Raw genomic sequence first — 114,139 nt, 5'->3', positions numbered from 1 at the left:
CTCAGAGGAAGGGGCTGAGGATCGGCGGCATGCCGGTGGCGATCGCCAGCTTGCCGAGGACGAATCGGTCGATCAGGTTCAGTGCGATAAAGGCGAAGATCGGCGAGATATCCAGGCCGCCCATGCTCGGCAGGATGCGCCGGATCGGCATCAGCAGCGGCTCGCAGATCTGATTGACCAGCTGGGCGCCCGGATTGTGGCTGCCTTGGGCGACCCAGGAGAGGATCACGCTGACGATTAGGGCGAAGAAGAACACCTTGAGGAGCAGCGAGGTGACGCTGATGACCGACCAGACCAGCAACTGCAGCAGATAGTCGCCGATGCCGTAACCCATCAGGACCAGGGTGACGATCAGCAGCAGCAACTGCACCAGGATCGCCAGCACCAGCGAGGCCATATCCAGCCCGCCGAAGCCCGGAATGATCCGCCGCAGTGGCTTGAGCAGTGGCTGGGTGGCGCGCACGATGAACTGGCTGAGCGGGTTATAGAAGTCGGCGCGCACCAGTTGCAGGATGAAGCGCAACAGCACGATCAGCAGGTACAGGCTGCCGAGCGTCTGGATGATGTAGATGAGGGCTTCGATGAATCCGGACATTAATGGCTCCTATTGACCCAGTTGTTCGGCCAGTTCGGCGGAACGCCGTGCGGCGGCGTTGAGTGCCTGTTCGACCAGGGCCTCGAAGCCACCGGCCTGGAGGGCCTTGATCGCCGCCTCGGTCGTGCCGGCGGGCGAGGTGACGCGGCGGCGCAACTCGGCGGCCTCGACCTCGCTGCTGACGGCCATACGCGCAGCCCCCAGCGCCGTTTGCAGGGTCAGCTGGGCGGCCGTGGCGCGCGGCAGGCCGAGCTTCTCGCCGGCCGCTGTCATCGCCTCGATCAGCAGGAAGAAATACGCCGGGCCGCTGCCGGAGACGGCGGTCACCGCGTCGATCAGCTGTTCCTCGTCCAGCCACAGTGCCACACCGACCGCCGCGAGCAGTTGCTCGGCCTGTTGGCGTTGCGCCGCGGACACCAGCGCGTTGGCGTACAGGCCGCTGGCGCCCTGGCGCAGCAGTGCCGGGGTGTTCGGCATGCAGCGCACTATTGGCTGGGCGCCCAACCAGTTCTGCAGGCTGGCGCAGGTGATGCCGGCGGCGATGGAGACAATCAATTGCGTGCCGCTGAGGCTCGGCGCCAGGGCTTGGCAGACGGTTTTCATGGCTTGCGGCTTGACGGCCAGGACTATCACGTCCGCGCCCTGGATGGCCTCGGCGTTATCGGCAACGACTGCAATACCGTACTCGGCGGCAATCTTGGCGCGTTTCTCGGCGCCTGGGTCGCTGGCACGGATACGCGCGGCCTCCATGCCTTGGGCGCGTAGGCCGCCGATCAGGCTGGCGGCCATGTTGCCGGCGCCGATAAAAGCAATGCGGGTATCGCTCATAAAATGCTTCCTTTATTAAGGTTGGGGCAGCCCAGGCTAGGGGTTGGCCGATTCATCGGTGGCTGTAGTCGCGGGCGCCAAACAGGGCCGTGCCAATCCGCACCCAGCTGGCGCCTTCGGCAATCGCGGCTTCCAGATCGTGGCTCATGCCCATGGAGAGGGTGTCGAGTTCCAGGTTCAGGCTGGCCTGCAGCGCTCGTACTTGGGCGAAGGCCGCATGCTGCGCGGCGAGATCCTCGGTCGGTTCGGGAATGGCCATCAGTCCGCGCAGTTTAAGCCGTGGCAACTTCGCGACCGCGGCCGCTAGCGCCGGTAAATCCTCGGGAGCACAGCCGGATTTGCTTGCCTCGCCGCTGACATTGACCTGCAAGCAGATATTCAGTGGCGGTAGCTGTGGCGGACGCTGTTCAGACAGGCGTTGTGCAATCTTGAGCCGGTCGACCGAATGTACCCAGCTGAAATGCTCGGCGATGGCTTTGGTCTTGTTCGACTGAATGGGGCCGATGAAATGCCAAATCAAGGGCAAATCGCTCAGCTCGGCCTGTTTGCCCAGGGCCTCCTGCAGGTAGTTTTCACCAAAGTCGTGCAGGCCTGCCGCGCAGGCTTCACGGATGGCTTGCGCCGGCTTGGTTTTACTCACTGCCAATAGGCCGATCGCCGCGTAATCGCGCTGCGAGGCTTGCGCCGCCTCACGGATACGCTCACCGACCTTTGCAATATTCTCTGCTATCGTGGACATTACCTGCGCCAGCCGCCTAGGGTCTGCGGCATTCTACCTTTGTCTTTAGGGAGTTCCATGGATATCACCGAGCTGCTTGCCTTCAGCGCCAAGCAAGGCGCTTCAGACCTGCACCTCTCTGCTGGTTTGCCGCCGATGATTCGGGTCGACGGCGATGTGCGGCGAATCAATTTACCCGCCCTGGATCATAAGCAGGTGCATGCGCTGATCTACGACATCATGAATGACAAGCAGCGTAAGGATTTCGAGGAGTTTCTCGAGACCGACTTCTCCTTCGAAGTCCCCGGTGTCGCGCGCTTCCGGGTCAACGCCTTCAACCAGAACCGCGGTGCCGGTGCGGTATTTCGGACCATTCCGTCCAAGGTGCTGTCCATGGAAGACCTGGGCATGGGCGAGATCTTCAAGAAGATTTCCGATGTGCCGCGTGGCCTGGTCTTGGTCACCGGGCCGACCGGTTCGGGCAAGTCGACCACGCTGGCGGCGATGCTCGACTATCTGAATAGCACCAAATATCACCATATTCTCACCGTTGAAGACCCGATCGAATTCGTTCACGAGTCGAAAAAGTGCCTGATCAACCAGCGGGAAGTGCATCGCGATACCCTCGGCTTCTCCGAAGCGCTGCGTTCGGCACTGCGGGAAGACCCGGACATCATCCTGGTCGGTGAGATGCGCGACCTGGAAACCATCCGTCTGGCGCTGACCGCCGCGGAAACCGGGCACCTGGTGTTCGGTACCCTGCACACCACCTCGGCCGCCAAGACCATCGACCGGGTGGTCGACGTATTCCCGGCGGAAGAGAAGTCCATGGTCCGCTCCATGCTGTCCGAGTCGCTGCAGTCGGTGATCTCGCAAACCCTGATCAAGAAGGTCGGCGGTGGTCGAGTGGCCGCCCACGAGATCATGATCGGCACCCCGGCGATCCGTAACCTGATCCGCGAAGACAAGGTCGCGCAGATGTATTCGGCGATCCAGACAGGTGGTTCGCTGGGCATGCAGACCCTCGACTCCTGTCTCAAGGGCTTGGTGGCCAAGGGCTTGATCACCCGCGATAACGCCCGGGAAAAATCCAAGACCCCAGAAAATTTCTGATCCGTATCCGCCCCGCTAGGTGGCAGGGCGGGTTACGTCGGTTGCGGTACACGCTCGCAATCGACTCGCCCTTCGGGCTGGCGGTACCTGCAAGACTGCCGTGAGTGAGTCGCGTGATAGGCGAGAGAGTCCATGGAATTCGAAAAACTGCTGCGTTTGATGATGGAAAAGGGAGGCTCCGACCTGTTTATTACGGCGGGTGTGCCGCCGTCGATGAAGGTCAATGGCAAGATCATGCCGGTGACCAAGACCCCCCTGTCGCCAGAGCAGGCCCGTGAAATCGTACACTCGGTGATGAACGAGCAGCAACGTCGGGACTTTGCCGAAAACCATGAATGCAACTTCGCCATCAGTGCGCGCGGTATCGGCCGCTTCCGGGTCAGTGCCTTCTATCAGCGCAACCTGGCGGGGATGGTGCTGCGGCGCATCGAGACCAATATTCCGACTCTGGACGATCTCAAGCTGCCGGAAGTGCTGAAGAAGCTGGCGCTGACCAAGCGTGGGCTGGTGTTGTTCGTCGGCGCGACCGGTACCGGTAAGTCGACCTCGCTGGCGGCGATGATCGGTTACCGCAACAAGAACAGCAGCGGCCACATCATTTCCATCGAAGACCCGATCGAATACATCCACCAGCACCAGAGCTGTATCGTCACTCAGCGCGAAGTGGGGATCGATACCGAGTCCTTCGAGGTGGCGCTGAAGAACACCCTGCGCCAGGCCCCCGACGTGATCCTGATCGGTGAGGTGCGCACCCGCGAGACCATGGATCACGCCGTGGCGTTCGCCGAAACCGGCCACTTGTGCCTGGCCACCTTGCACGCCAACAACGCCAACCAGGCGCTGGATCGGATCATCAACTTCTTTCCGGCCGACCGGCAGAGTCAGGTGTGGATGGACTTGTCGCTGAACCTCAAGGCCATCGTCGCCCAGCAACTGGTGCCGACCCCGGATGGAAAGGGCCGGCGCGCGGTGATCGAAGTGCTGATCAACACCCCGCTGGCGGCCGACTTGATCCGCAAAGGTGAGGTGCACGAGCTGAAGGCCTTGATGAAACGCTCGACCGAACTGGGCATGCAGACCTTCGATCAGGCGCTCTATCAGCTGTATACCCAGGGCGAGATCACCTATGAAGATGCGCTGGCCTATGCCGACTCGGCCAACGACCTGCGCTTGATGATCAAGCTCGGTTCGGAGACCGATGGCGAGCATCTGACCAGCATTTCTCAGGGCCTGTCGCTGGAGACCAGCGAGGAAGATACCGGCCGGCGTTTCCGCTAAGCCGCCGGGTAAGCCGCGGGCGGCGTGGGTTTTCCTGTTCGCGTTGGCTTGCCCTTGGCCGGGATGGCGCCCTCAGCGCTGACTGAGGCGCAGCTGCGAGCCGCTGGCGGGCTCGCTGTTCGGCAGTACGCGCTTGGCCAGCACGTAGTGGCGTTTCCAGTAGGGTTTGTTCAGGGTGTCGATGGTGACGCTTTTGCCGCGGCGTGGCGCATGAATGAACCGATCGTTGCCGAGGTAGATCGCGACATGGTTGACCTTGCGGCTTCTGATGTTGAAGAACAGCAGGTCACCCGGTTCGAGTTCGTCCCGCGAGACTTTTAGCCCGTCGGCGCGCGACATGGCGTTGGACGTGCGGGGGAGATCCACCTCGTCGATATTGTCGAAGGCGTATTTGACCAGGCCGCTGCAGTCGAAACCTTTTTCCGGTGTGCTGCCACCCCAGCGGTAGCGGATGCCGAGGGCGTTTACCGCGCGGCTCAAGACGTTGCTGCTGTGCTCGGCCGCCAGCGCCGAGGGGGACGGTTTGTGCGTGCTGCGGCTGCTGGCCGAATAGGCTTTGACCGTGTGTCCGGTGGAGCCGGCAGGCAGCGGCTGATAGCGGTTAGTCGCTTGCGCGGCGAGTGGCAAAGCAAGGCAAATGGTTAGCCATGTCAGGTAAATCAAACGCATTTGGCAGGGCTCGTGGTTGGAGGCGCGCAACTTTATAACAGTTTTTTTGCACATTTTTTGACCATTGGTCGATTAGAACTCGTGTCCAATAGCCGAATCAGTGCGACAAAATGCCGCTTTTTACGGTGTTTTGAGTGAGGAAACCTGCCTCTGCGGTTGCCAGAATGGTGGTTGGGATACGCTCAGGCAAGCCGGGTCAGGCCGCCTGCTGTAGGCGTTCCAGTACCGATAAATCTGCGTTGGATTCAGCGCTCAGAACAGCATCAGCCATCTGCCAGGAGGCAATCATGGACGTACGTCAGGATACCCACAGTAAGGTCATAGGTTATCTGTTGTGGATCTTCGGTTTCCTCGGCGCGCACCGTTTCTATTACGGTAAGCCGGTGACCGGAACCATCTGGTTCTTCACCCTCGGCCTGTTGTTCATCGGCTGGATCATCGATCTGTTCCTGATCCCTTCGATGGATCGCGAGGCAGATTTGCGTTTCAACGCTGGGGAGACGGACTACAACGTCGCCTGGATTCTGCTGACCTTTCTCGGTGTGTTCGGTGTGCATCGCATGTATCAAGGCAAGTGGATCAGCGGAATCCTCTACCTGCTCACCGGCGGTTTCTTCCTGCTTGGGGTGCTCTACGATTTCTGGACGCTGAACGAGCAGGTCTCGGTGCGTAACGCTCAGCGCGGCTAAATAGGCCGTGCAGAAAAAGCCCGCCGATTGGCGGGCTTTTTCTGCACGGGTGGACTCAGGCCTGGTAGCTGATATGCCCATCCACCAGGGTGTAGCGCACGGAACCCGGCAGGCAGTGGCCGATGAACGGGCAGTTCTCACCCTTGGAGTACCAGGTTTCACCGGCCAGGGTCGAAGCCTGGGGGTCGAATAGCACCAGGTCGGCGGGCTGCCCGACGGCCAGTCGGCCCGCGGGCAGGCGTAGAGCCTGGGCGGGGCCGATGCTGAGGCGGGCCAGCAGGGTCGGCAGATCCAGCAGGCCGTCCTGCACCAGGCTCAGTGCCAGCGGCAGCAGCAGTTCGACGCTGCTGATGCCGGGCTCGGTGGCGCCGAACGGCGCCAGCTTGGCGTCCGCCTCATGGGGCTGGTGATGGCTGGCGATGGCCTGGATCACCCCGGACCTCACGGCGGCGCGCAGGCCGTCACGGTCGGCGCCGGTGCGCAGCGGCGGCTGCACATGGTAGAGGCTGGAGAAGTCGATCAGCGCCTCATCCGTGAGAATAAGCTGATACAGCGCGACATCCGCGGTGACCGGCAGGCCGCGGGCTTGCGCCTCGGCGATCAGCTGGGCGCCGCGCGCGCTGGTCAGTTGGCTGAAGTGCGCGCGCACGCCGGTTTGCTCGACCAGCAGCAGGTCGCGGGCCAAGGCGACGGTCTCGGCGCTTTCCGGGATGCCCGGCAGGCCGAGAAAGCTGGCGGTCGCCCCTTCGTGGGCCAGACCACCTTCGGCCAGGTCGTGATCTTGCGAGTGGAACACCACGCACAGGTCGAAGGTCGCCGCGTACTCCAGGGCGCGGCGCAGGGTGCGGTTATTCTTGAAGCTGTCCAGGCCATTGCCGAAGGCCACGCAACCGGCGTCGCGCAGGGCGACCAGTTCGGCCAACTGCTCGCCGGCCAGGCCCTTGCTCAGTGCGCCGATCGGGAACACCTTGGTGTGGCCGGCGGCGCGGGCGCGGTCGAGGATCAGTTCGGCGACGGCCGGCGTATCCAGAATCGGTCGAGTGAGCGGCGGGCAGCACAGGCTGGTGATGCCACCGGCCGCTGCGGCGAGGGTCTCGCTGGCGATGCTGCCTTTGCGGCTGTAGCCAGGCTCGCGCAGCGCGACACTGAGATCGACCAGGCCGGGTGCGGCGACCAGGCCTTGTGCGTCGATACTCTGTTCGGCCACGAAACCGGCTGGCGCCTGGCCAATTGCGGCGATTTTACCGTCTTGCAGGTACAGGTCGCTGAGCTGATCCAGTCCGCTGGCCGGGTCGATCACGCGGGCGCCGAGGATAACGATGCGCATCAGTTCTGCTCCTCGGCGTCTTGATTGAGTTGGCGCTGGGCGTTCTGTCCGCTCATGGCCATGGACAGCACCGCCATGCGGATGGCAATGCCGTAGGTGACTTGATTGAGGATCACCGACTGCGGGCCATCGGCCACCGCCGACTCGATCTCCACACCTCGGTTGATGGGGCCGGGGTGCATGACCAGGGCATCCGGCTTGGCCAGCTTCAAGCGCTCACTGGTCAGGCCGTAGAGGCGGTAGAACTCGCCCTCGCTGGGCAGCAGGCCGCCGGTCATGCGTTCACGCTGCAGGCGCAGCATGATGACCACGTCGACGTCCTTCAGGCCTTCGGCGAGGTCGGTGAACACGCGCACGCCGTATTGCTCGATACCGACCGGTAGCAGGGTTTTCGGTGCGATCACGCGGATGTCCGGGCAGCCGAGGGTCTTCAGCGCCAGCATGTTCGAGCGCGCCACCCGCGAATGCAGGATATCGCCGACTATCGCCACCGAGAGGTTTTCAAAGTCGCCCTTGTGCCGACGGATGGTCAGCATGTCGAGCATGCCCTGGGTCGGGTGCGCATGGCGGCCGTCACCACCGTTGATGATCGCCCTGTTTGGGCAGACATGCTCGGCGATAAAATGTGCGGCGCCGGAGTCGGCGTGGCGGACCACGAAGATGTCGGCGGCCATCGCTTCCAGGTTGCGCAGGGTGTCGAGCAGCGTCTCGCCCTTGCTGGTCGATGAAGTGGAGACGTTCAGCGTGATCACGTCCGCGGACAGCCGCTGGGCCGCCAGCTCGAAGGTGGTGCGGGTGCGCGTGGAGTTCTCGAAGAACACATTGCACACGGTCTTGCCGCGCAGTAGCGGGACTTTTTTCACCGCGCGGGCGCCGACTTCGAGGAACGAGTCGGCGGTGTCGAGGATTTCGGTCAGCAGCTCACGCGGCAGGCCGTCGAGCGTGAGGAAGTGGCGTAGCTGGCCCTGATCGTTGAGCTGCAGCGGGCGCTTGGCATCTGTCGGTGTCATCGCGGGGTTCTCAAAGCTGTTTGCAAAGTGTCTGCGCTCGGTGATGCTGCGTTAAAAATGGCTTCGGACTGCTCATTTACAGCGTGTAAACTCCGCGTCCTCAGCCATTTTTGCCTTGCCTGACCTTCGCTCGACTACTTTGAAAAACAGCTTTTTCAGGTGGCGGCGGGGGGCTGCTGCTCAAGGGTGAGCGGCGCGGGGCCGAGCAATTTTACTCGCTCGCTGGGGGCGAGCGACAGTATGGCGCCGACCACATCGGGACGAATCGGCAGCTCGCGGGCACTGAGGTCGAGCAGGCAGACCAGCGTCACGCTGGCGGGGCGGCCGTAGTCGAACAGTTCATTGAGGGCGGCGCGGATGGTCCGGCCGCTCATCAGCACGTCGTCGACCAACACCAGATGCTGGCCTTCGATCTCGAACGGCAGTTCCGAGGGGCGCACTTGCGGGTGCAGGCCGTTCTGGGTGAAGTCGTCGCGATAGAAGGAAACGTCGAGAATCCCCAGCACCTCGTTGCGGCCGAGGGCCTGCAGCAGTGCCTGGGCGACCCAGACACCGCCGGTGTGAATGCCGATAAAGCGCGGCTCGGCGATTTTGCGGCTGGCCAGGTGGGTGCTCAGCGCGGCAGCCATCTGCGGCAGCAGCTCGGCGGGGTTGGGCAGGCTCATGGGCGCTCCTCGGGACGTGTGGCAACCGTGCGCGGCAGGCTTCGGATGCTTGGCGCGAGTGGCAACTGTTCTGGGTCAAATATCTAGGTGTTCTTCCAGCCAGCCTTGCAGCAGCAGGGCGGCCGCCAGGGCGTCGACCGGGTTTTCCCGGTAGCCGCCGCGTTGGCCTTGGCTCAGCCGCTCGCCTTTGGCGGCATAGGTGGTCAGGCGTTCGTCGTGGGTATGCACTGGCAGGTTGAAGCGGCCATTCAGGCGGCGGGCGAATTTTTCCGCTCGCTCGCTCATCTCGCTGGGGGTGCCGTCCATGTTCAGCGGCAGCCCGACGACTAGGGCGTCGGGCTGCCATTCACGGATCAGCGCCTCGACTTTCTGCCAGTCGGGTACGCCATTCTGCGCTTTTAATACACAGAGTTCGCGAGCCTGGCCGGTAATCGCCTGGCCGACGGCGACGCCAATCTGTTTGGTGCCGTAATCGAAACCGAGCAGGAGGCGCAGCGGCTTGGCGGCGGCGGGAGTCGCGGCCATCAAGCGTGCCCGGCCTGGGAAGTCAGCAGGCTGAGGTTGATGCCCAGGCGCTCGGCCGCGGCATTCAGGCGTTGATCGTAGGGCAGGTCGAAGAGAATGTGGGGGTCCGCTGGACAGGTCAGCCAGACGTTATTGACCAGTTCGCTCTCCAGTTGTCCGGCCTCCCAGCCCGCGTAGCCCAGGGTGATCAGGTATTTCTCCGGGCCTATGCCGTCGGCAATGGCGAACAGCGCATCCTGCGAGGTCGATAGCGCGAGCTCGCCCAATTCCAGGGTGGCTTGGAATTGTTGTCCGCTGGGGTGCAGGACAAAGCCGCGGTCGGTCTGCACCGGGCCGCCGGAAAAGATCGGCAGGCTCTGGCATAGGAGTGCTGGGGGGTTATCCGGGCGCAATTGTTCGAGCACGTCGGCGAGGCTCAGCCCGCTGGGTCGATTGATCACCAGGCCCATGGCGCCTTGGGCGTTGTGCTCGACGATGTAGCTGACAGTCTGCACGAAATGCGGATCGGCCATGTGCGGCATGGCAATCAGCAGGTGATGCTTGAGGTAGCTCGGGCTGGCGTCTTTCATGGGTAATAGTGTGGCCGCTAGGTGGCCACCCTGACAAGCAGCACTCACTTGCTCGACAGGCGGTCGCCGCGCTCGAAGCGCCAGGTCCGGATGATCTCCAGGCGATCGATATCCGCCAGATCGCCGCTGAACGGCGAGAAGGGTGCGGCCAGGCGAACGATGCGCAGGGCCGCTTGGTCGAGTAGCGGTTGCCCAGAGGACTCCAGCACCTGCACCTCGTACAAGCTGCCGTCGCGGTTAATCGAGACCAGCAGTCTGAGGTTGCCGTAAATCCGCTGGCGGCGTGCCTCGTCGGGATAGTTGAGGTTGCCCACCCGCTCGACTTTCTTGCGCCACTCATCCTTATACCAGGCACCTTTGTCGCGCATGGTCGAGGCGGCGTTCAGTCGGTGAATCTTCGGACGCTTGGCGTACAGCTGTTGTTCTTGCGCCAGTTCGGCCTCCAGGCTGGAGATTTCGGCGGACAGTTGTTCGCTATCGAACGCCGGTGCTGGACGCGTTTGCGGTTCGGGTTTGGCTTGCTCGCGCTTGACCGGTGTTTTCTGCCGCTGCGGGGTGCGGGTGGCGACCGCGGTTTTCGGTGCTTCCTGGCGCGTGGTCTGCCGCGGGGCGGCCGGCGGGGCGGTGCGTTTGACTTCTTTACCCTGGAATAGCGCTTTCTCGGTCGTCTTCGGTGCGGCTTTGTGCTCCAGGGTGCCGCTGCCCTGTTGGTTGTCCTGGGCGAGGTAGTCGGCCTGTTTGGGCTTTTCCTTGCTCTTGAACGTGGACAGGGTGATTTCCAGGGTCTTGCTGATCTGGTTCGGTTCGGCCAGGGTGAAGCTGATGCCGAGGATTAGCGCCACATGCAGCGCCGCGGCGAGAAACAGGGTAAAACCCAGCCGATCCGCTGGGCGGACGCCAGCGGCAGACAGTTCAGGTGGAAGGGCGGCTGCGTTCATCGATTATCGGGGGCAGTTCAGGTTGCCGCGCAGTCTGCCGAGGGCTCGGGAAAAAGTCTATGAAGCACTGCGCGGCTTGGTGAAACACTGAGCATTTCAGCGTGAGGTTGTTCCGTGCCGGCTCAGCTGTTTGGCGATGGCCTCCATCAATTGCTCGCCAATCTTCGTCCCAAAGGCGTTGTCGATCTCGCGGATGCAGGTCGGGCTGGTGACATTGATCTCGGTGAGGTGTTCGCCGATCACATCCAGGCCGACAAATAGCAGGCCTTTCTCGCGCAGCGTCGGGCCGACCTGGGCGGCGATCCAGCGATCGCGCTCGCTCAGGGGGCGCGCCTCGCCACGTCCGCCGGCGGCCAGGTTGCCGCGGGTTTCGCCGGCGGCCGGGATGCGCGCCAGGCAATAGGGGATAGGTTCGCCGTCAATCATCAGGATGCGCTTGTCGCCGTCCTTGATCGCCGGCAGGTAACCCTGCGCCATGATTTGCTGGGTGCCGTGGGCGGTCAGGGTCTCGAGAATCACCGAGAGGTTGGGGTCGCCTTCGCGATGGCGAAAGATCGAAGAGCCGCCCATGCCATCCAAGGGTTTGAGAATGATGTCACGCTGCTCTTTGGCGAACTCGCGCAGAATATCGGCACGGCGGCTGACCAGCGTCGGCGGGGTGCAGTGGGGGAACTGGGTGGCAAAGAGTTTCTCGTTGCAGTCGCGTAGGCTCTGCGGGCGATTGACCACCAGCACGCCGGCGCGCTCGGCTTGCTCCAATAGATAGGTGCAATAGACGAACTCCATGTCGAAGGGTGGATCCTTGCGCATCAGGATCACGTCGAGTTCGCTCAGCGGGAGATCGCTTTCAGCGTCCAGTTCGAACCAGCGTTGGGGATCTTCGAAGACTTTGAGTGGGCGCATGCGCGCCCGGGCCTCACCGCCAATTTGGTAAAGATCGGGCTGTTCCATATAGAAGAGAGACCAGCCACGGGCCTGAGCGGCCAGCAGCATGGCCAGCGAGCTGTCCTTCTTGAAGGAAATGCGCGCAATCGGATCCATGACTATGCCGAGGCGAACGCTCATGGGGGGAATCCTCCGCAAAAGGAATGCGACAGCAAAAAGCTGCCGAGGCTAGACTGTATGGCGCCAGGGTGGCGCCGACGACCTTCCCGGTCAAGGAAAAACCTTGCACTTCTAGGACTTATGGATTGCATCTAGAGAGTGTGCTAAAAAGGCCTACGATTGGGTCGCAGCCCGTCGCTGGTAGGGCCTCAGGCGCACTGAAAACGTAGAAAAATAACGACTCACCGAGGCGATGGTAGGGCGAACATGGAACAGCATTCCGAAGGGTTGAGGGTCATGGTGATTGACGATTCGAAGACGATTCGTCGCACTGCGGAAACCTTGCTGAAAAAAGTGGGTTGCGAGGTCATTACCGCGGTAGATGGCTTCGATGCGCTGGCTAAAATCGCCGACACTCATCCCAGTATCATCTTTGTCGACATCATGATGCCGCGGCTTGATGGCTATCAGACCTGCGCCCTAATTAAAAATAACAGTGCTTTCAAATCCACCCCGGTGATCATGTTGTCCTCCAAGGATGGTCTATTCGATAAGGCCAAAGGCCGTATCGTCGGCTCCGACCAGTACCTCACCAAGCCTTTTAGCAAGGAAGAGCTGCTCGGTGCCATTAAGGCTCATGTACCTAACTTCACCCCGGTGGAACAAGTATCCTGACGTCCGCCCGCAAGGGCGGTGACGCATCTTCCATATGGGGAACACCATGGCTCGAATTTTAATTGTTGATGACTCGCCGACCGAGATGTACAAGCTGACCGCCATGCTCGAAAAGCATGGGCATCAGGTGCTCAAGGCGGAAAATGGTGCTGATGGCGTGGCGCTAGCTCGCCAGGAAAAGCCCGATGCAGTCCTGATGGATATCGTCATGCCTGGCCTGAATGGCTTTCAGGCAACCCGTCAGCTGACCAAAGATGAGGATACCAGTCACATCCCGGTGATCATCGTCACCACCAAAGATCAGGAAACCGATAAGGTCTGGGGTAAGCGCCAAGGTGCGCGTGACTACTTGACCAAGCCGGTGGATGAAGACACGCTGCTGAAAACCTTGAATGCGGTGCTGGTCGGCTGACCGTGCTAGTTCGTAGCTAATAAAATAAGAAAAAGGCCCAGGCCGACATGTCGGACGTACAGACCCCCTTTCAGCTTCTCCTCGAGATCGACCAACGCTGTCGGTTGCTGGCGGCTGGGCTGCCGTCGCAGCGCGCGGTGGTGCAGACCTGGAGCGGCATTGGTTTTCGCATGGGCGAGCGACTGTTTGTTGCACCCATGGGAGAGGTGGGCGAAGTGCTGCACGAGCCGAGGTTTACCCTGTTGCCGGGCGTGAAAAGTTGGGTCAAGGGCGTCGCCAACGTGCGCGGTCGCTTGCTGCCGGTGATGGACCTGTGTGGTTTCTTCGGCAATGAGCTGTCGCCATTGCGTAAGCAACGGCGGGTATTAGTGGTGGATCATCAGGAGGTCTTCGCCGGCCTGACAGTCGATGAAGTGTTCGGCATGCAGCACTTCCCGGTGGATAGCTTTTCCGAGCATCTACCACCGCTCGAGACGGCCGTTCAGCCCTTCATTCACGGGGTCTTCCAGCGCGAACAGCCCTGGCTAGTGTTCAGTCCTCATGCGCTGGCACAGCATCCGGGCTTCCTCGACGTGGCGTTCTAAATAGTTTTCGGTTGGGTCGGCGTTGCCGGCCCTTTGGCGTTACATGGGAAACAACGTAGTGCGGTCGGTCCAGGCGGGGGCCAAATAATGAAAAAACTAAACGCAGGCAATCTATTGGCTGGGATGCGCAGCAGCACCTTGATCGCGGGGCTTTTTATCGTCCTGATCGTGTCCATCGTGTTGTTGTTCGCCAACTTCGCCTATATCAACACCCAGTCGAACTATGACAAGGGATACATCAGCCACTCCGGTGAGCTGCGTGTACTCTCCCAGCGGATCGCGAAGAACGCCACGGAAGCGGCGGCGGGTAAGGTCGAGGCCTTCGCCCTGCTGAAAGACGCGCGCAACGACTTCGAGAAGCGCTGGGGCTTCCTGGTCAAGGGTGACGAGTCGACGGGGCTGCCGTCAGCTCCAGAAACGGTGCAGCCGGAAATGGCCGCCGTGCAACAGGACTGGGACAGCCTGCGGCAGAACGCCGATGCCATTCTCGCCAGCGAGCAGACGGTTCTCTCCCTGCACCAGGTCGCCGCGACCTTGGCGGAAACCATTCCGCAACTGCAGGTCGAGTACGAAGAGGTGGTCGACATTCTCCTCGAGAGCGGTGCGCCGGCTGCCCAGGTGTCGGTAGCCCAGCGTCAATCGTTGCTGGCCGAACGTATCCTCGGCTCGGTGAACAAGGTGCTCGCCGGTGACGAAGACTCGGTGCAGGCCGCCGACATGTTCGGCCGCGATGCCAGCCTGTTCGGCCGCGTACTGAGCGCGATGCTGGAAGGCAATGCGGCGATGAAGATCGCCAAGGTGACCGACCAGGAAGCCCTCGAGCGACTGGCGGAAATTTCCGAGCTGTTCGAGTTCGTTTCCGGTTCGGTGGACGAGATTCTGGAGACCTCGCCAGAGTTGTTCCAGGTGCGGGAATCTGCCAGCAGCATCTTCAGCGTTTCCCAGACCTTGCTGGACAAAGCCTCGCAACTGGCCAGCGGTTTTGAAAACCTGGCCGGCGGCCGTCACCTGAATACCCTCGCCGGTTATGTTCTGGGTCTGTTGGCATTGGCCTCGATTATCTTGATCAGCTTGGTCATGGTGCAGAGCACCCGTCGTCGTCTGGCTGAAACCGCCGAGAAGAATGAGCGTAACCAGGCGGCAATTCTGCGACTGCTGGATGAAATCGCCGACCTCGCCGACGGTGACCTGACGGTAGCGGCAACGGTAACCGAAGACTTCACCGGCGCCATCGCGGACTCGATCAACTACTCGATCGACCAACTGCGTGACCTGGTCGCAACGATCAACTTGACCGCCGTACAAGTGGCAGCGGCCGCCCAGGAAACCCAGGCGACAGCCATGCACCTGGCCGAAGCTTCCGAGCACCAGGCGCAGGAAATCGCCGGTGCTTCTGCGGCGATCAACGAAATGGCCGTGTCGATTGACCAGGTATCGGCGAACGCCTCGGAATCCTCCGCAGTAGCGGAGCGTTCGGTAGCCATCGCCAACAAAGGCAACGAGGTGGTGCATAACACCATCACCGGCATGGATAACATCCGTGAGCAGATCCAGGACACCTCGAAGCGGATCAAACGCCTCGGTGAATCGTCCCAGGAGATCGGTGATATCGTCAGCTTGATTAACGACATTGCCGACCAGACCAACATCCTCGCCCTGAACGCCGCGATCCAGGCCTCCATGGCCGGTGACGCGGGTCGTGGCTTCGCCGTGGTAGCGGACGAGGTACAACGCCTCGCGGAACGTTCCTCCGCGGCAACCAAGCAGATCGAGGCGTTGGTTAAAACGATTCAGACCGACACCAACGAAGCGGTTATCTCGATGGAGCAAACCACCTCTGAAGTGGTGCGCGGTGCCCACCTGGCGCAAGACGCCGGTGTGGCCCTGGAAGAGATTGAAAAAGTATCCAAGACCCTCGCGGCCTTGATTCAGAACATCTCCAACGCCGCTCGGCAGCAAGCTTCCTCGGCGGGTCATATCTCCAACACCATGAACGTGATTCAGGAGATCACCTCGCAGACCTCCTCAGGCACCACGGCTACCGCCAAGAGCATTGGTAACCTGGCCAAGATGGCCAGTGAGATGCGTCGGTCGGTTTCCGGCTTTACCTTGCCGGAAGCCACGGATCAAGCCTGATCAGGAGAGGTGCGGCGACCTGAAGAGGTCGCCGCCACGCGGCCATGAGCGAGGGGCACGGCATGCAGCCAAGCGGGGCCTGGACCTTGAAACCCCTGGTCGATATGACTCCGGCAGAATTCCACGACTGGCAAGCGTTGTTGGAAGAGCGTACCGGGGTAGTGATCAGCGAACAGCGCCAGGCGTTTTTACAGACCAACCTGAGCGCGCGGATGCGCGAACTGGGGGTGCCTGACTATGCCAGCTACTACCGACAGGTCACCGATGGCCCGAGAGGGGCGGTGGAATGGTCGACCCTGCTGGATCGCCTGACGGTTCAAGAAACTCGGTTTTTCCGCCATCGCCCATCCTTCCAGGTACTTGAGCATTACCTGGGTGGGCGCCTGGCGCGAGTTGAAGTCGGTGAGCAACCCTGGGCCTTGTGGAGCGTGGGTTGCGCCAGTGGTGAGGAGGCTTACTCCTTGGCGATCAGTGCCGCGGAGGTGTTGCGTGAGAGTGAATACCCCGAGCATTTTGGCGTGACCGGTACCGATATCAGTCTGAATGCCCTGAGCAAGGCGCGCGAGGGTCAATACGGCGCGCGCAAGCTCGAGCAAATGGATATGGACCTGTGCGAGCGTTACTTTGACGCACAGGCCGATGGACGTTTTAAGGTAGTACCGAGCCTGGCTGCGCGAGTGTGTTGCGCTCGGCTCAATGTGCTGGAGTTGGCGAAGGCGCCAATGTCCGGCATGGACGTCATTTTCTGTCAGAACTTGCTGATCTATTTTCGTCGCTGGCGCCGCCGCGAGATCCTCAACCGCCTGGCCGAGCGCCTGGCACCGGGTGGTCTGCTGGTAGTCGGCGTCGGCGAAGTGGTCGGTTGGCAACACCCGGATCTAGAACCGGTGGCCGACGAGCGAGTGCTGGCTTTTACCCGAAAGGGGTAACGTGCGGTTATGAGTGGAGTGGCTATGGGTGATCGGCACGACTATGTCGCCCTGGAGTGGGTCAAAGGCGAGATCGCGGAAACCCTGAAGCAGGCGCGGCAAGCCCTGGAGGCGTTCGTCGAGAGCCCGCAGGACTCGACACGCATGCGTTTCTGTCTGACCTATGTACACCAGGTCCATGGCACTCTGCAGATGGTGGAGTTCTACGGTGCGGCGCTGCTCGCGGAAGAAATGGAGCAGCTGTCCCAGGCGCTGATGGAAAGCCGCGTGGCCAACCAGGCTGAGGCCCTGGAAGTGCTGATGCAGGCGATTCTGCAGCTGCCGGTTTATCTGGACCGAATTCAGACCGCGCGGCGCGATCTGCCGATGGTGGTGTTGCCGCTGCTGAATGATTTGCGCGCGGCACGCGGCGAGAAACTGCTGTCGGAAACCAGTCTGTTCTCGCCGGACATGTCGGCTCGTCAGCCGGCACTGTCGGTGGAGTCGCTGGCACGACTGCGTACCGCCGAGCTCCCGGTCTTGTTGCGCAAGCTGCGGCAGATGTTGCAGATGGCCTTGGTCGGGGTGATCCGCAACCAGGACCTCGGCGCCAACCTGGGCTATATGGCGCGGGTTTTTGCCCGTCTCGAAGTGCTCTGCAACGGCGCTCCGCTTGGCCCGCTGTGGCAGATCGCGTCGGGCATGATCGAGGGCCTGGCCAACGGCAGCGTGCTCAACGGTACCTCGGTGCGAACCTTGCTCCGCCAGGTGGATAAAGAGCTCAAGCGTCTGCTGGAACAGGGTGCGGAGGGCATCAACCAGGCGGCTCCGGACGAACTGATCAAAAACCTGCTGTTCTATGTGGCGAAGGCCCCGGCGCAATCGCCGCGGATCCGCGTCTTGAAAGAACACTATCGCCTCGATGACGCCTTGCCGGACCACGAGGTGGTGGACGAAGAGCGTGCGCGCCTGGCCGGGCCGGATCGCGATGCGATGCGCTCGGTGGTCGCCGCGCTGTGCGAAGAGCTGGTGCGGGTCAAGGACAGTCTCGACCTGTTTGTCCGCAGCGACCGCAGCAAAGTCGCCGAACTGGACAGCCAACTGGCGCCGCTCAAGCAGATCGCCGACACCCTGGCGGTGCTCGGTTTCGGCCAGCCGCGCAAAGTGATTGTCGATCAGATCGATGTGGTGCACGGCTTGTCTCTCGGCCAGCGCGAGCCGAGCGATGCGGTGCTGATGGATGTCGCCGGGGCGCTGTTGTATGTGGAAGCGACCTTGGCCGGCATGGTTGGCCCGGCCGATGAGGCTAGCCGCGAAGAAAGCCACCTGCCGACCACCGATGTGGCGCAGATTCACCAACTGGTCATCAAGGAAGCGCGCAACGGCCTGGAACAGGCCAAAGACGCGATCATCGAGTTCATCGCTTCGCAGTGGAACCACGAACACTTGGCCCGGGTGCCTGAGCTACTGACCCAGGCTCGTGGTGGCCTGGCGATGATTCCGCTGGCGCGCGCTGCGGCCTTGCTGCAAGCCTGTAATCGCTACATTCAAGAACAGTTGCTGGCCCGCAAAGCGGTGCCGAACTGGCAGAGTCTCGACACCCTGGCCGATGCCATCACCAGCGTCGAGTATTACCTCGAGCGGCTGACCGAAGACCACGCGGCCCAGGGCGATCTGATCCTCGATGTGGCCGAAGAGAGCCTGGAGACCCTCGGCTACCCGCTGCAGGAGAAGCCGTCGATTCTGGATCGTGTCGAGCCTGCAGCAGAGTCTTTTGCGCCGCTGGCTGATCCGCTGCACGACATCGAGGTGTTAGCCGACGAGCCGCTGGAAGAACTTGAATTGGGCCTGCCGCTGGAGAGCCAGGAGGCCGATCCTGAGCTGGCAAGCCTGGAGCTGGAAAATCTGGAGTTCGGCGACGAACTGAGCCCGGAGTTTGCCGAGGTTGCCGCTGAGGGTTCTGAGCTGCTGGTTTCCGATGACAATTGGAACCTCAGTGAGCTGCCAGAAATGGCTCTGGAAGACATCGACTTTAGTCTCGCAGCGCCGCCGGCAGAGTTGGCGCCACTGCCCAGCCTGGAATTGGCCGAGGCACCACTGCAATGGGCTGGCGACAGCACCTTGGCGCTGGAAGAGCTGAGCTTTGCGGCGCTCAGCGACAATCCTGCCCAGTGGAGCGAGCCTGCCCAGTGGAACGAGGCCGAGCTGGCCGAGCTGGAACTTCCTGAAGTTGAGCTGCCGAGCGCGCCGTTCGAGCCCGAGGTGCAAGCCGCGCCCGCTTCGATGCCGCTGTCCATGGCTGAGGTTATGGCGGCGCCGGTGCAGGCCATCAATCCGCCTGCCCAGGAGGTACCACCCAGCCTGCTACCGCCGCCGGCCGATGAGGAGCCGGTAGACGAAGAGCTGCTGGAAGTCTTTATCGAGGAAGTCGGCGAGGTACTGGAAACCATCGCCGAGTATCTGCCGCAGTGGCGTGCGGACACCGACAATAAAGAAGCCCTCAGCGAAGTCCGGCGTGCCTTCCACACCCTCAAGGGCAGTGGGCGGATGGTTCGTGCGCTGATTATTGGCGAACTGGGCTGGTCCATCGAGAATCTGCTCAATCGAGTGCTGGAGCGCAGCATTCAGCCTGGCGCTGAGGTGCAGCAAGTCATAGTCGAGGTGGTCGAGTTGATGCCGGCGCTGGTGGAAGAGTTCGCCGCCAAGGCTCAGCGTCAGCGTGACGATGTCGACCACTTAGCCGCCACTGCTCATGCGTTGGCCAAGGGTCAGAGCATCGCAAAAATTGATGCCCAGGTCTCCCAGCAGGCAACCGAAGCCGTGGGCGAGCCTGTGGCTGCAACGGTTGTGGACGCAGTGGCTGATGCCCTCGATCCACAGTTGATCGAGATCTTCCGCAATGAGGCGGAAACCCACCTGGATACCCTGCTCGGTTTCCTTGCCGATTGCGCCCAGGAACTGCCGCAAGCGGTCACCGACGATCTGCAGCGCGCTCTGCATACCCTCAAGGGCAGTGCGTACATGGCCGGCATTCTGCCGATCGCCGAGATCGCTACACCACTGGAAAAACTGGTCAAGGAATTCAAGGCCAACCTGATCCCGATGGATCTGGCCGAGGCTGAGTTGCTGCAGGGTGCCGAGCAGTTGTTCCGCCGTGGTCTGGAGCAGTTGGAAGAGCAGCCGTTAGCCGCCATTGAGGGGGCTGCCGAGCTGCTCGAGCGCGCGCACAAATTACACCAAGACCGGCTGGACGCCGCGCAAACTGCGCGTCAGGGCAAGCAAGGTGAAACTCGCGATCCGCAACTGATCGGCATCTTTCTCGCCGAAGGCATGGATATCCTGTTGGACGCCGAGGATCTATTGCGCCGCTGGCGCGAGCATCCGTCCGAGCGCCAGGAACTCAGTGCCCTGCTCGACGAACTGAGCACCCTGGGCCGTGGTGCCGAGATGGCCGAGCTGCCGCAGATCGATGAACTCTGTGAAGTCTTGCTGGATCTCTACGGTGCGGTCGAAGAAGGTAGCTTGGCCGTCAGTGCGCGCTTCTTCAGTGAGGCCGAGAGTGCGCACGAAGCGCTGATCAGCATGATGGATCAGGTCGCTGCCGGGCTGCAGGTCAGCGCGCAACCCGAACGCGTCGAAGCCTTGCGTGCATTGCTGGGCGAGGTTCTCGACCCGCGGACCCTGGCCTTGCTGACGCCGGATGCCAATGCGCAGCTGCAAATCATCGAACTGGACGCGGCAACTGCCGAACTCGAATTGGCCGAGTGGGCGCTCGGCGAGCCGTTTCAGCGCTCCGAGCCCGCGGAGCAAGGCGCGGATGTAGCGCTCGAAGTACAGTCGTGGCTGGCAGTCGAAGCAGAGTCGCCGGTCGCCACGCATGACCCGCAGGACGAGGAGATGGTCGCGATCTTCCTCGAAGAGGCGGTGGATATCCTCGAAAGCGCCGGTCAGGCCTTGGAGCGTTGGCTGAGTGAACCGAACAATAATCGGGCGCTGTCTTCTCTGCTGCGTGATCTGCATACCCTGAAAGGTGGTGCGCGGATGGCTGAGATTGGCCCGATCGGCGATCTCGCCCATGAGCTGGAAGCGCTGTACGAGGGCCTGGTGGATCGGCGTTACAGCTATTCGCCAGTGCTGAGGGGCTTGCTGCAACAGAGCCACGACCGTCTGGCCGTGTTGCTGGAACAGTTGCAGGCCAAGCACCCGCTGCTCGAACCTGTCGAGCTGATCCAGGCGATTCGCAGCTTCCGTCAGGGCGGTGGGCAAAGCCTGTCGAAGGCGCTTGTCATGCCCCAACCTGGTTTTGAAGCCGAAGCCGAGCTGCAAGTGGAAGAGGCATTCGAGCTTGAGCTGGCACCGTTGGCGCTGCTGGAGGGTGAGCAGGCCGACGAGTCGCGCCCGCCATTGAGCGCTGAGCCGCACGAGCTGTCGTTGGCTGAGCCGCTTGAGTTAAGTGCTGTAGCAGAAGCCGCGCCCGCCGAACCGCTTGAGTTGAGCCAGCCGCAAGCCTTCGCCGCGCCAGCAGCGTCGACTTTCGAGGATGAGCGCGATCCCGAGTTGGTGGAAATTTTCCTCGAAGAAGGTTTCGACATCATCGATAGCTCCAGCGCGGCCCTGCAGCGCTGGAAGGAAGACCTCGATAACACTATCGAGCTCGAGTCTTTGCAGCGCGATCTACACACCCTCAAGGGTGGTGCGCGGATGGCTGAAATCCGTGAGATCGGCGACCTTGCGCATGAGTTGGAGTTCCTCTACGAGGGGCTTGGCGACGGGCGTTTGCGCGCCAGTCCTGGGCTCTTTAACCTGCTCCAGACTTGCCATGATCGGCTCGCCGAAATGCTCGAAGCGGTGCGTGCCAAGCGTGCCGTGCCGAGCGGCGAGGCGCTGATCGAGACTGTCCGGCGCTTTCGCGCCAATCCGGATGAGCAACTGAGCATACCGCCCAGCGTGCACCTGAGGGTCGCGGTCGACGCGCAGGTTGAAGATGCCGAGGCAGATATTCTCGACATCTTCCTCGAGGAAGGTGACGACCTGCTGGAGGCCATGGAAAGCGCTATCGGCCGCTGGGGAAAACAGCGTGACGATGGCGCGGCCATCAACGATATGCTGCGCATCTTGCACACCTTGAAAGGTGGCGCGCGGCTGGCCGGGCAGAACAGCCTGGGCGATCTAACCCATGACCTGGAGCAGCGCCTGAGCGAGGCGCAGCAGCAAGACGCACCTTGGTCGGAGAGTCTGTTTCTCGATGTGCAGTCCGGTTTTGAAGGCCTGCAGCACGAACTCGAGCAATTGCGCCAGCGCCTCAATGAGAGTCTGGCGGCGGAGCTTGCCGATGAGTCGACCGAGGAGTCCCAGCCCGAGCCGGTTACACCGCTACCCCGCACACCGACAGCCCATGCCTTGAGCAGCCCGATCATGGCGGCCAGCGAGGTGCCGGCGGTGCCGTTGGCGGCGAAGGTCTTGCCGTTCGTCCGGCGTGCTCAAGAGGCGGCGCTGGAAGCCGCTGCCCGACGCGCCCCGCAGGAGTTGGTCAAGGTGCCGGCCGAGCTGCTGGAGGGCCTGGTCAACTTGGCGGGGGAGACCTCGATCTTCCGCGGTCGCGTCGAGCAACAGGTCAGCGACTTTGGTTTCACCCTCGGCGAAATGGAAGCCACCATCGACCGGGTGCGCGATCAATTACGCCGGTTGGATATCGAAACCCAATCGCAGATCATCAGCCGCTATCAAGCGGAGGCCGAGCGTGTCGGCTACGAAGACTTCGACCCGCTGGAGATGGACCGGCACTCGCAGCTGCAGCAGCTCTCGCGCGCGCTGTTCGAGTCGGCATCCGACTTGCTCGACCTGAAAGAAACCCTGGCGGCGCGTAACCGCGACGCGGAAACCCTGCTGCTGCAGCAGGCGCGGGTCAACACCGAGCTGCAGGAAGGCTTGATGCGTACGCGCATGGTGCCCTTCGATCGGCTGGTGCCGCGCTTGCGCCGTATCGTCCGGCAGGTGGCGAGCGAGCTAGGCAAGCAGGTCGAGTTCCATGTCGGCAACGCCGACGGCGAGATGGACCGCACGGTGCTGGAGCGCATCGTCGCACCGCTGGAGCACATGCTGCGCAACGCCGTCGACCACGGGATCGAGTCGGCTGAAGTGCGCCGCGCCGCCGGCAAAACGGAACAGGGCAGCATCCGCCTGAGTCTCGGCCGTGAGGGCGGCGATATTGTCCTGACCCTCGCCGACGACGGCGGCGGTATCAAGCTCGACGCGGTGCGCCGCAAGGCCATCGAGCGCGGCATGATGGATGCCGACTCCGATCTTACCGATCACGAGGTTCTGCAATTCATCCTGGAAGCGGGCTTCTCCACCGCCGAGAAGGTCACGCAGATTTCCGGGCGTGGCGTCGGCATGGACGTGGTGCACTCCGAGGTGAAGCAACTCGGCGGTTCCATGAGCATCGACTCGACCCCGGGCGAGGGCAGCACCTTCCGGATCCGCCTGCCATTCACCGTATCGGTCAACCGCGCGCTGATGGTGCTGTCTGGCGAGGACCTGTACGCCATTCCGCTGAACACCATCGAAGGTATCGTGCGGGTCTCGCCGTACGAGCTGGAGGCTTACTATCAGCCGGATGCGCCGCGCTTCGAGTATGCCGGGCAGGCCTATGAACTGCGTTACCTCGGCGATCTGTTGAACAACGGCCAGCAGCCGAAGCTGGTCGGCCAGAGTCTGCCGTTGCCGGTGATTCTGGTGCGCTCCAGCGAGCATGCGGTGGCGGTGCAGGTGGACTCCCTGGCCGGCTCGCGCGAAATCGTGGTGAAGAGCCTCGGCCCGCAGTTCGCCGGGGTGCATGGCATCTCCGGGGCGACCATCCTCGGTGACGGTCGGGTGGTGGTGATTCTCGATCTGTTGGCGACTATCCGGGTGCTGCACGCCCACCTGCTGACCCAATTGCTGCCGCGTACCGCGAGCCGTGCCGCCTTGCCCGCGGAGCTCGAAGCCGAACGGCCGACGCTGGTGATGGTGGTGGATGACTCGGTCACCGTGCGCAAGGTCACCAGCCGTCTGTTGGAACGTAACGGCATGAACGTGTTGACTGCCAAGGATGGGGTCGACGCGATCTCCCTGCTGCAGGAGCACAAGCCCGATATCATGCTGCTGGACATCGAAATGCCGCGCATGGACGGCTTCGAAGTGGCCACCCTGGTGCGCCACGATGAGCGCCTGAAGGACCTGCCGATCATCATGATCACCTCGCGTACCGGTGAGAAGCACCGTGAGCGGGCGATGAACATCGGCGTCAACGACTACCTCGGCAAGCCGTACCAAGAGTCCTTGCTGCTCGAAACCATTGCACAACTGGTCAAACGGATATGACTGAGAAAACTGCCGCTCGCATCGCCGTGCTTGCCGATACCTCGCTGCAACGCCATGTGCTGCAGCAGGCGTTGGCGGGTAACGGCTATCACGTAGTGCTCAACAGTGACCCGGCGCGCCTCGATGCAGAGGCGTTGGCCGCCTGTGAGACCGATCTGTGGCTGGTCGATTTGGCGCAGTCGGAAGACTCGCCGTTGGTCGATAGCCTGCTGGAGTACGCCAGCGCCCCGGTGTTGTTTGGCGAGGGCCATGCGCCGGAGCGGCATTCCGAGCATTACCCGCGCTGGGAGCGCCGCCTGGTCGGCAAGCTCAAGCGGCTGGTCGGTGATCCTACCCAGGCGGTCGGTCCAAGTCTCGAAGCGCTGCTTGGCGAAGCCCAGCGGCCAGCGCGCCTGGATTTGCCCCGCGCACTGGCGGACACGCCGCTGGTGGCCGGTGCTCCAGCGCGGCAGGTGTGGCTGTTGGCGGCCTCGTTGGGTGGCCCGGCCGCGGTCAAAATCTTCCTCGATGCCCTGCCGGGGGGGCTGCCGATCGGGTTCATCTATGCCCAGCATATCGATGCCAGCTTCGAAACGGCGTTGCCGCAAGCGGTCGGCCGGCATAGCCAATGGCATGTGAATCCGGCCAGGCAGGGGGATGCGGTACGCTGCGGCGAGGTGGTGGTCGCACCGATTGTGCACGAACTCGGTTTTGCCGAAGGTGGCACCATGCAGATCGCCAAACGTGCCTGGCCGGAGCCCTACAGCCCGTCCATCGACCAGATGATGCTCAACCTGGCGCAGCACTTCGGTGCCCTGTGCGGGGTGATTGCCTTCAGCGGCATGGGCAGCGACGGCAGCGCCGCGGCGGCCTATGTGCGCCGCCAGGGCGGCGAGATCTGGACTCAGCGGGCGGACAGCTGCGTCTGCCCGAGCATGCCGGACAGCCTGCGCGAAGGCGGCTATAGCGCCTACAGTGGCGACCCGCGCGAGCTGGCGGAGACGCTGGTCAATCATTTGGCGGCGCAGTGCGGCTGAGGCCGCGCGTTGCCGCGTACAGGACATTCCGATGAGCCAAGCTGTAACCACCCCCAATAGCGTGACCAGCCTGACCGGGCTGCTGGTGCCATTGGCGGATCGCACCTTGCTGCTGCCGAACGTGGCCGTGGCCGAGCTGATTCCTTACCGTGCTCCGCAAGTGAGCCCGGGCATGCCGGCCTGGTTCTTGGGGCAGATGGCCTGGCGTGACTTGAGCCTGCCACTGCTGTCCTTCGAGGCGGCTTCCGATGGCCAGCCACAGATTCGCCCGGGTGCGCGGGTGGCGGTGATCAACGCCTTGGGCGGTCGGCCAAAGGTGAAATTCCTCGCGCTGTTGGTGCAGGGGATTCCGCGCTCGCTCAAGGTCGGCGCGGAGTTGACGCGCGCGAGTGCGCCGCTGGCACCGCTGGAGCTGGATGCGGTCAGCTTCGGTGAGGAGGTGGCGAAGATTCCAGATCTGATCGCACTGGAGCAGATGCTGGCGGATGCCGGTTTGATCTAAGGCGGCCGCCAATAAAAAGCCCGCTGCTGCGGGCTTTTTTGTCGCTGGGGGAATTAGAAATCGCCCCACAGTTGCTGGGCGACGGCCAGCGCCACCACCGGCGCCGTTTCCGTGCGCAGCACCCGTGGGCCAAGGCGGGCGGAGTGGAAGCCCGCTTGCTGGGCCTGGGCTACTTCCGCGTCGGACAGACCGCCTTCGGGGCCGATGAGAAAGGCCAAGGTGCCGGGTTTGGCATGGCTGGCCAGCGGTTCGGCGAGCGGGTGCAGCACCAGTTTGAGGTCGGCCTCGACCTGACGCAGCCAGTCATCCAGGCTTACCGGTGGGTGAATCGGCGGCACCCGCGAACGGCCACACTGCTCACAGGCGCTGATTGCCACTTGGCGCCAGTGGGCCATGCGCTTGTCGGCGCGCTCGTCTTTCAGGCGCACTTCGCAACGCTCGCTGACGATCGGGGTGATTTGCGCGACGCCCAGCTCGGTGGCTTTCTGGATCGCCCAGTCCATCCGCTCGCCGCGCGACAGGCCCTGGCCGAGATGCACCGGCAGCGTCGATTCCGGCTGGCCCGCCAGGCTCTCGGTGAGGTTGACGCAAACGCGCTTTTTGCCGACCTCGATCAATTCGCCGAGAAACTCCGCGCCGGAGCCATCGAACAATTGCACGGCGGCGCCTTCGCTCATGCGCAGCACACGGCCGATGTAGTGCGCCTGGGCTTCCGGCAGTTGGTGTTCGCCGAGGCTTAAGGGGGCATCGATAAAGAAGCGGGAAAGGCGCATAGGGTTAGCCAGGATCTCTGAAATTGGGATGACGACCGCTGACCGGCACCTGGATGCTGCTGCGGGTGGCGATGTCGATGCCTTCGCTGGCGACCTCGGCGAGGAAGTCGATCTGCTCCGGGGTGATCACATAGGGCGGCAGGAAATACACCACGCTGCCCAGCGGACGCAGTAACGCACCCCGCTCCAGGGCATGCTGGAAGACCTTGAGGCCGCGCCGTTCCTGCCAGGGATACGGGGTCTTGCTGGCCTTGTCCTGCACCATCTCGATGGCCAGGACCATGCCGGTCTGGCGTACTTCGGCGACGTTCGGATGCTCGGCCAGGTGCGCGGTGGCCTCGCCCATGCGCGTGGCCAGCGCCCGGTTGTTGTCGATGACGTTGTCCTGTTCGAAGATATCCAGAGTCGCCAGGGCCGCCGCACAGGCCAGCGGGTTGCCGGTGTAGCTGTGCGAGTGGAGGAAGGCGCGCAGGGTCGGGTAGTCGTCGTAGAAGGCGTCGTAGACCTCGTCGGTGGTCAGACAGGCGGCCAGCGGCAAGTAGCCGCCGGTGAGGGCCTTGGACAGGCAGAGGAAGTCCGGGCGGATGCCGGCCTGTTCGCAGGCGAACATAGTGCCGGTGCGGCCGAAGCCGACGGCGATTTCGTCGTGGATCAGGTGTACGCCATAACGGTCGCAGGCCTCGCGCAGCAGCTTGAGGTAGACCGGGTGATACATGCGCATGCCGCCGGCGCCCTGGATCAGCGGCTCGATGATCACGGCCGCGACGTCCTGGTGATGCTCGGCGAGGCACTGCTCCATGTGCGCGAACATGAGCCGCGAGTGTTCCTCCCAGCTCACCCCTTGCGGGCGCAGGTAGCAGTCCGGGCTCGGCACTTTGATGGTGTCGAGCAGCAGCGCCTTGTAGGTTTCGGTGAACAGCGCGACGTCGCCGACCGACATCGCCGCGATGGTTTCCCCGTGGTAGCTGTTGCTCAGGGTGACGAAGCGTTTCTTCGCCGGCATCCCGCGGTTGAGCCAGTAGTGGAAGCTCATCTTCAGCGCGACCTCGATGCACGAAGAGCCGTTGTCGGCGTAGAAGCAGCGGGTCAGGCCGTCCGGGGTGAGCTTGACTAGGCGCTCGGACAGCTCGATCACAGGCGCATGGCTGAAGCCGGCGAGTATCACATGCTCCAGTTGGTCGAGCTGATCCTTGATCCGTTGGTTGATGCGCGGGTTGGCGTGGCCGAACACATTGACCCACCAGGAGCTGACCGCGTCCAGGTAACGCCTGCCCTCGAAGTCTTCCAGCCACACCCCTTCGCCGCGCTTGATCGGCACCAGCGGCAGCTGTTCGTGGTCTTTCATCTGGGTGCAGGGATGCCAGAGCACGGCAAGGTCGCGCTGCATCCACTGATCATTCAGGCCCATTTCAACTCTCCTCGGAACTCAGGCTTAGTCCAGCAGACGACGGCTGAACTCAGGGGCGGCACAGGCGGCCCGGAAAACAGTTGCGCAAGCCTATGCAATGCCTGGGCGCGGGACAACCCTGATGGTCTTCTGCGTGCACGCAGATGTCCGACGGGCACGGCTGTCCCACCCTCGAGTGCTGGCGTATCCTGCGCGCCATTAAAGGACGGTCTGCCAGTCGCAGAGCAGTTTCTTGGCATGTTTGGGGGGAGGGAATGTTGCTGACAGGGTTGCGCGCGCTGGCGCTGATCACAATGGGGCTGTTCAGCCTGGTCGCGCTGGGTAAGGACAAGCAACCCAGTGCCATAGTGGTGGGCGGCGGTCTTGCGGGCCTAACCGCCGCCTATGAGCTGCAGCAAAAGGGCTGGCAGGTAACCGTGCTGGAAGCCAAGCCGAGTCTCGGTGGGCGTTCAGGCCTGGCCACCAGCGAGTGGATCGGCAACCAGGAAGCGCAACCGGTGCTGAATGCTTACCTCGCTGGCTTCAAGCTGAAAACCCAGGCTGCCCCGGAGTTTGTGCGCACGCCGAGTTACCTGATCGAGGGCCAGTACTTCACGGCCGTCGAACTGGCGCAAAAACAACCGGCGACTGCCGCCGCGCTGAAACGTTTCGACAAGACCCTCGATGAGTTGGCCGCCTCCATCGGCGACCCACAAAACCCGGCGGCCAACAGCACGCTGTTCGCCCTCGATCAGATCACCGTGGCCAAGTGGTTGGACAAGCTGGAGTTGCCCAACACCGCGCGCTTGCTGGTGAATCAGCGGATTCGCACGCGCTATGACGAGCCTTCGCGTTTGTCGCTGCTCTATCTGGCGCAGCAAACCCGGGTGTATCGCGGCATCGACGACCGCGATCTGCGCGCCGCCCGTCTGCCGGGTGGCAGCCAGGTGCTGGCGCAGGCCTTCGTCAAGCAGTTGAAAACCATCAAGACCAACGCCCGGGTTTCGGCCATCAGCCAGAACCAGGATGGCGTGATCGTCAAGGTCGGCGCGCTGGGCTACAGCGCCGATTACGTGGTGCTGGCGGTACCGTTGCGCGCCTTGGCGCAGATTCAGCTGACGCCGGCCTTGGATGCCGCGCATCTGGCGGCATTGAAGAGCACCAACTACGGCTGGCGCGACCAGATCATGCTGAAGTTCAAGGCTCCGGTGTGAGGCAGCAAGGCATGCCTCTCGGGTGAGATCTACAGCGATCCGGGTCTGGGCATGTTGTGGATCGAGCCGGCCATGAAGGGCGGCGCCAACGTGGTGATCAACCTGTCCGGCGACAACGCGCGGCTGTTGCAGGCGTTCGGCGACAAGCAGATGGTCGACCAAGTGTTGATCCGCCTGCACAAGTTCTATCCGAAGGCGCGGGGCGCTTATAGCGGCTATGAGATTCGTCGTTACAGCACCGATCCGGCTATCGGTGGCGCCTACCTGGCGTTCGGCCCAGGGCAGATCAGCCGCCATTGGCGCTTGTGGGAGAAGCCGTTGCAATGGCTCGCCTTCGCTGGCGAACACACCGATGCGCTCTATCCGGACACGCTGGAAGGCGCCTTGCGCAGTGGCCAGCGGGCGGCGGTGCAGGTGCAAGACTTGCTGGCCGGCAAGGCGGTCGAGCCGATCAAGCCCGTGGTTGCGGCGGCCGCTGCCGAGTCGAGGAAGGCTAAGGCGGCCGATGACAAGCCGGGCTTCTTCTCGGGCCTGTTCAATTGAATTCGTGCCAGGCGTGGCCGTAGCGGTCGCGCCTGAGGCCGCTTATCCCCGCCCAGGCGCCGTTCGGTGCCGGCCACTGAACTTCCCGCAGCAGGGCCGCACTAATTCAGGCTTAGCCAGGTTCGGCCTATCGATCGTATTTCTCGATATTTCAAAGCAAGATTTTCCGCTTTAAATCGATAGATTTGCCGTTAGTCTTGTCCCCCTCGTTTTTCATGGAGCTCTCTTCATGCAGTGGCGCAACTCCTCCTCCCGTTATGGTCTGGTCAGCATCCTGCTGCACTGGGGTATCGCGCTGGCGGTCTTAGGGCTGTTCGGGCTGGGCCTGTGGATGGTTGGGCTGGATTACTACAGCGCCTGGAATCACAGCGCACCGGCGCTGCACAAGAGCCTTGGCCTGACCCTGTTCGCGGCCATGCTGCTGCGCGCGCTCTGGCGCTTGATCAGCCCGCCACCGCCGGTCTTGAGCAGTTACGGCGCAATGACCCGCTTGGGCGCCAGAGTGGGCCACAGCCTGCTGTATCTGGGGCTGTTTGCCTTGCTGGTCTCCGGCTATTTGATCTCCACCGCTGACGGCCAGGGCATCGAAGTGTTTGGCCTGTTTGCAGTTCCCGCATCGATCACCGGCATCCTCGATCAGGAAGATGTCGCCGGCTGGGTGCATGAGTATCTGGCGTGGGGCGTGGTGATCTTTGCCGGTTTTCACGCCTTGGCTGCACTGAAACACCACTTTATTGACCGCGATGCCACCCTGACACGCATGCTCGGGCGCCGCACGGATTAACCCTAACCCTCAACTGCACAAGGACACTCGCAATGTTGAAGAGCCTCACGATGAAGAAAACCCTGGCTGCTCTGGCCTTCGGTACTGCGCTGCTGAGCGCCGGCCAGGCGCTGGCGACTGACTACGTTATCGACAAAAAAGGCCAGCATGCCTTCGTTGACTTCAAGATCAGCCACCTGGGTTACAGCTGGCTGTACGGCACGTTCAAAGACTTCGATGGCAGCTTCAGCTTCGATGAGAAAAACCCGGAAGCGAGCAAGGTTCAAGTAACGATGAACACCGCGAGCGTCGATACCAACCACGCCGAGCGCGACAAGCACATTCGCAGTAAGGACTTCCTCAACGTCAGCAAGAATCCGCAGGCCACCTTCGTGTCTACCGCGGTGAAGTCGACCGGTACCGACACCGCCGATATCAGCGGCGACCTGACCTTGAACGGCGTGACCAAGCCGGTGCTGATCAAGGCCAAGCTGATCGGCCAGGGTGATGATCCATGGGGTGGCTACCGCGCGGGTTTCGAGGGTTCGACCAAGCTCAAGCTGAAGGACTTCGCGATTCAGAAGGATCTTGGCCCGGCGTCCCAGGAAGTTGAGCTGATCATCTCGTTCGAAGGCGTGCGCAAGTAAGCTTCTGCGCAAAACAAAAACGCCGGCCTCAGGGCCGGCGTTTTTATTGCAACGGGAAACCTTAGGCTTCGCGGTTGCGGGTCAGCAAGGCGGGCTTCTCACCGCGGGTGCGGCTCGGGAGCTGATCCAGTTGCTCCAACTGCTCAGGCGTCAGCACGCGATCGATCTTCGACTCTTTGTGCACGATCCGCGGTTGGCTGTCGCGTGGGCCTTTCACCGCTGGTTCCTGGCGCAGTTGGTCGTCACGCCCCGGGCCGCGACCACGGGAGTCGTCACGCCGCGTCTGACTATCGCGCCCCGGGCCACTGCGACCTGGCTGGCCTTGGCGTTTGCCTTGGCCGCCGCCATCGGTACGCGAACCTGCCGGCTTGCCTTGGCCTTGTGGGCGTGGCGCTTGGCCACGCGGAGCCTGGCTGGCAGGGCGTGCGCCACCCAGGCCAACGCCATTGCTGGCGCTCGGGCCGGACGGCGCGGGAGCGCCAGGGCGGCGGCCACGGTTTTGCTGCTTGTTCTGGTAGGGGCTGACATAGTCGGCACGGTTGCCGAAGTTGTCGACTTCGTCATCCAGGAACTCGTCCGGCGCGCGCTCGGCACGTGGCGTCGGCGCCGCGCTGCTGCGCGCTGGCCGCTGCTCGCGGGCAGGCTGCTGTGGACGGGCCTGGGCGGCAGGTTTGTCCTTGCCGGTATCCTTGCCCTTGTCCTTGCGCCCGCTACCGTGGCGCTCACCGCCGCCACCGCCACGCGGGCTGTTCGGGTCACGCGGTCCGCGTGGGCCACGCACGTCGGGACGCTCGCGGGCTTCCGGCTTTTCAGCCTCCACGCTGCTGGCATCGAAACCCAGCAGGTCGCCGTCGGCGATCTTCTGCTTGGTCATGCGCTCGATGCCTTTTAGCAGCTTCTCTTCGTCCGGTGCCACCAGCGAGATCGCCTCACCGCTGCGTCCGGCCCGGCCAGTACGGCCGATACGGTGAACGTAGTCTTCTTCGATGTTCGGCAGTTCGAAGTTGACCACGTGCGGCAGTTGGTCGATGTCCAAGCCGCGGGCGGCGATATCGGTGGCGACCAGAATCCGTACGCCGTTGTTCTTGAAGTCGGCCAGGGCCTTGGTGCGAGCGTTCTGGCTCTTGTTACCGTGGATCGCTACCGCCGGCAGGCCGTGTTTGTCGAGGTACTCGGCGAGGCGGTTGGCGCCATGTTTGGTGCGGGTGAACACCAGCACTTGCTCCCAGGCACCAGCGGTCACCAGGTGCGCCAGCAGGGCGCGCTTGTGGCTGGCCTGGAGGCGGAACACACGCTGCTCGATACGCTCGACCGTGGTGTTCGGCGGGGTGACTTCGATGCGCTCGGGGTTGTGCAGCAGCTTGCCGGCGAGATCGGTGATGTCTTTCGAGAAGGTCGCCGAGAACAGCAGGTTCTGGCGCTTGGACGGCAGGCGCGCGAGGACCTTCTTGACGTCATGGATAAAGCCCATGTCGAGCATGCGGTCGGCTTCGTCGAGAACCAGAATCTCGACGTGGGACAGGTCGACACTGCCTTGTCCGGCGAGATCCAGCAGCCGCCCGGGGCAGGCCACCAGCACGTCGACGCCGCGGGCCATGGCCTGCACCTGCGGGTTCATGCCGACGCCGCCGAAGATGCAGGCGCTGACGAATTTGAGGTCGCGGGCATAGACCTTGAAGCTGTCATGCACCTGGGCGGCCAGTTCGCGGGTCGGCGTCAGCACCAGCACGCGCGGCTGGCGCGGGCCGTGGCGGCGTTCGCGATCCGGGTGACCGTTGGGGAACAGGCGCTCGAGGATGGGCAGGGCGAAGCCGCCGGTTTTACCGGTGCCCGTCTGGGCGGCAACCATCAGATCGCGACCTTGCAACACGGCGGGGATAGCCCGCTGTTGCACTGGAGTGGGCTCGGTGTAGCCAGCTGCCTCGACGGCGCTGACTAAAGCCTCGGAGAGACCGAGGGAAGCAAAGGACATGAGTAATCCTGTCTAGTGAGGGCGTGGCCCAATGGGATGATCTTGCCGGGCTCGAAACGCGTTTAGGGGCGCGATCCCGTCCGGTCCTGCTGGGCCGCGGGGGCCGAGCGTCCGGGCGTAAGCCTGGCGGGAAGCCGGAGTATAACAGAGCGGCGAAACTGCGCTGCTTTCCTGCCGCTCAACGGTTTGTCGCCGTTGCGCGAGCCAAGGGACAGTGCCGAGCGGCCGTCGTTCGGGCTGCGCGCGGAGTTCTGGCTGAGCTTTGTGTGGCTGGCAGGTGACCAGTACAACTGCGAACACGAAATGGCATAAACGCCAAGGTCGAGCATGGCCCGCCCTTGGGGGCACTGAAAACCCTTAGAACCTGCTCATGATCTGCTGCGCGTCGGCCATGCCGCGTTGAAATCGGGCTCAAAATGCTCATTTACTACTTGTAAACTGCGCTTTTTCGCCCGATTTCGCCTTGCCTGACCTTAGCTCGCGAGATCGTGAACAGGCTCTTAGCGTGGCAGCTTGAGGTTGTTCCAGATCGCCAAGCTGGGTTCGGCCTGGTTCAGGGTGTAGAAGTGCAGCCCAGGTGCGCCGCCTTGCAGCAGGCGTTCGCACATTTCACTGACCACCTGTTCGCCGTAGCTCTGGATGCTTTCGACGTCATCCCCGTAGGCTTCCAGCTGCTTGCGAATCCAGCGCGGAATTTCCGCGCCGCAGGCGTCGGAGAAACGCGCCAGTTTGCTGTAGTTGGTGATCGGCATGATCCCCGGGACGACCGGAATGTTCACGCCCATCTTGCGCACGCGCTCGACGAAGTAGAAGTAACTGTCGGCGTTGAAGAAGTACTGGGTGATGGCACTGTCGGCGCCGGCCTTGGCCTTGCGCACGAAGTTGGCCAGGTCGTCTTCGAAGTTACGCGCTTGCGGGTGCATCTCCGGGTAGGCGGCAACTTCGATATGGAAGTGGTCACCGGTCTCTTCGCGGATGAAGCTCACCAGCTCGTTGGCATAACGCAGTTCGCCGCTGGCCAGGCCCATGCCGGAAGGCAGGTCGCCGCGCAGGGCGACGATGCGCGTGATCCCGGCCTCTTTGTAGTGGCTGAGCAGGGCGCGCAGCTCGGCTTTGGAGCCGCCGATGCAGGAGATGTGCGGTGCGGTTTGCACCTTGGTTTCGCTGTCCAGCTGCAGCACGGTGTTGACCGTGCGATCGCGGGTCGAGCCCCCCGCACCGTAAGTGCAGGAGAAGAAATCCGGTTGGTAGCTCGCCAGCTGATGCGCAGTGGCGAGCAGTTTTGCGTGGCCGGCCTCGGTCTTCGCGGGGAAGAACTCGAAGCTGTAACGGCGTTCTTGGCTCATAAAACAATTCCTGAAAAACCCATGGGCGGGCTTTGCGTAGGGTGGATAACGCGTGGGTTAGCCACCATTGGCCACGGCGGTGGATAAGCCGAGGGCTTATCCACCCCTGCATTAATAGCGGTAGGCGTGCGGCTTGAACGGGCCTTGCTGCGGCACGCCGATGTACTCGGCCTGCTGGCTGGTCAGCTGGGTGATAACGCCTCCGAAGCCCTTGACCATCTCCAGCGCCACTTCTTCGTCGAGCTTCTTCGGCAGCACTTCAACGCTCAGGCGCGCGGCCTTCTCGGCAGCCGGCAGCTTGGCGAACTTGGCGCCGTACAGGTGGATCTGCGCCAGTACCTGGTTGGCGAAGGAGCCGTCCATGATCCGGCTCGGGTGGCCGGTGGCGTTGCCCAGGTTCACCAGGCGGCCTTCGGCCAGCAGGATCAGGTAGTCATCGTTGTGCGGATCGAAGCTGCCGGCGCCGGTGCGGTGAACCTTGTGCACCTGCGGCTTCACTTCTTCCCAGGCCCAGTTCTTGCGCATGAAAGCGGTATCGATTTCATTGTCGAAGTGGCCGATGTTGCAGACCACGGCGCGCTTCTTCAGGGCGCTGAGCATGTTGGCGTCGCAGACGTTGACGTTACCGGTGGTGGTGACGATCAGGTCGATCTTGCCCAGCAACTGGCTGTCGATGCTGGCGGCGCTGCCGTCGTTGATGCCGTCCTTGAACGGTGACACCAGTTCGAAACCGTCCATGCAGGCTTGCATGGCGCAGATCGGGTCGACTTCAGTGACCTTGACGATCATACCTTCCTGGCGCAGGGACTGTGCCGAGCCCTTGCCCACGTCGCCGTAGCCGATCACCAGCGCTTGCTTGCCGGACAGCAGGTGGTCGGTGCCACGCTTGATCGCATCGTTCAGGCTGTGACGGCAGCCGTACTTGTTGTCGTTCTTGCTCTTGGTCACCGAGTCGTTGACGTTGATCGCCGGGATCTTCAGCTCGCCCTGGGCCAGCATGTCCAGCAGACGGTGCACGCCAGTGGTGGTCTCTTCGGTGACGCCGTGGATCTTCTCCAGCATCGCCGGGTATTTCTTGTGCAGGATCTCGGTCAGGTCGCCGCCGTCGTCGAGGATCATGTTGGCGTCCCACGGCTGACCGTCCTTGAGGATGGTCTGCTCGATGCACCACTCGTACTCGGCTTCGGTCTCGCCTTTCCAGGCGAACACCGGGATGCCGGCCGCGGCGATAGCGGCAGCGGCCTGGTCCTGAGTGGAGAAGATGTTGCAGGACGACCAGCGTACTTCGGCGCCCAAGGCCACCAGGGTTTCGATCAGCACGGCGGTCTGAATGGTCATGTGGATGCAGCCGAGAATCTTCGCGCCTTGCAGCGGCTGCTCGCCGGCGTACTTGTGGCGCAGGCCCATCAGGGCTGGCATTTCCGATTCGGCGATGATGGTTTCGCGACGGCCCCAAGCGGCCAAAGAAATATCCGCGACTTTATAGTCGGTAAAAGCAGCGCTCATGCGGTAACTCCATTCGTGGTGTGCGAATGGGCGCCGTTGATGCGTTTGAACAGCGGCTGCCTCTATCAATGACAGGGCAACCGGCTGTTGAGTACGCCCCATCCGAGCCTGACAGAGGTGATCTGCTGCAGCGCCCCTCGGACAGGTGGCGGGAGCGGCCAAAACCAGGTTGGCCGCTGTGAAGCTGGGCGATTATAGCCGCGTAAACGGGCTTGCCCAAGGCTTTCTGTCGGTTGCCGGGTGGCTAAATCGAAGGGCAAGCGGGCCACCCGGGCTATTGGCCGTGGTGCTGAGCCTCACGTTCGCGCGGCCATGGACGGTGCGAGTCGGGGCGCTCAGGATGCGCTGGCGCTCTGCCACAACAATACTATTTGGAGTCGTTATGACCCTTGCTTACTGGTGCGTACTGATCGCCTTGTTCCTGCCTTACCTGTCGACCGTCACGGCCAAGGCCGTGGGGGGGGGATTCAGCCCGAAGCATAATCACGATCCGCGAGCCTTGCTCGCCACCCTCGAGGGCGTGGGTCGGCGCGCCAATAACGCCCAGCTCAACAGCTTCGAAGTCACCCCGGCCTTCTGTGCCGCGGTGATCATCGCGCATCTGGTCGGCGTTGCGCCGCAACACACCCTGGATAGGCTGGCCATCGCCTTCGTGGTCAGTCGAGTGCTGTATTTCATCTGCTACCTGGCCGACTGGGCGCCGCTGCGGTCGTTGGTGTGGTTCGCCGGCATGGGCCTGATCATCAGCCTGTTCGTGGTTTCGGCCTGATGGGGGGTAGGCGCGAGCGCGCTCCTGCACAAGGTCTGCGACAACTTTAGGCAAAGCCGAGTTTGGTATTCCGCCCTCCGGCGAGGATACTGTCGGCCGCCGTTTAGTCGCTAAGTACCCCTCATGACCTTGAAAAAATTATCCCTCGCCCTGCTGGCCTGCTTGGCATTGACTGCCTGCGGCGGAGTCGACCCCAATTCGCCGCAGGGTCGGCGCCAGGCGCTTTTCAAGCAGATGCTGAAAACCAGCGAAGACCTCGGTGGCATGCTGCGCGGCCGCATCCCCTTCGATGGGGCGCGGTTCGCCGCCGGTGCGGTCAAGCTCGACAGCCTGTCGCAGCAGCCCTGGCAGCACTTCCCGCAGGTCAAGGAAACCGACAAAAGCAGCGCCAAGGCTGAAGTCTGGGAAAACCAGGCGCGGTTCCAGGAGCTGGCGCGCCAGCTTGAGGGCGCGACCGCGGCGTTGGTCGTTGCGACCAGGCAACAGCCGCTGGACCCGGCCAAGCTCGGCCCGCCGGTGCAGGCCGTCGAGGATGCCTGCGAGACCTGCCATAAGGCGTTCCGCACTCACTGATCAACGCTCCAGCTCGTCGATCTTCTCGGCATCAGCCTTGGCCATGGCTTTGCGCAGCGCGCGCTCGCTTACGTCAACAGAGCCTAGGGTGCAATGCTGCGCCGGTGGCATTTACCTGGGTTTCGCGGGCCAACACAAAGCCCCGCACTCGGCGGGGCTTTGTGTATTCCGATTCGACCCTTACAGGCCGGCAGCGGCGCGCAGGGCCTCGGCTTTGTCGGTTTTTTCCCAGGTGAAGGTGGTGAAGGTGTCGCCATCCACCGTCACTTCTTGCGGGATACGGCCGAAGTGGCCGTAGGCCGCGGTGGCCCGGTACATCGGGTGCAGCAGGTCGAGCATCTTGGTGATGGCGTATGGGCGCAGATCGAAATGCTCGCGCACCAGCTGGACGATCTTGTCATCGCTGAGCTTGCCGGTGCCGAAGGTGTTGATCGACACCGAAGTCGGTTGCGCCACGCCGATGGCGTAGGACACCTGGATTTCGCAGCGCTCGGCCAGGCCGGCGGCGACGATGTTCTTCGCCACGTAACGACCGGCATAAGCGGCCGAACGGTCGACCTTCGACGGGTCCTTGCCGGAGAACGCGCCGCCGCCGTGACGGGCCATGCCGCCGTAGGAATCGACGATGATCTTGCGGCCGGTCAGACCGCAGTCACCCACCGGGCCGCCAATGACGAAACTGCCGGTCGGGTTGATGTGGAACTGGGTGTCCTTGTGCAGCCATTCTGCCGGCAGCACGTGCTTGATGATCAGCTCCATCACGGCTTCACGCAGGTCCTTGTAGGACACCTCCGGGCTGTGCTGGGTCGACAGCACCACGGCATCGACGGCGACCGGCTTGCCATTTTCGTAGCGGAAGGTGACCTGGGATTTGGCATCCGGACGCAGCCAGGGCAGCAGGCCGGATTTGCGCGCTTCGGCCTGGCGCTCGACCAGGCGGTGGGCATAGCAGATCGGCGCCGGCATCAGCACATCGGTGTCGTTGCTGGCGTAGCCGAACATCAGGCCCTGGTCGCCAGCGCCTTGATCTTCCGGCCGCGAACGGTCGACGCCCTGGTTGATGTCGGGGGACTGCTTGCCGATGATGTTCATCACCGCGCAGGTGGCGCCGTCGAAGCCGACCTCGGAGCTGTTGTAGCCGATGTCGATGATGACGTTACGGACGATGTCTTCGAGGTCAACCCAGGCGGAGGTGGTGACTTCGCCGGCGATAATCGCCACGCCGGTTTTCACCAGGGTTTCGCATGCCACACGGGCGAACTTGTCTTGGGCGATGATGGCGTCCAGCACCGCATCGGAGATCTGGTCAGCAATCTTGTCCGGATGTCCTTCAGACACGGACTCGGAGGTGAAAAGAGAGTATTCGCTCATCTCGACGGTTTCCTAGTTTATCGATGGATGCACCGATGGGTGAGTGTCGCCAGCTGGCCGCTGAAAATGTCGGACCTGAATCTGGAAACCATTACGTAAGCCCACATACAGGCTTTCACCGGGCGTAAGCCCTGCGGCTGAGGCCCAGCGGGCCAAGTCGTCCTGTTCAAAGCCCAGCCAGAGATCACCGCAGGCCTCCCTGGCCCAACTCTGATTGTGGCTGCACAACTCGGTGATCAACAAACTGCCGCCGGGATGTACGCGCGACGCCAGTTGCTTCAACGCTTCGGCCGGCGCGGCGAAATGGTGCAGCACCATATTCAACACCACGCAGTCGGCGGTCTCGCAGGCGGAGCCCAAGGCGTCGGCCAGCCGTAAATCGACATTGCCCAGCCCTTCGCGCTCGCAGCGCAGACGCGCCAGTTCGAGCATCGCCGGGCTGTTATCCAGCGCCGTGACGCGGCTGAAACGCCGGGCCAGTTCCGGCAGAAAACCGCCGTCGCCGGGGCCGACTTCCAGCGCCGTGGCACCGGCGGGGAAGCTCAACGCATCGAGCAAGGCCAACACGCTATCGCGATACTGTGGCAGGCCGGCGATCAAATCCTGCTGCGCCTGGAAGCTGGCCGCCATCCGCGCGAAGAAGTCGTGGCTGGCCGCTGCGCGCTGGCCATGCACCTCGCCGATGCGCGCTTGCACATCCGCCGGCAGCGTCAGCTCGTCCACTTCCTCCAAGAGCGCCGCGTGCAACGTGCCACCGAACAACTCACCCTGCGGCAAGGCACGGCGATAGAAAATCGCGTTGCCTTCGCGGCGGGTGGCTACCAGCCCGGCTTGGGCGAGGACCTTCAAGTGGTGGCTCATACCGGACTGGCCGGTGGCGAAGATCTGTGCCAGTTCCAGTACGCCAAAGGAATCGTTGGCCAGTGCGCGCAACACATTCAAGCGCAACGGGTCGCCACCGGCTTTGCACAGGGCAGCCAGTTCGTCGCAGTCGTCATGGCGGATTAAGGGCGCGCGCAAGTTCATGGGGCGGCAGTCTAGCCCCCGGTTTTGCTGCTCGCAATGCCAATATCAAAAAGTTTTGATATTGGCTGATGGGCGGCTGTGCGCGCCAGTTGCAGGTTGTTCGGGGCGGCCAGCACTGTCAACTCTTCGGATAAACGGTCGCTAGCTGACCCCGTCGGTCTTCCTGAGTGAGCAGGCACCTGTGACTGAGGCGCTGCTGAACCTGCCGGCCGGCGACAAATATGTGAGCTTTTGGCCGGCGCATGACCATCTGTGATTGCCCCCGCAGGCTTGGCTGGGCGAAAATAGCCGCCTTTTTTCGACCCGCTGTTTTAATGCAGCCCTCCCAGGAGATCAGCGATGCCCAGCCGTCGTGAGCGTGCCAATGCCATTCGTGCCCTCAGCATGGATGCCGTGCAGAAAGCCAACAGCGGTCACCCCGGCGCCCCCATGGGCATGGCCGACATCGCTGAAGTGTTGTGGCGCGATTACCTCAAGCACAACCCGAGCAACCCGGAGTTCGCCGACCGCGACCGCTTCGTGCTGTCCAACGGCCACGGCTCGATGCTGCAATACTCGCTGCTGCACCTGACCGGCTACGACGTCACCCTCGATGACCTGAAAAACTTCCGCCAGCTCGGCTCGCGTACCCCGGGCCACCCGGAGTTTGGCTATACCGCCGGCGTCGAGACCACCACCGGCCCGCTCGGCCAGGGCCTGGCCAACGCCGTGGGTTTCGCCCTGGCGGAAAAAGTCCTGGCGGCGCAGTTCAACCGCGATGGCCATAAGATCGTCGATCACCACACCTACGTGTTCTTGGGCGACGGCTGCATGATGGAAGGCATCTCCCACGAAGTCTGCTCGCTGGCCGGCACTCTGGGCCTGGGCAAACTGATCGCCTTCTACGACGACAACGGCATCTCCATCGACGGCGAAGTGCATGGCTGGTTCACCGACGACACGCCCAAGCGCTTCGAAGCCTACGGCTGGCAGGTGATCCGCAACGTCGACGGACATGATGCGGAAGAGATCAAGACCGCCATCGAGACCGCACGCAAGAGCGCGCAACCAACCCTGATCTGCTGCAAAACCGTGATCGGCTTCGGCTCGCCCAACAAGCAAGGCAAGGAAGACTGCCACGGCGCGCCGCTGGGTAACGACGAAATCGCCCTAACCCGTGCGGCCCTCGGCTGGAGTCACGGCCCGTTCGAAGTGCCGAGCGAGCTCTACGCCGCCTGGGATGCCAAGGAAGCCGGCGCCGCCGCCGAGGCCGAGTGGAATCAGCGCTTCGCCGCTTACGCCGCCGCTTACCCGGAACTGGCCAGCGAGTTCAGCCGGCGGATCAAGGGCGAGCTGCCGGCCGACTTCGCGGCGAAGGCTGCGGCCTATATCGCCGACGTCGCCAACAAGGGCGAAACCATCGCCAGCCGCAAGGCCAGCCAGAACGCGCTGAACGCCTTCGGCCCGCTGCTGCCGGAATTCCTCGGCGGCTCGGCGGACCTCGCCGGCTCCAACCTGACCCTGTGGAAAGGCTGCAAGGGCGTGACCGCCGACGACGCCAACGGCAACTACATGTTCTACGGCGTGCGCGAGTTCGGCATGAGCGCGATCATGAGCGGTGTCGCTCGCCACGGCGGTTTCATTCCCTACGGCGCGACCTTCCTGGTCTTCATGGAATACGCCTGCAACGCCGTGCGCATGGCGGCACTGATGAAGCAGCGCGTGCTGTTCGTCTACACCCATGACTCCATCGGCTTGGGCGAGGACGGCCCGACCCACCAGCCGATCGAACAACTGGCCAGCCTGCGCATGACACCGAATCTGGACTGCTGGCGTCCCTGCGATGCGGTGGAGTCCGCGGTAGCCTGGAAGCAGGCCATCGAACGCAACGACGGCCCGTCCGCGCTGATCTTCTCCCGGCAGAACCTGACGCATCAGGCGCGGGAAGTGGAGCAAGTCGCCAACATCGGCCGTGGCGGTTACGTGCTGAAGGACTGCGCCGGCGAGCCAGAGCTGATCCTGATCGCCACCGGCTCGGAAGTCGGTCTGGCGGTACAGGCGTTCGACAAACTCAGCGAGCAAGGCCGTAAGGTGCGCGTGGTGTCCATGCCGTGCACCAGCGTGTTCGACGCCCAGGACGCCGGCTACAAGCAGTCCGTGCTGCCGCTGCAAGTCGGCGCGCGGATCGCCATCGAGGCGGCCCATGCCGACTACTGGTACAAATATGTCGGCCTCGAAGGCCGAGTGATCGGCATGACCACCTTCGGTGAGTCGGCACCGGCACCGGCGTTGTTCGAGCATTTCGGCTTCACCCTGGAGAACATCCTGGACACCGCCGCCGAACTGCTGGAAGGCTGAGAACCTGCTCAATGTCTGCTGCGCTGGGTGATGCTGCGTTGAAAACAGGCTCGGAATGCTCATTGACTACAGTCAACTCCGCTTCCTCGCCTGTTTTCGCCTTGCCTGACCTGCGCTCGCGACGACCTTGAACAGGTTCTGAGTGCTCTAGCGCTCCTCTCCCGCGCTTCGTTCATAAAGAAGGGGGAGGGGACAAAAGCCCGCATATCGAGAACCTCATGTCCAATAACCGCCCCTACAGAGTCGCCCTCAACGGATATGGCCGGATTGGCCGTTGTGTGCTGCGCGCGCTGTATGAGCGCGGGGCGAAGGCCGGGTTCGAGGCCGCCGGGGCGAACCTTGAGATCGTCGCGCTGAATGACCTGGCCGATCTGGCCAGCCTCGAATACCTGACGCGTTTCGACTCTACCCACGGGCGTTTTCCTGGCGAGGTGCGGATCGATGGCGATTGCCTGCAGATCAATGGCGGCAGCGTGCAAGTCCTGCGCAGCGCCACCCCGGAAGGCGTCGACTGGGCCGCGCTGGGGGTCGATCTGGTGCTCGAATGCTCCGGCGCCTACCATAGCCGTGCCGACGGCCAGCGCTTTCTCGACGCCGGCGCGCCGCGCGTGCTGTTCTCGCAGCCGATGGCCAGCGAGGCGGATATCGATGCCACCATCGTCTTCGGGGTTAACCAGCAGACGCTGAGCGGCGCCGAATTGCTGGTCTCCAACGCCTCCTGCACCACCAACTGTGGCGTGCCGTTGCTCAAACTGCTGAATGAGGCGGTGGGGCTGGAATACGTCTCCATTACCACCATCCATTCGGCGATGAACGACCAGCCGGTCATCGACGCCTACCACCACGAAGACCTGCGCCGCACGCGCTCGGCTTTCCAGTCGGTGATTCCGGTGTCCACCGGGCTGGCGCGCGGCATCGAGCGGCTGTTGCCCGAGCTGCATGGGCGGATTCAGGCCAAGGCCGTGCGGGTGCCGACGGTCAATGTGTCCTGCCTGGATATCACGCTCCAGACCGCCCGCGACACCGATGCGGCCGAGATCAACCGTGTGCTCCGCCAGGCGGCCGAGTCGGGCCCGCTCAAGGGCCTGCTGGCCTATACCGAGCTGCCGCACGCCAGCTGCGACTTTAATCACGATCCGCATTCGGCGATTGTCGATGGCAGTCAGACCCGCGTTTCCGGCCCCCGGCTGGTGAATCTGCTGGCCTGGTTCGACAACGAATGGGGCTTCGCCAACCGTATGCTCGACGTCGCCGATCACTATCTGCGCGTCGCCGCCGCTCCTGAACTTAAAAGCCTTAATTCACCAGCCCCCGTGAAGGACTGAGCCCATGACCACGCCGTTCATGACAATAGCGAAGATGATCGACCTCGACCTCCAAGGTAAGCGCGTACTGATCCGCGAAGACCTCAACGTGCCGGTAAAAGACGGCGTGGTGACGAGCGATGCGCGCATCCTGGCGTCCCTGCCGACCCTCAAGCTGGCCCTGGAGAAAGGCGCCGCGGTGATGGTCTGCTCGCACCTCGGGCGCCCGAGCGAGGGCGAATTCAGTGCCGAGAACAGCCTCAAGCCGGTGGCCGACTACCTGAGCAAGGCCCTCGGCCGCGAAGTGCCGCTGGTGGCCGACTACCTCGACGGCGTTGAGATCAACGCCGGCGACATCGTGCTGTTCGAGAACGTGCGCTTCAACCAGGGCGAGAAGAACAACAGCGATGAGCTGGCGCAGCGCTACGCGGCGCTGTGCGACGTGTTCGTCATGGACGCCTTCGGCACCGCGCACCGCGCCGAGGGCTCGACCCACGGCGTGGCCAAGTTCGCCAAAGTCGCCGCCGCCGGCCCGCTGCTGGCCGCCGAGCTGGACGCGCTGGGCAAGGCCCTGGGCGCCCCGGCCAAGCCGATGGCGGCAATAGTCGCCGGCTCCAAGGTGTCGACCAAGCTCGACGTGCTGAACAGCCTGAGCCAGATCTGCGACCAGCTGATCGTCGGTGGCGGCATCGCCAACACCTTCCTGGCGGCGGCCGGTTACCCGGTCGGCAAGTCGTTGTACGAGCCGGATCTGCTCGACACCGCCAAAGCCATCGCCGCCAAGGTCAGCGTGCCGCTGCCGGTGGACGTGGTGGTGGCCAAGGAGTTCGCGCAAAGCGCCGCCGCGACGGTCAAGGCAATTAGCGAAGTAGCGGACGACGATATGATCCTCGACATCGGCCCGCAGACCGCCGCGCTGTTCGCCGAGCTGCTGAAGTCGTCGAAGACCATTTTGTGGAACGGCCCGGTCGGCGTCTTCGAGTTCGACCAGTTCGGCGAAGGCACCAAGGCCCTGGCCCTGGCCATCGCCGAAAGCCCGGCGTTCTCCATCGCCGGCGGTGGCGACACCCTGGCGGCCATCGACAAATACGGCGTTGCTGAAAAAATCTCCTACATCTCCACCGGCGGCGGCGCCTTCCTCGAATTCGTCGAGGGCAAAGTCCTGCCGGCCGTAGAAGTTTTGGAACAACGCGCGAAGGCGTGAATGGCATGAATGTCGTGGATTATCCCCCTGTGGCTAGGTGGGGAGGTCCAGACAAGCCGGCGCAGGGTTCAGACGAGGATGCCGCACATGCTCAAGCCCCTGCTGGTTTTGTTGAACGCGGGTCTTGCTGTAGGGTGCGCGGGCGCTCCAGAGGGGCAAGCCGAGCAGGCTGGCCAGGGCCACCAAGCAGAGGCGCATGAGCGCAGTTGCTACCAGATGGGGTGGTGGGCGGAGACGGGGCCGGTGCTCTACCGCCGCTTCGGCGAGGATGCCATGCCAAAGCCGGCGCTCAAGGAGGGGGAGCCGCTCGGTGCAGCGGCGGCCCCGGACGAGTGCCCCTGATTAACCACTAAGGACGAGCGGCTAGCGCTGGCTTGGGAGTGTTGGATGAAAGGCCTTTTTGCCGTGGCGGCATTCGTGCTGTTGGCCGCTTGTGCCGGCTCGCCGCAGCCGCCGGAGCAGTGGACGCGTTGGGTCTGCGACAGCCAGGCCGAAGTGCTCTGGCGTTTCGCCGCTAGCAGTCAGGAGGCGATCGATCTGCGTCTGGGGGGCGGTGATATCGTCTACCGTCTCAAGCAGGAACCGGCCGCCTCGGGGGCGTTCTATAGCGATGGCGTGCTGGCCTTTCACAGCAAGGGCGAGGAAGGTTTGCTTTACTGGGTCGCCAGCAACGACCTGATTGGCCGCGGCTGCAAAGCCCGGTAAGGATTCAAGTGGCAGGGCAGGCGAGATCGATTCGCCGTTTGGCGCTGTCATGGCGGATAACGCAGTGCGTTATTCGCCCTATACAATTTGCTCTATACAAGGCCCGCCCCGTGGCAGGCTTGCACGATTAACGACCCCAACCGGGAGATAGGTAAACCATGGCACTTATCAGCATGCGCCAGATGCTGGACCACGCCGCCGAATTCGGCTACGGCGTTCCGGCTTACAACGTCAACAACCTGGAACAGATGCGCGCCATCATGGAAGCGGCGGACAAGACCGACTCCCCGGTGATCGTGCAGGCCTCCGCCGGCGCGCGCAAATACGCCGGTGCGCCGTTCCTGCGCCACCTGATCCTCGCCGCGATCGAAGAGTTCCCGCATATCCCGGTGTGCATGCACCAGGACCACGGCACCAGCCCTGACGTGTGCCAGCGTTCGATCCAGCTGGGTTTCAGCTCGGTGATGATGGACGGCTCCCTCGGTGAAGACGGTAAGACCCCGACCGATTACGAGTACAACGTTCGCGTCACCCAGCAGACCGTGGCCATGGCCCACGCCTGCGGCGTGTCGGTGGAAGGCGAGCTGGGCTGCCTGGGTAGCCTGGAAACCGGCATGGCCGGCGAAGAAGACGGCATCGGCGCCGAAGGCGTGCTCGATCACAGCCAGATGCTGACCGACCCGGAAGAGGCCGCCGACTTCGTCAAGAAGACCCAGGTCGATGCCCTGGCCATCGCCATCGGCACCAGCCACGGCGCCTACAAGTTCACCAAGCCGCCGACCGGCGACATCCTCGCCATCGACCGGATCAAGGCGATCCACGCGCGCATCCCCAACACCCACCTGGTGATGCACGGCTCGTCCTCGGTGCCGCAGGAGTGGTTGGCGATCATCAACCAATACGGCGGCGAGATTAAGGAAACCTACGGCGTGCCGGTCGAAGAAATCGTCGAGGGCATCAAGCACGGCGTGCGTAAGGTCAACATCGACACCGACCTGCGTCTGGCGTCCACCGGAGCCATGCGCCGTTACATGGCCCAGCACCCGAGCGAGTTCGACCCGCGCAAATTCTTTGGCGAAACCGTCAAGGCCATGCGCGATGTCTGCATCGCCCGTTACGAAGCCTTCGGCACCGCCGGCAACGCCTCGAAGATCAAGCCGATCTCCCTGGAAAACATGTTCCAGCGGTACGCCAAGGGTGAGCTGAACGCCAAGGTGAACTGATCGCCTCGCGCTCATCGCGCGCAACAAAAAGCCCGCAGCGCTGCGGGCTTTTTGTTGCGCGGCCGGCCGGCAACTCGCTGGCCAGACCAGGATGAGAGAAACAGTCGCCTTAGGTACACTGTCGGCCCCGGCACACGACCAGCAGCATGACCCCGCTCAAATACCTCCAGGCTTACTCCGCCACCCTGCAAGATCAGGTACGCCAGCTGATCGCGCAACAGCGCCTGGGCGACTACCTGAGCCAGCGCTACCCGGCACGGCATGCGGTGCAAAGCGATAAGGCGCTGTACGCCTACACCCTGGCATTGAAGCAGGAGCACCTGAAGAGCGCGCCGAGCATCGATAAGGTGCTGTTCGATAATCGCCTCGACCTGACGCATCGTGCCTTGGGCCTGCACACGGCGATCTCGCGGGTGCAAGGCGGCAAGCTCAAGGCGAAGAAGGAGATTCGTGTGGCGTCCTTGTTCAAGGAGGCGGCGCCGGAGTTTCTCCGGATGATCGTGGTGCATGAACTGGCGCACCTGAAAGAGCACGAGCACAACAAGGCGTTCTATCAGCTCTGTGAGTACATGCAGCCGGGCTATCACCAGCTGGAGTTTGATTTGCGCCTGTATCTGACCTACCGCGAGCTGGAAGGCCGCCAGGCGTCGGACGCCGCGCGCTAGCGTGCTTGCCGTCCTTACTCTTGGGTTATTTGCGCAGCATCAGGTTGAGCTGATCGACGACCTCGGCCCAGTCGGCATCCTCGAGGATTTCCTCGCGCAGAAAAGCCGCTTGCGCCGCCGTCCAAAACGACGCGTCCGCCAGGGACAACGAGGCTGGCAGGGGCGAGTGGGTGGAAATGAAGGCGCTGATGCTGGCGGGGTCAGCAGGCAGCCCCAGCTGTTGGAACAGGGACGGGAGACTGTGCATGGGTGATTGCATGGGGTTCTCCAGAGCGCCGACTTGGGTTGGTGAGTAGGCCGCAGACGCTTGGCCCGGCAGCCGCCGCCTCAGCTAAAACCGTAGTGCAGATCGACCGCGGCGGGAGGATTTGTTCCTTTGGTTTGCCTTGGGCGTTGTTGAAAGCCTATTTGCCTTGCTCCCGCACAGGCGTAGCTCCCGCTGCCCGATGTCTCAGGAGGTTTGGGGGTCAGGCCGGCAGATGGCCTCGCCCTACCCGGTGCGGCTGACGGCAACCGATCGAGCGCCGGAAGTAGAAGCGCGCGGGTACAGCCGGTTTGGCCGCCACGTAGCGGCACCTCTCCCCCCCGCCCCGTTGAGCGCCTGTCGCGTCAACTGGGCGTTGTACTGGCCTGTGTAGCTGCATGGTGGCCGCTAGTGGCAGACCTCGCACACCTCGGCGCTGGGCACCAGTTTGAGGAACTGATCCATGCGCATGTGTACCAGGCTCTTGTGATCGCCGGCCTCCAGGTAAATGTCCTGCTGCCGGGTCAACATCGGGTCGACCACCATGTTCATCCCGTAAGGTTCGCTCAACGCCGGCACGGCCCCGCGCTCGCAGTCCGTGAACAGACCGGCGATCGTGCTTTCGTTGGTGAGTTGCCACTGCTCTGCGCCACGCACTTTGTCCAGGTCCAAGTGCCGACTGGCAGGTACCACCGCCATTAGATAACGGCCGTGCCGATCATCGAGAATCACCGATTTGGCCACCCGTTCCGCCGGAATGCCGGCCACGCGAGCCGTCTCCAGGCTGCTCGCCGAATGCGGGTGGGCAACGATGTCGAATTCGCAATGCGCCTGTTCCAGACTGCGCTGTAAAGTTTTTGCCATACGCATGATGCACCTCCATACCCTGTCGAATACTGCAGGGCCACTGGTTATCAAAACTCCCCTAGTGAAAGTTTAGGCAGTGCGCAGGGGGGCGGCTGCCGGCAGGCTGTAACACTTGATGCTATGGGGCGCAACCGATAGTGGTGATTGGCCTAAGCGGGAGCCGAATCACGCTTTGCCGCGAAGAAACTTGCGGCCTGCCTGTGACCCAATTCGAGAGCGGACACGTCACTCCTAAAGCCCTCTCCCGTTTTGAAGTGAGCTGCCGATGCACCCTCTGCGAAAAGCGCTGCATAACGAACTGCATTCGCGTCCCTCGATCTATTTCGACGGGCCTGCCTATGTCTACCACTTGGCCTTTATCGACCCCGATGATCAGTGCGACGCGATAATCAGTGGCCTCTATGAACAGGCTGGCGCGCCTTATGATCGCAGCACGCCGCAAGGGCTGATCAAGCTTGGGACCTTTGCGTTGAAGTGGGAACGGCACACCGAGTTTTTTACCTTGACGTTGGTCGCGCCCAAGTCCGACGGCGAGACCGCTGATATCTGGCAGCCGCTTCCCGCGGTTCTCAAGGGCATAGTCGAAGCCCACCGCGATCGGATAATCAATGCCGATCTGATCCAGGTTGAAACGCAGCAGAGCTGGGCCGGCGATTATGCTTTCTATGGCTTCAAGGACCCGGCCGGCTCGAGTGTCGGTGGTGGCGATGCCACGGTCTGGAGTGACTTCAAGCTCGACCAGGAGGGTATGAACCGGATTCTGCTGATCAATCGCGGCTTGAATGCCTATCGCCTGGGTCGCATGATCCGGCGCCTGCTGGAGATCGAAACCTATCGCATGATGGCGTCACTGACGCTGCCGGTCGCGCAGTCCATCAGTGCCTCGCTGAAGGACTTCGACAAGGAACTGACCAGCCTTTCCGACAGCAATGCTGAAACCGCTTCCGGCGATGCCAAGCACCTGCTCAACGACATCGCCGCACTCTCCGCACGCATAGTGCGCTGCACGGCACGCGCCCGCCGGCGCTTCAGCGCGACCGACGCCTATTCGAAGATCGTCTTCGAGCGCATCGGTGAGCTGCGCGAGGCCCATCTGGGTGACTGCCAGCGGCTGGGCGTCTTCATCGAACGGCGCTTCAAACCGACAGTCCGCTATTGCGCGGCCACCGATCAACGCCTGCAACGACTGGGGCGCAGCGTCGCCAACCTGAGCGAGTTGCTCCAGGCCAGGGTTCAGGTCGAGGTCGAAGCGCAAAACTCAGAGATCCTCCATAGCCTGAACAGCAGGGCCAATACCCAGATCAAGATTCAGAAGGCGGTCGAAGGGCTCTCGCTGATCGCCATCAGTTACTACCTGCTCAGCCTGTTCAAACTGGTGTTCGAAGGTCTGCACACCATCGGGCTGAAGATCGAGCCACTGACCGCTGCAACCTACATGACCCCTATCGCGCTGTTCATTCTTGGCTTTATCGCCTTGCGCATCCGCCAGGCGAAGAGCCACTGATGGGTTGCCGGCCACCTGGACGATCGGGGCTTCTTCGTCCTTGTTGGTCGCAACGATGAGGTTGGAGTCCTACACCCCCGGCCACAGTGCTGGGTCGCGCCGGAAATACCGACCGCGATGTACAACTGCGGGGGCCGCGATCTTAGCGTTCTGACCGACGCCGCGCTGTTTTCGTTGCGAGCCTTGAGGGGCATTGTCGGGCGCGAAGGCTCTGAGCTGGGGGTATTGCTGGAACCGTTACGGGCGACTTGGATGAATCGCTTGTCGCCACTAGCCGTGTGTTGGAATCTGGTTTATTAATGGCTGGTGGCCATTAGTGGTGTGGCGATTGCTGCGACGCTGGGCTTGGAGGGGGCTGCGACCCTAGGTTGGGAGTAGCGGGTTACGGCTGTTGGCCCGCATGGATTGCAAAGAATAAGAAGAATAAAAAGGATGAAACCCATGCCGCGTGCTCTGCTTTTGTGTGTGTTGTGGCTGCTGACGACCGGCGCGTCAGCGCAGACGTTGCGTCTGGTGGCGGATGTCTGGCCGCCGTTTACCGATCAGAGTTTGCCGAACGGCGGCCTGGCCACCGATTTGGTCAACACCGCCTTGACGCGTGCCGGTTACGCCACGGAGCAGGTGCAGGTGCCTTGGGCACGGGCGCTGCATGGGATCGAGGTGGGCAGTTATGACGTGCTGGTGAACGCCTGGTTCACCGAGGAACGCACCCAGCTCGGGCAGTTTTCCTCGCCTTATCTGCTCAATCGGGTGCGCTTGCTCAAGCGCAAGGACTCGCCGATTGACTTCGCCTCGCTGGCGGACTTGCAGCCCTTCAATATCGCGGTGGTGCGCGGTTATGGCTACGGCGCGGAGTTCGATAGCGCCAGCAGTTTGCAGAAGGTTCCGGTGCTCGGCTTTGCCAGCGCGGCGCGGATGCTGCATGCCGGGCGGGTCAACCTGACGCTGGAGGATGAGTTCGTCGCGCGCTATTACCTCGACCGCGAGCCGAGCAGCGTGCGTGATGACCTGGAGTTTTTGCCCAAGCCGCTCAGCGAGAACAACCTGCATATTCTGGTCAGCCTGCAGAACCCGCAGCATGCGCAGATCGTCACGGCGTTCAACCGGGCGCTCAAGGCGATGAAGGCCGACGGCAGTTATGCCGCACTGTTCAAACGCCACGGGCTGTAGGCGCTTTAGTCCGTCGGCGCGGGGCTGCGCCGCTATCGCTCATGCGAGCGGCATGCGGCGCGTGGCGCTGGCCATGTTGTCAGGTGCTGATGGCCACGCGGTCACGCAGCAGGTGCGCGGCGAGGGTGCGCAGCGGGCCGAGTTGGCGGCAGATCAGCGCCAGTTCGCTTTGCACCAGGCGCTCGCGGTCGTCCATGTCTTCCGGCAGTTGCTCCAGCGCCTTGGCGAGGTTTTCTTCGGCATCGCTGTGGATGCTGATCGGGGTTTTGCTCGCCAGGTTCTGCGCCACTTCATCGAGGCTGTTGGTCAGGCGCGTGGCGGCCTCGCTGAGCAGGCTGGGCGGTGCGGCGCTGGGCAAGGCTTCGCCACGGTGCGCGCCGAGGGCCGAGAGGTAGCTGAGTAAGGTGTGTGAAAGCACCAGGAAGCGGAAGCCGATATCCGCCTCTTTGCGAAAGTGACCGGGCTCCATGAGCATATTGGCCAGGGTGCTGGAGAGCGCGGCGTCGGCGTTGTGCGCATTGCGCCGGGCCAGGCGGTAGGCGAGGTCGTCGCGTTTGCCGCTGGCATACTGCTGCATGATCTGCCGTAGGTAATGGCTGTTGCAGCTGAGGGTGTTGGCCACCACTTGATTGAGCCGCCGACCTTGCCAGTCCGGCAGGATCAGGAACACCGCGAGGCCGGCGATCAGGCTGCCGAGCAGGGTATCGACCAGGCGTGGCACGATCAGCCCATAGCCGTCGCCGATCTGATTGAAGCAGAACAGGATCATCAGGGTGATGGCGGCGGTGGAGAGGGTGTAGCGGGTCGCCCGATTGGCGAAGAACACCACGCCGGCGGCTACCGCGAACAGGGCCTGGATCAGCGCGCTGGGGAACAGGTCGAACAGCGCCCAGCCGAGCACCAGGCCGATCACCGTGCCGCTGATGCGCTGCACCAGTTTGCGCCGGGTGGCGCCGTAGTTTGGCTGGCAGACGAACAGCGTGGTGAGGATGATCCAGTAGCCTTCGCTCGGGTGGATCAGGTGCAACACGCCGTAGCCGGCGCTCAGGGCAAGCGCCAGGCGCAGGGCGTGGCGGAAGAGTAGCGAAGTGGGTGTCAGCTGCAGGCGCAGGCGGGTCCAGATGTCCTTCAGCGAGTGCGGCGAGCGGTCGAGCAGGCTGCTGTCCTGTTCCTCCGCCAGGGCATCCGGGTTGTTGGCGTTGCCCAGCAGGTTATTCAGGCTGCCGAGGTTGCTGGCCAGCGCGCGCAGCGAGCGCAACAGGCTGCGCCAGGCCGGATTGCTCTGGCTGCGCAGGTGCTCCAGCGAGGCTTGCAGATCGCTCAGAGCCTGGGTCGGCAGGCCGCCGTACTCGAACGTCTGGCGCAGCTGAATGGCCTGGGCCAGCGCCTGACAGGCCTCGCCCTGCTGGCGCAGCAGGCGTTGGCAGCGGAACAGCACATCACTGTGGAAGAAGGCCTCGGCCAGCTCGTTGTAGGGGTAGTGCGAGGAGCTGGCGCGTTCGTGGATGTCTTGCGCCATGAAGTACAGCTTCAGGTAGCGGCTGACTTTCGGCCCGGGCCGGCCATCGCCGACGCGGTGCAGGATGATTTCCTTGGTGCTGTTGAGCGCGGCCACCAGTTGACCGTTCTGTTGCGCCAGTTGCAGGCGGCGTTGTTCCACATCCAGTCCGCGCACCGGTTCGAACAAGGCGGATTTGAGCTTGAGGTAGTGGCCCAGTTCGCGGAACAGGCGCGCCAGGCTCTGCTGCACCGGTTGATGGGCGAACAGCGCCTGCCAGAGCACCGACAGCAGGCCATACCACGCCGCCCCGGCCACCAGCAGCAAGGGTTCGTGCCAGAAGTTCACGGTCGTGCCGCCGCGTTGATCGACCCCGATCATGGTGTACACCGAGAGGATCAAGGTGGCCTGGGCGATGCTGCCATAGCGCTCGCCCAACGCGCCGAGCATGGTCAGGCCGAAGCTCGCCAGCGCCAGCGCGCCGACGAATAACCAGGGATAGGGGAACAGCAACTCAACCGCGACCGACGCCACGCTGAAGCAGCCCAGTGTCACCAGCAGCGCCGTCAGCCGGCCTTGCCAGCTGTCATCGGTTTCCGCCAGGGCGCTGGCGATGATGCCGAGGAACAGCGGAATCAGCTGGTGCATCGCGTCCAGCTCCCAAGACAGCGCCATGCTGCCGGTCAGGGCGATAAACGCGCGCAGGCTGTAGCTGAACTTATCCAGCGCCCACAGGCGGCGCAGGGAGTGGCTGAGTGAGCGGGAAGGCATCAGAGGCGAACGATCCGGTTGGCGAGAGATCGATTAGAGCGGATATGCGCGCCGCTGCGAACCGGCTGTGCAGACTTTTTAGCAAAAATCGTGCGTTGAGCGGACAGCCTTCGCGTACGCCCTGCGTCAACTAAGCTGAAACCAAACGCTGCTGTAAGCCAAGGTTGAGTGAATTGCCGTGGTCGTTTCAGCCGTTGCTCAGCTATCAGCCGCCGCCGGTAGGGCGGCCCATGGGTATTTACCAGGAGGGTCCTGTGAGCAGTCAGTGGTGGCGCAGTGTGCTCTTGCTGCTGGCGCTGGCCGGGCTACCGACCGGGCCGCTGCCGGCTGCGGATGCGGGGCCGGCCGCGGGCGCAGTCGTGGTGCTGACGGTGGACGGTGCGATCGCCCCGGCCAGCGCCGATTACATTGTGCGCGGGCTGGCGCGGGCGGTGGACGAGGGGGCGCAGTTGGTGGTGCTCAGCATCGACACCCCTGGCGGGCTGGACACCTCGATGCGCGCGATCATCAAGGCGATTCTCGCCAGTCCGCTGCCGGTGGCCAGCTATGTGGCACCGAGCGGTGCGCGGGCGGCCAGTGCCGGCACCTATATCCTCTATGCCAGCCATATCGCCGCCATGGCGCCGGGCACCAATCTCGGCGCCGCCACGCCGGTGCAGATCGGCGGCATGCCGGGCGCGCCACCGCAGAAGCCGGAACAACCCGCGGCACCCGAGGCCGACAAAACCCAGCCCGCCGCCGAGGCGGACGATGCCCTGACCAAGAAGCAGGTCAACGATGCCGCCGCCTATATCCGCGGCCTGGCCCAGTTGCGTGGGCGTAACGTCGAATGGGCCGAGTTGGCGGTCCGCGAGGCAGTCAGCCTGTCCGCCGAGGAGGCGCTGAAACTGAAGGTGATCGACTACCTGGCGGTCGATCTGGGCGACCTGCTCAAGCAACTGGACGGCAAGACGCTGAGCGCCGCCGGCCGGGAGCTGAAGCTGCAAACGGCCGACGCCGCGCTGATCAGCCACGAGCCGGACTGGCGCACTAAGCTGCTGGCGGTGATCACCAACCCCAGCGTGGCGCTGATCCTGATGATGATCGGCGTCTATGGGCTGATCTTCGAGTTCTCCAACCCGGGCACGGGCATCGGCGGGGTAGTCGGCGGCATCTGCCTGATCCTGGCGCTCTACGCCCTGCAACTGCTGCCGGTGAACTATGCCGGGATCGCCCTGATTCTGCTCGGCATGGCGTTGATGGCCGCCGAGGCCTTCATGCCCAGCTTCGGCGTGATCGGCTTCGGCGGCATAGTCGCCTTCGTGGTCGGCGCGGTGATCCTGATCGACACCGAGGTGCCGGGCTTCGGCATCCCGTTCGGGCTGATCGTCGGCGTCGCCCTCACCAGCGCGCTGCTGATCGTGACCCTCCTCGGCATGGCGCTGAAGGCACAGCGCCGGCGGGTGGTCAGCGGCGATGCGGGGCTGGTCGGCAGCCTGGTGGAAGTGGCCGCGCTGCAGGAGGGCAATCCGCTCGGCGGCTGGGTGAAGTTGCAAGGGGAAAACTGGCAGGTGCTCAGCCAGGCGCCGCTGCGGCCCGGTCAACGGGTGCGGGTACTGGCGCGCAAGGGCCTGCTGTTGGATGTCGCGGCGGCTGACGAGACGCCGCCACAAGGAGGCTAGTCATGGGTTTTCCACTGAGTTTTGGCGCCCTGCTGGTGCTGCTGATAGTGCTGATCGTCTCGGCGATCCGCATCTTCCGTGAGTACGAGCGCGGCGTGGTATTCCAACTCGGACGCTTCTGGAAGGTCAAGGGGCCGGGGCTGGTGATCATCATCCCGGCGATCCAACAGGTGGTGCGGGTCGATCTGCGCACCGTGGTGCTCGACGTGCCGACGCAGGACGTGATCACCCGCGACAACGTCTCGGTGAAGGTCAACGCGGTGATCTACTTTCGCGTGCTCGACGCGCAGCGGGCGATCATCCAGGTCGAGGACTTTCTCATGGCCACCAGCCAACTGGCGCAGACCACCCTGCGCTCGGTGCTCGGCAAGCACGAGCTGGACGAGCTGCTCGCCGAGCGCGAACGGCTCAACGTCGACATCCAGCAGGTGCTGGACGCGCAGACCGACGCCTGGGGCATCAAGGTGTCGAACGTGGAGATCAAGCACGTCGACCTCAACGAGTCGATGATCCGCGCCATCGCCAAACAGGCCGAGGCCGAGCGCGAACGGCGGGCCAAGGTGATCCACGCCGAGGGCGAGTTGCAGGCCTCGGAAAAGCTCATGCAGGCCGCCGAGATGCTCGGCCGCCAACCCGGCGCCATGCAGCTGCGTTATATGCAGACGCTCGGTGCGATCGCCGGCGACAAGAGCTCGACCATCGTCTTCCCGCTGCCGATCGAGCTGTTGAAGGGCATGGCCGAGTTGTCGCCAAAGACCTGAGTGGCCCGGTAAACAGGTGGTGTGAAAACTACTGCTCACCGATTTGGAGGTTGTCATGCGTATCGGAGTGCCCAAGGAAATCAAGAACCACGAATACCGCGTCGGCCTGACGCCGCAGTCGGTGGCCGAACTGAGCGGGCTCGGCCACCAGGTTTGGGTGCAGACTCAGGCGGGCGCCGCCATCGGCTTTAGCGACGAGGATTACCGCGCGGCCGGCGCGCAGATCGGCAAGGACGCCGCCCAGGTGTTCGCCGAGGCGCAGCTGATCGTCAAGGTCAAGGAACCGCTGGCCGACGAGCGTGCCCGGCTGCGCCCGGAGCACACGCTGTTCACCTACCTGCACCTGGCGCCGGATCTGCCGCAGACCGAGGAGTTGATGGCCTCCGGGGCGATTTGCATCGCCTATGAAACCGTCACCGACGCGCAAGGGCGTCTACCACTGCTGGCGCCGATGTCCGAAGTCGCCGGGCGGATGTCGATCCAGGCCGGCGCCAGTTGCCTGGAAAAGGCCCGGGGCGGGCGCGGCGTGCTGCTCGGCGGGGTGCCCGGGGTGGCGCCGGGCAAGGTGGTGATCCTCGGCGGCGGCGTGGTCGGCAGCCATGCGCTGGCCATGGCGGTGGGGCTGGGCGCGAATGTCACGGTGCTGGACAAGAGCGTCGATGTCTTGCGTCGTCTGGACGCGCAGTACGGTAATCGCATCACCACGCTGTATTCGACCCGTGCGGCCCTGCGCGAGCAGGTGCTGGCGGCGGATCTGGTGATCGGCGGGGTGCTGATCCCCGGTGCCGCGGCGCCGAAGCTGATCACGGCGGAGATGGTCCGGCAGATGCAGGCCGGCGCCGTGCTGGTGGACGTTGCCATCGACCAGGGTGGCTGCTCCGAAACCTCGAAAGCCACCACCCACACCGAGCCGACCTACGTGGTCGACGGGGTGGTGCATTACTGCGTGGCCAATATGCCCGGGGCGGTGGCGCGCACCTCGACCCTGGCGCTGAACAACGCGACCCTGCCGTTCGTCATCGCGCTCGCGGAAAAAGGCACACGGCGCGCCCTGGAAGACGACCCGCATCTGCTCAATGGGCTGAACGTCGCCAAAGGCCTGATTACCTGCGGCAGCGTGGCCGAGGCCCACGGCTTGCCATACCAGTCGGCCACCAGCGTGCTGGAGCATCTCTAGGCGCGTCATCCCGGCTCCTACGAAGATGTGCTCAGTTGCGTAGGGTGGAAAACCCGCAAAGCGGTTTTCCACCATGGGGAATCCGGGTTGCTTCGTTGGTGGATAAAGAGAGCGTTATCCACCCTACGTCTGCGCGGGGATGACGAGTTTTTATATCTTGGCCTGCTGGGCCACTCGCCGCGCCAGGCGCGCCCAGCCTAAGCTTGGGCATTTCCCGCCGAGGAGTGCCGCGATGCCCGCCAAGACCGTTGTGATCCCTTTGCCGAACCGCGATTTCGACCCCAGCGAGGTCGCGCTGAGCTGGCAGATAGTGCGCGCGGCGGGCTATCGGGTGTGCTTCGCCACGCCGGACGGGCGGCCGGCCCGGGGCGATCCGCTGATGCTGACGGGCGTAGGCCTGGACCCCTGGGGTTGGATTCCCGGCTTGCGCCAGTTCAGGCTGCTCGGCCTGCTCCTGCGTGCCCGGCGCGGCGCGCGCGCGGCCTATCAGGCGCTGCTGGCGGATGCGCAGTTCCGCCAGCCGCTGCGCTATGAGCAGCTCGCGGTGGCGGACTTCGACGGCCTGCTGCTGCCCGGCGGGCACTGGGCACGGGGCATGCGCGACTATCTGGAGAGCGAGGTATTGCAGCGCTTCGTAGGCGCCTTCTTCGCCAGCGACAAGCCGCTGGCGGCGATCTGTCATGGCGTGGTGTTGGCCGCGCGGAGCAAGGCGACGGACGGCCGTTCCGCGCTCTACGGGCGCAAGACCACCGGCCTGACCTGGACGATGGAGAAGAGCGCCTGGAACCTGACGCGTTTCTACGGCCGTTTCTGGGCGCCGAATTACTACCGGACCTATCTGGAACAGCCCGGCGAGTCGGCCGGCTATAGGAGCGTGCAGGCCGAGGTGAGCCGCGCCCTGGCTAGTCCGAATGACTTCCTCGAGGTGCCAGCGGAGGCACCGGACCACCTGCGCAAGACCAGTGGCCTGCACCGGGACAGCCTCGATGACAGCCGCCCGGCCTGGGTGGTCTGCGACGGCAATTACATCTCCGCGCGCTGGCCGGGGGATGTGCACAGCTTCGCCCGGTACTTCGTCGAGCGGTTGCCTCAATAAGACTGGGCGCTAGCCAGCCAGACCGAGTCGGCTCCTGCAAAGGCCCGCCCGCCGCCCCTCTCTTGCGGGGCGGCCAGTTCTCCCCTGTGGGAGCGGATTTATCCGCGATGGGGACTTCCGGCCTACACGGTAGTCGCGGTTAAACCCCCTCCCGCCAGAGCAGCGCGGCATTCTTTCTGCGGGCTCGGCGCCGTTATCGGACTCGGCTTCGCGGATAAATCCGCTCCTACACCCCGCGCAACACTGCGGCGGCGGCTTCTTGTAGGAGCGGCCTTGGCCGCGATGCTGTTGGCCTCGGCAGCGAGCTTTTTGCCCGGCCCAGTTGACTTATGAACCTATCGGTCCTAAATTTGCCCCATGACTCGCGGACGCCCTAAATCATTCGACCCCGAAGTCGTGCTCGAGCAGGCCATGCAGGTCTTCTGGCAGCGCGGCTATGAGGCCAGCTCGCTGCAAGACCTGCTGGCGGCGACCGGTCTGTCGAAGAGCAGCCTGTACCAGACCTACGCCAACAAGCAGGCCTTGTTCGAGGCGGCGTTTTGCAATTACGGGGAGCAACGCGGCCGCGAACTGCGCGCGCGCCTGCTGGTGGCGGAATCGCCACGGGAATTCCTGCGCGGCTGGCTGCTCAGCGTGCTGGATGATGTCGGTGCCGACGGCAACCCGCGCGGCTGCATGTTGGTGAATGTGGCCAATGAGTTCTCCCAGGCCGACCCGGCCGTGGCCGAGCTGCTGCGGCGTGGCGTCGAACGCATCCGCCAAGTCCTGCGCGAAGGCTTGCAGCGCGCCCAGGCCTGCGGCGAGCTGAGCCCTACGGCCGATGTGGATGCCCTGGCCAGCTACCTGCACTGCGTGATGAGTGGCTTGCGCACTCAGGTCAAGGCCGGGGTGGCGAAGCCCGCGATCGAGGCAGTGGTCGAGCTAACCATGAACACCCTGCAGTAAATTTTTTGCTTAATTTTGGACCTATCGGTCCCTTAAAAGGAGAGTGAGATGCGCGAACTCTACGAGCTGTGCGGTGCCGAGCCGGAACTGGTGTTTTCCCCTTACTGCTGGCGGGTGCGCCTGGCGTTGCTGCACAAGGGGTTGAGCTTCGTCAGCCGCCCGCTACGTTTCACCGACAAGGCGCAGCTGGCCTTCTCCGGTCAGCCGCTGGTGCCGGTGCTGCGCGATGGCGAGGCGGTGGTGAGCGATAGCCTGGCGATCTTCCGCTACCTGGACCAGCGCTACCCGGCCAAGCCGCTGCTGGGCGACGCCCTGAGCAGCGCGCGCCTCGGGCTGATCGACCAGTTGATCCAGCACAGCCTGCCTGCGGGCCTGTTCAAGGCCTTGGTGCTGCGCATCCATGCGGTCATCGATCCGGCCGATCACGCCTATTTCCGCCAAAGCCGCGAGCAGAAGCTGGGCCTGCCGCTGGAAGAGTTCGCCGACCCGGTCGCCGGCCAGGCCTCGTTGCAGCAGGCCTTGCCGCCGCTGAACAGGTTGCTGGCGACGCAAGCTTATTTGGACGGTTCCGCGCCGGCGGCTGCCGACTACTTAGTGGCGGGCTTCTTCTTCTGGGCCTGGAGCCTGGGCGAGCAGCCCTGGGATAGCGATTCGCCGGTGGGCGCGTGGTTTCAGCGCCTGCTCGGTCAATACGAAGCGCAACTAGGCCCGGTCAAGCGGGCGGCGTGAACGAGGAGAAACAACATGATCGATCTCTACTACTGGACTACGCCCAACGGGCACAAGGTATCCATTTTCCTGGAAGAGACGGGCCTGGACTACCGTGTGCGCCCGGTGCATATCGGCAAGGGCGAGCAATTCCACCCGGACTTCCTGAAGATCGCCCCGAACAACCGGATTCCGGCGATAGTCGACAACGCTCCGGCCGATGGCGGCGCGCCGCTGTCCCTGTTCGAGTCCGGAGCTATCCTCGAATACCTGGCGGAGAAAAGCGGACGCTTCCTGCCGCAGGACATCCGTGCGCGCTTCCAGGTACGGCAATGGCTGTACTGGCAGATGGGCGGGGTCGGGCCGATGGCGGGGCAAAACCACCATTTCAATCAATACGCGCCGGAAAAGATTCCCTACGCCATCGAGCGCTACGTGAAGGAAACCGCGCGCCTGTATGGCGTGCTGGATCGCCAGCTGGCCGGGCGCGAGTACGTGGCGGGGGATTATTCGATCGCCGATATGGCGATCTATCCCTGGGCCAAGTTATGGCAAGGCCAGCAGCAAAAGCTCGAAGACTTCCCGCAGATGGCGCTCTGGCTCGAGCGTATGGCGGCCCGCCCGGCAGTGCGGCGCGCCTATGTCTTGGCCGAGGAGGTCAATCGCGATCCGCAGGCACTAGCGAGTGCAGAGGCGCGCAAGCTGCTGTTCGGGCAGAGTGCCTGAATCCGCAGCAGTGATGGGGGCTCTCAGCTACGGCAGTCGCGGCTAAAGCCCCTCCCACTTCACGCGCAGCACCGCGCTCGGCTCTGGTAGGAGCGGACTTGTCCGCGATGCTTTTGGACGCGGTAAGCGGCCCCTCCCACAAGGGCCGTGCCGGTTCAGACGTACTGCGCCGCCGCGTAGCCCGAGGCCCAGGCCCACTGGAAGTTGAAGCCGCCGAGGTGGCCGCTGACGTCGAGCACTTCGCCGATAAAGTACAGGCCCGGCGATTTCAGCGATTCCAGGGTCTTCGAGGAGACTTCCTTGGTGTCGACGCCGCCCAAGGTCACTTCGGCGGTGCGATAGCCTTCGGTGCCGGCCGGCACCAGCTGCCAGCTCGCCAGTTGCTCGGCGATCGTGCTCAACTCGCCCGGGCTGTACTGCTTCATCGGCTTGGAGACGAACCAGTGTTCGGCCAGCAGGTTGGCCATCTTCTTGGTGAAGATCTCCCCGAGCAGGGTCTTCAGCTCGGAGTTCGGCCGCTGCGCCTGTTGCTCCAGCAGCCAGCTCGGCACGTCATGCTCGGGCAGCAGGTTGATTGCCACCGCCTGACCCGGCTGCCAGTACGACGAGATCTGCAGGATCGCCGGGCCGCTGAGGCCGCGATGGGTAAACAGGAGGTTCTCGCGAAAGCTCTCGCCATTGCAGCTCACCAGGCAATCCACCGAGGTGCCGGACAGCTCGCCGCAGAGCGCCTTGAGCTGATCGGTGATGGTGAACGGCACCAACCCGGCGCGGGTCGGCAGCAGGTTATGGCCGAACTGCTTGGCCACCTGATAGCCGAAGCCGCTCGCGCCGAGGGTCGGGATCGATAGGCCGCCGGTGGCGATCACCAAGGACTCGCAGCCCAGCGGCCCGGCGCTGGTGTGCAACTGGTAACCGCTGGCGGCTTTGTCGATCTGCTGGATCGAGGTGTTCAGCAGCAGTTGCACGCCGGCCTGCTCGCACTCGGCGAGCAGCAGGCCGAGGATGTCGCTGGCCTTGTTGTCGCAAAACAGCTGGCCGAGCTTTTTCTCGTGGTAGGGCACGCCGTGTTTGCTCACCAGCTCGATGAAGTCCCACTGGGTGTAACGCGCCAGGGCGGATTTGCAGAAGTGCGGGTTCTGCGAGAGGAAGTTGCCCGGTTCGGTGTACATGTTGGTGAAGTTGCAGCGGCCGCCGCCGGACATGAGGATCTTCTTGCCGGCCTTGTTGGCGTGGTCCAGCAGCAGGACCTTGCGCCCGCGCCCGGCGGCGGTCAGCGCACACATCAAGCCGGCAGCACCGGCGCCAAGAATCACTACATCTGTACCGAGCACAGCCACACCCTCAAAACCCTGATCAAAGCCCCGCGTAGAGTCCGCTGGGGCCGGCAGTTTACCCCAAGCTTTGCGTAGCGCTTGGCGTTTCCCGCCGGTTGGTCTGGTGTTGCGTGGCGCAGCCTGACTAAGCTGGCTTATCCAGCAACCGGTTACGGAGGATCGGCATGGGGCTTTCACGCGGTATCGCGTTGTGGGCGGCGCTTTGCAGTTGCTGCGCCGTCAACGCCGAGCCCCTGCGCTTGGTGGCCGACACCTGGCCGCCGTTTACCGATGCCAGCCTGCCGAACAATGGCCTGGCCAGTGACCTGGTCAGTGCCGTGCTGCAGCGTGCCGGCTACTCCAGCGAATATATCGAGGTGCCCTGGGCGCGGGCATTACGCGGTTTGCAGGCCGGCGACTACGATGTGGCGCTGGGCGCCTGGTACGACGCGCAGCGAGCCCAGTACGGGCTGTTTTCCGAGGCCTATCTGGTCAACCGCATTCGCTTCTTGCAGCGCAAGGGCGCGGACATTCAGTTCGACCAGTTGGAGGACTTGCGCCCTTACCGCATTGCGACGGTGCGCGGTTATGCCTACCAGGCGCAGTTCGATCAGGATGCGCGGCTGCACAAGGTCCCGGTGATGGGGTTCGCCATGGGCGCGCGGATGCTCGCCGCCGGGCGGGTGCAACTGACCCTGGAGGACGAACTGGTGGCGCGCTATTACCTCAAGGGCGAGTTGCACGCGCTGCAAGGGCAGCTGGAGTTCCTGCCCAAGCCGCTCAGCGAAAATGGCCTGCACATCCTGGTGCGCCGCAGCCATCCCCAGCATCGGCAGATAGTCGCGGCCTTCAACCGTGCGCTGCGGGAGATGCGCGCGGATGGCAGTTACGCGCAGATTTTCCAGCGCCACGGGTTCTGAGGCCGGACGAGGGGAAAAAGGGTGGGCATGGCCCGCTCCTACAAAGAGCTGCAGCGCAGCTCAAGACTCAACAGATAGACAGCCTGGCGTTCTCAGAGCATCCGCACGCGCAGCGAGCGGCCTTTGATCTTGCCGTCGTTCAGGCGTTGCAGCGCCTGTTTGGCGACTGCGCGTTCGACCGCGACATAGGCCTGGAAGTCGAAGATGGCGATCTTGCCGACCTGGGCACCGGGGATGCCGGCATCACCGGTCAGGGCGCCGAGGATGTCGCCGGGGCGGACTTTGTCTTTACGGCCACCGGCAATGCACAGGGTAACCATAGGTGGCAGCAGCGGCGCCCCGCCTTGCGCCTTCAGACCGTCCAGTTGCTGCCAGTTCAGCGGAGCCTTTTGCAGGTCTTCGATGGCTTGGGCGCGATGGCCTTCGGCTGGGGCCACCAGGCTCAGCGCCAGGCCTTTCTCACCGGCGCGGCCGGTGCGGCCAACGCGGTGGATGTGGATTTCCGAGTCGCGCGCCAGTTCGACGTTGATCACCGCATCCAGGGCTTCGATATCCAGGCCACGGGCGGCGACGTCGGTGGCCACCAGCACCGAGCAGCTGCGGTTGGCGAACATCGCCAGCACCTGATCGCGATCGCGCTGTTCCAGATCGCCATTCAAGGCCATCGCGGAGATGCCGCTGGCTTGCAGGTGCTCGACCAACTCCTGGCATTGCTGCTTGGTGAAGCAGAAGGCGACGCAGGACTGCGGGCGGAAGTGCGCCAGCAGCTGGGTCACGGCCTGCATGCGTTGCTCGGGGGCGATCTCGTAGAAGCGTTGCTCGATCTGGCTGTCGGCGTGCATCGCCTCGGCCTTCACTTGCTGCGGATCGCGCATGAAGGCGGCCGCCAGCTGCTTGATGCTGGCCGGATAGGTGGCGGAGAACAGCAGGGTCTGGCGCTTGGCCGGGGTCTGCTGAAGGATCTCGGCGATGGAGTCGTAGAAGCCCATGTCGAGCATGCGGTCGGCTTCATCGAGCACCAGGGTGTTGAGGCCGTCGAGTTTCAGGGTGCCCTTGCGCAGGTGTTCCTGAATCCGCCCCGGGGTGCCGACTATGATGTGCGCGCCGTGTTCCAGCGAGCCGATCTGTGGGCCGAAGGGGACGCCGCCACACAGGGTCAGCACCTTGATGTGGTCGGTGCCACGGGCCAGCCGGCGGATTTCCTTGGCTACCTGGTCGGCCAGCTCGCGGGTCGGGCAGAGCACCAGCGCCTGGCAGCCGAAGAAGCGCGGGTTCAGCGGGTTGAGCAGGCCGATGCCGAAGGCGGCGGTCTTGCCGCTGCCGGTCTTGGCCTGGGCGATCAGGTCCAGGCCCTTGAGGATCACCGGCAGGCTCTGCGCTTGCACCGGCGTCATCTGGGCATAACCGAGGGACTCGAGGTTAGCCAGCATGGCGGCGGACAGCGGCAGCGAATTGAAAGCGGTGGAGGTCACGGGACAGGCCTGCTAAACGAAAATGGCCTGCAGTGTAACAGGCCGGCCTGCGGCTGTTGGCGTGGCGCGACCGGGGGCCGGCCCCACTCGCCCCACGGAGTTTCCCTCAGTGGCTCCGCAGGCGGGTCTCCCTCTTCCAGGGGCGGTGAAAGACCGACGTGTTCGGCCGTCGCTCTCCGGCCCGGCCGCCGATCTGGCTGCCGGGCCGGCGGCGGCTCAGCGCAGCGCCTTGCCGCGTACCGGTGCGCCGTTGGCGACGTAATACTTGGCGGTGCTGCGCGGCAGCGGCTTGCGTCCACGGATTTGGTCGGCGATTTTCTCGGCGATCATGATGGTCGGCGCGTTGAGGTTGCCGGTGGTGATCAGCGGCATGATCGAGGCATCGACCACGCGCAGACCCTCCATCCCGTGCACGCGGCCCTGGCCATCGACCACCGCCATGTCATCGCTGCCCATCTTGCAGGAGCAGGAGGGGTGGAAGGCGGTTTCCGCGTGCTCGCGGATGAACTTGTCGAGGTCGGCATCGCTCTGGTACTCGAGGCCGGGGCTGAGTTCCTTGCCGCGGTACGGGTCCAGCGCCGGCTGCGCCATGATCTCGCGGGTGATGCGGATGCCGTCGCGGAATTCCTGCCAGTCCTGCTCGCTGGACATGTAGTTGAACAGGATGCTCGGGTACTCGCGCGGGTCCTTCGAGCGCACCTGCACGCGGCCACGGCTGGGCGAGCGCATCGAGCCGACGTGGGCCTGGAAGCCGTGTTCCTTCACCGCGTTGCTGCCGTTGTAGTTAATCGCCACCGGCAGGAAGTGGTACTGGATGTTCGGCCACTCGAACTCTGCACGGGTACGGATGAAGCCGCCGGCCTCGAACTGGTTGCTGGCGCCGATGCCCTTGCCGAGGAACAGCCACTCGGCGCCGATGGCCGGCTGGTTCCACCAATGCAGCGAGGGATACAGCGAGATCGGCTGGGTGCATTGGTATTGCAGGTACATCTCCAGGTGGTCCTGCAGGTTGGCGCCGACGCCCGGCAGGTCGTGGACCACCGGGATGTCGAGGTCGCGCAGCAGGGCGGCCGGGCCGACGCCGGAGCGCTGGAGGATCTGCGGCGAGGCGATGGCGCCGGAGCACAGCAGCACTTCGCGGCGGGCCTTGGCGGTGATCCGCGTGTCACTCTCACCTTTCAGGTAGGCAACCCCGACGGCGCGTAAACCGTTGAACAGGATGCGGTCGGTCAGGGCGTGGGTGACTATGGTCAGGTTCGATCGGGCCCGGGCCTGGTCCAGATAACCGCGGGCGGTGCTGGAGCGGCGGCCCTGTGGGGTCACGGTGCGATCCATCGGCCCGAAACCTTCCTGCTGGTAGCCGTTGAGGTCTTCGGTACGCGGGTAGCCGGCTTGCACGCCGGCTTCGACCATGGCCTGGAACAGCGGGTTGTTGCCGGCCTTGGGCGTGGTCACGCTGACCGGGCCGTCGCCGCCGTGGTAGTCGTTAGCGCCGATGTCGCGGGTCTCGGCCTTGCGGAAGTAGGGCAGGCAGTCGAGGTAGCTCCAGTCTTCCAGACCTGGGGTCTGCGCCCAGCCGTCGTAGTCCAGGGCATTGCCGCGGATGTAGCACATGCCGTTGATCAGCGAGGAGCCGCCCAGGCCCTTGCCACGCCCGCACTCCATCCGCCGGTTGTTCATGAAGGGTTCCGGTTCGGTCGTGTACGCCCAGTTGTAGCGGCGGCCCTGCAGCGGGAAGGCGAGGGCGGCGGGCATCTGGGTGCGGAAGTCGAGGCGGTAGTCCGGGCCACCGGCTTCCAGCAGCAGCACGCTGACGTCGGCATCCTCGGTCAGGCGGGTGGCCAGGGTATTACCGGCCGAACCGGCGCCGATGATGATGTAGTCGAATTCTTTGGTCATGGTTGCACCCTTAGTATGGGCATTTGCAGCGCGTAGGGTGGATCAGGCGTAGCCCTAATCCACCGTGGCGAATGTGAAACGGGGCGGTGGATTACGCCGCTAGGCGGCGAATCCACCCTACGGGCTCGTTTAGAACACCGAGCCGTAGTCGCCCAGCTCTACCTGCACGGATTTGATCCGAGTGTACTGAGCCAGGGTGGTCAGGCCATTCTCACGGCCGACACCGGATTGCTTGTAACCGCCGACCGGCATCTCGGCCGGCGACTCGCCCCAGGTGTTGATCCAGCAGATGCCCGCTTCGAGCTTGTGGATAACGCGGTGGGCGCGGTTCAGATCCTGGGTGACGACGCCGGCGGCCAGGCCGAATTCGGTGGCGTTGGCGCGGCGGATGACTTCGTCTTCGTCGTCGTAGATGAGGATGCTCATGACCGGCCCGAAGATTTCCTCGCGCACGATGCTCATCTCGTCGGTGCAGTCGCTGAAGACGGTCGGTGCGACGTAGGCGCCCTTGGCGTAGTCGCCCTCGGTCACGCGCTCGCCACCGGCCAGCAGGCGTGCGCCTTCGGCTTTGCCCTTGCTGATGTAGCCGAGCACGCTGTCCAGATGGGCGAAGCTGACCAGCGGGCCGAAGTTGGTGGTTTCGCTCAGCGGGCTGCCCAGGCGGATGCGCTTGACGCGTTCCAGCACCTTGGCCTCGAAGCGCGCTTGCAGGCTGCGCGGAATGAACACGCGGGTGCCGTTGGTGCAGACCTGGCCGGAGCTGTAGAAGTTGGCCATGACGGCGATGTCGGCCGCGCGGTTGAGGTTGGCGTCTTCGAAGATGATCAGCGGCGACTTGCCGCCCAGCTCCATGGTGACTTCCTTCAGCGTGGAGCTGGAGGCGCTGGCCATGACCTTCTTGCCGGTGTCGGTGCCGCCGGTGAAGGAAATTTTCTCGATGCGCGGGTGCTCGGTCAGCCAGGTGCCGACTTCGCGGCCGCTGCCGGTCAGGACGTTGAACACGCCAGCGGGCAGGCCGGCGGCGGTGTAGATCTCCGCCAGTTTGAGGGTGGTCAGCGAGGTGACTTCGCTCGGTTTGAAGATCATCGCGTTACCGGCGGCCAGGGCCGGGGCGGATTTCCACAGGGCGATCTGAATCGGGTAGTTCCAGGCGCCGATACCGGCGACCACGCCCAGCGGCTCGCGGCGGGTGTAGACGAAGGCTGTCTCGCGCAGGGGGATCTGCTCGCCTTCGATGGCCGGGATCAGGCCGGCGTAGTACTCGAGCACGTCGGCGCCGGTGACTATGTCGACGTTGCGGGTTTCCGAGAGCGGCTTGCCGGTGTCCAGGCTTTCCAGCTCGGCCAACTCGTCGTTGCGCTCACGAAGGATATCGACGGCTTTGCGCAGGATCCGCGAGCGCTGCATGGCAGTCATCGCGGCCCAGACTTTCTGGCCTTTCTCGGCACTGGCCACGGCCCGCTCGACGTCTTCTTTCGAAGCCCGTTGCACCGTCGCGAGCACCTCGCCATTGGCGGGGTTGATGGACTCGAACGTGGTGCCGCTGGTGGCATCCACGTAGCCGCCGTCAATGTAGAGTTTTTGCAGTTCGAAACGGGCCATAGTGTCCTCGCAAGTGCATGTGGGCTGGCGTTGGCGGGTCTGAGCGACCCGCCTATTTGGCCAGTTGTTGGTCCAGGTAGTCGTAAGCGATTTGCAGTGCCTGCTGGGTGTCGAAGGCCTCTCCGGACAACGCGCCGCGCAACCACAAACCGTCGATCAATGCCGCCAGCCCCCGTGCCGCGCTGCGCGCATCGGCGAGCGGCAAGACGCGGCGGAACTGGCAGCACAGGTTGGAATACAACCTGTGGTCGTTGATCCGCTGCAGGCGGCTCAACTCGGGTTGGTGCATGCTGGTCGCCCAGAAGGCCAACCAGGTTTTCATCGCCGGGCCGTTGACCTGGCTGTCATCGAAGTTGCCGTCGATGATCGCGCGGATCTGCGCGCTGGCGCTTTCGTCGCGCAATAGCTGGCGGCGGTCGCGTACGGCCAGGCGCAGGGCCGCCATCAGATGGCGCATGGTGGCTTCGAGCAGGCCGTTCTTATCCTGAAAGTAGTGACTGATGATGCCGTTAGACACCCCAGCCAAGCGTGCGATCAAGGCGATGCTCGCATCACTCATGCCGACCTGATCGACCGCCTGCAAAGTGGCGTGGATCAACTGCGAGCGGCGGATGGGTTGCATACCGATCTTGGGCATGTGGCAAATCTCCTTGGGCCTGGTAACGGGCGGCAGGCGTCTGAGTAGGCGTAAGCCAGTCTATTTTATTTTTATTGAACGCTCAATCAACTAAGAATAAGCTCCGCGACCTCGAATGGTCTCGGTGCGTCACTTGGCCGCAGTCGTTCAGGCCGCCCCCGCTTCGGCGCGGGTGGCCCAGGTCTGTCGTTGCGCCCACTGCTGCTCGGCACGGGCGCCGGTTTTCACTGCCTTGGAGCCTCTCTTGAGTATCTCTCCCCCCAGTACAAACCCTGAACGGGTGCGTCTGAACCCGGTCGTGTTCTACGGTTCTACCGTGCTGATCCTGGTGCTGACCGTGGCCCTGATCCTCGCGCCCGAAGCCGCCGGCCAACTGCTGGGCCTGGCCCAGACCTGGCTGTCGCACAGCTTCGGCTGGTACTACATGCTGGCGATCGGGGCTTACCTGGTCTTCGTGGTGTGGGTTGCCTTTTCGCGCTTCGGCACGCTCAAGCTCGGTGCCGATCAGGAAAAACCCGCCTTCAGCTACGGCGCCTGGGCGGGCATGCTGTTCTCGTCCGGGATCGGCATTTCGCTGCTGTATTTTGCCGCGTCCGAGCCCATCGATCACTTGGTCAACCCGCCGGAAGGTGAGCCGGGCACTCAGGCGGCCGCGCGCCAGGCCTTGCAGCTGACCTTCCTGCACTGGGGGCTGCACGGCTGGGCGATCTACGCGCTGGTCGGCCTGGCCGTGGGCTATTTCGCCTACCGGCACAACCAGCCGCTGGCGCTGCGTTCGGCGCTGCTGCCGATCTTCGGCGAGCGATTGGTAAAGGGCGCGGTGGGTAACGCGGTGGATTGCTTCGGCATCTTCGTCACGCTGCTGGGCCTGGTGACCAACCTGGGCATAGGCGCGTTGCAGGTGTCTTCGGGCCTGGAATACCTGTTCGGCCTGCCGCACACCCAGTCTGGGCTGCTGCTGGTGATCCTGGTGATGAGTGCGGTGGCGACCCTGGCGGCCGTTTCGGGGATCGAGAAGGGCATCCGCCGCTTGTCCAACCTGAATATCGTCCTGTTCAGCAGTCTGCTGGTCTTCGTGCTGGTCTGCGGGCCGACGCTGATGCTGATGAACGGCCTGGTGCAGAACGTCGGTGATTACCTCAACGGCCTGCTGCTGAAGACCTTCGACCTCTACGCCTACACCGCTGCGCCGGCCAAGAGCGAGGCCTGGCTGGGGCTGTGGACAGTGTTCTACTGGGCCTGGTGGATTTCCTGGGCACCCTTCGTGGGCATGTTCATCGCGCGTATCTCGCGGGGCCGGAGCATTCGCGAGCTGGTTGGCGGCGTGCTGCTGATCCCGCTGGGCTTCACTCTGGCCTGGCTGTCGATCTTCGGTAACAGCGCCCTGGATCTGGTGATGAACCAGAACGCGGTGGAGCTGGGTAAGGCGGCGTTGGAGCAGCCGTCGATGTCGATCTACCTGCTGCTCGAACATTACCCGCTGGCCAAGATCGTCATCGGCATGTCGATTTTCGTCGGTTTCGTGCTGTTCCTGACGCCGGCCGACTCCGGTTCGGTGATGCTCGCCAACCTGTCGCGCCAGGGCGGCGACCTGGACGAGGATGCGCCGCACTGGCTGCGGATCTTCTGGTCGGCGGTGATTACCCTGGTGACCATCGGGCTGCTGTTCGCCGGTAACTTCACGGCCATGCAGACCATGGTGGTGCTGGCCGGCCTGCCGTTCTCGGTGGTGTTGTTGCTGTACATGGTGGGCCTGTACAAGGCGCTGATCCGTGACGAGCAGGTGCGCCTGGAACAGGCCGAGCCGCTGGCCCGCGGCCGTCGCGCCTTCAGCCAGCGCCTGGCTGAGTTGGTGCAGCAGCCTGAGCAGGCGGTGGTACAGGCGTTCCTCGATAGCGAGGTGCGCCCGGCCCTGCTGGCTGCCGCCGAGCAACTGCGTGGCCGTGGCCTGCAGGTGCAGACTCATCTGGGCCTGGGCCAGCACGAGCTGGGCTTGCGGGTGGAACATGCCGATGGCCAGCCGTTCGTCTACGAGGTGAGCCTGGATGGCTACTTCGCGCCGCCGCAGACGCTGGCCCTGGCTGGAGCGGAGAGTGTGGCGAGCGAGCCATGCCGCTACTACCGTGTCGAGGTGTATCTGTTCGACGGGTCTCAGGAATACGACCTGATGGCCTATAGCAGGGAGCAGATCACCCGTGATGTGCTGGATCAGTACGAGAACCATCGGCAGCTCCTGAGCCGGCTGTACTGCTAAGGGAGGTGCGCGGCCCTTCCTGGTGAAGGGCAGTGCGCGCACCGCCTGGTAAAACCTGGGCCCCATGCCGGTGACGGTGTGGGGCCTTTTTTATGGGTGTCGGTTACAGGTCTGTCAGGCAGTCTATTGAGTTTTGATTGAACGATAAATCAACAAAACCGACCGAACATAGCTTGCCGCGACAAGCCGCCGGCAAGGGGCAGGCAAATGCTCGAGAGGAGGGGTGAGGCGCGTCGGCTGGCTAAAGGGGAGGAGTCCATATACGAGTGCAACCCGCGTGGATCTTTTTCTCGAGCGGCGGCATGAGCGGGCGCTATCAGGCGCTGAAGGCTGTAGCGCTGGAATAGGCGTTTCTGCCGAAGGTATTGCGCCTGGTGCAGGGTACAGCCGCAACGCGATACATCGACAGGGCCTAATCTTAGGAAAATTGATCCTCGGTTTCCAAGGAGACTCCTGTGAGCGTCGCCCCCCTGTCCGAACTCGATGCCGCCCTGCCCGGCTTGGCCCGCAAGATCCGCGTGCTGGATGCCCTGGCCTGGCCGGACGGGGTCGAGGAGGTATTCCTGGCGCGCTGGCGCGCCGGGCGTGCGCAACTGCCCAAGGTCGAGCTGCGCCCGCGCGAGCACGGCGCGGACATCGCCGCCCTGGAGGCATTTGCCGGCCGCTGCGATGAGGGCCATCCAGCCGGGCGCCACCTCGCCATGACGGCGCGCAGCTATGCCACGGCCGGGCGCATGCTTGGCGCCATAGGTACCCCGGCCTTCACCCTGTACTCGGCCGCGCTGTACCGGCGCCCGGACTTCTACTACCCGAGCCAGAAGCTGAGCATGCTGGACGCCGCCCGCTTCTTCCTCGAGACCACCGACGCCCTCCTGGGCGGCGCCCATATTCCGCCGAGCCCGGCCGATATCCCCGCCGAGGCCTTCGCCGCCTGGATGCAGCCGGAGCTGGATCGCTTCTTCGGCCCAGGCCGGGTCAGGGTCGTGCTCGATCCGACCCTGGCCGCCAAGGCCATCGCCGGGGTGAGCCGCATCCGCCTGCGCGCCAGCGCCCACTTCTCCGAGTTGGACAAGAGCCAGCTATTGCAGCACGAGGCCTTCGTGCATGTGGCCACGGCGCAAAATGGCGCGCTCCAACCCAACCTGAAGAGCCTGGGCCTGGGCGCGCCCCGCACGACCCAAACCCAGGAGGGCATCGCCACCCTGGCCGAGCTGTTCACCGGCAGCATCGACATCAACCGCCTGCGCCGCCTCGCCCTGCGCGTGCTGGCGATCCAACAGGCCCTGGACGGCGCCGATTTCATCCAGGTGTTCGAGGGTTTTCTCGCCGCCGGGCAGTCGCAGGAGGAGTCCTTCCGCTCGACTCAACGCATCTTCCGCGGCGCCGACCTGCGCGGCGGCTCGGCTTTCACCAAGGACGCCGCCTACCTGACCGGCTTGCTCGGCGTCCATACCCTGCTGCGCATCGCGATCCGCGACAACCGGCCGGAACTGGTGGGCTATCTATTCGCCGGGCGCCTCAGCCTGGGCGACACCGTGCGCCTGGCCCCGCTCTTCGAGTCTGGCTGGCTCCAGGGAGCGGTCTATATCCCGGCCTGGGCCGCCGATCTGCGCCGGCTCGCCGCCGCCCTGGCCTTCTCTGCCTTTATCTCCCAGATCAAGCTGGAGGTGCTCAACCTGGAGGTGCTTATGGCCTTCGCGGACGAGCATGAGGCCGATGCCAGCGCCTGAGCCTGCGCTCGGCCAGCGCAATCGTCGCGGCCAAGGCCCCTCCCACAAGAGCGGAACAGGGTTCTTTCTGTTGGATCGGCGGCGTTCTTGGGCTTGGCTTCGCGGATAAATCCGCTCCTACAAGAGCCTTGCAGCCGCAGCCGTTCGATTTTGAAGGGATGACCTGGGGCGCGGTGGGGCGGTGGGGCGGTGCGGTTATCACCGCCCCGACAGTCGCGGAGTTGCGCGGAGGCCTTGAAACGCAAACGAGGCGAGCAGTTTGCCTGCTCGCCTCGTGGGGTATTGCGTTTGTGGTAGATCAGCTGACTTTGGACGGTGCGGAGCGCTGCGTCAGCGTGGCGATTTGATCGCCGGGCTCTTCACCCTTTTCCAGGTTCTTGCCGAGCAGGGCGTGGTACAGCTCGCTGTCACCGAGGATGCCGACCACGTGGTTGCCGTTTTGCAGCACCAGCTTGTGGCCGGTCTGGTAGCGGATCTGCAGGGCGTCGCGCATGGTGATGCGCACATCCACCAGGGTCGGCTCGCGGCGCAGGCCGGCCAGCGGTTGGCCGGGTTCCCAGTGCTGCAGGCTGAGGTTCTGGCTGCCTTGGCGGGCGCCCTTGAGGCTGTTGTCGGCCGCCAGACCGAGCCAGCAGTCGCGGCCCTGGTCGAGGCAGACCTCGTTGGCCTCGCGCCGGCATTGCTCCAGCGGGCGCATCAGGCTATCGCCGCAGAGCACGTTGAGCGGGTTGGTATGGGCGACGAACATCCGCACGTAATCATCCGCCGGGTTGAGCACGATATCTTCCGGCTTGCCGTATTGGATGATCCGCCCGTCCTTCATGATGGCGATGCGCGAACCGAGCTTCAGCGCCTCATCGAGGTCGTGGCTGACGAAGACGATGGTCTTGTGCAGCTTGCGTTGCAGATCCAGCAGCTCGTCCTGCAGGCCTTGGCGGATCAGCGGGTCGAGGGCCGAGAACGGCTCGTCCATCAGCAGGATGTCGGCGTCCATGGCCAGCGCGCGGGCCAGGCCGACGCGCTGCTGCATGCCGCCGGACAGCTCGTCCGGGCGCTTGTTGCGCCATTGCGTGAGGCCGACCAGTTCGAGCTTTTCGTCGACCAGCTTCTTCCGCTCTTCGCTCGGGCGGCCCTGCATTTCCAGGCCGAAGCTGATGTTCTCGCGCACCGTCAGCCAGGGCATCAGGGCGAACTTCTGGAAGACCATGGCGATGCGCTTGGTGCGCATGGCTTTCAGGGTCGCCGGCGAGCAGGAGGCGATGTCCACTTCACTGCCTTCGTGCTCGATCAACAGGCGCCCGCGGCTGACCGTGTTGAGGCCGTTGATGCAGCGCAGCAGGCTGGATTTGCCCGAGCCGGAGAGGCCCATCAGCACGCAGATCTCGCCGCGCTCGACGCTCAGGCTGGCTTTCTCGACGCCGACCACCAGGCCGGTTTTCTTCAGGATCTGGTCGCGGCTCAGGCCTTGGTCGAGCAGGGCCAGGGCCTCGCGCGGTTGCTTGGAGAAGATCACGTCAACATTGTCGAAGCGAATCATGCTCATGCCTCGGCCTCCTTCAGCTTGGACTCGGGTTGTTTGCACACCCGGTCGAGGATGATCGCCAGCAGCACTATGGCCAGGCCGGCCTCGAAGCCTTGGGCGATATCGGCGGTATTCAGGGCGTTGACCACCGGTTTGCCGAGGCCGTCGGCGCCGACCAGGGCGGCGATCACCACCATCGACAACGACAGCATGATGCACTGGGTCACCCCGGCGGCAATGCTTGGCATGGCATGCGGCAGTTCGATGCGGGTCAGCAGCTGGCGGCGCGAGCAGCCGAAGGCCTTGCCGGCGTCGAGCAGCTCGGTCGGTACATCGCGAATGCCCAGGTAGGTCAGGCGGATCGGGGCGGCGACGGCGAACACCACGGTGGAGATCAGCCCCGGCACGACGCCGAGACCGAACAGGGTCAGGGTCGGGATCAGGTAGACGAAGGTCGGCACCGTCTGCATCAGGTCGAGGACCGGCTGCATCACGGTATAGAAGTGCGGTTTGTGCGCGGCGTATATCCCCAGGGGCACGCCGATGATCACGCAGACCAGGGTGGCGAACAACACTTGCGCCAGGGTCTCCATGGTTTCCTGCCAGTAACCGAGGTTGAGGATCAGCAGGAAGGACAGCACGCAGAACAGGGTCAGGCCCCATCTGCGTTGAATCAGGTGAGTCAGCACACCAACCAGGCCGATCAATACCAGCGGATTGAAGAAGGTCAGACCGTTGGTCACGCCATGAATCATCATCTCCAGCGCCGCGGCGAAGGCATCGAAGTAAGCGGCGCCGTGCTGGGTCAGCCATTCGACGAAATCGGCGATGTTCTGACCCAGAGGGATTTTGTCAAAAGTCGGCATGGTATTGAACGTCCACATGCAGAGGGATAAAAGCAGATCGATGAACGCGCCTGCGAGTTGCCTTGAACGCGTTCACCCGGTCTGAGTTACGGGTTCTATCAGGGGGCTAATTTGGCCTTGGCCACATCCGGCGCCGGCTTGCCGTCGCGGCTGCTGACGCCCGCCAGCCAGGTGTCGAGCACCTGCGGGTTGGCTTTCAGCCAGGCCTTGGCGGCGTCACGCGGCTTCTGGTTGCCGTTGAGCACGGCATCCATCAACTGGTTTTCCATGTCCAGGCTGAACACCAGGTTCTGTAGCAGCTTGCCAACGTTGCTGCACTCCTGAGTGTAGCCCTTGCGCACGTTGGTGTAGATGGTGGCGCGGCCGAGGTCGGGGCCGAAATAATCGTCGCCGCCGGCCAGGTATTTCATCTTGTTGCGGGTGTTCATCGGGTGCGGTTCCCAGCCGAGGAAGACGATCCACTTGTCCTGCCGGGCGGCACGCTGCACCTGCGAGAGCATGGCCGCTTCGCTGGACTCGACCACCTTGAATGTGCCCAGATCGAAGGCGTTCTTGTCGATCATGCTTTGGATCAGGCGGTTGCCGTCGTTGCCAGGTTCGATGCCGTAGATCTTGCCGTCCAGCTGGTCTTTGAACTTGGCGATGTCGGCGAAGCTTTTCAGCCCGGCGTCATAGGCGTATTCCGGCACGGCCAGGGTGTACTTGGCGCCTTCGAGGTTGGCCCGCAGGGTTTCCACCGTGCCTTTCTCGCGGTAGGCCTTGATGTCGTTTTCCATGGTCGGCATCCAGTTGCCGAGGAATACATCGAGGTCATTGTTCTGCAGTGAGCGGTAGGTCACCGGCACCGACAACATGGTGGTCTTGGTCTTGTAACCCAGCGATTCCAGCACTTCGCTGGTGACCGCCGTAGTGACGGTGATGTCGGTCCAGCCGACATCGGAGAAGCGTACGGTGCCGCAGGACTCGGGCTCTGCCGCGTGGGCCAGCAGCGGTAGGCTGAGTGACGCGGCCAACAGCAATGATGTGGAACCTTTCATGGGACGGACTCCTTTCTGATTGTCGTCGGCAGCGTGCTGCTGAGCGCGGATTGCCGGGTTTTTGGTGTTGCTGGTTGAGCTCAGAGGGGAGTTCTGAGCGTCACCGCCATTCAGCCTAGCGGTCGTGTCGAGAACGATCATGGAACAGTGAAAAACAAACGCCTACAGGGTGCGTCGCATCCAGTGCAGAGGGCGTCGTATCCAGCATTAGTGAGGTCGTTTGCGGCCTTTTTGCCGACCAAAGTTGCGGCTTGGCAGACTCTGGTCGGCGAATTCTCGGCAAATTGCGAGGGTTCTGCGGGGTTATTGCGCCAGCTCCAATTTGGCTTTGATGACCGCCAGTGCCGGCTGCCCGTCACGGCTGGTGACGCCTTTGAGCCAGGTGTCGAGCACCTGGGGGTTGGCCTGCAGCCACTCCTTGGAGGCCTGACGACGGTTGGCGGTCTGATTGACCACCGTGTCCATCAGTTCGTTTTCCATCTTCAGGCTGAATTCGATATTGCTCAGCAGGGTGCCGACGTTGGCGCACTCCTTCGCGTAGTTCTTGCGGGCGATGGTGTAGACGGTAGCGCCGCCGAGGTTCGGCCCGAAAAACTCATCGCCGCCTTCGAGGTAACGCATGTCGAAATGGGTGTTCATCGGGTGCGGTGCCCAGCCGAGGAACACGATCCATTGCTTCAGGTGTTCGGAGCGTTTGACCGACGCCAGCATCTTCTGCTCGCTGCTTTCCACCACCTCGAACTTGCCGGTGCCGAAGGTGTTCTGTTCGATCATCTTCTTGATCAGGTTGTTGCCGTCGTTGTTCGGTTCGATGCCATAGATCTTGTTGTCCAACTCCTTGGCGTACTTGGCCAGGTCGGCGAAGCTCTTCAGGCCGGCGTCATAGGCATAGGCGGGGACCGCCAGGGTGTATTTGGCGCCATGCAGGTTGGCGCGCAGGGTCTCGATGCTGCCGGCGTCGGTGTAGGCCTTGAGCTCGCTTTCCTGGGCCGGCATCCAGTTGCCGAGGAACACGTCGATCTTGTTGTCCTGCATGCCCTTGAAGGTGTCCGGCACGGTGACGCGTTTGGCGCTGCTGGTGTAGCCCAGGGAGCCGAGCAACAGACGGGTCATGGCGGTGGTGACGGTGATATCGGTCCAGCCGACATCGGCGAAACGCACCAGCTTGCAGCTCTCGGGCTCCGCTGCGCCGGCCAGCACCGGTGTGGTCAGGCTCAAGGCCAGGCACAAAGAGGTAAAACATTTCATAGGCGCGATCCTTAGCTGGAAAATGGTAGTGGGCCGTCACGGTAGGCTCTTCAGCCTTCGCAGGAAGCGTGCCGGGCGGCTGGATCATGGGCCAGGGTGGCTGCGGCGACTATGACAGGAGTCGCGGTTGGCATCATGGAGGTCGTATTCAGCATGGTGCTGTCCGCTGGCTAGGGCTGGGTGTTTGGCCTGGCCGAAGCTTGCGGCGTTTGTGGATACGGCTGGGTCGGTGTGGGATCCCGGGGCAGCGGGGAAAAGCCGGATGATCCATGCATCAATGGGCTGGCCAATCTGGTGTGCGCCCGCGTCGCTCGGTTTAGGAGATAGCCATGGCCATCAGCGTATTCGACCTGTTCAAGATTGGTATCGGCCCCTCCAGCTCACACACGGTCGGGCCGATGCGCGCCGCCGCGCTGTTCGTGCAGGGGCTGCGCGAGCGCGGCCTGCTGGAACAGGTGCGCCGCGTCGAGGTGCGCCTGTACGGCTCGCTGTCCGCCACCGGGGTCGGGCATGGCAGCGATAACGCGGTGATCATGGGCCTGATGGGCGACTGGCCGGATGCCATCGACCCGGCGCAGATCGCCCCACGCATCGCCGACCTGCGCGCGAGCCAGTGCTTGCTGCTCGATGGCCACCTCGCGGTGCCGTTCGACTGGACGCGCGACCTGCTGCTGCTCGACGAAAACCTGCCCTACCACCCGAACGCCATGACCCTGATAGTCGAAGGCGCGGCCGGCGAACTGCACCGCGACACCTACTACTCGGTCGGCGGTGGCTTCGTGGTGGATGCCGCACAGGCCGCCAGCGGCGTGCTGGATCAGGACCAGACCGAACTGCCGTACGACTTCTCCAGCGCCGCCGAGCTGCTGAGCCTGTGCCAAGAGCATGGCCTGCGGGTGTCCGAACTGATGATGGCCAACGAAAAGGCCTGGCGCAGCGAAGCGGAAATCCGCAAAGGCCTGATGCGCCTGTGGCAGGCCATGCGCGACTGCGTCGACCAGGGCCTCAAGCATGAAGGCATCCTGCCGGGCGGACTGAACGTCAAACGCCGCGCCGCCAAACTGCACCGCAGCCTGCAGGAGCTGGGCAAACCCAACGTGATCGGCACGACCCTCAGCGGCATGGAGTGGGTCAACCTGTTCGCCCTGGCGGTGAACGAAGAAAACGCCGCCGGCGGGCGGATGGTGACCGCCCCAACCAACGGCGCGGCGGGGATCATCCCGGCGGTGCTGCATTATTACGTGCGCTTCAGCCCGGCCGTGACCGAGGCGGACGTGGTCGATTACTTCCTCGCCGCCGCGGCGGTGGGGATTCTCTGCAAGAAGAACGCCTCGATCTCCGGGGCCGAAGTCGGCTGCCAGGGCGAGGTCGGTTCGGCCTGCGCCATGGCCGCCGCCGGCCTGGCGGAAATCCTCGGGGCGACCCCAGGGCAACTGGAGAACGCCGCCGAAATCGGCCTGGAACATAACCTCGGGCTGACCTGCGACCCGGTCGGCGGGCTGGTGCAGGTGCCGTGCATCGAGCGCAACGCGATTGCCGCGGTGAAGGCCATCAACGCGGCGCAGATGGCCCTGCGCGGCGACGGCGAACACTTCATCTCGCTGGACCGGGTGATCCGCACCATGCGCGATACCGGCGCCGACATGCACGACAAGTACAAGGAAACCTCGCGCGGTGGCCTGGCCGTCAGCGCCATCGAGTGCTGAGGTGGCTTACGCATAAAACTTGCACGCTTTTCGCTCACGCTCGCCGCACCGCGCCATCTTGTGGCGCGCCGCTCCACTCCCTCGGTCGTACTGAACGACACGCAGAACGCTGCTCGATTGCGCCTGGGGTGACACTCAGTCCAGGCCGCGGCTCGCCGTCACTCCAAAGTGCTACCAAAGTGCTCAAGCCCCAACGCTGGCGGGTATTCCGACAGCACGCCCGGCGGTCGCCTCGGCGGCTGGCTGGCCGCCAACTAGAGGCTTTGCGGCGTCGTTTTTAGGTTTTATTGAATGCGTGTTCAATTTAGGCACGGCATTTGCGTTGTGTTAGCTCATAGCCAGGGTGTCGTTCGCACCGCCCATGGCAATAAAACAAGAGCCTCGCCTGAGGCCATACCTGCGTTGCGTGAGGAGATACCGTGATGTCGCCGTTCAACCAAGGGGCGCAACCCCAGAACCGTGCTCCACAGTCCATCGGCTTTCTGCTGCTGGATAATTTCACTCTGATTTCATTGGCTTCGGCCGTTGAACCCCTGCGCATGGCCAACCAGCTGTCTGGCCGTGAGCTGTATCGCTGGACCACCCTGACCCTCGACGGCGGCCAAGTCTGGGCCAGCGATGGCCTGCAGATCACCCCGGATTGCGCGGTGAGCAAGGCGCCGCCCCTGGACATGGTGATCGTCTGCGGCGGCATCGGCATTCAGCGCAGTGTTACCCGGGAACACGTGGCCTGGTTGCAAACCCAGGCGCGCCAGGCGCGCAAGCTCGGCGCGGTCTGCACCGGCAGTTGGGCCTTGGCCTGCGCCGGCCTGCTCGATGGCTTCGATTGCAGCGTGCACTGGGAATGCCTCGCCGCGATGCAGGAAGCCTTCCCGCGGGTGGTCATGAGCACCCGTTTGTTCACCCTCGACCGTAACCGCTTCACCAGCTCCGGTGGCACCGCGCCGCTGGACATGATGCTGCACCTGATCTCCCGCGAGCATGGCCGCGAACTGTCGGCGGCGATCTCGGAAATGTTCGTCTACGAGCGCATCCGCAACGAGCAGGACCACCAGCGTGTGCCGCTCAAGCACATGCTCGGCACCAACCAGCCGAAGCTGCAGGAAATCGTCGTGCTGATGGAAGCCAACCTGGAAGAGCCGATCGACCTCGACGAACTGGCGGTTTACGTCAACGTTTCGCGCCGTCAGCTGGAGCGGCTGTTCCAGAAGTACCTGCATTGCTCGCCCTCGCGCTATTACCTGAAGCTGCGCCTGGTGCGTGCCCGGCAACTGCTCAAGCAGACGCCGATGTCGATCATCGAAGTGGCGTCGGTCTGCGGTTTCGTCTCCACGCCGCACTTCTCCAAGTGCTACCGCGAGTACTTCGGCATTCCGCCGCGGGACGAGCGCATGGGCTCGAATACCGCGCAGCAGGTGGCGTTGCTGCCTATCCCGCAGGCGTTGGTGCTGGCGCCGCTGTCCGGTGCCATGACGGCCTTGAGTCAGGCGCGTAGCGAGTCGACTTTCGCCAGCGTCAGGCTGTAGGTTTTATCCACGAAACGCCCATGAGGGAGTGTTCGGCCTGCGGAGTCGGGGCGGACACCGGGCTTTTGTAGGAGCGGATTTATCCGCGAAGCCGAGCCCGAGAGCGGTATAGATCTCGCAGAAAGGATCCTATGCCGCTTTGCCGCGACGGGTGTTGACCGTGAGTGCCAATCGCGGATAAATCCGCTCCTACAGTCCGCGCAACGCCACGGTCCGTTTATGCGTCAGCCGTGGTTCTGTCTGTACTCTGCCAGCGCCGGTAGCAACTGCCGGGCGATCGCCTCGCGCACCGCTGGCAACATCACCGCGCCACTGGCCAGCATCTGTTCGACCAGGCCGCGCAAGGCCGCCGCACGTGCTTCGTTAAGGCCCATCAAGGCCCGCTCGCAAGCCTGCGCGGCACTGGCGCCGGACGGCACTTCGAAACCCAAAGCCAACAGCCGTTCACGCAGGTCATCCTGGTCGATCAAGTCTGCATGCATCATCGCGGTGGTCCTCATCCGGGGTCGTGGTCGCATCGATTCTGGTGATGTGGCGAGGCCGCTACAAGGGTGTTGGTCGGGGAGTGGCTTGGACGCACACGAACAGGTCGCTTTCAACTAATTCATCCGTGCGGCCAGCCCGCACAATTGGCTCCAAGAACGTCCACTTCCCCGCGCACAGCGTGCGGTCAGGGTAGGTTTGGTCACCCGCCTGGACGGCTTAACAGACAGTGGTTCCTCCTACATAAGAACCACATTTCGCCCCCCAGTTTGTGTCGGCTTACTGGGGGGCTTTTTTTTGCCTGGGATTCGGGCTGGCGTGCCTTGTAGCAGGCCGCTTGCAGCGCCCGGGAGTGTAGGGCGGACTCAGGAGCGTAGCGAACAGTCCGCCGTTCGAAATGGCGTACTGCTTTCGCGAGTACGCCCTACGCGCTAGCGTTGCAGCACATGAATCCGCGACAGCAACTCATCGCGATCCACATAGCAGCCCTGGAAGTGGCGGGCGCCACTGGCCGGGTCGAAGGCGTTGCGCGCGTGCAGGGTGCGGCGGTTGTCGAAGCACCAGAGTTGCCCGGCATCCAGCCGGCGGGTCAGGCGAAAGCGCGGATCGCGGGTCAGTGCCTGGAAGTGCCGGTAAGCGCGGTAGAGCAGGGGCATCTGTGGCGCCGCGACGTCGAAGGGCCCGCGCAGGAAGTTGGCGATGCGGATCTCGCTGACTGCGCCATAGGCATCCAGGGCGATGATCGGCGCCCGGCAGCGGTAGTCGCTGTGGCGGTCCTTGTTGCGGAACTCCACCGGCACCTCGCACAGCGTGTGGAAGTCCTCCGGCGCCTCCTGGCGCAGCGCCTCGGCGATGGCGAAACCGTCGACGAAGATGCTCTCGCCACCCACCGCGTCATTCACCAGGCAGTGCAAAAATTGCAGCCCAGGTTGCAGCTCGCGGGTCGGCAGGTCGCTGTGCAGTGGCAGGTTGAAGGCGGTGTAGGCGTTGCTGTCAGCATCGGCCTTGGACTGCACGTTGAACAGCACGCCGAAGTTGCTTTCGCGGATAAAGGAAATTCGCTGGGCAATGGCTTGCAGCGAACCCGGTGCGGTCGGCACGCCGCGGACCTGGGTCAGGCCGCTATCGCGCACGGCCAGCAGCCAGTCCAAGAGCGCGCGCTCGTCCTCCATCACGGCCTGATAGTCGAACAGCGGCAGCTGTTCATTCAGCTCGGCGCTCCACAGTTGGCTCTGCGGGCGTTGCGCGCGGCGCTCGGCGCGCGAGTCCTCGTCGTAGGCGTGGGCGCGCAGCCAGCCGGGATGGAAGCGGCTGTGGTGGCCGTCCTGCCAGTCGATCAGCAGATGGCCCTGGTCGTCGATGCGCGTGCGCTGGGGGCGCAGCTCCTCCGGCACGTCGACTATCTCCAGCACCTGCTCGCGGGTCACGCTGTAGACGCAGCGGGAGCAGGGGCAGTTGTCGCGCAGCCATTGGTGGTGAAAGGGGCTGACGCGGCCGTCGCTCCAGACCACGTCCAGGCGCTCGGCCGCGGGCCGCAGGGTGGCGAGGCCGGCGCTGACCGGATAGCTGCGCCAGTCGGCGATGGCCGGCGCTTCGGGGGGCATATCCACGACGTTCATTGCTATCTCCTTGCAGGGTGTATGGGGACGACTGTTTCAGCTCGCGCCTCTACCGAGGAAACGGCTCAGGGCCGCCAGTAGCTGTGCGTACAGCAGGTCGACTTCGGCCGCCAGGCCACGGGCGCGCAGGCAGCCGTGGACCAGGCCCAGGCCCGGGTGAAAAGCCACCGGCACGCCGGCCTCGAGCAGCGCATCGCGGTAACAGTGGCCGTCGTCGCGCAGCGGGTCGAACTCCGCCACGGCAATAAAGGCCGCCGGCAGCCGGGTGAAATCCGTCGCCGCCAGTGGCATGGCGTAGGGGTTGCGCAGTTGGCGCGGGTCGCTCAGGTAGAGCGCCAGGTAGCAGTCCAGGTCGGCGCTGCTGAGCAGCGGCGCGTCGGCGCATTGGCTGCGCGAGGGCAGGTCGGCGCGGCCGCCCAGGCTCGGATAGATCAAGGCCTGGCCGCAGGGCAGCGGTTCGCCGGCGTCGCGCAGGGTCAGGCAGAGGCCGGCCGCGAGATGGCCGCCGGCGCTATCGCCGGCGACCGCCAGGCGTGTCGGGTCGATGCCCAGGCGCCGGTGCTCGGCCTGGAGGCCGCGCCAAACCGCCAGGCAATCGTCGAATGCGGCGGGAAACGGGTGTTCGGGGGCGAGCCGATAGTCGACGGCGATGACCACGGCATTCAGCTGCGCAGCCAGGTCGGCGGTGATGAAGTCGTGGGAGTCGAGGTCGCCCACCGCCCAGCCGCCGCCATGCAGGTAGAGCAGGCAGGGCCAGCCGTTTGCCGGCCGGGCGCCGCTCGGCCGGTAGCAGCGTATGGGCACCTCGCCGAGGTCGCTATCGGTCACCTGCAAGCCCGCCGGGCGCGCCGGGGTAAAGGCCCGACTCATGCGCGAGTAGGCTGCGCGTAGACCGTTCAGGTTGGGCTCGGTAGCGCCGAAGCTGAGGCTCGCGGCGACAAAGTCGGCGAGCGGCGGCGACAAGGGGTAGGGCGCGGGCATCTTCAACCCGGCAGGCCGATCACGCGCCCGACATAGGCGGGGCGCGCCAGGGCGGCATGGGCGGCGGCGAGGCTTTCGACCTTGGCCAGCACCGCGCCGGCGAAGGGCGCCGAGCGCGGGCCCGCCAGTTCGACGTGCAGCAGCATCTGCTCGCTGGCCGCCAGCGCCTCCTCGGCGCCCACCAGGTGCAGGCTGTGATAGAGGTGCAGGCGCTTGCGGTCGTGGCCGAGCAGCTGGGTGCGGACTTCCACCTTGGCGCCTTCTTTCACCTCATGCAGGTAGTTGAGGTGGCATTCCAGGGTGAACAAGGAATTGCCGCTGGCCTCGCGGCCGCTGCTGTCGAGGCCGATGCGATCCATCAGGGCATCGGTGGCATAGCTGAAGATCAACAGGTAGAAGGCATCGCGCAGGTGGCCGTTGTAGTCGACCCAGTCGGGGAGGATGGCGGTCTGGTAGGTGGTCAGGGGTGCGGTGGCGGTCATGGCATGGCTTCCGGGCAGCGCCCTCTCCCCAACCCTCTCCCATGAATGGGAGAGGGGGCTGGAGCGGAGCGGGCTGGATGTGTCGAGGTCACTCGGCAAAGGCGAATCCGTGTTTGGCCTTGGTGGTTTTCAGCGCATCGAGTACCGCCAACAGGCAATCATCACGATAGCGCTCCAGCTCGGCGATGCTGCGTTCGCCCTGTTGCACGCTGGTGCCTGCGACCACGCTGTCGATCAGGGCTTCGGTCAGCTCCGGAGCCTTCAGGTAGGTCCAGGGTAGCTGCAAGGCCGGGCCGAACTGGGCCATGAAGTGCCGCATGCCGGCATCGCCGCCGGCCAGGGTGTAGGTCAGGAAGGTGCCCATAAACGACCAGCGCAGGCCGGCGCCGAAACGGATCGCGTCGTCGATCTCGCCGGTTGTGGCGACGCCGTCGTTGACCAGGTGCAGCGCCTCGCGCCAGAGCGCTTCGAGCAGGCGGTCGGCGATAAAACCGGGGACTTCCTTGCGCACATGCAGCGGGCGCATGCCGAGGGATTGGTACACCTGGATCGCCGCCTGTACCGCTTCCGGTGCGGTCTTCACGCCGCCGACCACTTCCACCAGCGGCAGCAGGTACACCGGGTTGAACGGGTGGCCAACCACGCAACGCTCGGGGTGCGTGGCGTCGGCATAGAACTCGCTCGGCAGCAGGCCCGAGGTCGAGGAACCGATCAGCGCAGCCGGTTTGGCGGCGGCGCTGATCTTGGCGTGCAGCTCGCATTTCAATTCGAGGCGTTCCGGCGCGCTTTCCTGGATGAAGTCGGCGTCGCGTACGCATTCCTCGATGGTGGCGACGAAGCGCAGGCGGCTCTGGGCCGCGCCGGGCGTCAAACCCTGCTTCTCCAGCGCCGGCCAGGCGTTGGCGATGCGGTTGCGCAGGGCCGCTTCGGCCCCTGGCGCCGGGTCCCAGGCGACCACGTCGAGGCCGTGAGCGAGGGCGCGGGCGACCCAGCCGCTGCCGATGACGCCGCTGCCGAGGGCGGCAAAGGTTTTGATTTGGGTGATAAAAGACATGGTGGCTCCTTTGAGCGAGAGTTCGAATACTCCCTCTCCCTCTGGGAGAGGGTCGGGGAGAGGGAAAGCAGGTCCTCACCCCCGGCCCCCGCTCTGCGCCCCGGCCGGAACGCAGAGCGTTCAGGCGCTCATCGACACACGAGCCAGCGGCTCTAAAAACGTGCCTCTTCGCCCCGGAGGGAGAGGGGAGCAAAACGGTTCGGGAGGGGAGAGCTAGTCAGCGGCGCTTGAGGCCCATCTTCACGCGGCCTTCGGCCGGGGTGAGGATGCGGGCGCCCAGGCGGGTGAGAATCTCGCCGACCCGTTCGACCAACTGGCCGTTGCTCGCCAGTACACCTTTGTCGAGCCAGAGGTTGTCTTCCAGGCCGACCCGCACGTTGCCGCCGAGCAGCACGGCTTGCGCCGCCATCGGCATCTGCATGCGGCCGATGCCGAAGCCGGCCCAGGTCGCGCCAGCGGGCAGGTTGTCGACCATGGCTTTCATGGTGGTGGTGTCCGCCGGTGCGCCCCAGGGAATGCCCAGGCACAGCTGGAACAGCGGGTCGTCGAGCAGGCCTTCCTTGATCAGCTGTTTGGCGAACCACAGGTGGCCGGTGTCGAAGATCTCCAGCTCGGCTTTCACGCCCAGCTCGGTGATGCGTTTGGCGCCAACCCGCAGTTGCGCCGGGGTGGAGACATAAATGCTGTCGCCATCGCCGAAGTTCAGGGTGCCGCAATCCAGGGTGCAGATTTCCGGCAACAGTTCTTCGACATGCGCCAGGCGGGTCAATGGGCCAACCAGGTCGGTATTCGGGCCGAATTCCATCGGGCGTTCGCCGGGGCCGATTTCCAGGTCGCCGCCCATGCCGGCGGTGAGGTTGACGATGATGTCGACGTCCGTTTCGCGGATGCGCTCCATCACTTCGCGGTACAGGGCTACGTCGCGGCTGAATTTGCCGGTCTCGGGATCGCGCACGTGGCAGTGCACTACGGTGGCGCCGGCCTTGGCGGCTTCCACGGCGGCGGCAGCGATTTGTTTGGGCGTGATCGGGACTAGATGGCTCTTCCCGGTGGTATCGCCAGCACCGGTCAGCGCACAGGTGATGATGACGTCATGGTTCATGTTCGGACTTCCTTCAGGCGTTCGGAGCCGCCCCCGGCCATGTCGGCGCGAGGGCGGTCTGTTCAGTTCAGAGGTGAATCAGGGTTGCTTGCTGAGTTGCAGGTTGGCCGCGGCATCGCGACCATCGAAGGTCTTGACCCCGGCCAGCCAGCGCTGCAGGTCTTCGGGGTGATCACGCAGCCATTGCCGGGCGACGTCCTGCGGCTCTTGGTGTTCCATGATCGGCACCATCAGCTGGCCTTCCTGGGCGGAGCTGAAGCTGAGGTTTTCCAGCAGGCGCTGGACGTTCGGGCAGCGTTGGGCGTAATCCGGGGCGGTCACGAACGAGACGGTGGCGGCGCCCTCGTTGGGGCCGTAGACGTCCTCGCTGCCGGTCAGGTAGGCGATCTTCATGTTGATGTTCATCGGGTGCGGCTGCCAGCCGACGAACACCACCCATTCGTTGCGTTTCACCGCCCGCTGCACGGCGGCGAGCATGCCGGCTTCACCGGACTCCACCAGTTGGAAACCGCCGAGGCCGAACTGGTTTTTTTCGATCATGCCTTTGATAGCGGCATTCGCCCCGGTGCCGGGCTCGATGCCGTAGATCTTGCCGCCCAGCTTGTCCTTGAACTTGGCGATGTCGGCGAAGGTTTTCAGGCCGCCGGCGGCGACGTATTGGGGGACTGCCAGGGTCGCCTGGGCGTCGGACAGGCTGGGTTTATCGAGGACCTTCACCTGGCCGGCGGCGATGAAGGGCGCGATGTTCTTGTCCATCGCCGGCTTCCAGTAGCCGAGGAAGATGTCCAGACGGTCGTCGCGAATGCCGGCGAAGATGATCTGCTGGGCGGCGCTGGTCTGCTTGTTTTCATACCCCAGGCCAGTCAGCAGGACATCGGCCACGGCGCTGGTGGCGATCACGTCGGTCCAGTTGACCACGCCCATCCGGACTTTCTGGCACTCGGCCGGTTCGGCGGCGAGCAGGGCGGTACTGCTGAGCATCAGCAAACTGCAGCTGAGATGACGGATATAGCTTTTCATGCGTGCTCCCTCATACGGCTAATCATTGTTGTTGGATAGCGGCGTGCGGGTGACGCCGTGTGTAAACAAATTACGCAGCGTCACGGGGCCGAAAACGCACCTGAGCGACCAGCTCTTGCACGGTAGCGACCTGATGATTGCTAAAGCCCGGCGACTGGCGTAAGCCGGGAATCCGCTGGCCAACTTTCGAGCGCGCCTGTCATGGCCCAAGACTTCTGGTTCCTCCTGCTGCCCGGTTTTTCGGTGATGGGCTTCGTCTCGGCCGTCGAGCCCTTGCGGGTGGCCAATCGGTTTCGCGGCGAGCTGTACCGCTGGCATGTCCTGAGCCTGGACGGTGGCCCGGTGTTGGCCAGCAACGGCATGTCGATCAACGCCGATGGCGCGCTGGAACCGCTCAAGCGTGGCGCCACGCTGCTGGTGGTGGCCGGTTTCGAGCCGCTGCAGGCCTATACCCCGGCGCTGGAGCACTGGCTCAAACGCCTCGACCGCGAGGGCGTGACCCTCGGCGGCATCGATACCGGCAGTTTCGTGCTGGCCGAAGCCGGCCTGCTCGGCGGCCATCGGCTGACGCTGCACTGGGAGGCGATTGGCGCCTTCCAGGAGTCCTACCCTAATCTGACGGTGACCCAGGAGCTGTTCGAGATCGACCGCACGCGCATCACCTCGGCCGGCGGCACCGCCTCCATCGACCTGATGCTCGACCTGATCGCCCAGGCCCACGGCGCCGAGCTGGCGGTGCAGGTCTCCGAACAGTTCGTGCTCGGCCGTATCCGCCCGCGCCAGGACCACCAGCGCCTGCAGATCGCCACGCGCTACGGGGTTAGCAACAAGAAGCTGGTGCAGGTGATAGGTGAGATGGAGCGGCACAGCGAGCCGCCGCTGAGCACCCTGGAGCTGGCCGAGCACATTCAGGTGACCCGCCGCCAGCTGGAACGGCTGTTTCGCCTGCATCTGCAAGACACGCCGTCGAACTTCTACCTCAACTTGCGTCTGGACAAGGCCCGGCAACTGCTGCGGCAAACCGAACTGAGCGTGCTGGAGGTCGGCCTGGCCTGCGGTTTCGAGTCGCCGTCGTACTTTTCCCGCAGCTATCGCGGACGTTTCGGCTGCTGTCCGAGCCAGGATCGTCAGGGCCTGTCGGAGCGCTCCCGGCAAGCCAGCGGGCTGCAGATCGGCGCCGCTCCGTAGCCGGCAGGCTTGCCGGGGAGGCCGAAGGTCGTCGGTTTGACGCTTTCGACAATTCCCCTGTCGTTTTTGCGCGATAGCGGCGAATCCCCCAGGGCTATGCTGGCCCCAAAGCGCCGGCAGAAGATTCGGCGCACCGAACTCCTAGCGCATCTAGACAGAGGGGACCGCCCGATGAGCCCAGCCGAACTGCACGCCGACAGCATCGTTATAGACGGGCTGATCATTGCCAAATGGAACCGCGAACTCTTCGAAGACATGCGCAAAGGCGGCCTGACCGCGGCCAACTGCACCGTGTCGGTGTGGGAGGGCTTCCAGGCCACCGTCAACAACATCGCCGCCAGCCAGAAGCTGATCCGCGACAACAGCGACCTGGTGAGCCTGGTGCGCACCACCGCCGATATCCGCAAGGCCAAGGCCGAGGGCAAGACCGGGATCCTCTTCGGCTTCCAGAACGCCCATGCCTTCGAAGACCAGCTGGGCTATGTCGAGGTGTTCAAGCAGCTCGGCGTCGGCGTGGTACAGATGTGCTACAACACCCAGAACCTGGTTGGCACCGGCTGCTACGAGCGTGACGGCGGGTTGTCCGGCTTCGGTCGCGAGATCGTCGCCGAGATGAACCGGGTCGGCATCATGTGCGACCTGTCCCACGTCGGCGCGAAGACCTCCGAGGAGGTCATCCTCGAATCCAACAAACCGGTCTGCTACTCGCACTGCCTGCCGTCCGGGCTGAAAGAACACCCGCGCAACAAGTCCGATGAGGAGCTGAAGTTCATCGCCGACAACGGCGGCTTCGTCGGCGTGACCATGTTCGCGCCGTTCCTCGCCAAAGGCATCGACTCGACCATCGACGACTACGCTGAAGCCATCGAGTACGTGATGAACCTGGTCGGCGAAGACGCCATCGGCATCGGCACCGACTTCACCCAGGGCCACGGCCAGGACTTCTTCGAGTGGCTGACGCACGACAAGGGCTACGCCCGTCGGCTGACCAACTTCGGCAAGATCGTCAACCCGCTGGGCATTCGCACCGTCGGCGAGTTCCCTAACCTTACCGAGACCCTGCTCAAGCGCGGCATGCCCGAGCGCGTGGTGCGCAAGGTGATGGGCGAGAACTGGGTGCGGGTACTAGCCGACGTCTGGGGCGAGTAACCACAACTCGAACGTAGGGTGGGTTAGCCGAAGGCGTAACCCACCAACCGGTCCACCGGGCCGGCCAAGGCGATGCCTGGCGGCATCGATGGTGGGTTACGCCGCTATGCGGCTAACCCACCCTACATATCAAACCGAATTCCGAGATTCTCACCATGGCTAAAACCGCCCCGCAACTGCCCATCGAAGTCGACAGCGAAACCGGCATCTGGACTACCGACGCCCTGCCGATGCTCTACGTGCCGCGGCATTTCTTCGTCAATAACCACATCGGCATCGAGGAAGTGCTGGGCGCCGAGGCCTATGCGGAAATCCTCTACAAGGCCGGCTACAAGTCCGCCTGGCACTGGTGCGAGAAGGAAGCCGAATGCCACGGCCTGCAGGGCGTGGCGGTGTTCGAACACTACATGAAGCGGCTGTCGCAACGCGGCTGGGGCTTGTTCGAGATCGAAGCCATCGACCTCGACCAGGGCACCGCCTCGGTACGCCTCAAGCACTCCGCCTTCGTTTACGTCTACGGCAAGGTCGGGCGCAAGGTCGACTACATGTTCACCGGCTGGTTCGCCGGCGCCATGGATCAGATCCTCGCCGCTAAAGGCAGTGCGCTGCGTACCGTCGCCGAACAGGTCTACGGCGGTTCCGAAGAAGGCCACGACGACGGCCTGTTCGTCGTTAAACCCCTTTAAGTCGAGCCGCTTTTTATTTGAGGTGCCGTCATGGCTTTCGAAGCACTGTTCCAGCCGATCCAGATCGGTAAACTGACCATCCGCAACCGCGTCCTCAGTACCGCGCACGCCGAGGTGTATGCCACCGATGGCGGCATGACCACCGAGCGCTACATCAAGTATTACGAGGAGAAGGCCAAGGGCGGTATCGGTCTGGCCATTTGCGGCGGCTCCTCGGTCGTGGCCATCGACAGCCCGCAGGAGTGGTGGAGCTCGGTGAACCTGTCCACCGACCGGATCATCCCGCACTTCCAGAATCTGGCCGACGCCATGCACAAGCACGGCGCCAAGATCATGATCCAGATTACCCACATGGGCCGTCGCTCGCGCTGGGACGGCTTCAACTGGCCGACCCTGATGTCGCCGTCCGGTATCCGCGAGCCGGTGCACCGCGCCACCTGCAAGACCATCGAGCCGGAAGAAATCTGGCGGGTGATCGGCAATTTCGCCCAGGCGGCCCGGCGCGCCAAGGCCGGTGGCCTGGACGGCGTCGAGCTGTCCGCCGTGCACCAGCACATGATCGACCAGTTCTGGAGCCCACGGGTCAACAAGCGTACCGACGAGTGGGGCGGCAGCTTCGAGAACCGTATGCGCTTCGGCCTGGAAGTGCTCAAGGCGGTGCGTAAAGAAGTCGGCGACGACTTCGTGGTCGGCATGCGCCTGTGCGGCGACGAGTTCCACCCGGACGGCCTCAGCCATGAGGACATGAAGCAGATCGCCAAGTACTACGACGACACCGGCATGCTCGATTTTATTGGGGTCGTCGGTTCCGGCTGCGACACCCATAACACCTTGGCCAACGTCATCCCGAACATGAGCTACCCGCCGGAGCCGTTCCTGCATCTGGCCGCCGGGATCAAGGAAGTGGTCAAGGTGCCGGTGCTGCACGCGCAGAACATCAAGGACCCGAACCAGGCCCAACGCATTCTCGAAGGCGGCTATGTCGACATGGTCGGCATGACCCGCGCGCACATCGCCGATCCGCACTTCATCGCCAAGATCAAGATGGGCCAGGTCGACCAGATCAAGCAGTGCGTCGGTGCCAACTACTGCATCGACCGCCAGTACCAGGGCCTCGACGTGCTGTGCATCCAGAACGCCGCGACCTCCCGTGAATACATGGGCGTGCCGCACATCATCGAGAAAACCACCGGGGTGAAGCGCAAGGTGGTGGTGGTCGGCGGTGGCCCGGCCGGGATGGAAGCCGCACGGGTGGCGGCCGAGCGTGGCCACGCCGTGACCCTGTTCGAGAAGAAGGACGCCCTCGGTGGGCAGATCACCACCGCGTCGAAGGCGCCGCAGCGTGACCAGATCGCCGGTATCACCCGCTGGTATCAGCTGGAGCTGGCGCGTTTGAAGATCGACCTGCGCCTGGGCACCGCGGCAGACCCGGCAACCATCCTCGACCTGCGTCCGGATGTGGTGGTGCTGGCCAACGGCGGGCATCCGTTCCTCGAGCAGAACGAACACTGGGGCGCTGCCGATGGCCTGGTGGTGAGCAGCTGGGACGTGCTCGACGGCAAGGTCGCGCCGGGCAAGAACGTGCTGGTCTACGACACCATCTGCGAATTCGGCGGCGTGTCGGTGGCGGACTTCCTCGCCGACAAAGGCGCCCAGGTCGAGATCGTCACCGACGACATCAAACCGGGCGTGGCCGTCGGCGGCACCTCGTTCCCGACCTTCTACCGCAGCATGTACCCGAAAGAAGTGATCATGACCGGCGACATGATGCTGGATAAGGTCTACCGCGAGGGCGACAAGCTGGTCGCGGTGCTCGAGAACGAATACACCGGCGCCAAGGAAGAGCGGGTGATCGACCAGGTGGTGATCGAAAACGGCGTGCGCCCCGACGAGGAAATCTACTACGCGCTCAAAGCCGGCTCGCGCAACAACGGCCAAATCGATGTCGAGGCCCTGTTCGCCATCCAGCCGCAGCCGTGTCTGAGTGAGCCGGGCGAGGGTTACCTGCTGTTCCGCATCGGTGACTGTGTGGCCCAGCGCAATACCCATGCGGCGATTTATGACGCCATACGGCTGTGTAAGGATTTTTAAGCCTGTCTCCCCTCTCCCGGAGGGAGAGGGGACTTGTCCTGCGTTGCTTTCACGGTCCCGCGAAGGAGACCAACGATGTTGAACACCATTCTCCCTATTCTGCTGTTCACCGCCCTGGCGCTGGCCGTCATCGGCGCGGTGAAGCGCATGTTGCTGTGGAATCAGGGCCGGGCCTCGAAGGTCGACCTGATCGGCGGCCTGCTGGCGATGCCCAGGCGCTACCTGGTCGACCTGCACCATGTGGTCGAGCGCGACAAATACATGTCCAAGACCCACATGGCGACGGCCGGCGGCTTCGTGCTGGCGGCGCTGCTGGCGATCGTCGTGCATGGCTTTGGCCTGCATAACCGCATCCTCGGTTTCGCCCTGCTGGCGGCCACCAGCTTGATGTTCGTCGGCGCGCTGTTCGTCGCCAAGCGTCGGCGCAACCCACCGGCTCGGCTGTCGAAAGGGCCGTGGAACCGGCTGCCGAAAAGCCTGATGGCGTTCTCGCTGAGCTTCTTTATCGCCACCCTGCCGGTGGCCGGCATATTGCCGACGGATTTCGGTGGCTGGCTGTTGGCCGCAGTGCTGGCCCTTGGCGTGGCCTGGGGCGTGTCGGAAATGTTCCTCGGCATGACCTGGGGCGGGCCGATGAAGCACGCCTTCGCCGGTGCCCTGCACTTGGCCTGGCACCGCCGCGCCGAGCGCTTCGGTGGCGGCCGCTCGACCGGCCTGAAAGCGCTGGACCTGAGCGATCCGACCGCGCCCTTGGGCGTGGAGAAACCCAAGGACTTCACCTGGAACCAACTGCTCGGTTTCGACGCCTGCGTGCAATGTGGCAAGTGCGAAGCCGCCTGCCCGGCCTTCGCCGCCGGCCAGCCGCTGAACCCGAAGAAGCTGATCCAGGACATGGTCGTCGGTCTGGCCGGCGGCAGCGATGCCAAGTTCGCCGGCAGCCCGTATCCATCATTAGACGGCAGGGGCATCCCCCTCGGCGAGCACAGCGGCGGCCCGCACCTGCCGATCGTGTCCCTGCAAGGCAAGGCGCTGGTGGACGCCGAGACCCTCTGGTCCTGCACCACCTGCCGTGCCTGCGTCGAGGAATGCCCGATGATGATCGAGCACGTCGATGCCATAGTCGACATGCGCCGCCATCTGACCCTGGAAAAAGGCGCGACGCCGAACAAGGGCGCCGAGGTGCTGGACAACCTGATCGCCACCGACAACCCCGGCGGCTTCGCCCCTGGCGGGCGGATGAACTGGGCGGCGGACCTGAACCTCGAGCTGCTGAGCGAGAAGCAGAGCGCCGACGTGCTGTTCTGGGTCGGCGATGGCGCCTTCGATATGCGCAATCAAAGAACCCTGCGCGCCTTCGTCAAAGTGCTCAAGGCCGCCAACGTCGACTTCGCCGTGCTCGGCCTGGAAGAGCGCGACAGCGGCGACGTGGCCCGTCGTCTGGGCGACGAGGCGACCTTCCAGCAACTGGCCAAACGCAATATCGAGACAATGGCCAAGTACCGTTTCAAACGCATCGTCAGCTGCGATCCGCATAGCTTCCATGTGTTGAAAAACGAATATGGGGCGCTGGGTGGCAACTATGAAGTGCTGCACCACAGCACCTATATCGCCGAGCTGATCGCCGCCAAACAGCTCAACCTCGGCACTCATAAAGGCGGCAGCGTGACCTATCACGACCCCTGCTACCTCGGCCGCTACAACGGCGAATACGAGGCGCCGCGCGAGGTGCTGCGCGCCCTCGGGATCGAGGTGAAGGAGATGGAGCGTTCCGGCTTCCGCTCGCGTTGCTGCGGCGGTGGCGGTGGCGCACCTATCACCGACATCCCCGGCAAGCAGCGGATTCCCGATATGCGCATGGTCGATATCAAGGAAACCGGCGCCGAACTGGTAGCGGTCGGTTGCCCGCAATGCACGGCGATGCTCGAAGGCGTGGTCGAGCCACGGCCGCAGATCAAGGACATCGCCGAGCTGGTGGCCGATGTACTGATCGACGGGGCGCCAAGCGCACCGGCCAAACGCGCAGCGGCGGGGGTGAATTGATGAGAACCACACGTTTTAACTCCCCTCTCCCTAGCCCTCTCCCCCTAAGGGGCGAGGGGATTGCCCCTGCATGCCTGGAGGTGCCCGCATGAGCGACATCATCCGCCGTGACCCGCGGGCCGAATGGATCGCGCGTAACCGCCTGCACCCGCTGCATGCGGCCATGCAGCGCAGCGAAACCAGCTGGATGGGCCCCAATGGGCTGATCCGCAAGAACCCCCATGCGGTCGGTTTCATCGGCCCCCACGGGATCAAACGGATCGACCGCAGCGGCGCCCAGCAGGGTGGCGCGAGCAAGCGCGCGACCCAGGCCGCCGTGGTTCAGCTGCCGCTGCACGTCATCGCCCAACCGCGCTTCCACATAGTGGTGGTGCCGGACATGGTCGGTGGCCGGCTGACCAGCCACGACCGCGACCTGCTAGGCCTGGCCCGCAAGTTGGCGGGCAACGACGGCTCGGTGTTGGCGGTGGTGTTCGGCGAACACAAGGAAACCCGCTTCGATGTCGCCGGTGTCGACCGCCTGCTGCAGCTCGAGGGCGCGGAATATGCCGGTTATGCACCGGAGCAGCAGGTCCAGGCGCTCGGCGCCGTGGAGCGGCAGTTCCAGCCGCGCCACTGGTTGCTGCCGGACAGCCGCACTGGCGGCGCCGAACTCGGTCGGCGCCTCGCCGCGCTCCTGGGCGAACGCCCGGCGACGCGGGTCTGGCAGGTCACCGATGAACAGTGCATCGGCCGTGCCGGTGCCGGCCGCGAAGACCTGCTGCGGCCGTTGACGCGGCTGATCCTGGCGGCCAGCGAATGTGCCGAGCCGGTCAGCGATACGCGCCATGAGGTGCTGTCGGTCGCGTTGGCGCAGCCCGTCGCGCGCAGCCTGCCGCGCATCGAGGATCTTGGCGCGGTGGCGGTCGACCCGGCGGCGACGCCGATGGCCGAGGCCGAATTCATCCTCTCCGGCGGTAACGGCGTGAAGGATTGGGCGCTGTTCCACCGCGCCGCCGAGGCTCTCGGCGCCACCGAGGGTGCCTCACGGGTGGCGGTGGACGATGGCCACATGGTGCGCAATCGCCAGGTCGGCGCGACCGGCACCTGGGTCACTGCGCGGGTCTATCTGGCGGTCGGGATTTCCGGCGCGATCCAGCACCTGCAAGGCATAGGTGGCTGCGACAAAGTCGTGGCGATCAACCTCGACCCCGGCTGCGACATGATCAAACGCGCCGATCTGGCGGTGATCGGCGATTCCGCCGCGATCCTCAGCGCGCTGATCCAGCGGGTGGCCGACTACCGTGCGGGAGACAAACGCGATGCCGCATAACAGCTTGAATATCATCGCCCTGGTGTCCGTCGGCGCGCATCCCACCTCGGGTCGCGCTCGCCGCGCCGAACAGGATGCCCGCGCGGTCGAACTGGGCCTGCGTCTGGCCGGCGAGCGACTGCAGGTGCTGCACGCCGGCGATACTCAGGAAGAGGCGCTGCGCGCGTATCTGGGCATGGGCCTGGCGGAACTCAGCGTGCTCGAGCAACCGCGCGGCGCCGACGCCTTGCCGGTGCTGGCGAGCTACCTGCGCGAGTCCGGGGCCCAGCTGGTACTCACGGGTAGCCAGGCGGAAACCGGCGAAGGCTCGGGGATGCTGCCGTTCCTGCTGGCGGAACAGCTCGGCTGGCCGCTGGTGGTTGGGCTGGCGGAAGTGGAGCGGGTCGAGAACGGCGTCGCCCAGGTGCTGCAAGCCTTGCCGCGCGGCCAGCGGCGGCGTTTGCGGGTGCGTCTGCCGTTTCTCGCCAGTGTCGATAACGCGGCGCCGAGCGCTCGGCAAAGTGCCTTCGGCCCTGCCCGGCGCGGCGTGCTGAAGGCCGAAGAGGTCGAGGTGATAGACGATGCCTTGCTCGCCACCGCGCAGTTCCAGCCGGCCCGGCCACGGCCCAAACGCCTCAAGGTGATCAAGGCGAAGACCGGTGCCGAGCGGATGAAAGCCGCCACGGCCAAGGCCGCGGGCGGTGGCGGGCAAGTGCTGAAAGACCTCAGCGCGCAAGACGGCGCCGAAGCCATCTTCAAACTGCTGGTCGAAGAGGGCGTGCTGCGCTAGTGAGCCGTGGGGTTAATTCGTTTACCTAGATCGGTACCCGTAGGCTGGTGTAGAGCGAAGCGACAAAACGGCAGGGAAGCCGTTTTGCACAGCTTTAGCTGCCCGCAGGGAGAGGTGCATGGATGCACCTCATGAAACCCAGCGGGTGCCACAGTTGCCACGCTGCTGCTCGAGGAGGGCTTACTGCGCTAGTCAGACGGCTTTGCACCGGGGCATCGCTGAGCCCAGTACAGCTGCTTGTGCCCGCGCGCCTGGTACGCCTGGGCCAGGCTTAGCGCCTCTGCCTGGCTGTGGTCGCGGCTGACGACAAACTCATTGCCGTTATCGTCCAGGCGCAGCAGGCACCAGTCGCGGGTCGGGTCCTGAGGCGTGTGCAGCATGGCGTTATTCCACCCCTATGCTTGGCTGGCCGCCTTGCCCGGCGCCGGCCCTCTACCGCTTTATGCTCAGTATGGGTGCTGCCGGTGCTGCCGGTGCTGGCGGCGCATGGCCTACGCTTGTTCATAACGAACTCAACGAGGTTTGAGCGTGCGTGCAGAGCGTGGGTGGCTCCTCCCTTTATGGTTGCTGCTGATCGCCGTTTCCGGTTGCGAGCGCGAGGGCAGCCCGACCCTGCTCGGCACCCTGGAGTGGGACCGGGTCAGCCTGCCGGCCGAAGCCTCGGAAACCATCCTCGCCTGGCATACCGCCGAGGGCGAGCGGGTGCAGGCTGGTCAGCTGTTGCTGGAGCTCGACCCGCGCCGCCAGGACGCGCGCATCGCCCAGGCCCAGGGCGAGGTCGCCCAGGCGCAGGCGCGGCTGCGCGAGCTGCGCAATGGCCCCAGGCCGGAGGCCCGCGAGGCGGTCGCGGCGCTCCTGCTCGGTCGGGGTGCCTCCCTGACCGTCGCCGAACAGGACTTCGGTCGTAGCGAAAAGCTCTACCAGCGCGGTCTGCTGGCTATCGCCGAGTTGGATAAGGCCCGCGCCAACCGCGACCAGGCGCGCGCGCAGCAGGCCAATGTCGCGGCCCTACTGCGCGAGCTGAGGAGCGGCAGCCGGGTGGAACAGCTCGAGCAGGCTGCTGCTGCGCTTGCGGCCGCAGAGGGGAATCTGGCGCAACTGCAGGTCGGCCGCCAGCACCTGAGCCTGCGCGCACCGCGTGCCGGGCAGGTCGACGCCTTGCCGTTCAAACCCGGCGACCGGCCGCCGCAAGGCGCCACCCTGGTCAGCCTGCTGGTGGGCGAGGCGCCCTATGCGCGGGTGTTCGTGCCGGCCTCCCAGCGTAGCGCCTTGCACATCGGCGATATGCTGCGGGTGAGGGTCGAGGGCAGCGCCGAGCCCTTCGCCGCCAGGGTGCGCAGCATCAGCAGCGAAGCCAGTTTCACCCCGTACTTCGCCCTGACCGGTGACGACGCCAGCCGCCTGGTCTACCGCGCCGAGTTGCTGCTGGAGGGCGAGGCGGCGCGGCAGTTGCCGGCCGGCCTGCCGCTGAGCGCCGAGCGGATAGTCGATGAACGCCCCTGAGCCGGCGCCGGTGATCCTGGCGCGCGGGCTGAGCAAACGCTTCGGCGAGCTGACCGCGGTCGATCGCCTCGACCTCAAGGTCCAGCGGGCCGAAGTGTTCGGTTTTCTCGGCCCGAATGGCAGCGGCAAGTCCACCAGCATCCGCATGCTCTGCGGCCTGCTGCGGCCCAGCGCGGGCGAGATCGAGGTGCTCGGCTGCCAGATCCCCCGCGATGCCGAGGCGTTGAAGCGGCGCATCGGCTACATGACGCAGAAGTTCTCGCTGTATGACGACCTCAGCGTCGGCGAAAACCTGCAATTTCTCGCCAGCGTGCACGGCCTGTCGAAGGCCGCCAGCCGCCAGCGCATCGCGGAGTTGCTGGAGCGCTATTGGCTCGGCGAGCTGACCCGGCAGTTGGCCGGCACCCTCAGTGGTGGGCAGCGGCAGCGCCTGGCCCTGGCCGCCGCGGTGCTGCACCAGCCGGATCTGTTGCTGCTCGACGAGCCGACCAGCGCGGTCGATCCGCAGTCGCGCCGGGAGTTCTGGGATTCGCTGTTCGAGTTGGCCGACGCCGGCACCACGCTGCTGGTCTCCACCCATTACATGGACGAGGCCGAGCGCTGCACGCGCCTGGGCATACTCGACGGCGGCCGGTTGGTGGCCGACGGCAGCCCGCGCGAGCTGATGGCGCAGTTGCCCGGCCGGCCCTTCCTGGTCGAGTGCAGCCAGCCCCGTCAGGCGCAACTCGCCCTTAGGGGCACGCCGGGCGTGCTCGCCCAGGCGCAGATCGGCGCCAGCCTGCGGGTGCTCTGCGCCGTCGCCGACGGTCGCGAACTTATCACCCGGCGCCTGCAGGAACAGGGCCTGCAGGCGCGGGTGGTGGAGACCGAACCGAATCTGGAGGACGTCTTCGTCGCCGTCACCCAGCGCCCGGCGCCACCCGGGCGGGAGGGCGGATGAACCTGCGGCGGATCCTCGCCATAGTGCGCAAGGAGTTGCGCCAGCTGCGCCGCGATCGGCTGACGTTCGCCATGATCGCCGGCATCCCGATCATCCAGCTGGTGCTGTTCGGCTACGCCATCAATATGGACGTGCGCGGGCTGGATGCGGCGGTGCTGGACCAGGCCAACAGCGCGCGCTCGCGCGAGGTGATCGCCGAGCTCGCCTCCAGCCGGGTGCTCGACCTGCGCTACCGGCTCTCGAGCCCGCAGCAGATCGACCAGCTGCTGCGCCAGGGGCGGATCAGCGTGGCGCTGGTGGTGCCGGCGGATTTCGAGGCGCGCCTGGAGCGCGGGCCGGCGCAGCGCCAGGGCCGCCCGTCGCAGAGTGGGCTGCTGCAGGAGCGCCGGCCGTTACAGCTGCTGGTGGACGGCTCGGATCAGACGGTGCAGGCCGCGGCCCGCCAGTTGGCGAATTACCCGCTGCCGAACTGGAGCCAGGCGGCGGGGGTCGAGGTGGTGAATTTCTACAATCCGGAGCGGGTGGCGGCACTGAACACGGTGCCGGGGCTGATCGGGGTGATCCTGACCATGACCCTGGTGATGTTCACCGCCATCACCCTGGTGCGTGAGCGCGAGCGCGGCAACCTGGAGATGCTGATCGCCACGCCGCTGTCGCCCTGGGAGCTGACCATCGGCAAGGTGCTGCCCTTCATCGCCATCGGCCTGGTGCAGATGAGCCTGGTGCTGCTGCTCGGCAAGGCGCTGTTCGCGGTGCCGGTGCGCGGCTCGCTGGGCGAGCTGTACCTGGCGACGCTGCTGTTCATAGTCGCCAGCCTGGGGCTTGGGGTATTTCTCTCGACCCTGGCGAAGACCCAGTTTCAGGCCATGCAGATGGCGTTCTTCACCTTCCTGCCGCAGATCCTGCTGTCCGGCTTCATGTTCCCCTTCGCCGGCATGCCCAGGCTCGCCCAGCAACTGGCCGAGCTGCTGCCCTTGACCCATTACCTGCGGCTGGCGCGCGGCATCATGCTGCGCGGCGCCGGGCTCGCCGAACTGTGGATCGAGGTGGCGGCGCTGGGGCTGTTTACTGTGCTGATGTTCAGCATCGCGGTGACCCGCGTGCATAAGCGGCTGGATTGAGCGGGCGCCCTGAGAATGTAGGAGCGCGTAGGGCGTACTCGCGAAGCAGTACGCCATTTCGAACGGCGGACTGTTCGCTACGCTCCTGAGTCCGCCCTACGGCCTGGGCAGGGGACTAGCTTCGTCCTGCCCCGTCCGCTTATGCCGAAAGCAGGCATACAGCCCATAGCCCGCCAGCGCGATGACGAAACACAGGTTCACAGTCGACATGGCGGGGCTCCTGAAAGGGAACTGGAAAAACGAAGCCCCGCACCTTCTGCTGCGGGGCACTTTCGGGTCGCCTTACTGGCTCTTGATGCCGTGCAGATAGGCCGCCGGCGCCGCGCCGAGGTTGCTCAGTACGCGCTCGCTGTACCAGTCGATAAAGTTGACCACGCCGAACTCGTAGGTCTCCGAGTAGGGGCCGGGCTGGTAGGCGGTGGAGTTGATGCCGCGCTGGTTCTCTTCGGCCAGGCGGCGATCCTGGTCGTTGGTGGCGTCCCAGACCTCGCGCAGGCGGGCCACGTCGTAATCCACGCCCTCGACCGCGTCCTTGTGCACCAGCCACTTGGTGGTGACCATGGTCTCTTGGGCGCTGATCGGCCACACGGTGAAGTTGATCAGGTGGTCGCCCATGCAGTGGTTCCACGAGTGCGGCAGGTGCAGGATGCGCATCGAGCCGAGGTCGGGGTTCTTGATCCGGCCCATGAGCTTCTTGCAGCCTTGCTGGCCGTCCATGGTCATGGACACCGTGCCCTTGAGCAGCGGCATGCGCACGATGCGGTTGCGCAGGCCGAAGCCGGCATGCAGGTAGGGGATCTTCTCGGCTTCCCAGGCGGCGGCGTTGGCGGCCACGTGGTCCTTGAACTCCTGGGTGGCCCGCGGGTCGTTGGTGTCGTCCCACTCCAGCAGGGTCTTCAGCAATTCCGGGTGCGAGCCGCTGCAGTGGTAGCACTCGCGGTTGTTCTCCAGCACCAGTTTCCAGTTGGCCTTCTCCATCAAGGTGGTTTGCACCGCCACCTTGGTGTTCTCCATGTCATAGGGCTCCATGTAATGGGCCAGGGTGGAGAGGAATTCGTCGATGGCCGGCGGCTTCTCCGCCAGGGAGATGAAGATGTAGCCGCCCGCGGTCTTCACCTGCACCGGCTTGAGGCCGTACTGCTTCATGTCGAAGTCGGCGCCCATCTCGCTGCCGGCGAACAGCAGGCGGCCGTCCAGCTCGTAGGTCCATTGGTGGTAGTTGCACACCAGCTTGGCGACCTTGCCCTTCTCGCTGGTGCACAGGCGCGAGCCGCGATGGCGGCAGACGTTATGGAAGGCGTGCACCACGCCTTCGGCACCGCGGATGACGATGATCGGGTTCTTGCCGATCTGCAGGGTCAGGTAGTTGCCCTTGGTCGGGATCTCGCAGGTCATGCCGGCGATCAGCCATTCCTTCTGGAAGATCTCCTGCATGTCGATGTCGAACAGCCGCTCGTCGCAGTAGAAGGGTTGCGGCAGCGAATAGGTGCGTTCGCGGGTCTGCAGCATTTCGGCGGTGGCCTTGCGTGCTGGTTCCAGCGGATCGCCCAAACTCAGGGTAGTGGTGACATCCATCGGTAAGTCCTCATGGCTGGTCGCGGCGGGCGGCCAGCGAAAAAGTGGCGGTTACGGTGTGCACGCAAGGCGCTGTGGTCGCGCTCTGATTCGGCCGCTGGCGGATACTCCGGGCTACGGCTCGACTGGATTTAAGTGTGGGGTCGGGCGTGTTCGGAGCCTTACCTATGGGCGACATGCTCGCATCCGTTTCCGACGCGCCAGCCCCGGTGGTTAGGGGCTGGTCGCGATAAGCATGTGGATGTCGCTGATAGGTAAGTGGCCACTTATTGCCTTGCCCACAATCCGTTCCATCAGCCTGAATCAGCGTTTCTGCTGGCGGGCGCTTGCCCACTGCGTCTTGAGCTATCGTTGGCGCAGCGGCACTCTAAAAATGGCGCGGGAGCAAACCATGTCCAACACCTTCCTTAATCCTGTCAACACCCGGACCTGGGCCAACGGCCGCCATCTGGTGCGTTGCGTCAAGGTGATCCAGGAAACCTGGGATGTGCGCACCTTCTGTTTCATGGCCGACCAGCCGATCATGTTCTTCTTCAAGCCGGGGCAGTTCGTCACCCTGGAGCTGGAGATCGACGGCCAGCCGATCATGCGCTCCTACACCATCTCCAGTTCGCCCTCGGTGCCCTACAGCTTCTCCCTGACCATCAAGCGAGTGCCGGGCGGCAAGGTCTCCAACTGGCTGCACGACAACCTGAAAGAGGGCGACGAGCTGGCGGTGCATGGCCCGGTCGGGCTGTTCAATGCCATGGATTTCTCGAACGACAAAGTGCTCTACCTCAGCGGCGGGGTGGGGATCACGCCGGTGATGTCGATGGCGCGCTGGTTCTTCGACACCAACGGCAATGTCGACATGGTCTTCGTCCACAGCGCCCGGGCGCCGCGCGACATCATCTACCATCGCGAGCTCCGCCACATGGCTTCGCGGATCAACAACTTCAAACTGCACCTGATCTGCGAGAAGTACGACATAGGTGAAACCTGGTCGGGTTACCGCGGCTATCTCAACCAGAAGATGCTCGAGCTGATCGCCCCGGACTTTATGGAACGGGAAGTCTTCTGCTGCGGCCCGACGCCCTACATGCACGCGGTCAAGCGCCTGCTGGAAGCCAACGGTTTCGACATGCGGCGCTACCACGAAGAGTCTTTCGGTGCGACCCCACCGGAGGCGCGCGCCGATGCCCTCGAGCACGCCGAACAGGCCGCCGAGGCACCGGAGGTGGATGCCGCCGATCTGCTGCAAGTGGAGTTCACCACTACCGGCAAAAGCATCCGCGTGGCGCCCGGCGAGACGGTGCATGCCGCCGCCGCCAAGCTTGGCCTGCATATCCCCAAAGCCTGCGGCATGGGCATCTGCGGCACCTGCAAGGTGCTGAAAACCGCCGGCGAGGTGGAGATGGAGCACAACGGCGGGATCACCGACGAAGATGTCGCCGAGGGTTACATCCTCTCCTGCTGCAGCGTGCCCAAGGGCGATGTCAGCATCGAGTACTGAGGCGTCGGTGCTTGCGCCTGGCGGGGCGACGAGGGGCACACAGCCTGGCGCAGGGCTGATCTACGCTGAATGAGTCACGCGCGGGCGCTGCTGCGAAGGTTCCGGCGGCGCTCGCGCTCAGCCCGCTCTGCGGACTGTCACTCATCCCTGCGGAGCCCTAGCCATGAAACTTTACTACTCACCCGGTGCCTGCTCGCTCGCCCCCCATATCGTCCTGCATGAATCCGGCTTGCCCTTCAGCCTGGAGCGGGTCGACCTCGCTACGCACAAGACCGAGACCGGTGCCGACTACTACGGCATCAACCCCAAGGGTTACGTGCCCACGTTGGAGCTGGACAACGGTGAGCGGCTCACCGAGGGCCCGGTCATCACCCAGTACATCAGCGACAAGGCCGGCAATACCGAGCTGATGCCGGCCGCCGGGAGCCTGGCGCGCTATCGGGTGATGGAGTGGCAGAGCTACCTCAACTCGGAGATGCACCAAGCCTTTGCGCCGCTGTTCAACCCGAGCTTCGACGCGGCGAGCAAGGCGATCTTCGCCAGCCGCCTGCAAAAGAAATTCAGCTGGATCTCCACGCAGTTGCGCGGCAAGCCGTACCTGACCGGCGCCAGCTTCACCGCCGCGGATGCCTACCTGTTCGTCCTGGCGGGATGGGCGCCGTATCTCCAGCTCGAGCTGCCGAACACCGAGGAACTGCAAGGCTACCTGCAACGGATAGCCGCCCGGCCGGCGGTGCAGAAAGCCATGAAGACCGAAGGCTTGCTGGGCTGAGCCGGCCCAACGGTCTGGCCCCAGCGCACTGCAAGGGCTGGGGCTAGAGCACTTTTGTAAAGACCCTGGGCTTGGCCCCCGGTGGCGACTCAATCCTCCTCCTGCACGGCTTTATAACCGGCCGCCAGGCGCTGTTGCACCTCCTGCGGCACGGCGCTGTAGTGGCTCAGCACCAGGCTGTAGGCCCCCTGACCGGCGGTGATGGACTTGAGCCGGCCGCCATAGCCGTCCAGTTCGGCCAACGGCACCTGGCCGCGGATCAGCGCCATGCTCTGCGACAGGGTCTCGGTGCCGGCCACCTGGCCGCGGCGGCCGATCAGGTCGGTGGTGATGTCGCCGAGCTTGGCTTCGGGGGTGGTGATCTCGATGGCGACGATGGGCTCCAGCACTATGCAGCCCGCCGCACGCAAGGCATCCAGCATGGCCTTGCGCCCGGCTGCCTGGAAGGCGATGTCCTTGGAGTCGACCGAGTGGCTCTTGCCGTCGTGGACCGTCACCTTCACATCCTCGACCGGATAGCCGGCCAGGGGCCCGGTGGCCAGCATCGAGCGCACGCCTTTTTCCACCGAGGGGATGAACTGCCCCGGGATCACGCCGCCCTTCACCGCGTCGACGAACTCGAAGCCGCTGCCGCGCGGCAGCGGCTCGACGCGCAGGAAGACTTCGCCGAACTGGCCGGCGCCGCCGGTCTGCTTCTTGTGCCGGCTATGGCCCTCGGCCGCCTGGGTGATGGTTTCGCGGTAGGGCACGCGCGGCGGCTGGGTCTGCACCTCGAGCTTGTAGGTGCCGGCCAGGCGATCGAGCAGGTAGCGCAGGTGCAGCTCGCCCATGCCGCGCAGCACCGTCTCCTGGGTGGTCGGGTGGTAATCGAGCTTCACGCAGGGGTCTTCGGCCAACAGCCGGTGCAGCACTTCGGAGATCCGCTGCTCGTCGCCGCGCCGCTTGGCCTCGATGGCCAGCCCCTGCATCGGGGCGGGGAAGGCGAGCGGCTTGAGGTGGATACTGTCCTCGTCATGGGAGTCGTGCAGCACGGCGTCGAACTCGATCTCGTCGACCTTGCTCACGGCGCCGAAGTCGCCGGGAATCAGCCGCGTCACCTCGTCATAGCGCTTGCCCTGCAGGCGCAGCAGGTGGCCGACCTTGAACGGCTTCTTGCCATCGCCGATGAACAGCTGCATGTCGCGCTGCAGCGTGCCCTGGTGCACGCGGAACACGCCGAGCTTGCCGACGAAAGGGTCCATCACCACCTTGAACACATGGGCCAGTACGTGGCGCTGCGGGTCGGGTGCGGAGCGGAAGGGCTTCGCCGCAGCGCCTTCGCCCTTGAAGAACAGCGGTGGGTTGCCTTCGAGCGGATTGGGCGCGAGCCGCGCCAGGATCTCGAGCAGCTCGCTCACGCCGGCGCCGCTGCGCCCCGAGACGAAGCACAGCGGAATCAGATGGCCCTCGCGCAGCGCCCGCTCGAAGGGCGCATGCAGTTCCTCCGGGCTGATCTCGCCCTGCTCCAGGTAGCGCGCCATCAGCTCTTCGTCGACCTCGACCACCTGGTCCACCAGCGCCTGGTGCGCCTCGGCCACCGACGAGAAGTCCGCCTCGCCGGCCGGGTTGAAAAAGCAGTCGACCACCCGGTTGCCGCCAGCGCTGGGCAGGTTGAGCGGCAGCACCTCCTTGCCGAACATCTCGCGCAGGTCGGCGACCAGCGCCGGCAGGTCGATCCGCTCGGCATCGATCTTGTTGACCACCAGGATCCGGCACAGCCCGCGCTCGCGCGTCGCGTGCATCATCCGTTGGGTGGTCAGTTCGATGCCGGTCTGCGCGTTGACCACCACCAGCGCGGTTTCCACCGCCGCCAACGCGGGGAGCGCATGGCCGATGAAATCGGGGAAGCCGGGGCTGTCGATCAGGTTGATCTCGGCGCCGGCGTGGCTGAAATGCACCAACGAGGCCGACAGCGAGTGGCGGTATTCGCGCTCCAGCGGGTCGAAGTCGCAGACCGTGTCGCCACGCTCCAGCGTGCCCGCCACGGGGATGGCGCCGCTGCGCTGGAGCAGCGCCTCGGCCAGGGTCGTCTTGCCGCTGTCGCCGTGGCCGACCAGGGCAACAGTGCGAATGTTTTCGACCGAGTAGTTCGCCATGACGACCTCCGCGCGCTGAGTGTTTGCAGTATAGGCAGGCACCGGAGGGCTGTTGGTAGACACGGAGCGTCTTGGGCTGGATGCCCACGCAGAGCGAGGGAAGGATCAAAATCCCCTTGAGCAAAATTCAACCAGATGGCCGAGGCCCGCGGCTGGCGGCGGCTGCAGCCACCTATCCACAGCTTGTATACGCTTCGCTGAACGGCTTCTGTGTGCAACCTGAAAGTTAAGCTACTGAAATTGTTCAGAAAACACTCAGAAGCTCGCAACCCTTGCCAGGCGTGCTCTGGAGCGGGGGCTGTACAGCTTATCCACAGCTTGGTCCACCGAGTTCGGGGGTAAGTGGGGGGCCGCAACGGAGCATCTTGGGCTGCGCTCCCACGCAGAGAGTGGGCACGAGCAAAGGGCTGTGCCGGCTCGACGATCAGAAGCGGCGGCGGGCGTTCATTTCCTGGTGCAGCACCTGCGTCGTCCAGTCATCGCGCGACTCCACATGCCGCCAGTGGAACGAGTCCGGGGTGATGTCGGAGAAGATCCAGCGCGACACGCTCCCCGGCATGAAGGCGCCCTCCAGGACGATCTCGTTACCCACCGGCCGGGCGATAAAGGGCTTCACGTAGCCTTTGCAGGGGCCGATCCAGGTCGAGCGCCAGGCGCCGAGCTCCAGGTCGAAGAAGCGCAGCGTCGCGCCATAGTCGCCCAACTCATCGCCGGACTGCCGGCGCATGCCCCGGCGCGGGGCGATCCAGACATCCTCAATCGCGCGCCCTTCCAGCACCCAGCCGAAATGCCACTCGGCCTCCATGACGCGGCGACTGCCATCGGACAGGTAATTGATGACCTCGACATCCCAACTGCCGACGAATTGGCCGAACAGCTTGAGTTTGCCGGCCAGCCCGGGATGCGGTCCGTCCGCGTGAAGCGCTTCCAGCATCGCAGGTAGTTTTGTCTCGTGGCTCCTCATGCTGTTCCTCTTTGCACAAACGACTGGCAGAACTCAGGGAGCAGGGCGCTTGGTCTTTAATCAAACAGTAGCGTTTGCCCCGGCCGGATGCTTCTGCCCTTAAGCATAGCCATTGGCAAAGCCGCCCCGCCCTGATCGCCAGAGGCCCATGTCGTCATGAAACAGCCCCTTTGCCGAGTGCTGGTCATCCAACTGTCCATGCTGCTCGCCGCTGCCGTGAGCGTTCAGGCCGCCGAGGTGACTTACGCGGATGTCGCGCCGATCTTCGCGTTGCGTTGCAGCAAGTGCCATTCGGCCTCTGGGCTGATGGGGGCGGCGCCGGAGGGTTATGAGCTGAGCTCATACCAGGCGACCCTCTCCAGTGCCAAGCGGGTGGCGGTGGTGCCGGGTTTTGCCGAGGCCAGCGAGCTGGTGCGGCGCATTCGCGGCGATGCGGTGCCGCGCATGCCTTACGACGGGCCGCCCTATCTGAACGACGAGGACATCGCCTTGATCGTCGCATGGATCAACCAGGGCGCGCGGGATGCGGATGGCCAGCCGGCGCGCGTGCCGAGCGGTGGGCGCGTGCGCCTGCACGGCATCCTGCGTGAGGGCTGGAAGCTGGATTCGTTGAGCCTCGGCGTCAACGCCGAGACCCGGATCGACAAGTCCCCCGGGGTGGGCGACTACGTGGAAGTTCGAGGTCGCCTGGGGTCGGGCGGAGCGGTGATCGCCGAGCGCATCCGGCCGCGCTGAATGCGTGGCGCAGGCCGGTAAACGGGCCCCGAACTGCGCTATGAGCCGGTGGTTATTTGACCAGGTTCATGCGTTTGTTGGTGAACACGCAGATGACGCCGGCCTTGTTGTACATGATCTGGTGGTTAAAGTCGCAATAGGCCGCCGCCACACTGAGGGGCAGTTGCTCGTTGTTCCATTGCTCAGGCTTGAACCAGGCCAGTTGTCCGTCCTTGCACCGCTCGGCTTGCGCATCGGTGCTGTAGGTACAGAGGTACGCCTGGTCGACTTCGGACTTTTGCCCGAAGCAGCCCGCCAGGGCAAGGGCGCCGGCGCCGATCAACAGGAAATTCGCGATTTTTTGCATGCTTGCTCCGTAGCCTGATTCAGGCCGTTAACGATCAGATTGTGCGGTTATCGACCCTGCGGCCTTCGTCGAGCATGAGTGCTATAGGCTCGCGGACGTCGGCCGGCAGGGACGCGCTGCCTGGTGGTCGCCGCCAGAATCGCGGACCGAATGCAGACCACGGCGCCGGCCAGCAGTTCAGGCGGCTATTCGCTGTGCCGCTCGACAGCCGGCCTCAGTCCCGCCACAGCGGGAAGCGCGGCAGGCTCTGGTAGAAGGCCATATCGTGGTTGGGCCAGAGTTGCGCGTCTTCGTCGCGCGCCAGGGTGTTGAGTTTGCGGATGCTGGCGAGGGCCAGCGCTTCATTGTCTTGCCAGCAGTAACCGGGGGCGATTTCCTCGGTCAGATTCTCGCTGAGGTCGGCGGCGTCGCCGCACAGGATCACCGGCCGGCCTTTCGGCAGCTCGATAAACAGCGACATGTGCCCGGCGGTGTGGCCGGGGCTGGCGATGGCTTGGACGCCTGGGGCGACCGTGTATTCGCCGGTTTGCAGGCGCCATTGGTCGGCATGGGTCAGTTCGTCGGCAAACACGCCCTCATCCAGGCCGGTGCGCGCGGCCGCCAGCTCGTCGGCGTGCAGGTGCACCTCGCAGCCCGGCAAGTCGCAGATGCCGCCGGCGTGGTCGAAGTGCAGGTGGCCGATGAAGACCACATCGATATCCGCGGGCGTCAGCCCCAGTTGCCCCAGGTAGCGGGGTATGCGTTGTTCTTCATGCATGGTGGGTGGATCGAACTGGGGGCGCATCGGCTCGAAGTAGCGTTTACTCAGGCTGGGATCGGCCACCTTGCGGTAGTCGCAGCCGACGTCGTAGAGAATGCGGCCGTTGGGCGTCTCGATCAGGTAGGCGAGGATCGGCGCTTGAATGAACTGCCCTTGGCCGCGCCCGCGGGTGGACACGCTCTTCTCATACCGGTGGGTGCCCGTCAGCAGGGGCCAGAGCTTGAGAGCACGAGACATGGTGAACTCCTCGCGACACGGAGCCTACCGAAGCTGCTGGCTTCATCGGCTGCAGATGACAGTGGCGAACGACGCCGCCGAGGGGCTGGCGATAGCGGCCTGTGTGGTTAGTTCCATTAGTTAACTTCGGCGCCTGAAGCCGCGATCCAGCGTTGCAACTCCTCACCGTAGCCCTGCTACGACTCGTCATTGCGCCTTGCCTCGCGACTCCCGGCATCCGAATTTAAGTTAACGAACTAACCGTACAGGCCACTGGTTCGCTGTGGTTGCACTTCCGTCAGGCGGGAAATGCAAAGATAAAGTATAGGTCGGCATGGTTCGGGCGCAGGCTGGGTCGACAGCTGCCGCTCTGATACGAGCGGCAGCTGGATTGGGTATCTCTAAATTGAGTGCCGCTGGATTGGGCCTTAGCCGGCGGTCATCAGCTGGCGAATAGCCGCACGCGCTCTGCTGCGGTAGCCCCGAACAGATAAAGCCCGCGCCGCCGCCACGCCGGTCAGTGTCCCGGTGCGGTTTGCGCGCTGCCCGTGGGCTGTGCGTCGAGCCAATGGAAGTACTCGAGGTACTGCTGGATCTGCACGTCGCTCAGATTCTGGTTCGGCATCGGCAGGTTGCCGTATTCCTTCAGCATGGCCTTGGCGTCCGAATCGGTTTCGAGCATTTGCTCCGGCGCCTTGAGCCAGCGCGCCAGCCAGGCGTCGCTGCGCCGCGTGGTCACGCCGGCGAGGTCGGGCCCGAGTTTGCGGCCGCCGCCGACCGAGTGGCAGGCGAGGCACTTGCTCTCGAAGTCGAGCTTGCCCTGCACGGCCTCCGGGTCGCTCGGGGCGGCCGAGGCCGGCAGGTTGTGATGTTCGAGGTCCTTGGTCGCGAACTTGGCGTCCGTGGAGATGAGCCCGATAGCGCCCTGCGCGGCATTGGCGAAGTGGTGGTCGACCAGAATGTAAGAGCCGGCTTCGGGGATCATGAACTCCACCGTGGCGCTGTTGGATGAGCCGAGCAATACCGTTTGCATGCCGCGCAACTGGTTGTCCGGGTTGCCCTCGAGCCAGACCCGATCGAAGATCGTGCCGACGACGTGGAAGCTCGAGGTCTTACTCGGGCCGACGTTGAGCACGTAGAGGCGCACGCGCTCGCCGGGTTTCGCCACCAGCGGCTGCTTGAGCATGCCGTTGTGCACCCCGTTGAACACCGTGTGGGTCGGCTGGGCGGCGCGCAGCCGCTCGCCGTCCAGCACGTAGAGCGGCGCGCCATCCACCTCACGCTGGCCGGGGTCCGGCTGGGCATAGAACTCGCTTTGCACTATCACGTACTCGCGGTCCGCTTGGGTGGGATAGCCGGCGCGCGGCTCGACGATCAGCGCGCCGTACATGCCCGAGGCGATGTGCTCGAGGATCATCGGCGTGCCGCAGTGGTACATGAAGATCCCCGGATAGTTGAGGGTGAACTCGAACTCGATGGTCTGCCCCGGGGCGATCGAACGGTACTTGTCCTGCGGCGAGACCATGGCGGCGTGGAAGTCCATCGAGTGCATCATCGGCGCCGCCGCGACTTGCGCGGCGGGCAGCGGCTCGTCGCTGCGGTTGGTCATGCTGAATCTGAGCTTGTCGCCGACGCGCGCGCGGATCGTCGGGCCCGGCACCTGATCGCCGAAGGTCCAGGCGCTGAAGGTCACGCCGGGGGCGATCTCGATGAGCTTGTGAGTGGCGTCGAGCCGCACCGTCTTCACCGGCGCCGGGTCCAGCGGCTCGAGCACGGCGCCCAGGCTGAGGGCGTCGCCCACGGCGAAGGCGCCGGCATGACGCTCGCCGCCGAGTTTCGCCGGGGCGGGCTTGAGGTCCATCCGGCGCTGGTCGTAGGGGTCGGCCGGCGGCGCTGGGCCTTGCTCGCAGCCGGCGAGCAGCAGTGCGGCGGCGAGCGCATAGACGAGACCCGCGAGTGGGCGAGAGAGAGTCATAAACTGTCCTCCTGGCTCGCACGAAGTGACCGTGCGAGCATCAAGCGCCAAGCGGTTGAGTTCAACCCTAGGCGCCTGGTCCAAGCCCGACATTGATCTGGGTCAAGCCGTGCGGACTTTTATCCGGCCGTGCAGTAGTCGGCTCTGCTCTCGCTCGGGCCTGCGCCGAACAGCCGCCGGCATGCGCGCGCATGCCGGGGCCCTGGGCTCGATGCGGCGGGCGTTGGGCATGGCGCCGCACCGGTTGGCGCGCGCTCTGCTGGCGAGGGGCGGGGGCGGGGGGTCAAGCCGCCCCCATCACCTGGCGAATATCCTTGGCCAACTCCCGCACGCGCTCTTCTGCGGTATCCCACGAACACATAAAGCGCGCGCCGCCGGCACCGATGAAGGTGTAGAAGCGCCAGCCGTGCTCGCGCAGGGCCTCGATCGCGGGTTCCGACATCTGCAGGAACACGCCGTTGGCCTCGACCGGGAACATCAGGCTGACGCCAGGGATGTCGCTGACCAGCTCGGCGAGCAGGCGCGCGCAGTGGTTGGCGTGGTTGGCGTAATACAGCCAGGCGTCGTCCTGCAGCAGGCCGACCCAGGGGGCGGAGAGGAAGCGCATCTTCGAGGCCAGCTGGCCGGCCTGTTTGCAGCGGTAGTCGAAGTCTTCGGCCAGGTCCTTGTTGAAGAACAGGATGGCATCACCGACGGCCATGCCGTTCTTGGTGCCGCCGAAGCAGAGCACGTCGACGCCGGCTTTCCAGGTCAGCTCCGCCGGCGCTACGCCGAGGAAGGCGCAGGCGTTGGAGAAGCGCGCGCCGTCCATGTGCAGGTTGAGGCCGAGTTCGCGGCAGGTGGCGCTGATGGCGCGGATCTCGTCCGGGCGGTAGACGCTGCCGACCTCGGTGGCCTGGGTGAGGGTGACTACCCGCGGCTTGGGGTAGTGGATGTCCTGACGCTTGAGGGCGATCTCGCGGATCGCCGCAGGCGTCAGCTTGCCGTTCTCGGTGCGCGCGGTGAGCAGTTTGGAGCCATTGGAGAAGAACTCCGGGGCGCCGCATTCGTCGGTCTCGACGTGGGCGGTCTCGGAGCAGATGACGCTGTGGTAGCTCTGGCACAGCGCCGACAGCGCCAGCGAGTTGGCGGCGGTGCCGTTGAAGGCGAAGAACACCTCACAGTCGGTTTCAAACAGGCGGCGAAAGTGATCGGCGGCGCGGGCGGTCCACTGGTCGTCGCCGTAGGCCCGTTCGTGGCCCTGGTTGGCTTGCGCCATGGCGGCCCAGGCTTCCGGGCAGATGCCGGAGTAGTTGTCGCTGGCGAATTGCTGCGTGTTGTCGGTCATCTGGCGCGTTCCTGTCGGCGGCTATTTGGCTCACTTTAGCGGGATTGTTTCGCGCCGGGGCGGTTGTCTGCTCGGGTTTTTTGCAGGGGCTTTGGGTTATCGAGATTGGGGCTTGCACGCGTGGCCACGACTGACTCTGGCCGCGCAAGCGGGAACATGACCTGGGGATACCTGCTCACCGGGCCACTGGCGGCAACATTGTTGCCGGGTGCAGCAGACGGCGCTCGCTGCTGTTTAGTCCGACAGCCTAAGCCGCGCTCGCCATCTCCGCACTGATCCCGGTGAGCACTACGGCTTTGTCCACATGATTGATAGTGGCCAGGATCTGCTCGGGGTCAGCCAGCGCGGGCGCCATGGTCCAACGCTGGTCGGCATCGTTGCCGATGCGCAGAATGCCGGAATGGTTCGCCTTATTGCCGTCGACCAGAGGGTTGATATCGTAGAAGCCGAGACTAAAGCGCAGTTGCTCGATGTCGGCCGGCGCGCCGGTCAAGAACCACCAGCCCGGGCCAACGTGATGCTGCTCGGTATAGGTCTTGAGGATCTGCGGCGTGTCCAGCTCCGGCTGCAAGGTGATCGAGTACATGAAGACGTCGCGGCCGACGCGCTCGCCCAACAGTTTCTGCACCTGCCGCAGGTTGGCCGTCACGATCGGGCAAATCCCTGTGCAGGAGGCATACATCATGTTGATGGCGACCACCTTGCCGCGGATCAGATCATCGTAGAACCTGACGGCTTTGCCTTCGTGGGTATAGAGCCTCAGGTTGGGGAAATAGCTGGCACCCGTCGTGTCAGCGCCCGCCGGCCGTGCTTCTACCAAGCCGGTGTCGGCGCGCCAGGCGACGACGCCGAGCGCGGCCGCACCCAAGCCGACTAAGAGATTTCTGCGAGTGTTCATCTGCAATCCTCCAGTCCTGTGCGCGTTGCTGCCGCCCCACTTAGCCGCCGGGGCCCTGGTTGCCGCTTTGCTCGACTATGTCCCAGCGCAGCATCATCGCGTGATCCTCGTGGATCAGGTTGTGACAGTGCATGGGGTACTTGCCGAGGAAATCGCGGAAGCGCAGGAGCACCCGCACGGTCTCGAACTCGTGGAGTACAAAGACGTCCTTGCGCCCCCGTTCGTGCAACGGCACCGGTATGTTCTTGCCATTCACTATCCTGTTGAGGATGCGCCCCTCTTCGAAGTGGATGTGGATCGGGTGTTCCCAGCCATCCTCGGGATTGACCAGTTCCCACACCTCGGCGTTGCCTTGGGGGATCTGCGCGCGCGGGGATTGCACGTTGACCACCTTCTCGTTGATCGTCCACACCCCGCCACTGCGGGCGAACTCCCAGCGGCGCACCCGCGCGGCGGCTATTTCGGCGAGATTGAGTGGCGGCAGCGGGCGCAGCGTAGCCGGCACCTGGCTCAGGTCCTGCTCCGGCGGGTTGCGGTCGACGATGAATTTGAGGATGCGTGGGCCTTCATCCTTGATGTCTTTAGGTCCGCGGGTCTTTTCCTGCCGCATGCGGTTGATCAGATAGAGTTCGGTGCCGATCGGGTAGCGGGAAAAGTCCACCACTATGTCGGCGCGTTCCGCCACGGCAAAGATGACCAGGGTCTGGTTCAGCAGCGGGGCCGGCAACAGGTTGCCGTCGTTGGCGATGTAGGTGAAGGTCTGCCGCACGTTGCTCGACGTCACCAGGGACAGGCCATAGAAACGGCTGGGCCCGGCATCGAGCAGGCGGAAACGGTACTTGCGCGCCGCCACCCTGAGCACCGGTTCGATCTTGCCGTTGACGGTCACCTTGTCGCCCAAAACACCCTCGGGACTGACCTGATCCCAGAACAGCATGCCGTTGGCGTCGAAGCGTCGATCGCCAAAGCCCAGCGGGTAATCGTAGGGATGGCTCGGCAGCCGAAGGGCGCCGGGGCTTGGATCGCGCTCGTCGCCCGAGTCGAGCGGGTCGAAGATGAAGTAGAAGCCGAACAAGCCGCGCACTAGGTTCGGCGCGGTGAAGTCCAGGGTGTGGTCGTGATACCACAGCGTGCCCAAGGCCTCGTTCGGATCGCCGATGTGGTTTTGCAGCTGGTCATAGCCGGCATAGATGTTGGGGTAGAAGTGGTCTTTAAACTCCCCTGCCCCATTCCTTGGCCCTGAACGATCCACGGTCGGCCCGGCTTTGTTCGGGCTGTAGTAGTCGCCCGGGAAGCCATCGCTCTCTGACGGCGTATGCAAATTGTGCAGGTGGGTGGTGATCTCGGGCGAGGCAAAACCGACATGATTCTGCGGCAGTCGATTGTGTATGCGGCAGATGATTGGCCGCCCATAGCGGGCGAAGAACGTCGGGCCCGGAGTGGTCGCACCGGGCGTGGTGCCTTCGTAACCCCAGATGCGCTGCGGCGGATAGGCCGGATGGAACACCCAATCGGGGTTTTCCTTGGCCTTCAGCTCGAACAGCAGCGGCGCTCCGAGCACTCCGGTGAGCTCGGCGAAACGTTGGTGCGGCGCTCGTCCCGCTTCACCGGCTGCGATATTCGGCTCCACGCTGGGGCTCGGGCTCAGGG

The 114,139-nt window shown here is 64.2% G+C and carries 96 protein-coding genes, 1 pseudogene and 1 riboswitch; of the genes and pseudogenes, 50 read left to right on the top strand and 47 right to left on the bottom strand.

Annotated features, from left to right (window positions below; all coding sequences use genetic code 11):
* Position 1 precedes the first annotated feature (1 nt).
* From FFS12_RS05635 to FFS12_RS05625, 3 genes are read right to left on the bottom strand one after another with little or no spacing between them, the layout of a single operon-like run.
* Entirely contained in the window at positions 2-595 is a 594-nt protein-coding gene (locus FFS12_RS05635) for a YggT family protein (protein WP_137885931.1), read from the bottom strand.
* 9 nt (positions 596-604) lie between these two features.
* The gene (proC, locus tag FFS12_RS05630; protein WP_137885930.1) at positions 605-1,423 is read right to left on the bottom strand and encodes a pyrroline-5-carboxylate reductase; all 819 of its coding nucleotides are present in this window, start codon (positions 1,421-1,423) and stop codon (positions 605-607) included.
* 52 nt (positions 1,424-1,475) lie between these two features.
* Positions 1,476-2,162 (bottom strand): YggS family pyridoxal phosphate-dependent enzyme, encoded by a 687-nt coding sequence (locus FFS12_RS05625; protein ID WP_137885929.1) that lies wholly within the window; start codon positions 2,160-2,162, stop codon positions 1,476-1,478.
* A gap of 57 nt (positions 2,163-2,219) precedes the next feature.
* Between FFS12_RS05625 and pilT the strand changes: the two genes are divergently transcribed.
* Both pilT and FFS12_RS05615 read left to right on the top strand, forming a co-directional pair.
* Positions 2,220-3,254 carry a type IV pilus twitching motility protein PilT gene (gene pilT / locus FFS12_RS05620; RefSeq protein ID WP_137819310.1) on the top strand — a complete coding sequence of 345 codons (1,035 nt, stop codon included), beginning with the start codon at positions 2,220-2,222 and terminating at the stop codon, positions 3,252-3,254.
* A gap of 132 nt (positions 3,255-3,386) precedes the next feature.
* Positions 3,387-4,532 (top strand): PilT/PilU family type 4a pilus ATPase, encoded by a 1,146-nt coding sequence (locus FFS12_RS05615; protein WP_137885928.1) that lies wholly within the window; start codon positions 3,387-3,389, stop codon positions 4,530-4,532.
* Positions 4,533-4,604: 72 nt separating this feature from the next.
* On the opposite strand, the gene FFS12_RS05610 is transcribed toward FFS12_RS05615, so the two are convergent.
* Complete coding sequence (locus tag FFS12_RS05610) at positions 4,605-5,201, bottom strand: C40 family peptidase (RefSeq protein WP_137885927.1); 597 nt, start codon at positions 5,199-5,201, stop codon at positions 4,605-4,607.
* Positions 5,202-5,488: 287 nt separating this feature from the next.
* Here FFS12_RS05610 and FFS12_RS05605 point away from each other — a divergent pair, with 287 nt between their 5' ends.
* Positions 5,489-5,890 (top strand): TM2 domain-containing protein, encoded by a 402-nt coding sequence (locus FFS12_RS05605; protein WP_137885926.1) that lies wholly within the window; start codon positions 5,489-5,491, stop codon positions 5,888-5,890.
* Between the two features lie 55 nt (positions 5,891-5,945).
* Here the strand turns inward: FFS12_RS05605 and FFS12_RS05600 are convergent, their stop codons facing one another.
* The 7 genes from FFS12_RS05600 to gshB form a co-directional block, all read right to left on the bottom strand.
* Positions 5,946-7,217 carry a dihydroorotase gene (locus tag FFS12_RS05600; protein ID WP_137885925.1) on the bottom strand — a complete coding sequence of 424 codons (1,272 nt, stop codon included), beginning with the start codon at positions 7,215-7,217 and terminating at the stop codon, positions 5,946-5,948.
* Complete coding sequence (locus tag FFS12_RS05595) at positions 7,217-8,227, bottom strand: aspartate carbamoyltransferase catalytic subunit (RefSeq protein WP_137819315.1); 1,011 nt, start codon at positions 8,225-8,227, stop codon at positions 7,217-7,219. The genes FFS12_RS05600 and FFS12_RS05595 overlap by 1 nt, the downstream gene beginning before the upstream one ends.
* Positions 8,228-8,382: 155 nt before the next feature.
* Positions 8,383-8,892 carry a bifunctional pyr operon transcriptional regulator/uracil phosphoribosyltransferase PyrR gene (pyrR, locus tag FFS12_RS05590; RefSeq protein ID WP_137885924.1) on the bottom strand — a complete coding sequence of 170 codons (510 nt, stop codon included), beginning with the start codon at positions 8,890-8,892 and terminating at the stop codon, positions 8,383-8,385.
* Positions 8,893-8,967: 75 nt separating this feature from the next.
* The gene (ruvX, locus tag FFS12_RS05585) at positions 8,968-9,417 is read right to left on the bottom strand and encodes a Holliday junction resolvase RuvX (protein ID WP_137885923.1); all 450 of its coding nucleotides are present in this window, start codon (positions 9,415-9,417) and stop codon (positions 8,968-8,970) included.
* Entirely contained in the window at positions 9,417-9,986 is a 570-nt protein-coding gene (locus FFS12_RS05580; RefSeq protein ID WP_137885922.1) for a YqgE/AlgH family protein, read from the bottom strand. Before FFS12_RS05580 ends, ruvX begins: the two co-directional genes overlap by 1 nt.
* 44 nt (positions 9,987-10,030) lie before the next feature.
* On the bottom strand, positions 10,031-10,924 hold the full coding sequence (locus tag FFS12_RS05575; RefSeq protein ID WP_137885921.1) for an energy transducer TonB: 894 nt from the start codon (positions 10,922-10,924) through the stop codon (positions 10,031-10,033).
* A gap of 96 nt (positions 10,925-11,020) precedes the next feature.
* On the bottom strand, positions 11,021-11,989 hold the full coding sequence (gene gshB, locus FFS12_RS05570) for a glutathione synthase (protein ID WP_137885920.1): 969 nt from the start codon (positions 11,987-11,989) through the stop codon (positions 11,021-11,023).
* 246 nt (positions 11,990-12,235) lie between these two features.
* Here gshB and pilG point away from each other — a divergent pair, with 246 nt between their 5' ends.
* From pilG to FFS12_RS05530, 8 genes are all read left to right on the top strand, one after another.
* Positions 12,236-12,643 carry a twitching motility response regulator PilG gene (gene pilG / locus FFS12_RS05565; RefSeq protein WP_137819321.1) on the top strand — a complete coding sequence of 136 codons (408 nt, stop codon included), beginning with the start codon at positions 12,236-12,238 and terminating at the stop codon, positions 12,641-12,643.
* Positions 12,644-12,689: 46 nt separating this feature from the next.
* Entirely contained in the window at positions 12,690-13,055 is a 366-nt protein-coding gene (gene pilH, locus FFS12_RS05560; RefSeq protein ID WP_137819322.1) for a twitching motility response regulator PilH, read from the top strand.
* A gap of 47 nt (positions 13,056-13,102) precedes the next feature.
* Positions 13,103-13,639, top strand: coding sequence for a chemotaxis protein CheW (locus FFS12_RS05555; protein ID WP_137885919.1), 537 nt, complete (start codon positions 13,103-13,105; stop codon positions 13,637-13,639).
* An 87-nt stretch (positions 13,640-13,726) separates the two neighbouring features.
* Positions 13,727-15,775 carry a methyl-accepting chemotaxis protein gene (locus FFS12_RS05550; RefSeq protein WP_137885918.1) on the top strand — a complete coding sequence of 683 codons (2,049 nt, stop codon included), beginning with the start codon at positions 13,727-13,729 and terminating at the stop codon, positions 15,773-15,775.
* Positions 15,776-15,837: 62 nt separating this feature from the next.
* Positions 15,838-16,704: a CheR family methyltransferase gene (locus FFS12_RS05545; protein ID WP_137885917.1), complete on the top strand. Its 867-nt coding sequence runs from the start codon at positions 15,838-15,840 to the stop codon at positions 16,702-16,704.
* A 24-nt stretch (positions 16,705-16,728) separates the two neighbouring features.
* Positions 16,729-24,045 (top strand): Hpt domain-containing protein, encoded by a 7,317-nt coding sequence (locus FFS12_RS05540; protein WP_137885916.1) that lies wholly within the window; start codon positions 16,729-16,731, stop codon positions 24,043-24,045.
* Complete coding sequence (locus FFS12_RS05535) at positions 24,042-25,061, top strand: chemotaxis protein CheB (RefSeq protein WP_137885915.1); 1,020 nt, start codon at positions 24,042-24,044, stop codon at positions 25,059-25,061. Before FFS12_RS05540 ends, FFS12_RS05535 begins: the two co-directional genes overlap by 4 nt.
* Positions 25,062-25,092: 31 nt before the next feature.
* On the top strand, positions 25,093-25,563 hold the full coding sequence (locus FFS12_RS05530; protein WP_137819328.1) for a chemotaxis protein CheW: 471 nt from the start codon (positions 25,093-25,095) through the stop codon (positions 25,561-25,563).
* A 53-nt stretch (positions 25,564-25,616) separates the two neighbouring features.
* Here the strand turns inward: FFS12_RS05530 and FFS12_RS05525 are convergent, their stop codons facing one another.
* Positions 25,617-26,336, bottom strand: a complete 720-nt coding sequence (locus tag FFS12_RS05525; protein WP_137885914.1) for a 16S rRNA (uracil(1498)-N(3))-methyltransferase — start codon at positions 26,334-26,336, stop codon at positions 25,617-25,619.
* 4 nt (positions 26,337-26,340) lie between these two features.
* On the bottom strand, positions 26,341-27,744 hold the full coding sequence (locus FFS12_RS05520; protein ID WP_137885913.1) for an adenosylmethionine--8-amino-7-oxononanoate transaminase: 1,404 nt from the start codon (positions 27,742-27,744) through the stop codon (positions 26,341-26,343).
* Between the two features lie 254 nt (positions 27,745-27,998).
* On the opposite strand from FFS12_RS05520, the pseudogene FFS12_RS05515 reads away from it, so the two are divergent.
* The 3 genes and pseudogenes from FFS12_RS05515 to FFS12_RS05505 all read left to right on the top strand — a co-directional run.
* Positions 27,999-29,474: pseudogene (locus FFS12_RS05515) on the top strand (flavin monoamine oxidase family protein); the annotation flags it as partial.
* A gap of 235 nt (positions 29,475-29,709) precedes the next feature.
* Positions 29,710-30,264, top strand: coding sequence for a cytochrome b (locus FFS12_RS05510; RefSeq protein WP_137885912.1), 555 nt, complete (start codon positions 29,710-29,712; stop codon positions 30,262-30,264).
* A 50-nt stretch (positions 30,265-30,314) separates the two neighbouring features.
* On the top strand, positions 30,315-30,890 hold the full coding sequence (locus FFS12_RS05505; RefSeq protein ID WP_137819420.1) for a YceI family protein: 576 nt from the start codon (positions 30,315-30,317) through the stop codon (positions 30,888-30,890).
* Positions 30,891-30,951: 61 nt separating this feature from the next.
* Here FFS12_RS05505 and FFS12_RS05500 read toward each other — a convergent pair whose 3' ends face one another.
* The 3 genes from FFS12_RS05500 to ahcY form a co-directional block, all read right to left on the bottom strand.
* A complete protein-coding gene (locus FFS12_RS05500; RefSeq protein WP_137885911.1) occupies positions 30,952-32,862 on the bottom strand; it encodes a DEAD/DEAH box helicase in 1,911 nt (636 codons plus the stop codon).
* Between the two features lie 500 nt (positions 32,863-33,362).
* A complete protein-coding gene (gene metF / locus FFS12_RS05495) occupies positions 33,363-34,208 on the bottom strand; it encodes a methylenetetrahydrofolate reductase [NAD(P)H] (RefSeq protein WP_137885910.1) in 846 nt (281 codons plus the stop codon).
* A gap of 111 nt (positions 34,209-34,319) precedes the next feature.
* Complete coding sequence (gene ahcY / locus FFS12_RS05490; RefSeq protein ID WP_137885909.1) at positions 34,320-35,714, bottom strand: adenosylhomocysteinase; 1,395 nt, start codon at positions 35,712-35,714, stop codon at positions 34,320-34,322.
* 21 nt (positions 35,715-35,735) lie between these two features.
* Positions 35,736-35,859: riboswitch (S-adenosyl-L-homocysteine riboswitch) on the bottom strand.
* A gap of 237 nt (positions 35,860-36,096) precedes the next feature.
* Between ahcY and FFS12_RS05485 the strand changes: the two genes are divergently transcribed.
* Positions 36,097-36,483, top strand: coding sequence for an MAPEG family protein (locus FFS12_RS05485; protein ID WP_137885908.1), 387 nt, complete (start codon positions 36,097-36,099; stop codon positions 36,481-36,483).
* Positions 36,484-36,606: 123 nt separating this feature from the next.
* A complete protein-coding gene (locus FFS12_RS05480; RefSeq protein ID WP_137885907.1) occupies positions 36,607-37,056 on the top strand; it encodes a cytochrome c in 450 nt (149 codons plus the stop codon).
* Between the two features lie 180 nt (positions 37,057-37,236).
* Here the strand turns inward: FFS12_RS05480 and metK are convergent, their stop codons facing one another.
* Positions 37,237-38,427: a methionine adenosyltransferase gene (metK, locus tag FFS12_RS05475; protein ID WP_137885906.1), complete on the bottom strand. Its 1,191-nt coding sequence runs from the start codon at positions 38,425-38,427 to the stop codon at positions 37,237-37,239.
* A 12-nt stretch (positions 38,428-38,439) separates the two neighbouring features.
* Complete coding sequence (locus FFS12_RS05470; protein ID WP_137885905.1) at positions 38,440-39,453, bottom strand: metalloregulator ArsR/SmtB family transcription factor; 1,014 nt, start codon at positions 39,451-39,453, stop codon at positions 38,440-38,442.
* Positions 39,454-39,792: 339 nt separating this feature from the next.
* Here FFS12_RS05470 and tkt point away from each other — a divergent pair, with 339 nt between their 5' ends.
* The 7 genes from tkt (at position 39,793) to FFS12_RS05435 (ending at position 46,891) form a co-directional block, all read left to right on the top strand.
* On the top strand, positions 39,793-41,790 hold the full coding sequence (gene tkt / locus FFS12_RS05465; protein ID WP_137885904.1) for a transketolase: 1,998 nt from the start codon (positions 39,793-39,795) through the stop codon (positions 41,788-41,790).
* A 218-nt stretch (positions 41,791-42,008) separates the two neighbouring features.
* Positions 42,009-43,115: an erythrose-4-phosphate dehydrogenase gene (epd, locus tag FFS12_RS05460; protein ID WP_137885903.1), complete on the top strand. Its 1,107-nt coding sequence runs from the start codon at positions 42,009-42,011 to the stop codon at positions 43,113-43,115.
* Between the two features lie 19 nt (positions 43,116-43,134).
* Positions 43,135-44,298 carry a phosphoglycerate kinase gene (locus FFS12_RS05455; RefSeq protein ID WP_137886228.1) on the top strand — a complete coding sequence of 388 codons (1,164 nt, stop codon included), beginning with the start codon at positions 43,135-43,137 and terminating at the stop codon, positions 44,296-44,298.
* A gap of 87 nt (positions 44,299-44,385) precedes the next feature.
* Positions 44,386-44,640: a hypothetical protein gene (locus FFS12_RS05450; protein ID WP_137819339.1), complete on the top strand. Its 255-nt coding sequence runs from the start codon at positions 44,386-44,388 to the stop codon at positions 44,638-44,640.
* A gap of 45 nt (positions 44,641-44,685) precedes the next feature.
* A complete protein-coding gene (locus FFS12_RS05445) occupies positions 44,686-45,003 on the top strand; it encodes an MliC family protein (protein ID WP_137819338.1) in 318 nt (105 codons plus the stop codon).
* A gap of 158 nt (positions 45,004-45,161) precedes the next feature.
* On the top strand, positions 45,162-46,226 hold the full coding sequence (gene fba / locus FFS12_RS05440) for a class II fructose-bisphosphate aldolase (RefSeq protein WP_119952761.1): 1,065 nt from the start codon (positions 45,162-45,164) through the stop codon (positions 46,224-46,226).
* 146 nt (positions 46,227-46,372) lie between these two features.
* The gene (locus FFS12_RS05435; RefSeq protein ID WP_137885902.1) at positions 46,373-46,891 is read left to right on the top strand and encodes a M48 family metallopeptidase; all 519 of its coding nucleotides are present in this window, start codon (positions 46,373-46,375) and stop codon (positions 46,889-46,891) included.
* Positions 46,892-46,916: 25 nt separating this feature from the next.
* On the opposite strand, the gene FFS12_RS05430 is transcribed toward FFS12_RS05435, so the two are convergent.
* Both FFS12_RS05430 and FFS12_RS05425 read right to left on the bottom strand, forming a co-directional pair.
* Positions 46,917-47,150: a DUF2789 domain-containing protein gene (locus tag FFS12_RS05430; protein WP_137885901.1), complete on the bottom strand. Its 234-nt coding sequence runs from the start codon at positions 47,148-47,150 to the stop codon at positions 46,917-46,919.
* A 393-nt stretch (positions 47,151-47,543) separates the two neighbouring features.
* Positions 47,544-48,005, bottom strand: a complete 462-nt coding sequence (locus tag FFS12_RS05425) for an aminoacyl-tRNA deacylase (protein ID WP_137885900.1) — start codon at positions 48,003-48,005, stop codon at positions 47,544-47,546.
* A gap of 262 nt (positions 48,006-48,267) precedes the next feature.
* Between FFS12_RS05425 and FFS12_RS05420 the strand changes: the two genes are divergently transcribed.
* Positions 48,268-49,506 (top strand): DUF3422 domain-containing protein, encoded by a 1,239-nt coding sequence (locus FFS12_RS05420; protein ID WP_137885899.1) that lies wholly within the window; start codon positions 48,268-48,270, stop codon positions 49,504-49,506.
* Positions 49,507-49,938: 432 nt separating this feature from the next.
* Complete coding sequence (locus tag FFS12_RS05410) at positions 49,939-50,676, top strand: ABC transporter substrate-binding protein (RefSeq protein ID WP_137885897.1); 738 nt, start codon at positions 49,939-49,941, stop codon at positions 50,674-50,676.
* Between the two features lie 79 nt (positions 50,677-50,755).
* On the opposite strand, the gene yccS is transcribed toward FFS12_RS05410, so the two are convergent.
* Positions 50,756-52,945, bottom strand: a complete 2,190-nt coding sequence (gene yccS / locus FFS12_RS05405; RefSeq protein WP_137885896.1) for a YccS family putative transporter — start codon at positions 52,943-52,945, stop codon at positions 50,756-50,758.
* 254 nt (positions 52,946-53,199) lie between these two features.
* Between yccS and FFS12_RS05400 the strand changes: the two genes are divergently transcribed.
* The 7 genes from FFS12_RS05400 to FFS12_RS05370 all read left to right on the top strand — a co-directional run bounded on the left by FFS12_RS05400 (position 53,200) and on the right by FFS12_RS05370 (position 60,019).
* Positions 53,200-54,606, top strand: a complete 1,407-nt coding sequence (locus tag FFS12_RS05400) for a nodulation protein NfeD (protein ID WP_256657282.1) — start codon at positions 53,200-53,202, stop codon at positions 54,604-54,606.
* A 2-nt stretch (positions 54,607-54,608) separates the two neighbouring features.
* Positions 54,609-55,367: a slipin family protein gene (locus FFS12_RS05395; RefSeq protein WP_137819352.1), complete on the top strand. Its 759-nt coding sequence runs from the start codon at positions 54,609-54,611 to the stop codon at positions 55,365-55,367.
* Positions 55,368-55,422: 55 nt separating this feature from the next.
* Entirely contained in the window at positions 55,423-56,544 is a 1,122-nt protein-coding gene (gene ald / locus FFS12_RS05390) for an alanine dehydrogenase (protein WP_137885894.1), read from the top strand.
* Between the two features lie 232 nt (positions 56,545-56,776).
* Positions 56,777-57,640, top strand: a complete 864-nt coding sequence (locus FFS12_RS05385) for a type 1 glutamine amidotransferase domain-containing protein (RefSeq protein WP_137885893.1) — start codon at positions 56,777-56,779, stop codon at positions 57,638-57,640.
* 357 nt (positions 57,641-57,997) lie between these two features.
* Positions 57,998-58,585 (top strand): TetR/AcrR family transcriptional regulator, encoded by a 588-nt coding sequence (locus tag FFS12_RS05380; RefSeq protein ID WP_137885892.1) that lies wholly within the window; start codon positions 57,998-58,000, stop codon positions 58,583-58,585.
* Positions 58,586-58,633: 48 nt separating this feature from the next.
* Positions 58,634-59,314 carry a glutathione S-transferase N-terminal domain-containing protein gene (locus tag FFS12_RS05375; RefSeq protein WP_137885891.1) on the top strand — a complete coding sequence of 227 codons (681 nt, stop codon included), beginning with the start codon at positions 58,634-58,636 and terminating at the stop codon, positions 59,312-59,314.
* A 15-nt stretch (positions 59,315-59,329) separates the two neighbouring features.
* Positions 59,330-60,019, top strand: coding sequence for a glutathione S-transferase N-terminal domain-containing protein (locus tag FFS12_RS05370; RefSeq protein ID WP_137885890.1), 690 nt, complete (start codon positions 59,330-59,332; stop codon positions 60,017-60,019).
* Positions 60,020-60,174: 155 nt separating this feature from the next.
* Here FFS12_RS05370 and FFS12_RS05365 read toward each other — a convergent pair whose 3' ends face one another.
* Complete coding sequence (locus FFS12_RS05365; protein WP_137885889.1) at positions 60,175-61,353, bottom strand: NAD(P)/FAD-dependent oxidoreductase; 1,179 nt, start codon at positions 61,351-61,353, stop codon at positions 60,175-60,177.
* Positions 61,354-61,520: 167 nt separating this feature from the next.
* Between FFS12_RS05365 and FFS12_RS05360 the strand changes: the two genes are divergently transcribed.
* On the top strand, positions 61,521-62,255 hold the full coding sequence (locus tag FFS12_RS05360; RefSeq protein WP_137885888.1) for an ABC transporter substrate-binding protein: 735 nt from the start codon (positions 61,521-61,523) through the stop codon (positions 62,253-62,255).
* A gap of 92 nt (positions 62,256-62,347) precedes the next feature.
* Here FFS12_RS05360 and dbpA read toward each other — a convergent pair whose 3' ends face one another.
* The 4 genes from dbpA to betI form a co-directional block, all read right to left on the bottom strand.
* Positions 62,348-63,727 (bottom strand): ATP-dependent RNA helicase DbpA, encoded by a 1,380-nt coding sequence (dbpA, locus tag FFS12_RS05355; protein WP_137885887.1) that lies wholly within the window; start codon positions 63,725-63,727, stop codon positions 62,348-62,350.
* Between the two features lie 216 nt (positions 63,728-63,943).
* The gene (betA, locus tag FFS12_RS05350) at positions 63,944-65,626 is read right to left on the bottom strand and encodes a choline dehydrogenase (RefSeq protein WP_137885886.1); all 1,683 of its coding nucleotides are present in this window, start codon (positions 65,624-65,626) and stop codon (positions 63,944-63,946) included.
* 129 nt (positions 65,627-65,755) lie between these two features.
* Positions 65,756-67,228 (bottom strand): betaine-aldehyde dehydrogenase, encoded by a 1,473-nt coding sequence (betB, locus tag FFS12_RS05345; protein ID WP_137885885.1) that lies wholly within the window; start codon positions 67,226-67,228, stop codon positions 65,756-65,758.
* Between the two features lie 52 nt (positions 67,229-67,280).
* A complete protein-coding gene (gene betI / locus FFS12_RS05340; protein ID WP_137885884.1) occupies positions 67,281-67,865 on the bottom strand; it encodes a transcriptional regulator BetI in 585 nt (194 codons plus the stop codon).
* Between the two features lie 244 nt (positions 67,866-68,109).
* Between betI and betT the strand changes: the two genes are divergently transcribed.
* Together betT and FFS12_RS05330 are read left to right on the top strand one after the other, a co-directional pair.
* Positions 68,110-70,119 carry a choline BCCT transporter BetT gene (gene betT, locus FFS12_RS05335; RefSeq protein ID WP_372239450.1) on the top strand — a complete coding sequence of 670 codons (2,010 nt, stop codon included), beginning with the start codon at positions 68,110-68,112 and terminating at the stop codon, positions 70,117-70,119.
* 455 nt (positions 70,120-70,574) lie between these two features.
* Positions 70,575-71,849: a tyrosine/phenylalanine carboxypeptidase domain-containing protein gene (locus FFS12_RS05330; protein WP_137885882.1), complete on the top strand. Its 1,275-nt coding sequence runs from the start codon at positions 70,575-70,577 to the stop codon at positions 71,847-71,849.
* Between the two features lie 298 nt (positions 71,850-72,147).
* Here the strand turns inward: FFS12_RS05330 and choV are convergent, their stop codons facing one another.
* The 4 genes from choV to choX form a co-directional block, all read right to left on the bottom strand.
* Positions 72,148-73,392, bottom strand: a complete 1,245-nt coding sequence (gene choV, locus FFS12_RS05325) for a choline ABC transporter ATP-binding protein (protein WP_137885881.1) — start codon at positions 73,390-73,392, stop codon at positions 72,148-72,150.
* A complete protein-coding gene (gene choW, locus FFS12_RS05320; protein ID WP_137885880.1) occupies positions 73,389-74,237 on the bottom strand; it encodes a choline ABC transporter permease subunit in 849 nt (282 codons plus the stop codon). Before choW ends, choV begins: the two co-directional genes overlap by 4 nt.
* Positions 74,238-74,335: 98 nt before the next feature.
* Positions 74,336-75,274 (bottom strand): choline ABC transporter substrate-binding protein, encoded by a 939-nt coding sequence (locus FFS12_RS05315; RefSeq protein WP_137885879.1) that lies wholly within the window; start codon positions 75,272-75,274, stop codon positions 74,336-74,338.
* A gap of 303 nt (positions 75,275-75,577) precedes the next feature.
* Positions 75,578-76,522 carry a choline ABC transporter substrate-binding protein gene (gene choX, locus FFS12_RS05310; RefSeq protein ID WP_137885878.1) on the bottom strand — a complete coding sequence of 315 codons (945 nt, stop codon included), beginning with the start codon at positions 76,520-76,522 and terminating at the stop codon, positions 75,578-75,580.
* A gap of 329 nt (positions 76,523-76,851) precedes the next feature.
* Here choX and FFS12_RS05305 point away from each other — a divergent pair, with 329 nt between their 5' ends.
* Complete coding sequence (locus FFS12_RS05305) at positions 76,852-78,228, top strand: L-serine ammonia-lyase (RefSeq protein WP_137885877.1); 1,377 nt, start codon at positions 76,852-76,854, stop codon at positions 78,226-78,228.
* Positions 78,229-78,650: 422 nt separating this feature from the next.
* Positions 78,651-79,754, top strand: coding sequence for a GlxA family transcriptional regulator (locus tag FFS12_RS05300; RefSeq protein ID WP_137885876.1), 1,104 nt, complete (start codon positions 78,651-78,653; stop codon positions 79,752-79,754).
* Positions 79,755-79,978: 224 nt separating this feature from the next.
* Here FFS12_RS05300 and FFS12_RS05295 read toward each other — a convergent pair whose 3' ends face one another.
* The 7 genes from FFS12_RS05295 to FFS12_RS05265 all read right to left on the bottom strand — a co-directional run bounded on the left by FFS12_RS05295 (position 79,979) and on the right by FFS12_RS05265 (position 86,495).
* On the bottom strand, positions 79,979-80,239 hold the full coding sequence (locus tag FFS12_RS05295) for a hypothetical protein (protein WP_137885875.1): 261 nt from the start codon (positions 80,237-80,239) through the stop codon (positions 79,979-79,981).
* 429 nt (positions 80,240-80,668) lie between these two features.
* Complete coding sequence (locus tag FFS12_RS05290) at positions 80,669-81,856, bottom strand: gamma-butyrobetaine dioxygenase (RefSeq protein ID WP_137885874.1); 1,188 nt, start codon at positions 81,854-81,856, stop codon at positions 80,669-80,671.
* 36 nt (positions 81,857-81,892) lie between these two features.
* Positions 81,893-82,837 carry an alpha/beta hydrolase gene (locus FFS12_RS05285; RefSeq protein ID WP_137885873.1) on the bottom strand — a complete coding sequence of 315 codons (945 nt, stop codon included), beginning with the start codon at positions 82,835-82,837 and terminating at the stop codon, positions 81,893-81,895.
* Between the two features lie 2 nt (positions 82,838-82,839).
* Positions 82,840-83,319 (bottom strand): thioesterase family protein, encoded by a 480-nt coding sequence (locus FFS12_RS05280; protein WP_137885872.1) that lies wholly within the window; start codon positions 83,317-83,319, stop codon positions 82,840-82,842.
* An 88-nt stretch (positions 83,320-83,407) separates the two neighbouring features.
* Positions 83,408-84,373 (bottom strand): L-carnitine dehydrogenase, encoded by a 966-nt coding sequence (locus tag FFS12_RS05275; RefSeq protein WP_137885871.1) that lies wholly within the window; start codon positions 84,371-84,373, stop codon positions 83,408-83,410.
* A 217-nt stretch (positions 84,374-84,590) separates the two neighbouring features.
* Positions 84,591-85,475 (bottom strand): 3-keto-5-aminohexanoate cleavage protein, encoded by an 885-nt coding sequence (locus FFS12_RS05270; RefSeq protein WP_137885870.1) that lies wholly within the window; start codon positions 85,473-85,475, stop codon positions 84,591-84,593.
* A gap of 78 nt (positions 85,476-85,553) precedes the next feature.
* Positions 85,554-86,495: a choline ABC transporter substrate-binding protein gene (locus FFS12_RS05265; protein WP_137885869.1), complete on the bottom strand. Its 942-nt coding sequence runs from the start codon at positions 86,493-86,495 to the stop codon at positions 85,554-85,556.
* 201 nt (positions 86,496-86,696) lie between these two features.
* Between FFS12_RS05265 and FFS12_RS05260 the strand changes: the two genes are divergently transcribed.
* From FFS12_RS05260 to FFS12_RS05225, 7 genes are all read left to right on the top strand, one after another.
* Positions 86,697-87,683 (top strand): GlxA family transcriptional regulator, encoded by a 987-nt coding sequence (locus tag FFS12_RS05260; RefSeq protein ID WP_137885868.1) that lies wholly within the window; start codon positions 86,697-86,699, stop codon positions 87,681-87,683.
* A gap of 171 nt (positions 87,684-87,854) precedes the next feature.
* A complete protein-coding gene (locus FFS12_RS05250) occupies positions 87,855-88,832 on the top strand; it encodes a dipeptidase (protein WP_137885867.1) in 978 nt (325 codons plus the stop codon).
* Between the two features lie 155 nt (positions 88,833-88,987).
* Positions 88,988-89,518 carry a DUF5943 domain-containing protein gene (locus FFS12_RS05245; protein WP_137819383.1) on the top strand — a complete coding sequence of 177 codons (531 nt, stop codon included), beginning with the start codon at positions 88,988-88,990 and terminating at the stop codon, positions 89,516-89,518.
* Positions 89,519-89,548: 30 nt separating this feature from the next.
* Positions 89,549-91,609 carry a dimethylglycine demethylation protein DgcA gene (gene dgcA, locus FFS12_RS05240; RefSeq protein WP_137885866.1) on the top strand — a complete coding sequence of 687 codons (2,061 nt, stop codon included), beginning with the start codon at positions 89,549-89,551 and terminating at the stop codon, positions 91,607-91,609.
* A gap of 75 nt (positions 91,610-91,684) precedes the next feature.
* Positions 91,685-93,649 carry a dimethylglycine demethylation protein DgcB gene (gene dgcB, locus FFS12_RS05235; protein ID WP_137885865.1) on the top strand — a complete coding sequence of 655 codons (1,965 nt, stop codon included), beginning with the start codon at positions 91,685-91,687 and terminating at the stop codon, positions 93,647-93,649.
* 88 nt (positions 93,650-93,737) lie between these two features.
* Entirely contained in the window at positions 93,738-94,961 is a 1,224-nt protein-coding gene (locus FFS12_RS05230) for an electron transfer flavoprotein subunit alpha/FixB family protein (RefSeq protein ID WP_137885864.1), read from the top strand.
* Positions 94,951-95,730 carry an electron transfer flavoprotein subunit beta gene (locus tag FFS12_RS05225; RefSeq protein ID WP_137885863.1) on the top strand — a complete coding sequence of 260 codons (780 nt, stop codon included), beginning with the start codon at positions 94,951-94,953 and terminating at the stop codon, positions 95,728-95,730. The genes FFS12_RS05230 and FFS12_RS05225 overlap by 11 nt, the downstream gene beginning before the upstream one ends.
* 188 nt (positions 95,731-95,918) lie before the next feature.
* Here FFS12_RS05225 and FFS12_RS05220 read toward each other — a convergent pair whose 3' ends face one another.
* The gene (locus FFS12_RS05220) at positions 95,919-96,110 is read right to left on the bottom strand and encodes a hypothetical protein (RefSeq protein ID WP_137885862.1); all 192 of its coding nucleotides are present in this window, start codon (positions 96,108-96,110) and stop codon (positions 95,919-95,921) included.
* A 148-nt stretch (positions 96,111-96,258) separates the two neighbouring features.
* On the opposite strand from FFS12_RS05220, the gene FFS12_RS05215 reads away from it, so the two are divergent.
* The 3 genes from FFS12_RS05215 to FFS12_RS05205 are packed head-to-tail and all read left to right on the top strand — an operon-like array spanning position 96,259 to position 99,294.
* Complete coding sequence (locus FFS12_RS05215; RefSeq protein ID WP_137885861.1) at positions 96,259-97,233, top strand: HlyD family secretion protein; 975 nt, start codon at positions 96,259-96,261, stop codon at positions 97,231-97,233.
* On the top strand, positions 97,220-98,173 hold the full coding sequence (locus tag FFS12_RS05210) for an ABC transporter ATP-binding protein (RefSeq protein WP_218568961.1): 954 nt from the start codon (positions 97,220-97,222) through the stop codon (positions 98,171-98,173). Before FFS12_RS05215 ends, FFS12_RS05210 begins: the two co-directional genes overlap by 14 nt.
* Positions 98,170-99,294 (top strand): ABC transporter permease, encoded by a 1,125-nt coding sequence (locus FFS12_RS05205; protein WP_137885860.1) that lies wholly within the window; start codon positions 98,170-98,172, stop codon positions 99,292-99,294. Before FFS12_RS05210 ends, FFS12_RS05205 begins: the two co-directional genes overlap by 4 nt.
* A gap of 282 nt (positions 99,295-99,576) precedes the next feature.
* Here FFS12_RS05205 and gbcA read toward each other — a convergent pair whose 3' ends face one another.
* On the bottom strand, positions 99,577-100,869 hold the full coding sequence (gene gbcA, locus FFS12_RS05200; protein WP_137885859.1) for a glycine-betaine demethylase subunit GbcA: 1,293 nt from the start codon (positions 100,867-100,869) through the stop codon (positions 99,577-99,579).
* Positions 100,870-101,260: 391 nt separating this feature from the next.
* On the opposite strand from gbcA, the gene gbcB reads away from it, so the two are divergent.
* Together gbcB and gstA are read left to right on the top strand one after the other, a co-directional pair.
* Complete coding sequence (gene gbcB / locus FFS12_RS05195; RefSeq protein WP_137819392.1) at positions 101,261-102,361, top strand: glycine-betaine demethylase subunit GbcB; 1,101 nt, start codon at positions 101,261-101,263, stop codon at positions 102,359-102,361.
* A 163-nt stretch (positions 102,362-102,524) separates the two neighbouring features.
* Positions 102,525-103,133 (top strand): glutathione transferase GstA, encoded by a 609-nt coding sequence (gene gstA, locus FFS12_RS05190; protein WP_137885858.1) that lies wholly within the window; start codon positions 102,525-102,527, stop codon positions 103,131-103,133.
* Positions 103,134-103,222: 89 nt separating this feature from the next.
* Here gstA and fusA read toward each other — a convergent pair whose 3' ends face one another.
* Both fusA and FFS12_RS05180 read right to left on the bottom strand, forming a co-directional pair.
* A complete protein-coding gene (fusA, locus tag FFS12_RS05185) occupies positions 103,223-105,268 on the bottom strand; it encodes an elongation factor G (protein ID WP_137885857.1) in 2,046 nt (681 codons plus the stop codon).
* A gap of 424 nt (positions 105,269-105,692) precedes the next feature.
* Positions 105,693-106,232, bottom strand: coding sequence for a hypothetical protein (locus FFS12_RS05180; RefSeq protein ID WP_137885856.1), 540 nt, complete (start codon positions 106,230-106,232; stop codon positions 105,693-105,695).
* Positions 106,233-106,388: 156 nt separating this feature from the next.
* Between FFS12_RS05180 and FFS12_RS05175 the strand changes: the two genes are divergently transcribed.
* The gene (locus tag FFS12_RS05175) at positions 106,389-106,967 is read left to right on the top strand and encodes a c-type cytochrome (RefSeq protein ID WP_137885855.1); all 579 of its coding nucleotides are present in this window, start codon (positions 106,389-106,391) and stop codon (positions 106,965-106,967) included.
* Between the two features lie 52 nt (positions 106,968-107,019).
* On the opposite strand, the gene FFS12_RS05170 is transcribed toward FFS12_RS05175, so the two are convergent.
* The 6 genes from FFS12_RS05170 to FFS12_RS05145 form a co-directional block, all read right to left on the bottom strand.
* Positions 107,020-107,313 carry a hypothetical protein gene (locus FFS12_RS05170; RefSeq protein ID WP_137885854.1) on the bottom strand — a complete coding sequence of 98 codons (294 nt, stop codon included), beginning with the start codon at positions 107,311-107,313 and terminating at the stop codon, positions 107,020-107,022.
* A 214-nt stretch (positions 107,314-107,527) separates the two neighbouring features.
* The gene (locus FFS12_RS05165; protein WP_137885853.1) at positions 107,528-108,310 is read right to left on the bottom strand and encodes an N-acyl homoserine lactonase family protein; all 783 of its coding nucleotides are present in this window, start codon (positions 108,308-108,310) and stop codon (positions 107,528-107,530) included.
* Positions 108,311-108,806: 496 nt separating this feature from the next.
* Positions 108,807-110,264 carry a multicopper oxidase domain-containing protein gene (locus FFS12_RS05160; RefSeq protein ID WP_137885852.1) on the bottom strand — a complete coding sequence of 486 codons (1,458 nt, stop codon included), beginning with the start codon at positions 110,262-110,264 and terminating at the stop codon, positions 108,807-108,809.
* A gap of 283 nt (positions 110,265-110,547) precedes the next feature.
* Complete coding sequence (locus FFS12_RS05155; protein WP_137885851.1) at positions 110,548-111,591, bottom strand: low specificity L-threonine aldolase; 1,044 nt, start codon at positions 111,589-111,591, stop codon at positions 110,548-110,550.
* Between the two features lie 247 nt (positions 111,592-111,838).
* A complete protein-coding gene (locus FFS12_RS05150) occupies positions 111,839-112,489 on the bottom strand; it encodes an SCO family protein (RefSeq protein ID WP_137885850.1) in 651 nt (216 codons plus the stop codon).
* Positions 112,490-112,529: 40 nt separating this feature from the next.
* Positions 112,530-114,137 (bottom strand): multicopper oxidase family protein, encoded by a 1,608-nt coding sequence (locus tag FFS12_RS05145; protein WP_137885849.1) that lies wholly within the window; start codon positions 114,135-114,137, stop codon positions 112,530-112,532.
* Between the last annotated feature and the right edge of the window lie 2 nt (positions 114,138-114,139).

Origin of the sequence: Pseudomonas sp. 2FE (assembly GCF_005503735.1) — a bacterium.
Classification (GTDB): Bacteria; Pseudomonadota; Gammaproteobacteria; order Pseudomonadales; family Pseudomonadaceae; genus Aquipseudomonas.
This window is presented reverse-complemented; position numbering and strand designations above follow the sequence as displayed.

Bases quoted from the DNA above. Each gene is read 5' to 3' on its own strand.
- betI (WP_137885884.1), bottom strand. From the start codon at position 67,865: ATGCCCAAGATCGGTATGCAACCCATCCGCCGCTCGCAGTTGATCCAC.
- FFS12_RS05445 (WP_137819338.1), top strand. From the start codon at position 44,686: ATGAAAGGCCTTTTTGCCGTGGCGGCATTCGTGCTGTTGGCCGCTTGT.
- FFS12_RS05420 (WP_137885899.1), top strand. From the start codon at position 48,268: ATGCACCCTCTGCGAAAAGCGCTGCATAACGAACTGCATTCGCGTCCC.
- FFS12_RS05315 (WP_137885879.1), bottom strand. From the start codon at position 75,274: ATGAAAGGTTCCACATCATTGCTGTTGGCCGCGTCACTCAGCCTACCG.
- FFS12_RS05165 (WP_137885853.1), bottom strand. From the start codon at position 108,310: ATGTCTCGTGCTCTCAAGCTCTGGCCCCTGCTGACGGGCACCCACCGG.
- FFS12_RS05605 (WP_137885926.1), top strand. From the start codon at position 5,489: ATGGACGTACGTCAGGATACCCACAGTAAGGTCATAGGTTATCTGTTG.
- FFS12_RS05510 (WP_137885912.1), top strand. From the start codon at position 29,710: ATGCAGTGGCGCAACTCCTCCTCCCGTTATGGTCTGGTCAGCATCCTG.
- FFS12_RS05210 (WP_218568961.1), top strand. From the start codon at position 97,220: ATGAACGCCCCTGAGCCGGCGCCGGTGATCCTGGCGCGCGGGCTGAGC.
- ald (WP_137885894.1), top strand. From the start codon at position 55,423: ATGCGTATCGGAGTGCCCAAGGAAATCAAGAACCACGAATACCGCGTC.
- FFS12_RS05270 (WP_137885870.1), bottom strand. From the start codon at position 85,475: ATGAACCATGACGTCATCATCACCTGTGCGCTGACCGGTGCTGGCGAT.
- FFS12_RS05385 (WP_137885893.1), top strand. From the start codon at position 56,777: ATGCCCGCCAAGACCGTTGTGATCCCTTTGCCGAACCGCGATTTCGAC.
- FFS12_RS05305 (WP_137885877.1), top strand. From the start codon at position 76,852: ATGGCCATCAGCGTATTCGACCTGTTCAAGATTGGTATCGGCCCCTCC.
- pilG (WP_137819321.1), top strand. From the start codon at position 12,236: ATGGAACAGCATTCCGAAGGGTTGAGGGTCATGGTGATTGACGATTCG.
- FFS12_RS05485 (WP_137885908.1), top strand. From the start codon at position 36,097: ATGACCCTTGCTTACTGGTGCGTACTGATCGCCTTGTTCCTGCCTTAC.
- dgcB (WP_137885865.1), top strand. From the start codon at position 91,685: ATGTTGAACACCATTCTCCCTATTCTGCTGTTCACCGCCCTGGCGCTG.
- FFS12_RS05245 (WP_137819383.1), top strand. From the start codon at position 88,988: ATGGCTAAAACCGCCCCGCAACTGCCCATCGAAGTCGACAGCGAAACC.
- FFS12_RS05520 (WP_137885913.1), bottom strand. From the start codon at position 27,744: ATGGGCCTGAATGATCAGTGGATGCAGCGCGACCTTGCCGTGCTCTGG.
- FFS12_RS05380 (WP_137885892.1), top strand. From the start codon at position 57,998: ATGACTCGCGGACGCCCTAAATCATTCGACCCCGAAGTCGTGCTCGAG.
- FFS12_RS05615 (WP_137885928.1), top strand. From the start codon at position 3,387: ATGGAATTCGAAAAACTGCTGCGTTTGATGATGGAAAAGGGAGGCTCC.
- FFS12_RS05580 (WP_137885922.1), bottom strand. From the start codon at position 9,986: ATGAAAGACGCCAGCCCGAGCTACCTCAAGCATCACCTGCTGATTGCC.
- gbcA (WP_137885859.1), bottom strand. From the start codon at position 100,869: ATGGATGTCACCACTACCCTGAGTTTGGGCGATCCGCTGGAACCAGCA.
- FFS12_RS05260 (WP_137885868.1), top strand. From the start codon at position 86,697: ATGGCCCAAGACTTCTGGTTCCTCCTGCTGCCCGGTTTTTCGGTGATG.
- FFS12_RS05425 (WP_137885900.1), bottom strand. From the start codon at position 48,005: ATGCGTATGGCAAAAACTTTACAGCGCAGTCTGGAACAGGCGCATTGC.
- FFS12_RS05170 (WP_137885854.1), bottom strand. From the start codon at position 107,313: ATGCAAAAAATCGCGAATTTCCTGTTGATCGGCGCCGGCGCCCTTGCC.
- FFS12_RS05250 (WP_137885867.1), top strand. From the start codon at position 87,855: ATGAGCCCAGCCGAACTGCACGCCGACAGCATCGTTATAGACGGGCTG.
- FFS12_RS05455 (WP_137886228.1), top strand. From the start codon at position 43,135: ATGACAATAGCGAAGATGATCGACCTCGACCTCCAAGGTAAGCGCGTA.
- FFS12_RS05360 (WP_137885888.1), top strand. From the start codon at position 61,521: ATGGGGCTTTCACGCGGTATCGCGTTGTGGGCGGCGCTTTGCAGTTGC.
- gshB (WP_137885920.1), bottom strand. From the start codon at position 11,989: ATGAGCGTTCGCCTCGGCATAGTCATGGATCCGATTGCGCGCATTTCC.
- FFS12_RS05300 (WP_137885876.1), top strand. From the start codon at position 78,651: ATGTCGCCGTTCAACCAAGGGGCGCAACCCCAGAACCGTGCTCCACAG.
- FFS12_RS05450 (WP_137819339.1), top strand. From the start codon at position 44,386: ATGCTCAAGCCCCTGCTGGTTTTGTTGAACGCGGGTCTTGCTGTAGGG.
- proC (WP_137885930.1), bottom strand. From the start codon at position 1,423: ATGAGCGATACCCGCATTGCTTTTATCGGCGCCGGCAACATGGCCGCC.
- FFS12_RS05435 (WP_137885902.1), top strand. From the start codon at position 46,373: ATGACCCCGCTCAAATACCTCCAGGCTTACTCCGCCACCCTGCAAGAT.
- FFS12_RS05525 (WP_137885914.1), bottom strand. From the start codon at position 26,336: ATGCGCCTTTCCCGCTTCTTTATCGATGCCCCCTTAAGCCTCGGCGAA.
- FFS12_RS05555 (WP_137885919.1), top strand. From the start codon at position 13,103: ATGTCGGACGTACAGACCCCCTTTCAGCTTCTCCTCGAGATCGACCAA.
- metF (WP_137885910.1), bottom strand. From the start codon at position 34,208: ATGAGCCAAGAACGCCGTTACAGCTTCGAGTTCTTCCCCGCGAAGACC.
- FFS12_RS05290 (WP_137885874.1), bottom strand. From the start codon at position 81,856: ATGAACGTCGTGGATATGCCCCCCGAAGCGCCGGCCATCGCCGACTGG.
- FFS12_RS05545 (WP_137885917.1), top strand. From the start codon at position 15,838: ATGCAGCCAAGCGGGGCCTGGACCTTGAAACCCCTGGTCGATATGACT.
- FFS12_RS05230 (WP_137885864.1), top strand. From the start codon at position 93,738: ATGAGCGACATCATCCGCCGTGACCCGCGGGCCGAATGGATCGCGCGT.
- choV (WP_137885881.1), bottom strand. From the start codon at position 73,392: ATGAGCATGATTCGCTTCGACAATGTTGACGTGATCTTCTCCAAGCAA.
- FFS12_RS05410 (WP_137885897.1), top strand. From the start codon at position 49,939: ATGAAACCCATGCCGCGTGCTCTGCTTTTGTGTGTGTTGTGGCTGCTG.
- ruvX (WP_137885923.1), bottom strand. From the start codon at position 9,417: ATGGCCGCGACTCCCGCCGCCGCCAAGCCGCTGCGCCTCCTGCTCGGT.
- FFS12_RS05480 (WP_137885907.1), top strand. From the start codon at position 36,607: ATGACCTTGAAAAAATTATCCCTCGCCCTGCTGGCCTGCTTGGCATTG.
- FFS12_RS05535 (WP_137885915.1), top strand. From the start codon at position 24,042: ATGACTGAGAAAACTGCCGCTCGCATCGCCGTGCTTGCCGATACCTCG.
- metK (WP_137885906.1), bottom strand. From the start codon at position 38,427: ATGAGCGAATACTCTCTTTTCACCTCCGAGTCCGTGTCTGAAGGACAT.
- pyrR (WP_137885924.1), bottom strand. From the start codon at position 8,892: ATGAGCCTGCCCAACCCCGCCGAGCTGCTGCCGCAGATGGCTGCCGCG.
- FFS12_RS05625 (WP_137885929.1), bottom strand. From the start codon at position 2,162: ATGTCCACGATAGCAGAGAATATTGCAAAGGTCGGTGAGCGTATCCGT.
- epd (WP_137885903.1), top strand. From the start codon at position 42,009: ATGTCCAATAACCGCCCCTACAGAGTCGCCCTCAACGGATATGGCCGG.
- FFS12_RS05155 (WP_137885851.1), bottom strand. From the start codon at position 111,591: ATGACCGACAACACGCAGCAATTCGCCAGCGACAACTACTCCGGCATC.
- FFS12_RS05575 (WP_137885921.1), bottom strand. From the start codon at position 10,924: ATGAACGCAGCCGCCCTTCCACCTGAACTGTCTGCCGCTGGCGTCCGC.
- FFS12_RS05500 (WP_137885911.1), bottom strand. From the start codon at position 32,862: ATGTCCTTTGCTTCCCTCGGTCTCTCCGAGGCTTTAGTCAGCGCCGTC.
- gbcB (WP_137819392.1), top strand. From the start codon at position 101,261: ATGTCCAACACCTTCCTTAATCCTGTCAACACCCGGACCTGGGCCAAC.
- FFS12_RS05180 (WP_137885856.1), bottom strand. From the start codon at position 106,232: ATGAGGAGCCACGAGACAAAACTACCTGCGATGCTGGAAGCGCTTCAC.
- FFS12_RS05395 (WP_137819352.1), top strand. From the start codon at position 54,609: ATGGGTTTTCCACTGAGTTTTGGCGCCCTGCTGGTGCTGCTGATAGTG.
- FFS12_RS05635 (WP_137885931.1), bottom strand. From the start codon at position 595: ATGTCCGGATTCATCGAAGCCCTCATCTACATCATCCAGACGCTCGGC.
- FFS12_RS05175 (WP_137885855.1), top strand. From the start codon at position 106,389: ATGAAACAGCCCCTTTGCCGAGTGCTGGTCATCCAACTGTCCATGCTG.
- FFS12_RS05285 (WP_137885873.1), bottom strand. From the start codon at position 82,837: ATGCCCGCGCCCTACCCCTTGTCGCCGCCGCTCGCCGACTTTGTCGCC.
- FFS12_RS05530 (WP_137819328.1), top strand. From the start codon at position 25,093: ATGAGCCAAGCTGTAACCACCCCCAATAGCGTGACCAGCCTGACCGGG.
- FFS12_RS05265 (WP_137885869.1), bottom strand. From the start codon at position 86,495: ATGAAAAGCTATATCCGTCATCTCAGCTGCAGTTTGCTGATGCTCAGC.
- FFS12_RS05430 (WP_137885901.1), bottom strand. From the start codon at position 47,150: ATGCAATCACCCATGCACAGTCTCCCGTCCCTGTTCCAACAGCTGGGG.
- pilT (WP_137819310.1), top strand. From the start codon at position 2,220: ATGGATATCACCGAGCTGCTTGCCTTCAGCGCCAAGCAAGGCGCTTCA.
- FFS12_RS05150 (WP_137885850.1), bottom strand. From the start codon at position 112,489: ATGAACACTCGCAGAAATCTCTTAGTCGGCTTGGGTGCGGCCGCGCTC.
- FFS12_RS05505 (WP_137819420.1), top strand. From the start codon at position 30,315: ATGAAGAAAACCCTGGCTGCTCTGGCCTTCGGTACTGCGCTGCTGAGC.
- pilH (WP_137819322.1), top strand. From the start codon at position 12,690: ATGGCTCGAATTTTAATTGTTGATGACTCGCCGACCGAGATGTACAAG.
- choW (WP_137885880.1), bottom strand. From the start codon at position 74,237: ATGCCGACTTTTGACAAAATCCCTCTGGGTCAGAACATCGCCGATTTC.
- FFS12_RS05275 (WP_137885871.1), bottom strand. From the start codon at position 84,373: ATGTCTTTTATCACCCAAATCAAAACCTTTGCCGCCCTCGGCAGCGGC.
- FFS12_RS05160 (WP_137885852.1), bottom strand. From the start codon at position 110,264: ATGACTCTCTCTCGCCCACTCGCGGGTCTCGTCTATGCGCTCGCCGCC.
- FFS12_RS05600 (WP_137885925.1), bottom strand. From the start codon at position 7,217: ATGCGCATCGTTATCCTCGGCGCCCGCGTGATCGACCCGGCCAGCGGA.
- betA (WP_137885886.1), bottom strand. From the start codon at position 65,626: ATGACCAAAGAATTCGACTACATCATCATCGGCGCCGGTTCGGCCGGT.
- gstA (WP_137885858.1), top strand. From the start codon at position 102,525: ATGAAACTTTACTACTCACCCGGTGCCTGCTCGCTCGCCCCCCATATC.
- fba (WP_119952761.1), top strand. From the start codon at position 45,162: ATGGCACTTATCAGCATGCGCCAGATGCTGGACCACGCCGCCGAATTC.
- tkt (WP_137885904.1), top strand. From the start codon at position 39,793: ATGCCCAGCCGTCGTGAGCGTGCCAATGCCATTCGTGCCCTCAGCATG.
- FFS12_RS05470 (WP_137885905.1), bottom strand. From the start codon at position 39,453: ATGAACTTGCGCGCGCCCTTAATCCGCCATGACGACTGCGACGAACTG.
- FFS12_RS05220 (WP_137885862.1), bottom strand. From the start codon at position 96,110: ATGCTGCACACGCCTCAGGACCCGACCCGCGACTGGTGCCTGCTGCGC.
- FFS12_RS05295 (WP_137885875.1), bottom strand. From the start codon at position 80,239: ATGATGCATGCAGACTTGATCGACCAGGATGACCTGCGTGAACGGCTG.
- choX (WP_137885878.1), bottom strand. From the start codon at position 76,522: ATGAAATGTTTTACCTCTTTGTGCCTGGCCTTGAGCCTGACCACACCG.
- ahcY (WP_137885909.1), bottom strand. From the start codon at position 35,714: ATGAGCGCTGCTTTTACCGACTATAAAGTCGCGGATATTTCTTTGGCC.
- FFS12_RS05550 (WP_137885918.1), top strand. From the start codon at position 13,727: ATGAAAAAACTAAACGCAGGCAATCTATTGGCTGGGATGCGCAGCAGC.
- yccS (WP_137885896.1), bottom strand. From the start codon at position 52,945: ATGCCTTCCCGCTCACTCAGCCACTCCCTGCGCCGCCTGTGGGCGCTG.
- fusA (WP_137885857.1), bottom strand. From the start codon at position 105,268: ATGGCGAACTACTCGGTCGAAAACATTCGCACTGTTGCCCTGGTCGGC.
- FFS12_RS05205 (WP_137885860.1), top strand. From the start codon at position 98,170: ATGAACCTGCGGCGGATCCTCGCCATAGTGCGCAAGGAGTTGCGCCAG.
- FFS12_RS05540 (WP_137885916.1), top strand. From the start codon at position 16,729: ATGGGTGATCGGCACGACTATGTCGCCCTGGAGTGGGTCAAAGGCGAG.
- FFS12_RS05225 (WP_137885863.1), top strand. From the start codon at position 94,951: ATGCCGCATAACAGCTTGAATATCATCGCCCTGGTGTCCGTCGGCGCG.
- FFS12_RS05375 (WP_137885891.1), top strand. From the start codon at position 58,634: ATGCGCGAACTCTACGAGCTGTGCGGTGCCGAGCCGGAACTGGTGTTT.
- FFS12_RS05280 (WP_137885872.1), bottom strand. From the start codon at position 83,319: ATGACCGCCACCGCACCCCTGACCACCTACCAGACCGCCATCCTCCCC.
- FFS12_RS05370 (WP_137885890.1), top strand. From the start codon at position 59,330: ATGATCGATCTCTACTACTGGACTACGCCCAACGGGCACAAGGTATCC.
- FFS12_RS05610 (WP_137885927.1), bottom strand. From the start codon at position 5,201: ATGCGTTTGATTTACCTGACATGGCTAACCATTTGCCTTGCTTTGCCA.
- FFS12_RS05595 (WP_137819315.1), bottom strand. From the start codon at position 8,227: ATGACACCGACAGATGCCAAGCGCCCGCTGCAGCTCAACGATCAGGGC.
- betB (WP_137885885.1), bottom strand. From the start codon at position 67,228: ATGGCCCGTTTCGAACTGCAAAAACTCTACATTGACGGCGGCTACGTG.
- dgcA (WP_137885866.1), top strand. From the start codon at position 89,549: ATGGCTTTCGAAGCACTGTTCCAGCCGATCCAGATCGGTAAACTGACC.